Annotated in this window: 88 protein-coding genes, 1 tRNA gene and 2 pseudogenes (2 of these 91 running past the window's edge); 54 read left to right on the top strand and 37 right to left on the bottom strand. The window is 58.9% G+C overall.

The window, feature by feature from the left end; genetic code table 11:
- From L1A08_RS18670 to L1A08_RS18630, 9 genes are all read left to right on the top strand, one after another.
- Window positions 1–992 carry the final stretch of a penicillin-binding transpeptidase domain-containing protein gene (locus L1A08_RS18670; protein ID WP_238758041.1) on the top strand. It extends 1,273 nt beyond the left edge of the window, so the window shows 992 of its 2,265 coding nt (coding positions 1,274–2,265); the start codon falls outside the window, past its left edge; it ends in the stop codon at window positions 990–992.
- 204 nt (window positions 993–1,196) lie between these two features.
- The gene (gene rsmH / locus L1A08_RS18665) at window positions 1,197–2,123 is read left to right on the top strand and encodes a 16S rRNA (cytosine(1402)-N(4))-methyltransferase RsmH (protein ID WP_238758040.1); all 927 of its coding nucleotides are present in this window, start codon (window positions 1,197–1,199) and stop codon (window positions 2,121–2,123) included.
- A gap of 174 nt (window positions 2,124–2,297) precedes the next feature.
- Window positions 2,298–3,965, top strand: a complete 1,668-nt coding sequence (locus L1A08_RS18660) for a LysM peptidoglycan-binding domain-containing protein (protein WP_238758039.1) — start codon at window positions 2,298–2,300, stop codon at window positions 3,963–3,965.
- 418 nt (window positions 3,966–4,383) lie between these two features.
- A complete protein-coding gene (locus tag L1A08_RS18655) occupies window positions 4,384–4,587 on the top strand; it encodes a hypothetical protein (protein WP_238758038.1) in 204 nt (67 codons plus the stop codon).
- Window positions 4,577–6,304 (top strand): peptidoglycan D,D-transpeptidase FtsI family protein, encoded by a 1,728-nt coding sequence (locus L1A08_RS18650; protein WP_238758037.1) that lies wholly within the window; start codon window positions 4,577–4,579, stop codon window positions 6,302–6,304. Before L1A08_RS18655 ends, L1A08_RS18650 begins: the two co-directional genes overlap by 11 nt.
- Window positions 6,305–6,827: 523 nt before the next feature.
- A complete protein-coding gene (locus L1A08_RS18645; protein ID WP_238758036.1) occupies window positions 6,828–7,622 on the top strand; it encodes a hypothetical protein in 795 nt (264 codons plus the stop codon).
- A gap of 272 nt (window positions 7,623–7,894) precedes the next feature.
- Window positions 7,895–8,581 carry a hypothetical protein gene (locus L1A08_RS18640; RefSeq protein WP_238758035.1) on the top strand — a complete coding sequence of 229 codons (687 nt, stop codon included), beginning with the start codon at window positions 7,895–7,897 and terminating at the stop codon, window positions 8,579–8,581.
- A gap of 172 nt (window positions 8,582–8,753) precedes the next feature.
- Entirely contained in the window at window positions 8,754–10,793 is a 2,040-nt protein-coding gene (locus L1A08_RS18635) for a serine/threonine protein kinase (protein WP_238758034.1), read from the top strand.
- Window positions 10,794–10,826: 33 nt separating this feature from the next.
- Window positions 10,827–11,765 carry a hypothetical protein gene (locus tag L1A08_RS18630; RefSeq protein ID WP_238758033.1) on the top strand — a complete coding sequence of 313 codons (939 nt, stop codon included), beginning with the start codon at window positions 10,827–10,829 and terminating at the stop codon, window positions 11,763–11,765.
- A gap of 69 nt (window positions 11,766–11,834) precedes the next feature.
- Here L1A08_RS18630 and epmB read toward each other — a convergent pair whose 3' ends face one another.
- Window positions 11,835–12,896, bottom strand: coding sequence for an EF-P beta-lysylation protein EpmB (gene epmB, locus L1A08_RS18625; protein WP_238758032.1), 1,062 nt, complete (start codon window positions 12,894–12,896; stop codon window positions 11,835–11,837).
- A 272-nt stretch (window positions 12,897–13,168) separates the two neighbouring features.
- Between epmB and efp the strand changes: the two genes are divergently transcribed.
- The 3 genes from efp to miaB all read left to right on the top strand — a co-directional run bounded on the left by efp (window position 13,169) and on the right by miaB (window position 15,729).
- Window positions 13,169–13,738, top strand: a complete 570-nt coding sequence (gene efp / locus L1A08_RS18620) for an elongation factor P (protein ID WP_238758031.1) — start codon at window positions 13,169–13,171, stop codon at window positions 13,736–13,738.
- Between the two features lie 85 nt (window positions 13,739–13,823).
- Window positions 13,824–14,033, top strand: a complete 210-nt coding sequence (locus L1A08_RS18615; RefSeq protein ID WP_238758030.1) for a hypothetical protein — start codon at window positions 13,824–13,826, stop codon at window positions 14,031–14,033.
- 241 nt (window positions 14,034–14,274) lie between these two features.
- Complete coding sequence (miaB, locus tag L1A08_RS18610; protein WP_238758029.1) at window positions 14,275–15,729, top strand: tRNA (N6-isopentenyl adenosine(37)-C2)-methylthiotransferase MiaB; 1,455 nt, start codon at window positions 14,275–14,277, stop codon at window positions 15,727–15,729.
- Between the two features lie 83 nt (window positions 15,730–15,812).
- Here the strand turns inward: miaB and L1A08_RS18605 are convergent, their stop codons facing one another.
- Together L1A08_RS18605 and L1A08_RS18600 are read right to left on the bottom strand one after the other, a co-directional pair.
- The gene (locus tag L1A08_RS18605) at window positions 15,813–16,991 is read right to left on the bottom strand and encodes an amidohydrolase family protein (protein ID WP_238758028.1); all 1,179 of its coding nucleotides are present in this window, start codon (window positions 16,989–16,991) and stop codon (window positions 15,813–15,815) included.
- Window positions 16,992–17,000: 9 nt separating this feature from the next.
- A complete protein-coding gene (locus L1A08_RS18600) occupies window positions 17,001–17,960 on the bottom strand; it encodes a GNAT family N-acetyltransferase (RefSeq protein WP_238758027.1) in 960 nt (319 codons plus the stop codon).
- A 114-nt stretch (window positions 17,961–18,074) separates the two neighbouring features.
- Here L1A08_RS18600 and L1A08_RS18595 point away from each other — a divergent pair, with 114 nt between their 5' ends.
- The 7 genes from L1A08_RS18595 (at window position 18,075) to hpnE (ending at window position 23,983) form a co-directional block, all read left to right on the top strand.
- The gene (locus tag L1A08_RS18595) at window positions 18,075–18,500 is read left to right on the top strand and encodes a hypothetical protein (protein ID WP_238758026.1); all 426 of its coding nucleotides are present in this window, start codon (window positions 18,075–18,077) and stop codon (window positions 18,498–18,500) included.
- Complete coding sequence (locus L1A08_RS18590; RefSeq protein ID WP_238758025.1) at window positions 18,497–19,456, top strand: serine hydrolase domain-containing protein; 960 nt, start codon at window positions 18,497–18,499, stop codon at window positions 19,454–19,456. Before L1A08_RS18595 ends, L1A08_RS18590 begins: the two co-directional genes overlap by 4 nt.
- A 62-nt stretch (window positions 19,457–19,518) precedes the next feature.
- On the top strand, window positions 19,519–20,235 hold the full coding sequence (metW, locus tag L1A08_RS18585) for a methionine biosynthesis protein MetW (RefSeq protein WP_238758024.1): 717 nt from the start codon (window positions 19,519–19,521) through the stop codon (window positions 20,233–20,235).
- A gap of 190 nt (window positions 20,236–20,425) precedes the next feature.
- Window positions 20,426–21,088 (top strand): MotA/TolQ/ExbB proton channel family protein, encoded by a 663-nt coding sequence (locus L1A08_RS22875; RefSeq protein WP_238758023.1) that lies wholly within the window; start codon window positions 20,426–20,428, stop codon window positions 21,086–21,088.
- Between the two features lie 5 nt (window positions 21,089–21,093).
- On the top strand, window positions 21,094–21,945 hold the full coding sequence (locus L1A08_RS18575) for a hypothetical protein (RefSeq protein WP_238758022.1): 852 nt from the start codon (window positions 21,094–21,096) through the stop codon (window positions 21,943–21,945).
- A 56-nt stretch (window positions 21,946–22,001) separates the two neighbouring features.
- Window positions 22,002–22,514, top strand: coding sequence for a hypothetical protein (locus tag L1A08_RS18570; RefSeq protein WP_238758021.1), 513 nt, complete (start codon window positions 22,002–22,004; stop codon window positions 22,512–22,514).
- 32 nt (window positions 22,515–22,546) lie between these two features.
- The gene (gene hpnE / locus L1A08_RS18565) at window positions 22,547–23,983 is read left to right on the top strand and encodes a hydroxysqualene dehydroxylase HpnE (RefSeq protein WP_238758020.1); all 1,437 of its coding nucleotides are present in this window, start codon (window positions 22,547–22,549) and stop codon (window positions 23,981–23,983) included.
- Window positions 23,984–24,314: 331 nt separating this feature from the next.
- Here the strand turns inward: hpnE and L1A08_RS18560 are convergent, their stop codons facing one another.
- Window positions 24,315–25,532, bottom strand: a complete 1,218-nt coding sequence (locus tag L1A08_RS18560) for a glycosyltransferase (RefSeq protein WP_238758019.1) — start codon at window positions 25,530–25,532, stop codon at window positions 24,315–24,317.
- Window positions 25,529–27,178, bottom strand: coding sequence for an MGH1-like glycoside hydrolase domain-containing protein (locus tag L1A08_RS18555; RefSeq protein WP_238758018.1), 1,650 nt, complete (start codon window positions 27,176–27,178; stop codon window positions 25,529–25,531). Before L1A08_RS18555 ends, L1A08_RS18560 begins: the two co-directional genes overlap by 4 nt.
- 143 nt (window positions 27,179–27,321) lie before the next feature.
- Between L1A08_RS18555 and L1A08_RS18550 the strand changes: the two genes are divergently transcribed.
- Window positions 27,322–28,596, top strand: coding sequence for a PP2C family protein-serine/threonine phosphatase (locus L1A08_RS18550; RefSeq protein ID WP_238758017.1), 1,275 nt, complete (start codon window positions 27,322–27,324; stop codon window positions 28,594–28,596).
- 97 nt (window positions 28,597–28,693) lie between these two features.
- Here L1A08_RS18550 and L1A08_RS18545 read toward each other — a convergent pair whose 3' ends face one another.
- Both L1A08_RS18545 and L1A08_RS18540 read right to left on the bottom strand, forming a co-directional pair.
- Window positions 28,694–29,245 (bottom strand): type 1 glutamine amidotransferase domain-containing protein, encoded by a 552-nt coding sequence (locus L1A08_RS18545; RefSeq protein ID WP_238758016.1) that lies wholly within the window; start codon window positions 29,243–29,245, stop codon window positions 28,694–28,696.
- A gap of 162 nt (window positions 29,246–29,407) precedes the next feature.
- Complete coding sequence (locus tag L1A08_RS18540) at window positions 29,408–31,039, bottom strand: serine/threonine protein kinase (protein ID WP_238758015.1); 1,632 nt, start codon at window positions 31,037–31,039, stop codon at window positions 29,408–29,410.
- Window positions 31,040–31,148: 109 nt separating this feature from the next.
- On the opposite strand from L1A08_RS18540, the gene L1A08_RS18535 reads away from it, so the two are divergent.
- On the top strand, window positions 31,149–31,598 hold the full coding sequence (locus L1A08_RS18535; protein ID WP_238758014.1) for a ComEA family DNA-binding protein: 450 nt from the start codon (window positions 31,149–31,151) through the stop codon (window positions 31,596–31,598).
- A 106-nt stretch (window positions 31,599–31,704) separates the two neighbouring features.
- Here L1A08_RS18535 and rpsN read toward each other — a convergent pair whose 3' ends face one another.
- The 4 genes from rpsN to L1A08_RS18510 form a co-directional block, all read right to left on the bottom strand.
- A complete protein-coding gene (gene rpsN, locus L1A08_RS18530; RefSeq protein ID WP_238758013.1) occupies window positions 31,705–31,974 on the bottom strand; it encodes a 30S ribosomal protein S14 in 270 nt (89 codons plus the stop codon).
- 236 nt (window positions 31,975–32,210) lie between these two features.
- Complete coding sequence (locus L1A08_RS18525) at window positions 32,211–32,855, bottom strand: histidine phosphatase family protein (protein WP_238758012.1); 645 nt, start codon at window positions 32,853–32,855, stop codon at window positions 32,211–32,213.
- 230 nt (window positions 32,856–33,085) lie between these two features.
- Window positions 33,086–33,658, bottom strand: coding sequence for a helix-turn-helix domain-containing protein (locus L1A08_RS18520; protein ID WP_390896921.1), 573 nt, complete (start codon window positions 33,656–33,658; stop codon window positions 33,086–33,088).
- A gap of 1,031 nt (window positions 33,659–34,689) precedes the next feature.
- Window positions 34,690–36,261, bottom strand: a complete 1,572-nt coding sequence (locus L1A08_RS18510; RefSeq protein WP_238758011.1) for a hypothetical protein — start codon at window positions 36,259–36,261, stop codon at window positions 34,690–34,692.
- Between the two features lie 622 nt (window positions 36,262–36,883).
- On the opposite strand from L1A08_RS18510, the gene L1A08_RS18505 reads away from it, so the two are divergent.
- Window positions 36,884–43,795: a leishmanolysin-related zinc metalloendopeptidase gene (locus L1A08_RS18505; protein ID WP_238758010.1), complete on the top strand. Its 6,912-nt coding sequence runs from the start codon at window positions 36,884–36,886 to the stop codon at window positions 43,793–43,795.
- A gap of 271 nt (window positions 43,796–44,066) precedes the next feature.
- Here L1A08_RS18505 and L1A08_RS18500 read toward each other — a convergent pair whose 3' ends face one another.
- Together L1A08_RS18500 and L1A08_RS18495 are read right to left on the bottom strand one after the other, a co-directional pair.
- Complete coding sequence (locus L1A08_RS18500) at window positions 44,067–44,387, bottom strand: branched-chain amino acid aminotransferase (protein ID WP_238758009.1); 321 nt, start codon at window positions 44,385–44,387, stop codon at window positions 44,067–44,069.
- Between the two features lie 143 nt (window positions 44,388–44,530).
- Window positions 44,531–44,839: a branched-chain amino acid aminotransferase gene (locus L1A08_RS18495; protein ID WP_238758008.1), complete on the bottom strand. Its 309-nt coding sequence runs from the start codon at window positions 44,837–44,839 to the stop codon at window positions 44,531–44,533.
- Between the two features lie 464 nt (window positions 44,840–45,303).
- Here L1A08_RS18495 and L1A08_RS18490 point away from each other — a divergent pair.
- From L1A08_RS18490 to L1A08_RS18465, 6 genes are all read left to right on the top strand, one after another.
- Window positions 45,304–45,375: transfer RNA gene (locus L1A08_RS18490), tRNA-Gly, on the top strand.
- A gap of 73 nt (window positions 45,376–45,448) precedes the next feature.
- Window positions 45,449–46,885: a trigger factor gene (tig, locus tag L1A08_RS18485; protein WP_238758007.1), complete on the top strand. Its 1,437-nt coding sequence runs from the start codon at window positions 45,449–45,451 to the stop codon at window positions 46,883–46,885.
- A 209-nt stretch (window positions 46,886–47,094) separates the two neighbouring features.
- Complete coding sequence (gene thrS, locus L1A08_RS18480; RefSeq protein ID WP_238758006.1) at window positions 47,095–49,284, top strand: threonine--tRNA ligase; 2,190 nt, start codon at window positions 47,095–47,097, stop codon at window positions 49,282–49,284.
- 88 nt (window positions 49,285–49,372) lie between these two features.
- Window positions 49,373–49,966, top strand: coding sequence for a hypothetical protein (locus L1A08_RS18475; RefSeq protein ID WP_238758005.1), 594 nt, complete (start codon window positions 49,373–49,375; stop codon window positions 49,964–49,966).
- Between the two features lie 154 nt (window positions 49,967–50,120).
- Window positions 50,121–52,547, top strand: a complete 2,427-nt coding sequence (locus L1A08_RS18470) for a PSD1 and planctomycete cytochrome C domain-containing protein (protein ID WP_238758004.1) — start codon at window positions 50,121–50,123, stop codon at window positions 52,545–52,547.
- 193 nt (window positions 52,548–52,740) lie between these two features.
- The gene (locus L1A08_RS18465) at window positions 52,741–54,183 is read left to right on the top strand and encodes a DUF1501 domain-containing protein (protein WP_238758003.1); all 1,443 of its coding nucleotides are present in this window, start codon (window positions 52,741–52,743) and stop codon (window positions 54,181–54,183) included.
- Between the two features lie 513 nt (window positions 54,184–54,696).
- Here L1A08_RS18465 and L1A08_RS18460 read toward each other — a convergent pair.
- Complete coding sequence (locus tag L1A08_RS18460) at window positions 54,697–58,194, bottom strand: efflux RND transporter permease subunit (protein ID WP_238758002.1); 3,498 nt, start codon at window positions 58,192–58,194, stop codon at window positions 54,697–54,699.
- 60 nt (window positions 58,195–58,254) lie between these two features.
- Entirely contained in the window at window positions 58,255–59,721 is a 1,467-nt protein-coding gene (locus L1A08_RS18455) for an efflux RND transporter periplasmic adaptor subunit (protein WP_238758001.1), read from the bottom strand.
- On the opposite strand from L1A08_RS18455, the gene L1A08_RS18450 reads away from it, so the two are divergent.
- Together L1A08_RS18450 and L1A08_RS18445 are read left to right on the top strand one after the other, a co-directional pair.
- The gene (locus L1A08_RS18450) at window positions 59,698–60,627 is read left to right on the top strand and encodes a thiamine-phosphate kinase (RefSeq protein ID WP_315860605.1); all 930 of its coding nucleotides are present in this window, start codon (window positions 59,698–59,700) and stop codon (window positions 60,625–60,627) included. The genes L1A08_RS18455 and L1A08_RS18450 overlap by 24 nt on opposite strands.
- Window positions 60,628–60,726: 99 nt before the next feature.
- Window positions 60,727–63,168 carry a DUF1549 domain-containing protein gene (locus L1A08_RS18445; RefSeq protein ID WP_238757999.1) on the top strand — a complete coding sequence of 814 codons (2,442 nt, stop codon included), beginning with the start codon at window positions 60,727–60,729 and terminating at the stop codon, window positions 63,166–63,168.
- A 9-nt stretch (window positions 63,169–63,177) separates the two neighbouring features.
- Here L1A08_RS18445 and L1A08_RS18440 read toward each other — a convergent pair whose 3' ends face one another.
- The 4 genes from L1A08_RS18440 to L1A08_RS18425 all read right to left on the bottom strand — a co-directional run bounded on the left by L1A08_RS18440 (window position 63,178) and on the right by L1A08_RS18425 (window position 69,577).
- Window positions 63,178–63,588, bottom strand: coding sequence for a carboxypeptidase-like regulatory domain-containing protein (locus L1A08_RS18440; RefSeq protein WP_238757998.1), 411 nt, complete (start codon window positions 63,586–63,588; stop codon window positions 63,178–63,180).
- Between the two features lie 96 nt (window positions 63,589–63,684).
- Complete coding sequence (locus L1A08_RS18435) at window positions 63,685–64,716, bottom strand: DUF1559 domain-containing protein (protein ID WP_238757997.1); 1,032 nt, start codon at window positions 64,714–64,716, stop codon at window positions 63,685–63,687.
- A 303-nt stretch (window positions 64,717–65,019) separates the two neighbouring features.
- A complete protein-coding gene (locus L1A08_RS18430) occupies window positions 65,020–68,463 on the bottom strand; it encodes a PVC-type heme-binding CxxCH protein (RefSeq protein ID WP_238757996.1) in 3,444 nt (1,147 codons plus the stop codon).
- Window positions 68,464–68,581: 118 nt separating this feature from the next.
- Window positions 68,582–69,577 carry a GDSL-type esterase/lipase family protein gene (locus tag L1A08_RS18425; RefSeq protein WP_238757995.1) on the bottom strand — a complete coding sequence of 332 codons (996 nt, stop codon included), beginning with the start codon at window positions 69,575–69,577 and terminating at the stop codon, window positions 68,582–68,584.
- Between the two features lie 212 nt (window positions 69,578–69,789).
- Here L1A08_RS18425 and L1A08_RS18420 point away from each other — a divergent pair, with 212 nt between their 5' ends.
- Window positions 69,790–71,037, top strand: coding sequence for an RNA polymerase sigma factor (locus tag L1A08_RS18420; RefSeq protein WP_238757994.1), 1,248 nt, complete (start codon window positions 69,790–69,792; stop codon window positions 71,035–71,037).
- A gap of 26 nt (window positions 71,038–71,063) precedes the next feature.
- Here the strand turns inward: L1A08_RS18420 and L1A08_RS18415 are convergent, their stop codons facing one another.
- Window positions 71,064–71,483, bottom strand: coding sequence for a toxin-antitoxin system YwqK family antitoxin (locus L1A08_RS18415; RefSeq protein ID WP_238757993.1), 420 nt, complete (start codon window positions 71,481–71,483; stop codon window positions 71,064–71,066).
- A 265-nt stretch (window positions 71,484–71,748) separates the two neighbouring features.
- Between L1A08_RS18415 and L1A08_RS18410 the strand changes: the two genes are divergently transcribed.
- From L1A08_RS18410 to L1A08_RS18390, 6 genes and pseudogenes are all read left to right on the top strand, one after another.
- A complete protein-coding gene (locus L1A08_RS18410) occupies window positions 71,749–72,135 on the top strand; it encodes a YciI family protein (RefSeq protein ID WP_238757992.1) in 387 nt (128 codons plus the stop codon).
- Between the two features lie 131 nt (window positions 72,136–72,266).
- Window positions 72,267–72,629, top strand: coding sequence for a YciI family protein (locus tag L1A08_RS18405; RefSeq protein WP_238757991.1), 363 nt, complete (start codon window positions 72,267–72,269; stop codon window positions 72,627–72,629).
- Between the two features lie 313 nt (window positions 72,630–72,942).
- Entirely contained in the window at window positions 72,943–73,671 is a 729-nt protein-coding gene (locus tag L1A08_RS18400) for a DUF899 domain-containing protein (RefSeq protein ID WP_238757990.1), read from the top strand.
- Window positions 73,672–73,790: 119 nt separating this feature from the next.
- A pseudogene (locus tag L1A08_RS23070) lies at window positions 73,791–74,201 on the top strand (YciI family protein); the annotation flags it as partial.
- Complete coding sequence (locus tag L1A08_RS23065) at window positions 74,199–74,672, top strand: GyrI-like domain-containing protein (RefSeq protein WP_390896922.1); 474 nt, start codon at window positions 74,199–74,201, stop codon at window positions 74,670–74,672. The pseudogene L1A08_RS23070 and the gene L1A08_RS23065, both read left to right, overlap by 3 nt.
- 70 nt (window positions 74,673–74,742) lie before the next feature.
- Window positions 74,743–75,147, top strand: coding sequence for a VOC family protein (locus L1A08_RS18390; RefSeq protein ID WP_238757988.1), 405 nt, complete (start codon window positions 74,743–74,745; stop codon window positions 75,145–75,147).
- Window positions 75,148–75,219: 72 nt separating this feature from the next.
- On the opposite strand, the gene L1A08_RS18385 is transcribed toward L1A08_RS18390, so the two are convergent.
- Together L1A08_RS18385 and L1A08_RS18380 are read right to left on the bottom strand one after the other, a co-directional pair.
- Window positions 75,220–76,320 (bottom strand): deoxyhypusine synthase family protein, encoded by a 1,101-nt coding sequence (locus tag L1A08_RS18385; protein ID WP_238757987.1) that lies wholly within the window; start codon window positions 76,318–76,320, stop codon window positions 75,220–75,222.
- 56 nt (window positions 76,321–76,376) lie between these two features.
- Window positions 76,377–77,258, bottom strand: coding sequence for an SDR family NAD(P)-dependent oxidoreductase (locus L1A08_RS18380; RefSeq protein ID WP_238757986.1), 882 nt, complete (start codon window positions 77,256–77,258; stop codon window positions 76,377–76,379).
- 308 nt (window positions 77,259–77,566) lie between these two features.
- On the opposite strand from L1A08_RS18380, the gene L1A08_RS18375 reads away from it, so the two are divergent.
- From L1A08_RS18375 to L1A08_RS18355, 5 genes are all read left to right on the top strand, one after another.
- The gene (locus tag L1A08_RS18375) at window positions 77,567–78,853 is read left to right on the top strand and encodes a Gfo/Idh/MocA family protein (RefSeq protein WP_238757985.1); all 1,287 of its coding nucleotides are present in this window, start codon (window positions 77,567–77,569) and stop codon (window positions 78,851–78,853) included.
- A 92-nt stretch (window positions 78,854–78,945) separates the two neighbouring features.
- Complete coding sequence (locus L1A08_RS18370; RefSeq protein ID WP_238757984.1) at window positions 78,946–79,323, top strand: hypothetical protein; 378 nt, start codon at window positions 78,946–78,948, stop codon at window positions 79,321–79,323.
- A 197-nt stretch (window positions 79,324–79,520) separates the two neighbouring features.
- Complete coding sequence (locus tag L1A08_RS18365; protein ID WP_238757983.1) at window positions 79,521–80,519, top strand: NADPH:quinone reductase; 999 nt, start codon at window positions 79,521–79,523, stop codon at window positions 80,517–80,519.
- 281 nt (window positions 80,520–80,800) lie between these two features.
- Window positions 80,801–81,811 (top strand): DUF1559 domain-containing protein, encoded by a 1,011-nt coding sequence (locus L1A08_RS18360; protein WP_261362952.1) that lies wholly within the window; start codon window positions 80,801–80,803, stop codon window positions 81,809–81,811.
- Between the two features lie 67 nt (window positions 81,812–81,878).
- Window positions 81,879–82,052, top strand: coding sequence for a hypothetical protein (locus tag L1A08_RS18355; protein WP_238757981.1), 174 nt, complete (start codon window positions 81,879–81,881; stop codon window positions 82,050–82,052).
- A gap of 10 nt (window positions 82,053–82,062) precedes the next feature.
- On the opposite strand, the gene L1A08_RS18350 is transcribed toward L1A08_RS18355, so the two are convergent.
- A complete protein-coding gene (locus tag L1A08_RS18350; RefSeq protein ID WP_238757980.1) occupies window positions 82,063–82,389 on the bottom strand; it encodes a hypothetical protein in 327 nt (108 codons plus the stop codon).
- 14 nt (window positions 82,390–82,403) lie between these two features.
- Window positions 82,404–82,919, bottom strand: coding sequence for an ankyrin repeat domain-containing protein (locus L1A08_RS18345; protein WP_238757979.1), 516 nt, complete (start codon window positions 82,917–82,919; stop codon window positions 82,404–82,406).
- Window positions 82,920–83,330: 411 nt separating this feature from the next.
- Here L1A08_RS18345 and L1A08_RS18340 point away from each other — a divergent pair, with 411 nt between their 5' ends.
- Both L1A08_RS18340 and L1A08_RS18335 read left to right on the top strand, forming a co-directional pair.
- A complete protein-coding gene (locus L1A08_RS18340; RefSeq protein WP_238757978.1) occupies window positions 83,331–83,603 on the top strand; it encodes a hypothetical protein in 273 nt (90 codons plus the stop codon).
- A 990-nt stretch (window positions 83,604–84,593) separates the two neighbouring features.
- The gene (locus tag L1A08_RS18335) at window positions 84,594–84,776 is read left to right on the top strand and encodes a hypothetical protein (protein WP_238757977.1); all 183 of its coding nucleotides are present in this window, start codon (window positions 84,594–84,596) and stop codon (window positions 84,774–84,776) included.
- Here the strand turns inward: L1A08_RS18335 and L1A08_RS18330 are convergent.
- Complete coding sequence (locus L1A08_RS18330) at window positions 84,773–85,288, bottom strand: SMI1/KNR4 family protein (RefSeq protein ID WP_238757976.1); 516 nt, start codon at window positions 85,286–85,288, stop codon at window positions 84,773–84,775. The genes L1A08_RS18335 and L1A08_RS18330 overlap by 4 nt on opposite strands.
- Before the next feature lies 1 nt (window position 85,289).
- Entirely contained in the window at window positions 85,290–85,673 is a 384-nt protein-coding gene (locus L1A08_RS18325; protein WP_238757975.1) for an HNH endonuclease, read from the bottom strand.
- Window positions 85,674–85,872: 199 nt separating this feature from the next.
- On the opposite strand from L1A08_RS18325, the gene L1A08_RS18320 reads away from it, so the two are divergent.
- Both L1A08_RS18320 and L1A08_RS18315 read left to right on the top strand, forming a co-directional pair.
- Complete coding sequence (locus tag L1A08_RS18320; RefSeq protein WP_238757974.1) at window positions 85,873–86,277, top strand: hypothetical protein; 405 nt, start codon at window positions 85,873–85,875, stop codon at window positions 86,275–86,277.
- A gap of 145 nt (window positions 86,278–86,422) precedes the next feature.
- Entirely contained in the window at window positions 86,423–88,819 is a 2,397-nt protein-coding gene (locus L1A08_RS18315) for a CehA/McbA family metallohydrolase (protein ID WP_238757973.1), read from the top strand.
- 36 nt (window positions 88,820–88,855) lie between these two features.
- Here L1A08_RS18315 and L1A08_RS18310 read toward each other — a convergent pair whose 3' ends face one another.
- The 3 genes from L1A08_RS18310 to L1A08_RS18300 form a co-directional block, all read right to left on the bottom strand.
- Complete coding sequence (locus L1A08_RS18310; RefSeq protein WP_238757972.1) at window positions 88,856–89,209, bottom strand: hypothetical protein; 354 nt, start codon at window positions 89,207–89,209, stop codon at window positions 88,856–88,858.
- Window positions 89,210–89,292: 83 nt separating this feature from the next.
- On the bottom strand, window positions 89,293–90,354 hold the full coding sequence (gene lpxK, locus L1A08_RS18305; protein WP_238757971.1) for a tetraacyldisaccharide 4'-kinase: 1,062 nt from the start codon (window positions 90,352–90,354) through the stop codon (window positions 89,293–89,295).
- Window positions 90,355–90,397: 43 nt separating this feature from the next.
- Window positions 90,398–91,873, bottom strand: coding sequence for a DUF1501 domain-containing protein (locus L1A08_RS18300; protein ID WP_238757970.1), 1,476 nt, complete (start codon window positions 91,871–91,873; stop codon window positions 90,398–90,400).
- Between the two features lie 196 nt (window positions 91,874–92,069).
- Here L1A08_RS18300 and L1A08_RS18295 point away from each other — a divergent pair, with 196 nt between their 5' ends.
- Complete coding sequence (locus L1A08_RS18295) at window positions 92,070–93,284, top strand: prenyltransferase/squalene oxidase repeat-containing protein (RefSeq protein ID WP_238757969.1); 1,215 nt, start codon at window positions 92,070–92,072, stop codon at window positions 93,282–93,284.
- A 271-nt stretch (window positions 93,285–93,555) separates the two neighbouring features.
- Here L1A08_RS18295 and L1A08_RS18290 read toward each other — a convergent pair whose 3' ends face one another.
- From L1A08_RS18290 to L1A08_RS18275, 4 genes are all read right to left on the bottom strand, one after another.
- On the bottom strand, window positions 93,556–94,545 hold the full coding sequence (locus tag L1A08_RS18290) for a DUF1559 domain-containing protein (RefSeq protein WP_238757968.1): 990 nt from the start codon (window positions 94,543–94,545) through the stop codon (window positions 93,556–93,558).
- A gap of 79 nt (window positions 94,546–94,624) precedes the next feature.
- A complete protein-coding gene (locus L1A08_RS18285; protein ID WP_238757967.1) occupies window positions 94,625–95,053 on the bottom strand; it encodes a hypothetical protein in 429 nt (142 codons plus the stop codon).
- Between the two features lie 182 nt (window positions 95,054–95,235).
- A complete protein-coding gene (gene pabB / locus L1A08_RS18280) occupies window positions 95,236–96,585 on the bottom strand; it encodes an aminodeoxychorismate synthase component I (protein ID WP_238757966.1) in 1,350 nt (449 codons plus the stop codon).
- 301 nt (window positions 96,586–96,886) lie between these two features.
- A complete protein-coding gene (locus tag L1A08_RS18275) occupies window positions 96,887–98,290 on the bottom strand; it encodes a DUF6513 domain-containing protein (protein WP_238757965.1) in 1,404 nt (467 codons plus the stop codon).
- 305 nt (window positions 98,291–98,595) lie between these two features.
- On the opposite strand from L1A08_RS18275, the gene L1A08_RS18270 reads away from it, so the two are divergent.
- From L1A08_RS18270 to L1A08_RS18255, 4 genes and pseudogenes are all read left to right on the top strand, one after another.
- Window positions 98,596–99,903, top strand: coding sequence for a TlpA family protein disulfide reductase (locus tag L1A08_RS18270; RefSeq protein ID WP_238757964.1), 1,308 nt, complete (start codon window positions 98,596–98,598; stop codon window positions 99,901–99,903).
- Window positions 99,904–100,401: 498 nt separating this feature from the next.
- Window positions 100,402–101,010 (top strand): transcriptional repressor LexA, encoded by a 609-nt coding sequence (lexA, locus tag L1A08_RS18265; protein ID WP_238757963.1) that lies wholly within the window; start codon window positions 100,402–100,404, stop codon window positions 101,008–101,010.
- A 191-nt stretch (window positions 101,011–101,201) separates the two neighbouring features.
- The gene (locus L1A08_RS18260) at window positions 101,202–102,596 is read left to right on the top strand and encodes an MATE family efflux transporter (protein ID WP_238757962.1); all 1,395 of its coding nucleotides are present in this window, start codon (window positions 101,202–101,204) and stop codon (window positions 102,594–102,596) included.
- A gap of 220 nt (window positions 102,597–102,816) precedes the next feature.
- Window positions 102,817–103,818, top strand: a pseudogene (locus tag L1A08_RS18255) (bile acid:sodium symporter family protein); the annotation flags it as partial.
- A 47-nt stretch (window positions 103,819–103,865) separates the two neighbouring features.
- On the opposite strand, the gene L1A08_RS22870 reads toward L1A08_RS18255, so the two are convergent.
- The 3 genes from L1A08_RS22870 to L1A08_RS18240 all read right to left on the bottom strand — a co-directional run bounded on the left by L1A08_RS22870 (window position 103,866) and on the right by L1A08_RS18240 (window position 110,569).
- On the bottom strand, window positions 103,866–106,175 hold the full coding sequence (locus L1A08_RS22870) for a protein kinase domain-containing protein (protein WP_315860604.1): 2,310 nt from the start codon (window positions 106,173–106,175) through the stop codon (window positions 103,866–103,868).
- A gap of 725 nt (window positions 106,176–106,900) precedes the next feature.
- Window positions 106,901–107,530, bottom strand: a complete 630-nt coding sequence (locus tag L1A08_RS18245) for an RNA polymerase sigma factor (RefSeq protein WP_238757960.1) — start codon at window positions 107,528–107,530, stop codon at window positions 106,901–106,903.
- A 384-nt stretch (window positions 107,531–107,914) separates the two neighbouring features.
- A complete protein-coding gene (locus tag L1A08_RS18240; RefSeq protein WP_238757959.1) occupies window positions 107,915–110,569 on the bottom strand; it encodes a HEAT repeat domain-containing protein in 2,655 nt (884 codons plus the stop codon).
- Between the two features lie 1,314 nt (window positions 110,570–111,883).
- Here L1A08_RS18240 and L1A08_RS18235 point away from each other — a divergent pair.
- The gene (locus tag L1A08_RS18235) at window positions 111,884–112,192 is read left to right on the top strand and encodes a hypothetical protein (RefSeq protein ID WP_238757958.1); all 309 of its coding nucleotides are present in this window, start codon (window positions 111,884–111,886) and stop codon (window positions 112,190–112,192) included.
- A gap of 219 nt (window positions 112,193–112,411) precedes the next feature.
- Window positions 112,412–113,563, top strand: coding sequence for a tRNA 2-thiouridine(34) synthase MnmA (gene mnmA, locus L1A08_RS18230; RefSeq protein WP_238757957.1), 1,152 nt, complete (start codon window positions 112,412–112,414; stop codon window positions 113,561–113,563).
- 395 nt (window positions 113,564–113,958) lie between these two features.
- On the opposite strand, the gene mutM is transcribed toward mnmA, so the two are convergent.
- Complete coding sequence (mutM, locus tag L1A08_RS18225) at window positions 113,959–114,801, bottom strand: DNA-formamidopyrimidine glycosylase (RefSeq protein WP_238757956.1); 843 nt, start codon at window positions 114,799–114,801, stop codon at window positions 113,959–113,961.
- A gap of 402 nt (window positions 114,802–115,203) precedes the next feature.
- Between mutM and L1A08_RS18220 the strand changes: the two genes are divergently transcribed.
- Window positions 115,204–115,343, top strand: the start of a protein-coding gene (locus L1A08_RS18220; protein ID WP_238757955.1) for a DUF1598 domain-containing protein. Its footprint extends 1,534 nt past the window's final position; only the first 140 of its 1,674 coding nucleotides appear in the window; the start codon lies at window positions 115,204–115,206; its stop codon lies off the right edge, out of view.

Raw genomic sequence — 115,343 nt, 5'->3', positions numbered from 1 at the left:
CTCGGCCCGATCTCGTGCAACTCGCCGAGGGAAGTGCCGATTACTGGAAGCAGATGAACGACGACAAACGAGGCCCGCTGCTGTCCCGCATCACGCAGGTGCTGCTGGCTCCCGGTTCCACCTACAAACCGGTCGCAGCCATTGCCCTCTGCGAATCGGAAGGCATTCCGCGTACGCTCTTCAACTGCCGTGGATTCCTCGATACGCCGAAGAGCCATCGCTGTGCGATCTTTCAGTCGGCTGGGGTCGGACATGGCGAAATTGGTCTGATCGAAGCTCTTTCTTCGTCCTGCAACGTCTACTTCTTTGATGCCGCCCGTCGTCTTGGCCCGGCGAAACTGGAATCGTGGAGCCATCGGCTCGGCTTCGGTCGCCCGACAGGAATTGATCTGCCGTTTGAACAGTCGGGGCACGTCCCCACGCCGAAAGACAATGGGCCAGACGGCAAATATGAGTGGTACGCCGGCGACACACTCGGCCTGGCGATCGGGCAGAGTTATCTCACCGTGACTCCACTGCAAATGCTCGCGATGACGGCTGCGGTCGCGAATGGAGGAGACCTGATCGTCCCGCGGGTTGTTAGTCGAATCGCCGTGGGCGAGCCGGAAGCCGATGGTGTTTCTGAGGATATCGTCCCAGCTGTGAAAGCCCGGAACTTGAATATCGATCCCGAAACCCTCGACGTGATACGAGCCGGCCTGGAACAGACCGTCTCCGGAGCCAATGGCACTGGACACCGCACGGTTCACACCTCGCGTGTGTCGATCGCCGGAAAAACGGGGTCCGCTCAGACCGGCCTGAATCGCCCGCCGCATGCCTGGTTCGCCGGTTATGCCCCCGCCGACCAGCCACGCTATGCATTTGTCGTGATGATCGAATACGGCGGCGGAGGCGGAGAAACCGCCGGCCCGCTGGCCCGCAAAATGGTCGAGGGACTCCTGGACCTCGGTCTGCTAGACTCTGGCAACGCCCCGCTCGCCGCCGGCGAGTGAGACCGTGAATTGGGAATTCTCGCAGAAACCGTAGAGTTCGTCTCGACGCACCGTCGATCCGCAGGATCGACCCGTTGATCGATCGAACGCACATTCTGGTGCGTCAAGACGCACCCAGCAGGTTTTGGGCACCAACATCTGTCAGCGACCTCTTGTGATTTCGTCACCCAGACGCACGCGTCTGGGCCAACCGATGGAACATCCATGCCGAAACCGACCCGACATCGTCCTGTCATGCTGCGAGAGACGCTGCAGGCTCTCGAGCTCGCTCCCGGTCTGATCGTTGTCGATGGCACGGTCGGGGCAGCGGGGCATAGTCAGAAGATTGTCGAGAAGATCCGGCCGGAGGGGACACTGCTTGGGCTCGATCGTGATCAGGAGATGCTCGCGCGGGCGGCGGAAACGCTCACGGGTGAACCGCACGCTCCGTCCGCTCGCTATCAGATTGGCGACGACGTCCTGCTCCGCCACGCGCCTCATTCCGAGCTGGAAGCGGTCCTGCAGGACGAAGGGCTGCCGCTGGTCGATCGGATTCTGGTCGACCTGGGGCTGTCGTCCGATCAGCTGGAGTCAGAAGAACGGGGCTTCGGGTTCCGCACCGAGGGGCTGCTCGACATGCGATTCGATAAAACGACCGGGCAACCGGTGGCGGACTGGCTGGCCGACGCATCCATTGCAGAAATTACAACGGTCCTCAGTGAATACGGGGAAGAGCCGCTAGCTGGACAACTGGCCGAAGAGATGTCGTCGCGGGCTCGTCGCGGCAGTCTGCGCACGGCCGATCAGCTGCGGGAGCTGATTGAAGAGGTTTACCAGAAGCAGGGGCATCGGCTCGGCAATTCGCATCCGGCGACGCGAACGTTTCAGGCGCTGCGAATCGCTGTGAACGCGGAACTTGAGCATGTGCAACGGTTTCTGACCGAAGTCGCTCCCGCCTGTTTGAAGACGGGCGGTCTGCTGGCCGTCATCAGTTTCCATTCGCTGGAAGACCGGCTCACGAAAAACGCCTTTCAGAATCGGGACCTCTGGAGCAGTGCGAGCCGCAAACCGATCGGGCCATCTTCGCTGGAATGTAAGATGAACCCCCGCAGCCGATCGGCGAAGCTGAGAATCGGTATTCGCGCCGACTGAAACTTCTGTCATATTTCGCCGAAATCGGAAATTCGACTCAAGTTTCATCCGGGTTGTGTTTCCGACCTCCAGTCCTTTGCGACTCACAATCCGATCCCACGGCGATCCTGCCGACCCGATCCCCACTATTACTCAGCGATCCTGATCGTATACGCGTCAGCGTGGAGTGTTCCTATGCCCAAGGAAACAAAGTTCACCCTGTGTCTTCTGCTGTTACTGGGATCTGCCTTTGGCTTCCTGGTCTGGCAGAAAGTCTCTCATCAGACAGCCGTGCTGGCAGAGATCAAAGAACGCAGCGGAGATGGACACGATCACGGCGGACATCGCCATAATGGTCATGTCGATCAGCGGAATCCGTTCGATGCTGCTCCGGTGCAGACCGCTCAGCACGAGTCGCCTCGGGGAGGCAACGGCGGTCCGGGAAATCCGCCGGCGTCGTTCAATCCGTTCGATGAAGGCAAGCCGGGAGCGGCACCCCGTCCGCCGCAGCAGTCTCCGCCTCCGCGGCAGAATCCGTTTCCACCAGGTTCTCCGGGCGGAAGTTCGCAGACTCCATCGGATCTGTTCTCGCCGCCGCAGTCGATGACACAGCAGCCGAATGGCCAGGCGCCGTCAAAGAGCCCGTTCCCGCAGGCCAATCCGTTCGATGAAATCGAAACGAAGACCGTGCAGGCCTTCCCGGCTTCGCAAACTCGCGTGACCGAAGCTCCCAAGAGCCCGTTCGATGAGAACCCCAAAGGGGCCTTCCCGCAACAGGCTCCTCCGTCTCAGGCCGAACCGCCGCAGCCACCGCAGCAGCCCAAGCCGCAGGTGACCAGCAATCCGTTCAAAGACAACATGGACAACTTCCCGATGCCGACGGCTCCTCCGTCTCAGACGACGCCGCAGGCTCCCGTTCAAACCGCTCAGACGAACCCGTTCGACGAAGCCGGCGATCCACGAAAGCCACAGCCGCCCGCGACGTTCAACCCGTTCAATGAAGGATCGAATCTCGTTCCGGTGAAGCATGCCGAGAAACAGGATCCGCCCCCGAAGGATCCTTTCGCCGGATCCCCCAAGCAGGGTGGCTTTCCGACGGCCCAGGTGCCCGCTCCTTCGAATGGAAAGAATCCATTTGATGAAGCGGACGGGAAGCCGAGCGGCGGTTCGAACGTGTCGGTCCCTCCGAAGTTCAACATGCCGACGACCACCCAGGCACCCGCCAAGCCGAGTGGCGGCTTCAGCCCGTTCGATGAGAACCCGGAAGGTGGCTTCGCGCAGAAGCCGTCCCGCAATCCGACCAATCCTCCACCACGGCCGAATCCGAATCCCAATCCCGCTCCTTACGATCCGTCGTGTCCCACGCCTCATCTGCCGCCGATCAATGGACCGACTCCGGTTTACAAGGTGCAGATGGATGAAACGTACTGGTCGATCTCTGAGAAGCATTACGGCTCCATCCGTTACTTCCAGGCGCTGGCCGAATTCAACCGGCACCGCGTCGGCGATCCCAAAAAGTTGCGACCCGGCATGATCATCTACATCCCCGAAGCCACGGAACTGGAACGGCTCTACACCAAGCTGATTCCCGGCTCCCAGAAGAAACGGGATGAAGAGAACGGAATTCGCGACGGACTGTTCTACACACAGTCTGGAGTTCCGATGTACCGCGTCGGCGAGGAAGACACGCTTAGCGATATTGCTCAGAAGCACCTTGGACGTTCGACTCGCTGGGTCGAGATCTACAACCTGAATCGCGAAGCCATTAAAACCGCTGATCGCGTCAAAGTCGGTACCGTCCTGCGGATGCCGTCCGATGCGAGTACAGTTTCGGTCGCTCCCGAACCGCCCGTCATTCGATAACAGAGAAGAGTGACTACGGTCGGACAGGCGTAAAACCGAAGGATGCCCCAGACGTTTAAGTCTGGGTGGCGCAGCCACAAGCGGCTTGTCGTCAGCGTGTTTCGGACAATCCTCGTCGATTCACGCACAGACAGTCAGCAGGGTACGACTTGACGCACCGGTTCCGCACCGGGCGACCAGGACAACTCGGCGGTCGGATTGAGGAATCGCGTCGAAGACACCATGCCCACGCAAGCGTGGGCATGGCACCCGACACTTTGCGGGTGCAACACATACCGGCGTCATCGATGTCTGCATTCCATGTTGTGGCGAGCCACGTCCATTCGGCGGCCGGATACCTCTGCGACACTGGTCGGTCAGGCGATGCGTGACCTGCGGTCTCACTGTTTCTGGGGAGCATTGGACGGGAAAGGCAGTCATGATCGGACGGTTCCTGTTTCTGACGGCGTTGCTGGTCGCCATGATGCTCTGCGTGGTGGAGCTGGAACGGGAACATCGCGAGCTGCAGACCGTACATGTGCGGCAGATGTTTCAAAAGCAGATCCTGCTCGAAGAACAGTCCCGCCTGCGACTCGAACTCCAAAAGTTGACGCAGCAGCAGGACGACCGGCATGTCCGCTGATCAACTCCTGTTAAGACGGCGGCGGTTACGGATCGTGATTGGTGGCATGCTGCTCGCCTGGGCCGGTGTGGGCGTTCATCTCGTCAGTATGTATGTCGCTGAGTCGCGGCGGATGCAGACTCATGTGCATCGTCAGCAGACGACGGTCGAAACCATCCGGGCCCGCCCCGGGGATGTCCTGGATCGTAACGGGCGACTGCTGGCTACAAGTGTCGATACGGAAAGTCTCTACGCTGTCCCCAGAGCGATCGACGATCTGCCCGCGTTCGCTGCGACGATCGCTCCGATTTTGAACCGCGATGCCGGTCAGCTTGAAGAGGAGCTCGAAGCGCACAGCGACAAGGGTTTCTACTGGCTGGCCCGCCGCTTGGAGCCGAGCACGGCTGCTGCCATTCGTGAACTGGAGCTGCCGCAGGAAACATACGGCTTCGAGCGGGAATATCGCCGGTACTATCCGAACGGAGCGCTGGCCAGTCACATTCTCGGCTTTCGCAACATCGACGGTGTCGGACGGGGCGGTATCGAGCAGAAGTTCGACCATCTTCTCCGCGGACGCGACGGGAAGCGAACCCTCGTTCGCGATGCCCGCAATCGTGTGATTCACCTTTATGAACAGTCCGATGGGCGCGTCGAGCACGGCGTGACCGTTCGGCTTACGCTCGATCTGCTGCACCAGCGACTGATGGAAGACGAACTCGATCGCGTCATTCAGGAATGGGAGCCGACCGGGTGTTGTGCGATTCTTTGTGATCCCCACTCCGGCGATATTCTGGCCATCGCGTCCCGGCCCACTTACAACCCGGCTGAGCCCGAAACCTTCGCGGAAGACGCCTGGATGAATCGAGCCGTCGCGTGGAGCTATGAACCGGGCTCGACAATGAAGCCGCTCATCGTCGCCTGGGCACTGCAGCAGAATGCCATCTCGACCGAATCCCGCTTTCACGGTCACTGGGGCGAATATCGGATGGGAACCCGGCTGCTGCACGATTCCCATTCCCACGGCGAGATGTCGCTGGCCGAAGTGCTGGTCCACTCCAGTAACATCGGCATGGCGCAGATCGGCGAGCGGTTGACGAACGAGGGGCTCTTCTCGGCTCTGCAGCAGTTTGGCTTCGGCTCGCAGACCGGGCTCGGACTCCCCGGCGAACTCAAAGGTTCCGTACGCCCCCTTTCCAGGTGGGATCTGTATTCAACCGGATCCATTCCCATGGGCCAGGAACTTTCGGTCACTCCACTGCAGATGCTGGTGGCTCATGCGACGCTGGCGAACCGGGGTGAATTCCGCCAGCCGCGAATCGTCCTCCGCGCAGGCGATGGTCGCACCGTGACGAGCGCTCCGCAACTGGCGATGCCGCTGATTGATCCGATTCTGTCCGACTGGCTGATCCGCAATCCGATGCGCCGCGTGCTGACGGAAGGAACCGGACAGCGGGTGAACGTCGAAGGGCTCGACATGTTCGGCAAGACGGGCACCTCGCAGGTTTACGACCCGGAGATCCGAGCCTATTCCGATGAGAAGACCGTTTGCTCGTTCGTCTGCGGGATCCCGAGCAACAATCCGGAACTGGTGCTGATCGTCGCCGTCGACCAGCCGACGGTCGGCTCCAGTCACTACGGTTCCAACGTTGCCGCCCCGGCGGCCGTCCGCATTCTGCAACAAGCCTGGAGAACCCGCCACGCCACCCGCCCGGTCCCTCCCGTCGGCTCGCTCCGCTAATAAGTCCCGCGCCTGCTGTGGTCGCTTTGGGAACACCATCGCTGAAGACAAGCCTCCTGTTGCTGCGCAATACAGAGATGAATCTCTGTACCAACCTTTTGAAACCGTCCAGACGAAGTCCTCGGGTGGCCAAGATAGCTGTGCGATCTGGGCGGCGAAGCCGTTGGAGGATGCCGTTTGGCGAGGGGGAACATTCAGCCCTGCTCCGTCGACCTCTCGAAGAAAGTCCGTTACAAGAACCCGGGTCCAATCCCGTACTCCGACGGCTGCGCCGCCCCGAAAGAATCTTTCGGGGCCACCCCCCGGATTCGCCCAAGCCTTGTCATGAACAGCATTTACGGCCATTTCGCGCCCTTCTTTCAAAAAATCTTCCAGAATCTGTTCAAGATTTCCGCCCCTTCAGCGAATAGCTGGGTGATGACGCACGGCAGATTTGCCGGAATCACGACTGAAGGAGTGAGCGATGAGTCAGTGTTGCAATTTTCAACGATGGAAAAGCCATCTTTCGAGGGGAGACAGTTCAATGATTAAGAAAGCCATCTTTGGGGGTCTGCTGCTTATGGGAGCCAGCACGTTTGTGTTCGGCAATGCAGCCTGGACCTACATGAAAACAGCCGGATCGGAGATTCGGCAGTCGGTTAAGAGCCAGGTGCCGATCGAGTTCGAGGTCCGTCGGGCCCAACAGCTCGTGGAAGATCTGGTTCCGGAAATCCGCCAGGCGATGCACGTCATCGCGGAGCAGCAGGTGGAAGTCGAGACGTTGCATCGGGCGGTCAACAGCCGTCAGGATCAGTTGACGAAACAGAAAGACGCCATTCTGGCTTTGCGGGAGAATCTGGATACGGGCGACACGCAGTATGTGATCGCCGGCCGGTCGTACTCGCAGCAGCAGGTGGAAAAGGACCTGGCGACCCGCTTCCGTCGCTTCAAAATGGCTGAAGAAACTCTGACACGTGAGCAGGAAATCCTGACCGCCCGTCAGTCGTCTCTGGCCTCAAATGAAGAACATCTGGCGACCCTGATCTCGACCAAGAAAGACCTGGAAGCTCAACTGGCGCAGCTCGACGCCCGGATGCGTTCGGTCAAAGCTGCTGAGTCGATCAGCGAGTCGACTCTGCTGGACGACAGCCGTCTGCAGAAGGCCAAGGGTCTAATTGCCGAGCTCAATAAACAGCTCGACATCAAGGAACGTCTGCTGGAAACGGAAACCGATTCGGCTGGACTGATTCCGGTCGAGAGTGATCTGGAACCGGAAGTCGATATCACCACCGAGATCGACACTTACTTTGAAGACGATCTGGCCGATCGCAAACTGTAACCAGACGTCCCCTCGGGAAAAGGTGAGCTCCGGCTCACCTTTTTTCGGTGCGCGGAGGAGCGATTTTCGGCGGCCTTTAAGCAGAGCTATCACGGCCACCTCGGAGTGCTGAACCATGTTTCGCGTGGATGGGGACGTGAAGGAATTAGAGAAACCCTTCGCAATTCGGCCTGGAAACAAAGAGAATGAACTGAGGCGGAAAATGAGTCCGCCGCCACAAATCTGGTGAACCTTTCACGCTCTGACCCGTTATCACCAGTAAGGAACCGTTGATGCTGTCGCAGAAAACAAGCCTGGCAGAAGATGTCATTCTTCGCATCGATCGCGTTGGCAGTTTTCGACTGCTGTTGAATGACACGATCACGATCGGCGGCCCCCGTCACGTAGACCGGCCGGGTCACATCGCGGTCTTCAGCCAGCTGTCCGCCGAACACGCGGAGCTGCGACGCAGCCAACACGGTTATTCCATTCACCCGGTCAACGGAGCTGTCAAACGAACAGCCGTGACACCGGCTCTGGAAAATACACGCTCAGCGAATGGCGACACAGAACATGGTCAACTGTTGATTCACGAAGCGGCTCTGACGAACAATTGCCGAGTGGGACTGAACAGTGATGTCTCGCTGCAGGTGCGATGCAGTTCGCCACTCTGCCAGAGTGCGGTACTGGAGATCGAGCCGGTCAATCGGCTCGTCAGGCGGGTGGAGGGGATCGTGCTCATGGACAGCATGCTGATTCTCGGCCCTGGACGGCGGGCTCATATTCAGTGTCCTCACTGGGAACACTCGGCAGTGCTGACGGCTCAGGGAGGAGAGTTCCGGTTGCGGTCGGCGTTGTCGCTGACGCAGCAGGTTCCAGCAGAGACCTTTGATATCGCCGTCCCGTTCAACCAGTACCTTTCGATACACGATTGCGGGCTCTACCTGGAGCCCGTCGGGAAGAACACTCCTGATCATTGACGAGTGCCACTGGCTCCGCCAGTGCAACGAAGAGACAACAACTGCGGCAAAGAGCACTGGCAAAACCAGTGGCATATATCCGAAGACTTCGCGGGAACACGGCACGAACTGACGTGTCCTCCACTTCCGTACTTCGAACGTTCCGTATCGGAACAGACGTGGGATACGACACATGAAATTTTCCTACTCAGCAGGCGATCGACCTCTGGAAGGCCTGACGATCAAGCGGGCCATTCATCGCGGCGGGTTCGGCGAAGTTTACTACGCCGTCTCCGATGCCGGGAAAGATGTCGCGATCAAACTCCTGCACGACAACATGGAAGTCGAGCTGCGCGGTGTTTCTCAGTGCCTCAACCTGAGTCATCCCAATCTGGTCACTATCTTCGACGTCAAAACCGACGCTGATGGTGACCACTGGATTGTGATGGAATACGTCGCCGGGAAAACACTCGCCCAGATCATCAGCGAACATCCCCAGGGGATGCCCGTCGCTCGGGTGCGAGAACTGCTCCACCAGTGTTGTGCAGGGCTTGGCTTTCTGCACAACCGGGGCCTCGTCCACCGCGATTTGAAGCCGGCCAACATCTTTTCGGAAGAAGGCCAGATCAAGATCGGCGATGTCGGTCTCTCCAAGTTCATCAGTGCTTCGCAGCGGAGTGCGCATACCCAGAGTGTCGGCACGGTTTACTACATGGCTCCCGAAGTGGCCCGTGGCCGTTACGGCCCCGGCGTCGACATCTATGCGATGGGCGTCATCGCTTATGAGATGCTGACCGGGAAGATCCCGTTCGATGGCGAATCGACCGGCGAGATTCTGATGAAGCATCTCACGGCTGATCCGGATCTGAAGCCGATTCCGCCGGCGTTGCAACCGGTGATCGGCAAGGCGCTCGCCAAGGAAGAATCGGCTCGATATCAGAGTATCTCCGAGTTCGAGAACGCATTCGCAGCCGCCGTCTCGGGAGAAACCGTCACCGCGGAGCAGCCGCATGCAGCGAATCCAAAAACGGTCGACGGAACACGCAAGAAGAGTTGTGGTCCCTTCGGCCCATGCGGTTCGGGCGCGAAGTCAGACCGGACGTCGACATTGGCTGCCGACAACCGTGCGGACTGGGTGCTCCGGGGGATGATCGGCCTCGGACTGGTTCTGATGCTGCGATTCGTGCCTCCGCGTCATGTGCTTGGGGTGGGGGTGCTGGTCGGACTGATTTTCGTGGGTCGCTGGTTCCTGATGAAGTGCTATGCGATGTTGACGGAAGATGCCCTGGGGCGTCCACGGTCGGGGATTCCCAAAGTGCCACCAGCCTCGCCTCTGCCGCGGCAGAAGGCAGTCAACCGGAGTGCACCGCCGTCCCTCGGCGAACGGACTTCGGCTCTCTTCCTTGGAGCAGCAGCGGCCCCGCTTTACATCGGGGCGATGGCCGCAGCGGTCGCGTTCTTTTCACAGAGTTTCTTCGCCTCGTACTGGTCACCGGGTTCGCTGGATCCGGGACACATCGCCTTCTTTGTCGCCTCGAGCAGTCTGGCAACGTGGGTGCTGCTGGTGTTCATGCAGTTGCGTCCCCGTCCGACACAGGATGCTTCCGCGTTGCGGCTCTCGCTGGGCGTGGTGGGATTCGCGACCGGACTGGCCATCAGTGGCATGGGGCAGTTCTTCATGGTTGACTTCCCCCGGGCGATCTTCAATCACGGCCGGACCGGAATTGTTTCCAGTCTGGGACAGCGGGAACTGGCGGAACACTACACGCCGGGCCGCGACATGCTGGCTCTCCCGGAGATGATCGATCGAAACGACGACCTGGGACCGGTTTACACCGAAAATGGCACGATGCTGGTGAATCAGCCTTACGCCGAGACGGAATCGACTCACGCCCATCCTGCGGACTTCACCAGTTCGGAATCTGCAATGGCTGCGCCAGCTCGTGATGACCGGCACAGCTCGCAGGTCTGGCGACCGACGATGCTCGGGTACGGAGTGTTCTTCGCCCTCCTCTTCAGTCTCCGCTCGTGGTGGCGGGTGACAAGCGAGCGGCGGGATCACTGGTTCGAGATCGGATCAATTCTCTGGACCGCCGGGATGGCCTGGGCCATCTGCACGGTCTTCACTTTTCCCGTCATCTGGGGCATGACCTGGGCGGCGACCATCACCGCCGCCCTGCAGTTATCCACCTGGGTCAAGCGTCCGGAACGCCGGCACAATCTGGCTCGATAGTCTTCCAATCAAACTCCCCGGAGGAGTTCCATTATGCACGCTCAAGTCGATGGAAGCTGGTCCGCACTGATCGCGGTGCTGCTGGGATGCGGATTCATCATCTGGCTGATCCGCACAGCGATGTCCCGTCGCCCCGACGGTTCGCGGTCTGTCTCGTCATTAATTGCGATCACGATTCTGCCCTTGCTGCTCATCGCAGTCATGCTCGGCGCTCCAGCTGTCACGTATCTCCAGCAGAATCAGAGTCCGAATGTCTCGCAAGTAGCACGCACGGCGACACCCAAATCGATGAAGAATCAATTCCAGTCGAATATGGTAACTGAGGAAACCCTTGCGGACCTCAGACAGGAGCGTGCCGCGCTGGAAGAACAGATTCGCGACAGCGATAGCGAAGATCGGGAACAGTTCGAAGAGCAACTGCGGGAACTCGACGAACATCTCGCCGAACTGGAACACTCGTTGGAGAGCTACCCTCGATGGCTACGGGAAGATGATCCGTTTTCCCATGATCGTGAGAATGGAGTCAACGAGAATCCTCTTCAGGTTCAATATGATTCGCAGGACGTGATCAGCAGCGAACGGTACACGACCGTCGAAGAGTCTCGCGAAGATGCGTTACGGCGTCTGCGGCTCGCGGTCGCGGTGCGAATTCGCCGCGATTTCGCCGGATTCGACCTCACCGACCGTCACGTCTACTCGCTTGAGCAGCTCGAATCGTTCGTCCTCGACGAGCACGTGGAGACGTTCAATCTGCGACTGAAGACACAGGAAATTGAAGCGGCCATGTTCCGGACGCACCTGCTGGTCGACTTCAGCCCGGAACAGTTCGCTCAGCTGCTGCCCGAGATCCGCGATGAGACGGTCGACACTCGCATCCGCATGGCGGGAATCGCTCTGCTGGCGGTGACCTGTGTGAGCGGACTCATCGGCTTCGGCACTCGCCGCTGGACCCGCGGCACTCACACGGCATAACCCGGTGGAGTGACGAAGTCGCAAGAGGTCGGTCTGTCGGGTTTTCGGTCGGACTACCTCTGGGCGCCGTTACTCCCTGGGAAGATCACACACGATTTCCGTCTTGCTCCCCTGCCCCGGAACATCGATGACGTATCGTGGTACGGCATAACCGGGAAGCAGGTCTTTTAAGGCTCCGAGGATCCGGCGGCCTTCTTCAATCGGGACCTCGAAGTGAGCCGCCCCCTGGACGCGGTCGAGCTGATTCACGTAGTACGGGATCACGCCGATGTTGATCAGCCTGCGACAGAGTTCCGCCTGGGCGTCGACCGAGTCGTTCACGCCACGAAGCAGCACCGCCTGATTGAGGACTGGGAACCCGCTGCGAGCCAGACGTTGAATCTGGTTCCGGGCATCGTCGGCGATTTCCTGACCGTGATTGGCGTGGATGACGAATACCGGCTGCAGACGGGTCGAGGTCAACGCGGCGATCAATTCATCCGTCACGCGCTCCGGCAACACCACCGGCAGTCGGGAATGGACGCGGATTCGTTCCAGCTGGGGAATTTCAGCAAGACGGGCGATCAGTTTTTGCAGCCGACTGTCTGTCCACGTGAGCGGATCGCCGCCGCTGAGGATGACTTCGTCGACATCCCGATCTCCGGCCAGTTCTTCGAGTACCCGGTCCCACTGTTCGAGCGATCGGGGAGCCGCTTCGTAGGGGAAGTGGCGGCGAAAGCAATAGCGGCAGTGAACCGCACACGTCCCCGTGGTGATCAGCAGGACCCGATTGGCGTACTTGTGGATCATTCCGGGCAACGGCGAGGCGTCCTGGTCGTGGACGGGATCGGCTGCAAACCCTTCTGTATTGAGGAGTTCGGACTGGACCGGCAGGATCTGCCGCAGCAGCGGGTCTGCGGGATTTCCGGGCTGCATCCGTCGCACAAAGGAATGGGGAGCGAGCAGGGGAAATTCCTGAACGTCTGAAGGGACCGAGGGGAGCAGCTCGATCAGATCGAGATGTTCGAGCAGTTCGGCGGGACTCCGCCAGGCGGCTGCCAGTTCCTTCTGCCAGAGCGATTTTGGAGGGGACAAATCGGCGGAAATTGTTTGCGTAACCTGAGAAAAGGCGTTAAGGGCGGTCTTGTCCATCTTTGTGCCGTCTTTTATTATTCCGCAAAAATCAGTCATGCGAACGTGGTTTTTTCCGGAACAGTCGCCTGAACAGATTCCCCCCGTGGATCTGCAGTGGTCTGCAGGAGTAAGCTCGACGATAGCAGTCTTGTGGCGTACATGCGACTGCCTGATAAGCACTCAATTGTCCCTGACGCCGGGTTCGCTTCCCGGCCGGACGAAGGTCGACGGGACTCTCCGCTGAACAACGATCGCAGTCTCTTACCTAATTTTGCGCGAAAGTAACACCCATGCCGTCCGTCAATACCAGCGATTTCAAAAAAGGCATGAAGGTCATCGTGGAAAACGATCCGTACGAAATTGTGGAATGCAACTTCGTGAAACCGGGAAAAGGACAGGCGCTTTATAAGACGAAGCTGCGAAACCTCCTCAAGGGAGGAATCCTCGACCGCACTTACAAGAGCGGCGACAGCCTCGAAGCCGCCGACATTCGCCGCAGTCAGGGATCGTATTCCTATCGCGATGCCGACAGCTATCATTTCCTCGACAGCGATACCTTCGAGCAGTACGCGCTGCCGGCGGAGACGATCGATCATTACATGAAGTTCCTGATGGAAGGGACCGAAGTCGACCTGCTGTTCTGGAACGATCAGCTGATCTCGATGACCCCGCCGCAGAACGTGGTTCTCGAAGTCACCTACACCGAACCGGCTGCCCGCGGCAACACGGCCACAAACGTGACCAAGGGCGCGACTGTGGAAACTGGCGTTGAAGTGCAGGTGCCGGCGTTCATTGAGCAGGGCAACCGAGTCAAGATCGACGTCGAAAACGGAAGCTACGTCGAACGCGTCAACAACTGACGTGTCGATGGAGGAGGCGGCCTGCGGAGTCAGGCGGTCGTTCCGATGGACGGGAACTCGAACGCGACAGGAAACGGAGGCACGGATGTGGCTGTTTCTGCTGTACGGCATCGCCGCGGTGCTGGCGTTGCGTTCGTTGCTGACCCTGATGGATCAGCACAGACGGGCCTACAAATACGTGCTGAAGAAGGAACTCGCCCGGCTCGAGGCGGAAGCGGCCGACCAGAAAGCCGTCGACGCTCTGGAGGCGCAGTTGGACGCCGCCTCCAATCAGTTGGCCGACAGCCCAAGGTGATAAGTGACAAGACTTGCGTGGAGGTGAATCCTGCGCCCTCTTCTGGGGGCGCGGCTTACATTCTTCGCCAGAGGCAGAAGGCCCCAGGGCCGGATGCGAGGGCGATCCACCGGCGGCGTTCATGCCGACTTCAAAGATAACGGCCCACGAAGCATGGATCCCAGAATTCCCCTCGCCCTAATCCTCTCAAGAGGGCGAGGGAACTGACATACTGACGCTGGAAAGCAGCGAGGAACGAACGATGAACGAAACTGCCCATAATAAGAAGCTGTTCATCGAAACGGTTGGCTGTCAGATGAACGTTCTCGACAGCGAACTCGTCGTGGCGGCTCTGCGCCAGGACGGCTACGAGCTGACTCCCAGCATGAAGGAAGCCGACACGATCCTCTTCAACACGTGCAGCGTTCGCGAGCATGCCGAGGAGAAGATCTACAGCCAGCTCGGTCGTCTGAAGTACAGCAAAGATGCCCGTCCGAATCTGGTCATTGGAGTCATGGGCTGTATGGCTCAGAAGGACCAGAAGATCATCTTCCGCCGCGCGCCGCATGTCGACCTGATCGTCGGCACCGGGCAGCTGGCCGAGATCCCCCGGCTCATCGATGAATCCCGAAAGGGCGAGAAGCGGCAGATGGCCGTCAGCCTCGGTCGTAAAGACGGCTCCCGGCTCGAAGTTTCCAGCAGCTTTCAGAGTTACGATCCACTTCGCGATCCGGAAATGCGACCGAGTCCGCATCAGGCGTTCGTCCGGATCATGTTCGGCTGCGACAAATTCTGCACGTACTGCGTGGTGCCGACAACCCGTGGGCCCGAACAGAGCCGCCAGCCGAGCGATATCCGCCGCGAGTCGGAAGCGCTGGCCGCTCAGGGCGTGAAAGAAATCACGCTGCTCGGCCAGACCGTCAACAGTTACAAGCACACCGAAGAGGGGCGCCTGTATCGCATGTCCGACCTGCTGGAGTCACTGCACGACATCGAAGGCATTCAGCGGATCAAGTTCGTTACGAACTACCCGAAAGACATGACCGACGATCTGCTGCAGGCGATTCGAGATCTGCCCAAGGTTTCGCATTACCTGCACGTGCCGCTCCAGCACGGTTGCGACGACATGCTCAAGAAGATGAAGCGCGGCTACACCGTGGCCGAATATCGCGACATGATGCACCGGATTCGCGAAACGATTCCCGGCGTGTCGGTATCGAGCGACTTTATCGTCGGCTTCTGCGGCGAGTCGGATGAGGCTCACCAGAAGAGCATGGATGTTGTCCGTGAGTTCCGGTTCAAGAACAGCTTCATCTTCAAGTACTCGGAACGCTCTGGCACCAAAGCCGCCGACAACTACCCGGATGACATTCCGGATGACGTCAAGAAGGCTCGTAACAACGAGATGCTGACGCTGCAGAACGCTATCAGTGCCGAAGACAACGCCGACTTCATCGGTCGCACTGTCGAAGTGCTGGTGGAAGGACCGAGCAAGAACGCGGTCAAAGCCGAGCAGAATCGTCCGTCGAACGCCGGCCCGGATCAGCTCGTCGGCCGCAGTCGCTGCGACCGCATCGTGGTCTTCAACGGCAATCCCCGTCTGATCGGGACGATTGCTCATGTCTCCGTTCAGGACTGCACACCGACCACGCTGATGGGCAACATCGTCACGCAGACGCACCAGCACGGTTCCAACATGCTCCCGATCCTGCAGTAATCGCAGCGGTGGACTCATCGAGAGACGGGGTCACCCGGCCTTCGTGAGATTTATCGCCGTGAGAGTGTCGCCGTGAGATTATCTCAGTGCGATCTTCTTAGTGCGATCGGTCGAACGTGGTCGCTCAGCAACTGGCTCAGACTTTCTGGCGGTCCGTCTGCATCGAGCAGCGTGAAGCGCGCGGGCTGACCGACTTCGAACGTCCAGTCCCAGCCCATCGCTGCTGCTCCGCGTGTCGTCCCCAGACTCAACAGCAAAGCGGGGTCGACGTCCGGGAAACGCTCCGCCAGAAACAGGATCTCGTTCCAGATGGAAAGGTCCGGCGAGGAGCCTCGCCCGTCGGTGCCCAGGGCGACTTGGGCCCCCTGCTCCAGCAGCTTCTGCCAGGGGTGCGGGTCGTGCTTGAAGAAGGCGTGCGTTCGTGGGCAGTAAATCGCAGCCATTTGAGGATGGGCGGCGAGGTACTCGATCTCGTCCTCACTCAAATAGTTGCAGTGCGCCAGTAGAACCCGCGGAGCGGAAGCGAGCCGCTTCATCAGATCGAGCGGACGGGTTTCCGGCGGATAGAATGGTCCACTCCAGATCCCGAAGCGCGTCAGCATGTCGACGAAGTCGCCGGTTCCGTCCCGGAGAAACTCCAGTTCGCTTCGCGTCTCCGCCAGATGCATCGTGACCGGCAATTGATGCTCCACGGCTTTGTCGATCGCGTATTCCAGCAGATCGGGATGCACCGAGTACGGCGCATGCGGACTGATTCCTCTGGCCCATTCGGTATCCGCGGTCAAAAACTCATCGAGCAATTGCCGTTGTGAGGCAATCGACTCCGGTTGCACGCCAATGAGTTCTCGAAAGAGGCATGCGGCGACGTCAGTGGACTTTCGGGCCGGATAACTGTCGAGCGTTTGCGTTGCGATGTCGGCCACTCGATGAACTCCGCATCTGGCGGCTTCATCGAGTCCCGTTTTGATCGAACGGGCCGGGTCGGCATTCTCACGTCGTGTCTGCACGGTCCGACCGATCCAGCTCTGAAAGGGATGAGCAGGCTGGAGCGGTTCTTCGAGATGGCTGAACTCAAGATGACAGTGCGCGTTTACCAGCGGCGGAATCAGCGCGGAGCGTTGTTCTGAATTCGGTTCGGGACGAGAGTCCGGAACGATGGAAGCAATTTGCCCGTCTTCAATGCGAAGGGAGACATCTCGAAGCAGCCCCCGTTCCGGGCCGAGCCACGCCAGAGAGACGAACAGCGAGAACGAATCCACCATGGGAACGGCTTACAGATCCTGTCGGAACACGACGCCGGTATCAACCTGCGTGAACCCGGCTCCGGTGATCAGCTTTACCATCTCGGCCTGCTGCAGCGGAGCATGAATCTCCAGCAGAGTGATCATCTCGTCTTTCAGGCGGCGACCGACTTCAATGAGCAGCGACTGGCCGTAACCTTTCCGTCGCTCCTCTTCGGCAACGATCAGATCGAGCATGCCGACGGCTCGGTGATTCCAGTTGCTGACGAAGAAGTCGAGGCCAAGCACCGTGATCGACGCCACGGCCTGTAGCTGGTTGCGGGGAACGAGGTCGAACCGCAGCAGTTCATATCGACCGAGGCGGGCCGCCCACCACCAGTCTTCAATGCGATGATCTTCACCCAGCTGAAGTTCCATGCGGCGGCGAATTGCGACGAGCTTCAGGTTGATCGGTTCGCGGGTCGTGGTCAGATCCTTCTGAAAGACCCCATGCTGCTCGACCGGCTCGAATCCACTGGCGGTCAGGAATTCAATGAGTGATGGCTGGCTTTCCAGAAACCCGGAAGGACGACTGCCGCCGTAAATGCCGTTGTAGAAGGGGTCGCGTTCCGGCGAAGGTCCCGCGAAGAGGACCTCGGCTCCTTTGCCGCGAGCATAGTTGCGAGCCTGCTCCAGCAGTCGGGTGCCAATGTCTTCGTGCCGATGATCCGGATCGACCACGATCGTGCAAAGTACGGCCTGGGAATGATCCAGGGCGGTGTGAGCTTCGTTCACACAGAAGCCGACATGGGCGAAGCCGACCAGTTCGTCGTTGATCTCGGCGACGATCAATCCGGCGGGATCGAAGAACGGGACCGCCAGCACCGCGATATCGAAAATATCGGGACTGATTGGAGCAGCGACGCCACGGGATTGGTAAGCTGTGTTCCAGAGTCTTACCAGATGCGGCGGGTCGAAGTTCCGAAATGTACGGATCTGGACTTCAGGCATGCAATGTTCAACAGGCGGTAACGCAACCAGAACGGATCGGACCGTACGCGAAGCGACTCTTCGGGTCCAGAGTGAAAATCCGATCATAACTCCGGAGGGAACAGTAGGCAAATCATGAGCACCTCGGACGAAGACCTGCTGGCCTACGCCGATGAACTCCTGCCTGTCGACGCGGCCGCTCAGCTGGAAGCCCGGTTGCGGGACGACGCGGCTCTGCGGGAACGGTTGCAGAATGTGCTCGACCAGCGGGATTCCGGTGCTCTCTCCGTGGGGGAGATCTGGCGGCACGAACGTCTCAGCTGTCCGACACGTTCCGAACTCGGGCTTTATCTGATGCGGGCCCTCGAGCGACAACGGGCCGACTACGTTTCCTTCCACCTGAAGACCGTTCGCTGTGCCTATTGCGAAGCCACCTTCGCGGAACTCACCGCGGCCGCTGCGGAGCTCGACGACAACCCGCAGGACTCCCGACGTCGCGAGCAGCTGTTCGCGTCTTCAGCCGGGCTTCTCAAAAACGACCGTACTCAAGGTGCCCAATGAATCGGACTGTTCCTGCTGTCATGATCATCGCAGTCTTCCTGACAGCAGTGTCGCTGGCCGAAGAACAATTTCCGGGCATCCCGGCTCGCTTCCAGCCAGCTGTGGACTATCTGGAAGCACGCGATGGACACGCCTTTCTGGTCTATCGCGACGGGAAACTTGTTGCCGAAATTTATCTGAATGGCTGGTCGGCCGACAAACCTCATCGTCTGGCGAGCGGCACGAAGAGCTTCTCGGCGGCAATGGCTATTGTCGGAATTCAGGACGGCCTGCTCGAATTCGATGACAAGGTGTCCGACACGATCACGGAATGGAAAAGCGATCCCCGCTCGGAAATCACAGTGCGGCAGCTACTTTCGCTCACGAGCGGAATTGATCCTGGCCCGACCGGCCGCGTCCCTTCGTATGCCAGCGCGGTCGAAGCCGAGCTGCGCAATCGCCCCGGACGCCGCTTTGCCTATGGGCCGGTTCCTTTCCAGATCTTCGGTGAGTTCATGCGACGGAAACTGGAGCCGCAAGCCCTCTCGCCAGAGGAGTACCTGAAGCAGAAAGTGCTCGATCCAATCGGCATGAAAGTCGATGCCTGGCGGACCGATGTCGAGGGGAATCCGCATCTGCCGTCCGGGATGTCTCTTAAAGCTCGCGAGTGGGCGAAATACGGACAGCTGATCTGCAATCTTGGAAAGCATGAAGGCAGGCAGATTCTCGATGAAGCACTGCTGAGAGAATGCTTCCAGCCCAGTGAGGCTCAGTCCCGATATGGGATCACCTTCTGGTTGAACAATACCGGGAAAGGGCCTGCCGATCTGGTGATGGCGGCTGGAGCCGGTAAGCAGAAACTGTACATCGTTCCCTCGCTCAAGGTCGTGATCGTGCAGTTTGCTGAGGCCGAATCGAAACGCTACGCTGAGGTCGAATTCCTGAAACTGGCACTTCCCCCGGCGATTCTCCCCTAGAATAGACGGCGAAAGCGTAACGCCGCCTCGAACATCCTGACAGAATTATTCCCACGACACCCATGCGACTGACATCGAAAACGACACCGAAGAACTCCACGCAGCAGGAAGGGCGGCTGAGAATCCGGCCTCAGCGGTACTGCATGCGCGATCCCTCGGCGACGATTACCGATGAAATTATCAAGCGGGAAATCCCGCCGGGGAGCAGAGTGATCGACCTGGGTTGCGGCGACGGACGTCTGCTCAAACTGCTCCGGGACGACATGCACTGCAGTGTCCAGGGGATTGAGCTGGACGAAGAAGAATTTCTCGCGGCCCTGAAAAAAGGGCTCCCCGTGTTGCGGGGCGACCTCGATGAAGGTCTGCAGTATCTGCCGGACGACAGTTTCGACTTCGCCGTGCTCAGCCAGACACTGCAGCAGTTGCGGTATCCGGTCGAACTGCTGGAGAACATTCTCCGCGTTGCCCGTCGCGTGCTCGTCGTGGTGCCGAACTTCGCGTACTGGAAGATCCGCCTGCAGGTGCTCCTGTTCGGACGTGCCCCGGTAACCGAAGAACTTCCCTATGAATGGCACAACACGCCGAACCTGCATCTGATGTCGATGGAGGATTTTCGGGATCTCGAGAAGCGAGGGACTTTTCAGATTGTGAAGGAACTGCCGATTATCGGGGAGCGGAGTGTCGCTCGTGCCACCTGGGCCAATTTAAGGGCCCGCACCGTTTTATATATCCTCGAACGCAAGGTTTCCGAGGAATCCTCTTCTGCCGACGGGGCATGAGATTACAATCGGGAAAGGCTTTCTGAAGCCGCGTAGGCGCAAGGCGGACCATCAACACGTGTGCCACTGCTGGCTTGCCCGGCAGTGCGACGGGCCCGGCTGCCTGCGGGCGTTTCGAGGCGTCGCAACGCCTTCCATTCGGCCCGTAGGAAATTGGCCCTACCTGAACTGACTTCTGTAGAGGCACGGCGTGGATAACATTCTCTCCGCGATCGCGGAACTCTCAACATCGATCATCACCGTGGCGGCCTGCCTGCATCTGGCGGTCTTCGCCTTGCTCGTCGCGTGGTCGAAGCGGGACATGCGGGTCCTTGCCGGTACGCTGCAGGACTACACTCGCGATTTGCGGCAACGCAGTGTCCTTGACCCGACCGCTCATCTGACCGACCAGATGGAAGCCTTCATCGCCGATGTCGAAGACGTCCTCAACGATCCGAGCCGCGTTCAGGAGCGGCAGATGCTCCGCAATCGGCTCAGTCTGCTCGACGAAAAACGCCGCTATCTGCACGCCCTGCGTTTCGAGACCATCGCCAACTCCGCCCGCGTGATGATCGAAGCCTATCCGCTCGCCGGGGTACTGGGGACAATCATTTCGATTGGAGCCGCTCTGAACGTGTCCGGCGGCGCGGAAGCCGATACGGTCTCGATTATCGTGGCGCGTTTCGGCGATGCGATCTGGTCGACGTTTGCCGGACTGACCGCGGGCCTCGTGCTGCTACTGGTGAACAGTCTGCTGGAGCCGAGCTTTCACCGGTTGAATGAAGCCCGAGCCCATATGCGATCAATGGTCTCGGCTGTAAAGAGTCGGATTTCCGATTCAAAGACGCCTCCCTCTGAAACGGCTGCGGGGTGACCGGGATGGGAGCTCGACGCCTGTCACTTCAGTTGACCCCTCTGCTCGATCTGTTACTGATCGTGATCTTCGCTCAGTATCTGGAGATGGAGCAGCAGACGAAGGCCGTCACATCGCAGCGGGATGACCGGGCCGTGGCTCTGGAATACCAGCTGCGACAGACTCAGGCGGAACTGGCGGAGACCAATCAGGTTCTTGAGCTGGTCCAGCAGCATCGCTTCCAGGCCGAGACCGATCTGGCCAGCAGTGAGACGGCTCTCGAAAAACAACGCGCGGAATCGTCCGCCGAACGGCAGGAACTCAATCAGCGACTGGACGATGTGAGTCGCCAGCGGGATCGCATCGTATCCGCTCTGCAGCGCGCCTACGCCGCGTCTTCGGAAGAGATCAGAAATTTGCTCGAAGCGCTCGCCGCAGCCGGGGTGATGCCGCAACCGGTCTCGCCGCAGAACGTGGAAGAACTCGCCAGCGAGATCGAAGACTCCGAGCCGCGCGACCTGGCGACCTTCCTGCTCGCCTATGAAGAGATCCGCAAACGCTGCGACATCTGGAACATTCATATCACGCCTCAGGAAGTGGTCGAGATTCAGATCGGCGAGGAAGAGTACTCCCTGAGACCAACGTCCAGCGACGACTTCCAGCAGCAGCTTTTCAATCTTTATAAGTCGCTGCCACAGGCGAAGGGACTGGTTGTGATGCTCGTGAGCTACGGAGAAGTCCCGGCTGCAACCCGGCAGAATGTGCTGACAGCTTTGCCTCAAGTGACCGACCGGATGCGAGCTGATGCCGACGGGCGAACACGATTCGAGTATGCTGTGGTGGGATACTTGCCGGAGAAGAACGAGAGTCAACCCTGAGCGGATAAGCGGACCAACTCGCTGAGCCGATCGAACAGAAACAGACGAGGTGCGTCATGATGATGGGAAAAACAGGTCGCAGAGTTGCCGTGACCGGCGGGGTGGTCGTCACAGGGATTCTGGCGTTCATGCTGAGCCAGTTCGGGCTCGACTTCGGCACGGGCGGCGGCCCCGGGCCATTGGACAACGGGTCTCCGGATCAGTCGGAACAGGCGATGCGCGATGCGGTGGCGACGTCCACTCCGCAGGCGTCCATGCTGCCGACGCCTCCAGAGAGCGAGAAGTCTTACCCCGACATTTCGGAAGTGATCACCATCGTCGTGGTCGGGAAGGGATACGTCTGGGCCACGAACGACACCACTCCGGAAATCGTGGAACCAATCACGCTGGAGGAGGTTCTCGCCAGGGCGAAAGAAACGACCGGGAATTCCCAGGGGTTGCGGGCCCGGATCTTCCATGCCGGTTCGGCATTGCCCTCCGCGGAAAACGAGTTGATCAAAGCACTGAAAGAAACCGGCCTCTCCGATAACGCCATCCTCTTCGAACAGCGAGTTATCGACCTGAAGTAGATCTGCCCGACGGATTGACCAAGAAACACGGAATGTCTCAGCCGCACGTTGTCATCGCCGGAGGAGGACTGGCCGGGCTGGCGGCTGCGGTGGCCTTAACGCGGCACGGGGTTCGCGTCACACTGCTCGAATCGCGTCCCCGCCTCGGTGGACGGGCGACGTCGATTATCGACAAGACGACCGGCGAGGCGATCGACAATTGCCAGCACGTCAACATGGGGTGCTGCGTCAACTTTCAGCGGCTGTGCGAATGGACCGACACACGCGACTGGCTGCGGACCGAACAGCAGCTGCAGTTCATCGGTCGCGATGGGCGGATCAACCGCTTCCGCAACGGTCCCCTGCCCGCCCCCGCTCATCTGGCGGGAAGCTTCGCGCGGCTTAGCTATCTGCCGTTCAAAGATAAGCTCTCGCTCGGCCGGGCTCTGCGAGCCATGTTGCGAACTGCCCCGCAGGAGCCGCGGCTGTTCATCGACTTTCTGCGGGAGCAGAAGCAGTCGCAGCTGTTGATGGACCGGTTCTGGAACGTGGTCATCGTCAGCGCGCTCAGCGAAGATGTTACTCGAGTGGAGTACAGTTACGCCCGGCAGGTCTTCGTGCAGGGATTCCTCGCCAACCGGGACGGCTGGAAAGTTCAGCTGCTCACACGACCGCTCGGCGAGTTCTACGATCACGCCCTTGCGAGATGGCTGACTGACCATGGCACGGAAGTTCGGCTGCGAGCCTCCGTGCGCGAATTCGAGTGTGAACGAGACGCAAACAATGCGGTTCGTATCTCCGCCGCGAAACTGGCCGATCAGACAGCCGTGACAGGCGACGCCTGGCTTTGTGCCGTGCCCTTTGATCGTGTCTCGAACGTGCTGCCCGATCCTTTGAAAAGCGCTCCTCTTCTTTCCCGAGCCGATGAAATCGAAGCCGCCGCAATCACCAGTGTGCATCTCTGGTACGACCGCCCGATCACCGAACTGCGGCACGCGGTGCTGGTCGATCGGCTCAGCCAGTGGATGTTCAACCGGACGGCGATTCTGGAAACGAACAGCATGCCGGGACGATACGCGTATCAAATTGTGATCAGCAACTCGGCTCCATTGCGAATCAAACCCGATGGCCAGACGCCGATGAACCAGGAGGAACTCGTAACTGCGGTCCGCCGGGAAATCGAAGAGATCTGGCCGAAAGCGAAGTCAGCCGAGCTGCTGCACTCACGGGCGATTACCGAGCACCGAGCCGTCTTCTCGGTGATTCCCGGCATCGATGAACTTCGCCCGCCACAGCGGACATCGATTCCGAACTTCTACCTCGCCGGCGACTGGACCCGCACCGGCTGGCCAGCCACGATGGAAGGAGCCGTCCGCAGCGGTTTTCTGGCAGCCGAGGCGATTCTCGAAGACGCGGGGATCACCGTGAAGGAGCCGCTGCTCGCGCCCGAGTTGCCGATGTCGCCACTCGTTCGCTGGATGGGCGGGTAGGCGCGGTTGAATCAACCGGGGCTTCGCTTCTGATAGATCTTGTCGGTTCTGCGACGAACGTCCATTTGCCGGGATACGCTGCGTCTATCTCATCGGCGCCAGGTTGAGATACGACGGGTGGCCCGTCCGTCACGGGCGGGTGACGAAGTCACAAGAGGACGCGCCATGGATGAGATTTCTTCGAGACCGTCTGATTTCACCAGACAAGACGCGGATGGCGCAGCCTCTTGTCGCGGGCGCGACCCGACCGCAGAGGCGGACGGGCCACCCGTCCGATCTAAACGTGATGCGTATGGAATACGGCTGCGTCTTTTCCAGCCTGCGTCCATCCTCAATATTTGCGGGCGGGGAATTTCGATTCGTAGATGCCGATGAGCTGGTCGAACGTTTTCTGCCAGCTGTAGTTGGCTTGCGCGTACTGATGTGCCCGTTCGCTCATGGCTTCTCGCTGTTCGCTCACCTCGACAATCGCCTGGGCAAACGCTTTCGCATCATGAGGCTTCACGAGTCGGCCGATTTCATCGTGGACCCGCTCCGTCAAAGCCCCCGAGTTGACTCCGACAACCGGCAGGCCGGCAGCCTGAGCTTCGGCGACTGACAGCCCGAACGTTTCATAGGGTCCGGCAGTCACATAGATATCCGCTGAGGCCAGCAACGCTGCGTAACGTTCGGTGTCAGACTCGTAATCGAGCAGATGCACCCGGGGCAGATCCTGACTCCCTTCTTCGAGATCCTCCCGCAACGGCCCTTCGCCGAGGATGACCAGATGGGTCTTCGAGTCATTCGGGAGCGACTGATACGCCTTGAGCAGCAGCAGGGCGTCCTTCTCCTCATTGAGACGGCCACCGTAAATCAGAATCACATCGTCCGGTCCCGCCTGAAATCGATCGCGGACTTTCTGGCTTCTGCGGTCGGGTCGGAACTGCTCGAGATCGACGCCGAGTGGCACAACCTCAACGTGATCGACGCCATACTCTTCGAGCCGCTCGGCCTGCTGCTGGGAGGCCGCGAAGCGAGCGTCGCAGTGTTCAAAGACCGAACGGATGTAACTCTCGACGCCGGACGCGAGTGCATGTGTGAACTCATAGCCGATCTTTGCCAGCAATGGACTCCAGTCGCCCACTACCGAAGAAACCGAATGCTCCAGCGGCCCCGAAACCAGAACGCGGGCGACGTCGGTGTGAAAGTAGCCGCCGACGCAGATGTTCTTGCCGAGCTTCCGCTGATGATCCCGAAAGCGGAACGTCGGCCAGGGGCTGACATAGAAGCTGCCGAGTTCAATCACATCGGGCTGGACTTCTTCGAAGATCTTCGCGATCGGACCGGGCCGCCAGAACGAACGATAAGGTGCGTGACCGGGAATGAGCGGACTCGCGACATAATAGATGCTGCCGGCTTCATGGTGTTCGTAGTGATCGTGATCATCCGGCACGATGAGCACGTGCTCGTGATTGGTGTTCTCAAGGAGATACCGGCGTTTCTCATCGACATAGGTGCGAATGCCGCCGCTCTTTTCGTTGTAGGAGATTGTGATATCGCAGAATTTCATGGATGGACTTTCTGTTCCCGATTGTCGGACCTGGGAATGATTCTTTCTCCGGAGGCCTGCCATGTCTCGCCGGCGGCGAGCTCAAAGTAGGCAGGGGCGGTCTTTTGTCGAACGGCACAGCGGGTTGCCCCGTTCTCGCCGACGTCGACTGAAATCGCGGTATGCAGCTGTGGAAGTTTCAGATGATAGCTGGCGTTCGCGGCGTTGGGCGGGAAGTTCGGCGACAGCGACAGCTCGCCGTGCTCGAAGCTAAGCCCCATCAACTGTTCGATCACGAGGGTATTTACCAGTCCGGTCCAGCCGACGAACTCCGTCACCGGTTTCGAGCCGAGCGTGATGTATTTGAAGCGATTCCCCTGCTTCCGCTGCAGCTCTTTGAGATCGTTTCGGTCGGGATCGTAAAACTCGTAAAGCTTCTTCAAATTGTCGTAAGTTCGATAGACACCATCACAGAGCCGAAAACTCAGATCAGCCGCCTCGGCATCGAATCCATACCGCCTCAAGCCACAGATGACGGCGTACGCGGTGTTAATCCAGACCGGGCCGCACCACATGTCCTTGGCGAAGTTCTCATCGTTTCGCGCCACAGAGGGCAACGGGATCAGCGTGTTGAATTGCTCCGGATCCATGATTCGTTGTCGCAGCCGTTTTGCCTGAGACGAATCCGGCACTCCGGCCCACAACGGGAGTAGACCCGCGATGGTCGTGCTGCGAATGAACGAGTCGGTCTTCAGATCGAGGTCGTAGTAGAAGCCGTCGGCTTCATCCCAGAGCAATCGATTCATCACTTCGCGGAGCGAGTCGCGCTGATCGCGAAACTGATCGGCTTCCGTCTGCAGGCCGAGTCGATCGGCCATCGTCGCCAGTGCTTCACTCTGCAGAACGACATAGGCCGAGAAATCGGGCGAGACCATCTGCCGCGTATCGGCGAAGACCGATTCATCCCGCGAGCTGAATCGCGGCGAGTTATCGATGCCGGATTCGTAGGGATGTGCCCAGAAGAACAAGCCGTTCTCGTGGCAGCGATGGGCGTAAAGCCATTCGTGATAGCGAACCAGAGGCTCATAGATATGGTCAACGTACTGATCTTCGGGCAGATCGGCGGCAAGATGAAGGAGCTGTTCCATCGACCAGCCCATCACTGGGGGCTGGGTGAAAATCGATTCGGTAAACGAGGCGACCACATGAGGCAGCCGCCCGTCTTTCTGCTGAGCGAGCACAGCTCGATTCACATCGAAGGCAACCTGCTGGTCCCAGTATTTCCAGATCTGAGCAATGAAGGCGGAGTCCCAGAGATAGATCCCGTTGAAGCTGGGAGCCGGGTGAGCGTAACGGATCTCGGAGATGACATCCGGCTTCTGCAGGTTCAGGAAGAGGCTCGCGTTGACGCCGCGAAAGCCCTCGTCCCAGTGTGTCCACTGATTGGCGGCGTCGGCGACGAAGAGAGTCGGGGCATCGACGAACACATTTTTTTCGGCCAGCAGTCCCAGCGGCAGATCGATCGGAATCGGGGCTCGACGCTTGCTGAGCAGACGCGACCAGAGCACCAGATCGAGTCCGTATCGAGCCGCCCGCTGGTAGCGGGACGCGAAACGGGCCACCTGTCGCGTCTGGAATCTCGTTTTCTTCAGCAGCTCCTGTATCATAAGACCGTTCCGACTCCGAACAGCTGAGGATGTGTTCGTCCAGTATATCGCGAACCGTGCCCATCTTTCTCGCGAAGGCCTCGAAGTCGCGGGTGAGCCGAAGATGTCTGTATCCAATCTGCTCCGTCAGTGAGATTCCTGCCATGACAAATGCGACCTGGGAAGAACGACTCGAAGAAGTCTACGCCCTGATGCACGAAATGAGTCGACAGAAGGAAGCACAGGCGATGGTGCGGGCGTACGGAGCGAGAATCTCCAAGCTGTTCCCGGTGTCGCGACGCATCTCCTTGAGCCGGCGGGAACTGGCCAGTCCGGAGTTCCGCATTACCCGATACAGCGAATGGGCCGATGAAGTGAACCCGTGGAAGCAAAAGGACCGCCTCCCCCTGCTCCGTGGCGGCCTGCTGGCCGAGCTGCTCTACTCGAACCGCCCGCACATCATTGATGATCTTCAGCTTGCCCCGGATGATCCGGCGGCCGAGTATCTGGCGGGGCAACGCTCGCTGATGGCGATTCCGATGCTCGACGATGGCGAAGCACTCAACATGGTGATCTCGACGCAGGCGAAGCCGGGCGGTTTCGATCGGGAGCGATTCCCCGATACGTTCTGGATGGCGAATCTGTTCGGCCGGGCGACCCACAATCTGGTGCTGCGGGAAGAGATTCGCTCGGCCTATGAAACAATCGACCGGGAGCTCAAAGTCGTTTCCAATATCCAGCGGGCGTTGTTGCCGCGAGAGATGCCGAAAGTTCAGGGACTCGATCTCGCGGCTTATTACCGGACTTCGCATCGAGCCGGCGGAGATTACTACGATTTCTTTCCGCTGCAGGATGGCAGCTGGGGTTTTCTGATAGCCGATGTCAGCGGGCATGGCACGCCTGCTGCCGTAATGATGGCGATCACGCATTCGATCGCTCACCTGTATCCGAATGAAACACTCGAACCGGCTGATCTGCTCGATTTCGTCAATCAGCATTTGTGCCGCCGGTACACGGCTGATATTGAAGCTTTCGTGACGGCGTTCTATGGCATCTACAACCCCGAGAAGCAAACGCTGAAGTACGCCTCGGCCGGGCACAATGCGCCGCGATTGTGGCGATGCTCTCAACAGCGGGTAGAGATTCTGGATCACGCCGGGGGACTGCCTCTCGGGGTCAGTGAAATGGCCACCTTCGATCATGCCGAACTCCAACTGGCAACGGGAGATCGGCTCGTTCTTTACACCGATGGGATTACCGAAGCGATGAACCTCGCCGGCGAACTCTTCGGAACATCACGACTGGATACCCTGCTCCATCACTCCTGCCGTTCCGACGCCAACAATATTCTGCAGAGTATTGTCGACGCCGTTGAAGACTACACGGGCGGAAACCCGCCGACAGACGACCGGACGCTGGTCGTCGCCACGGTGAGATAGACACCCGGTGAGAATAGACACACCGGGAGCCAACCTCGCCGTGGGTAGATCGGCGGCGCCCCGGAAGGGCATCGCCGAATTGCACGATGGGCGTCGATTACCCTGCGTGGACACCTTCCGCGAACTCCTCGACGGCCTTGCTGCAGAAGGCGGGCAGGTCATCGGGATTGCGGCTGGTGACCAGGCCGTTGTCGCAATGAACTTCTTCGTCGACCCAGGTGGCACCGGCATTGATCAGGTCAGTCTTGATACTCGGATACGAGGTCACCGTTCGATCTTTAAGGACATCGGCTTCGGCCAGTGTCCACGGACCATGACAGATGGCGGCCACCGGTTTTGATTCCACGAAGAACGACCGCACGAAGTCGACGGCCTTCTCGTTCACTCGGAGTTTATCAGGATTGGCCACCCCGCCGGGGAGCACGAGTCCGTCGTAATCCGAGCTCGAAACTTCATCAACGGTCTTGTCGACATCGAACATGTCGGCCTTGTCGTCATGGTTCATGCCCTGAATCTGACCTTTCTCCAGGGAGATCAGCTCGACTTTGGCGCCGGCTTTCTTCAGAGCGTCCCAAGGCTCTGTCAGTTCGACCTGCTCAAAACCATCTGTTGCCAGAAATGCGATCGTCTTTCCATTGAGTTCAGCCATTGTTTGCTCTCCTGCTGTCAGCTTCCTGCAGTCGGGCCCATGACAGACCATCTCCCGAACTGCGCGATGAACGCCCGGCCGAAGCCGAGGAGGCTCCGATCACGGACGGTAGAATTCACAGGGAGGGATAGGAAGCAAACAGCATGCCAGCGAGGCAAAGGGTCACGTCAAGAGAAATCGCAGCAAGGCGACGCGAGGGTCGAGATCTTCGACGAGCAGCGGGAAGCTGTTCATATTCGAGTCTTCCCGCAGTTGTCGGTAGAGATTGAGAAGTGACTGCAACAGATCGCGATCGCGGCTGCTCAACTGTCGCCAGGGCGGAGCCGTACCGAGGTCGTCGGTGATCTTCCGGCCGGTGATCTGTCGGTACATGCTGTCGAGATTCTGCAGTCGCAGATTGAGGACATCAACAGACATCCGGGCCACGGTGGCGGTCGGTTCCCGGGGAGGAAAGATCGCTCGATAGTTCAACAGCATCATGGTCTGCAGCAGGCAGAGGCCCCCCAGCACGACCACGGCTTTCCGCAGGGGCTTCTTTTTTCGCCGTTTGGGCGCAGGGAGCGAGTGGTCTGTCTTGATCTCCCGCCCGCGGGCATACGAGCGAAGATCGTCGAGCAGATGGCCGGCCGTCTGATACCGCAGCGCCGGTTCCCGAGCCGTGGTTTTGAGGAGAATCGATTCCAGATTCACAGGGATGTCAGGATTGATCTTTCGCGGGGGAACGATCTCCCCATCCATGATCGCCCGCATCAGCTCGCGACGGTTCGACTGGGCGAAGACCGGTCGGTTGATGCACAGTTCAATCAAACTCAACCCAAGTGCATACAGGTCGCTGCGGGGATCGACCTGGCCATCGAAACGTTCCGGCGAGATGTATCGCAAAGTGCCGACGACGTCGTTGGCCCCCGTCAGCGAGAGCTCGTGCTCGGACTTGGCCAGGCCGAAGTCGGTGATCCAGACGATTCCTTCGTAATCGAGCAGCAGGTTCCCGGGTTTGATGTCGCGATGCAGCACGCCGGCATTGTGGGCGTGCTGAAGGGCCTTGGTTGCCTGGACTCCGATGCGGGCAATCTGTTTCCAAGAGTCCTGCCGTAGTACCCAGCCGGGAGCCACCTTTTCCCCCTCGGCGCGATTCGCACTGGTCTGGTTCATTTCGAAGGCGAGACTGTCTTCGTCGTCGTCTGCCATTTCTTTGTCGTCGGCCAGCGGAATGCCCTGTTGCCGAAACTGTCGCAGGACTTCTGACGCGGTGATCGGACTCCCCGCATGCTCTCGTCGCTGAACGATCCAGTCGAGCCCGACGCCCTGGACGAGGCGCATCGCGAAGAAGCAACGTCCGTCCGATTCGCCGAAGTCGATAATGGGAACGATATTCCGGTACGACAGGCGGGCGACCGTTCGAGCTTCCTGCATGAACCGTTCGCGGCGGTCCCGCTGCCGTGAGAACTCGCGAGGCAACACCTTGAGCGCGACCCTTCGCTGCATGGAAAGCTGAAGCGCCTCGTAGACAATCCCCATCCCGCCGACGCCGATCTCGCGCAGCAACTGGTAATCGCCGAGCTGAAGCCCACTCTGAATGTTCTTGCGGTCGACCTCCTGCGTCTGAGACATCCTGTTGTCGCGAACGGCTTCGAGCCCAACCAGCGTGGGGAACAGATCCCGGATTTCGCTCGCGTGACCCGGATGTTCGGCGGCAAAGGACGAGATGTCGACCGCTTCCCCAGCGCGATAGCGCTCGATGTAAGTGCTGAAGAGCACTTCGAGCGGATCACGTTCCGAATCGGATGTCGACATGGTTACCGGTGACCAGAGGGAAAGAGAGAAGATGGCACGCGTTGATTCTGCACAACGCCGATGCTAACTTCAATCAGGAAAATCTGATGCGGCAATTTGAGACTGAACGATGACCGCTGCTCCCCCCGGACCGCACGACACCGAGACTTCCAACACGACCGAGCCGGCGCCCGCCGCAGGACGTCTCTGGCTGAACGCTTCGGATCAGCAAATCGTGGCCGTGATCTGTGCCCTGTTGCTGGCCTGGGTCGGAATCCGCCAAATCGAGCTTTCCCAGTGGGGGCGTGAGGAAATCGAGATTCGCCATCAGCAACCGCGGGAGCTGGCGTATCTGGTCGACCTCAACTCCGCAAACTGGCTGGAATTTTCGCTGCTCGAAGGCATTGGCGAGGTGCTCGGCAAGCGGATTGTTGCCTACCGGGACGAACATGGGCCGTTCACCGCGATTGAACAGATTCGCCAGGTCCGAGGCATCGGCGAGAAGACGTACGCCAGAATCGCTCCTCATCTCACCATCGGATCGGGACCAGCCGGAGCGGAACGGTTGCGGGGACGGTAGGAAACGTCTTACGCATCGTTCGGCCGAGGCGTCGAGCGTTCGCTCCGCGCACGAAAAAAGCACCTCGACGCTGAGGTGCTCGTGTGATTTGTGCGGCGAACCGGGTTTACCAGCTCGATTTCTTCATCCCCGGGATGAGTCCGTCCAGAGCCATGTCCCGCAGCATGATGCGCGAGATCTGGAACTTGCGGTAGTTACCGCGCGGACGACCGGTCAGCTGGCACAGACGGCGGAGGCGCGTCCGGCTGGAGCTGCGGGGGAGCTTGGCGAGAGCTTCGTAATCGCCGGCTTCCTTGAGTTCCTTACGCTTTTCGGCGTACTTGGCGATCATCAGAGCGTTGCGCTTTTGTTTTTCAATCTTGGATTTCGAAGCCATCTTGTCTTAACTCAAATCTACTAATGGATTTAACACCGTTTTACGCGCCCCTCTGCCAGCGCAGACCGGGAACGGTGATCAGTATCGAATTGACCAGAACAGTAACAATGATCAATTTCGGGAAAACCGTCAACCGAACTGTGGCCATTGCGGCTCGAAATTCCTGAATTCCCTTGGTTTTCCGGTCGGAATCGCCCATCGGCCGGCTGGGAAGTGACGGAGATCCCAGCCATGATTCAGATCTCGCCCAGGTGAAACACGCCGTTGAGGGTGATTACTTTCAGGCGGTCCTGTTTGTACTCCAGGACGTTGATGCAGGCGTTGTTCTGCTTCAGGTCTTTGGCGTGCAGCAGGTCCAGGGCCAGCAGATCGGAGAGCAGGGCGCGGTTGACGACGTTGTGGGCGACGACGACGATCATCTTGCCGAGGTTCTCGGCAGCCAGCTGCTTGAACGCCGGGACGATGCGGGTGTGAACGTCGCGGTACGACTCTCCGTTCTTGTAAGGGATGTCGGCCGGGTTCTTCATGAAGTTCTCGTAGATCTCGGGATCTTCCTTCATGATGATGTCCCAGGACTTCGACTCCCAGTCGCCGACGTGGACTTCAACGATGTCCTCGATCGATTCCACCTCCAGCCCGTGAGGCTCGGCGATGATTTCGGCGGATTGCCGGGCGCGGAGCATCGGACTGGAGTAGAAGGCGTCAATCGGAAAGCTGCGGAGAAAGTCGCGAGCTTTCGAGACCTGAGCAATTCCGGTCTCGCTGAGCGGTCCGTTAAGCGTGCGGCCCTGAAGAATGTAGGGCCGCTGCAGATTGGCCGCGGTCGCACCATGTCGAATCAGGAGCAGGATGGTTGAGTCGGCATCGGGTCGCGGCAGCATCGGCAATCGTTCTTTTCCGGAAAGATGTTGTGTGAGACAACGGGCGAATTCTTTCGGAAGGATATGCCGGGATAAAAGAAAGAAAAACCCTTAGCATGCCGCCGATCGAAATCGGACAGCGGGTCGGGTCTTTTTTCAAGCGAATCCGGTCAAAGCATGCGTGTCATCCATGACACGCAATGTCTGACCTGACAGCCCACCTGGTGATTGGAGTCATTCCAACGGAACGATCAGGCGAGTGTCTTTTTACGATTCACGAGCGTCCGGACACGTTCGGCCAGCAGGGCGATGTCGAACGGTTTGCGGAACGTTTCGTTGAACAGAGTGCGGTCGAAACCGCTGGCACTGTCGTCGTCGCTGATGAGGCCGACGAGAACGGTGTCGTTGTAGTCTGCGTTCTTACGAAGGTTCTGGGCGATCATCAGGGCTTCGTTGCGGCCCATGGCGAAGTCGATGATGACTCCGTCCGGGTGCAGCGATTCCGCCTGGATACCGGCTTCGAACCCGCTTGAGGCGGATTCGAGCTTGAAGTCCTCCAGGGGAAGCACTTCGCCGAGCATCGTCCGAATCGGACCTTCGATGCCGACGAGGAGCAGTTTGCCCATCGCTTCGTCTTCGAGCTCGCCAAGAGGCATGCCGTGCTCTTTCAAGAAGCGGATGAGATGTTCGCGGGGAATCCGACGGTCTTGCGAACCGGGAATTCGATAGCCGCGAAGCCGACCAGAATCGAACCATTTGCTAACGGTTCTTGGGGCAACTTTACAGATCTTGGCGACCTGTCCAGTCGTGAAGATTGTCCTCATTACGGGCTCTCCAATCACACTTATGCCACTCTACAGCAGACAATCCGCTGTAAAGGAAGCCCCCGCTGTCGATGGTCGGCTGTCCGTGCCTATGTTTCCATGGCAATGTCCACCGGACATGAATTCGGGGTACTCTCAGGGTCAGGGTCTATTACTCGATGGTGTTGCCTCACACGTGTTCTGTCGGTCGGAATGCGGAAACCCGCATTCTTCTCGCAAAGAAACAACCTGCGTACGTGGGCTCGTACGATCTTTCGTCCATCGATCATGGAGTTGGTAAGCAACCTCGACCGCAGTACGGACCGGCAGAACCAGTCATTACTCAGCCGCAGACGTAAAGTTCGATCAGGACCGAACTTCGCGAACCCTTCAGCATCCCCACGCCGAAGAATTCCATCTGTAACTGTGGTCTTAGTCTCCTATGGAGTGTCCCGCTGACGTATAGAGTACGTCTGAGCAAGCTTCCCCCCTCCATGACGACCTCGGAAAGAAACGATCGCTTCCCTGCAACCGTCGGAATCAACTCCGCAATGGTCTGGCTTTCGCCTTCGCTGGTGCGACTTGAGCATCAGATCCGGAAGGATTCGAGAACTCAGAACGCAGTCAGCAAACCGTGACGGGATTGATTCCAGCCGTCTAAGCTATTCATTCGGTTTTTTGGACAGCCATTCTTGAACATGTTGCCAAAATCAGGTCTGAAAGGGCTCAAACCGGGCTCGGAACACGTCGGGTGTTTCCGGCAAACGAAACGTGTAATCGACAGAACGTCATTGAGAGGCAGGAGTTATCGCAAAGAGCGTTCGGCAGGTTCGCAGTCCGGGGAAAGTCAAATGCGGAGGTCGTCAGAAGGAGCTTTAGAGCACGAAATCGGGGCGAATTCGGGACGATTCCAAGGCGAATGAATTCGTATTGACACCCCGAAGAAAGAAACGCCCCGTCACCGGGCCGGCGACGGGGCGTTTCAGGAAAGCTACTGAGGGATTGGCGGCGGTGAAATTCGTGACCGCCGGATTCGTGCTGCGAGATTCGGGTCAGTCGACCTGCGGCAGGATATCTCCATAGGACCAGGCCGGGCCCTTGAAGGCGGGCATTGGCTTGGGACCGGGCACTGAACCTGGCTTCATCTCGCGTGTCAGCTTGATCGCCGTGGCGGCCATCTCATCCCCCGCTGTGATTTCCAGGTTGCTGTAGCTGGTCAATCGCGTTTCGTACCCGCCCCCCTGGTCGCCAAACGCAGAGACGGTCGGGACATATCCGACGCAGCCGTTCGACAGCGAAGCCACAAAGGTAAAGGGGAAGGGGCTTCCTTTCTTAATTTGCAGACCATACTCGCAGAAATACTCGGCGGGCACGGTGGCGATCGCGACGGGACCGATTTGAATCGCCTGGATTTCCACGTCGGCGATCGGTTCCGACTTCAGCCGGGCTTCCAGCAGCACGGTCTCTTTTGCGAAGGTCCACTCGGTTGCGCCGACATCGCTTGGAGACTGTTTCACAAGGGCTTTGGCCTGTTCGAGGTTCTGCGGCCGTGGCTCCCGGCGAGGAATCTTGAGCACTTCCTGACGTCCATCAATCGGGCAATCGGTTCCCGGAGTGAGGCCGAGGATCACTTTGACCGCCTCGGCTCCAATGCGTCCCCCGACCAGAGCCGAGGATGCTTCGCCCGACTTGGGCACCGTCTTGGTCAGATTGTCGACCTGAGTCACATCCCCAGACGCACCAGCCAGGAACACGACCACGACGTCTTCGCCGAACATGCCGCGGATCACCTTCTCGACGTAGTAAATATAGTTGGCCGAGATGCCGCCCGGGCTGGCGGTGGCGTGACAGACGTAATTCACAATGCAGCCGGTCAGATCGCCTTCGTCATTCCAGACCGCCAGAACACCGACTTCGGGATCGGTCGGACCGGCGACTTTCACGATGTCCGGATTGCCGGGACGTGGATGCGTAACCGTGCGACCGTCTTTCATCAGAAAGCGGCGGTTATGAGCGACGGTATCTTCGTGCCCCCGTCCGACAGCAAAGCGGGCATTGCCGATCTGCTTCCAGGCGGTGACCACGCCGTCGACGATCTGGTCTTCGACGTGCTGCAGATACTTGGCGTCGGCCATGCTCGATTTCTCGTAAGCCAGATCCTGCACTTCCTGACTGGCGTGATCAAATTCACCCGGCAGGATCATCCCGGTGGGACCGGACGAGTGAGAATGGGTCGCGTGAACAAGCACGCGATTTCCGGGGATTCCGGTTGCTTCGGCAATTCGCGCGCGAGCCGCTTCGACCATTGCGCGACGGACGATGAGCGCATCGACACTGACGACCGCGGCGGAATTCTTCTGCTCGCCCTCTCCGCTGGAGAAAACACCGATGCGGACTTTGCAGGGATCGTGCAGCGTGCGGTGGTACGACTTCCCGTAACCACCGGGTTGTTCCATGCCAATTTCGGGCGTGATGTCCCGTTCGGCGAACGCCGCCTTCAGCGGAGCTTCAGGGGCAGGGGACTCCTCGGCACGGGCGTGGCCCGGAGTCAGTAAAGGGAAGAGGAGCAGGAGGATCGCGACGGCGCGGAGACCGAAGCGAACGGGGCGGGTGGGCTGTGTCATCAAAAGTCGACTCCCTGCTGAAGATGGAGCTGCGACGGGCGGCGGGGTTGCCGAGCCGCGAGCTCGAAAATGAGGATCGGCCGCCAGAGCATGGGGCAGCGTCACATGAAGCACCTCTCTAATTGAATGAGCTGAGAAGTCAGGGGCCGTGGTCACGAGTGACGCAAGGGGGCCCATCTCTCCCAGAATTCCTGCATGTCGGCAAGCAGTCGCGAGTTCGTCGCGACTGGAATCGGTGTCAAGATCATTCCCCGGCGATGTGGAACGCGACAGCCCTTCGCTCGGGAGTGAAGCTCAAATCGTTGTGAGGCGAGGGTTTAACCGGCCTGCGGGGCTTGGTTTGGTTTTTGTAGCCTCTGCACATCCTGTCAAGTTATTCGGATTGGATCGATTCTGCTCAACTTTACGATCGTGATGATCCGAAATTCTGAATAACCATCATTGTCAGCACAATCGGTACGACCTGTCTGCGCTCGGTTCGAGTGATCGCCAGTAGGCCAGGACAACACCACACAACGATTGACCTATCACGACAGTATTTCTTCTCGAAATCCGACTCGCAAGCCCGACGACGATTTCTCGAACTTAGCAGGATTCAGTCAGCATGATGCTGGAGCCCTCCATGAAACGCTTTCTTGCCTGTCTCACAACGGCTTTTGCGCTGTGTGCTCCTGTTCTACCCGTCGGGGCAGATGAGGTCGATCCGTCAGGTCGCGTGCGACTCTCGGATGACAACACAGCCCCCCCGCCGATTCCGCATGTGATCGGATCGGATGACACCGGACGCGCCATCATCAGCGGGGAACCGCAACTGCCTGCTCCGTCGCAAGCCTATATGGAGACCTACGCCGCTCCGAATCTGGGGTACCAGATGGGTGGCGATGTCTTCGCGGTCCAGTATCGCCTGGATCAGCGAAACGGCGGCCTCTGGGGCTACGACGATGGCTACACCAACATCGGCGCCTTCATCCCCCGGGCGATTGACGAGAACAGCCTGCTGTTCTGGGATCTCCGCGGGATGGTGACCAACAACTCCGATGGGGGTTTCAACCTCGGTTTCGGACGCCGGCACTACGATTCGGCTGCGGATCGAGTGTACTCGCAGTCGATCTGGCTCGACTACGACGGCGGCCACGTGAAGCAATACGTGCAGGGGGGACTCAGCTGGGCGATGACCTCGCGTTACTGGCGAACCCGCGTGAATGCGAACCGTCTGATCAGTGACACGAACGACTTCATCGGGACCTCCTTCGATACCAATCCGTTCTTCGGTGGTAACAACGTCCTCATCGGACGCGAGCGGGTTAAGGAAGTCGCCTTCAACCAGTTGGATGCCTCGATCGGGGGCCCGATTCCGCTGCTCGGTCAGTTCGGTTTCAACTGGGACTTCGGGGCGTACTATAACACGTCCGACGACGGCCAGGATGGGATCGGCTTCATGGCTCACGCCGATGCCAACCTCACCGAAGACCTGCTGATGGACTTCCGGTACACCAACGACGATATCTTCGGAACCAGCTCTCAGATCAGCTTCGTGTTCAATCTGCCGGACGGACGGTCGCGTCGCCACATGCGTCAGCCGCGTGTCCACGATTACATGCTGCGACCGGAAGAACGTAACTACCGCGTCAGCACGAAACAGTACACGATCGCCGACAGCGTGCCGCTGCTCTGCCCAACCGACGACTCACCGATTCAGGTGGCTCACGTTGATCCGTTCGAAATCGACAACGTGCTCGCTGATGGCGACGGTTCCTTCGAGAATCCGTTCAACAGCTCCGAAGCCTGGAACGCTCTCTCCGGAGCAGAGAAGGCTCAGTACCATATCGTGCTGGTGCAGCCGGGAGCGACGCCTGACGGAACGCTCATCGACAACAACCTGAACTCCGGCTTCGTGATCGTCGAAAATCAGCGTCTGCTGGCCTCGACTGGTCAGCTGGTTCGCGATCTCGACGTCAACGGATCCGAAGTCTTCCGCTACGCCGCTCATACGATGTCTGCCAACGTGGCCGAACTCGGCAACGGAATCACGTTTGGGCTGCCTGGCTCGGAAGATTTCGCCGGCACAATCTTCGATCCGCTGGCTGACCCGCGTCCGATCCTGACCAACGATTCGGCCATCGTGTCGAACCGCCCGCTGTCTGTCGTCACCATCGACAACAGCTTCTCGGTCGCCTGTGATCAGCTGACCGAAGTCTCTGGCTTCGTGATCAACGGCCAGAACCCGAACATGCCGACGATGCTCAACAACGGGATCGTTACCGGTAACATGGTCGATCCGGCCATGGGCACCGGAGTGAGCGGCTTCAACATCAACAGCAACTTCATCGTCGATACGGTCCACGGGGTGAACATCACCAACTTCGGCGACAGCACGGGCATCCTGCGGATGAACCGGGTCGAAGGGGACGGATTCAACTCGAACTCCGGTATGACCGTCACTCAGTTCGACGGGGCCCTGCTGATGCAGGTGGAAGACAACGTCACCTACAATATCTTCGGCGAAGACATCGATAACGATGGCACGCTCGATATTGTCGCCACCGGCACCGAAGACGTGAACGGAAACGGCAAGCTCGACATCGGTGAAGATCTCGATGGCGACGGCATCATCGACCTGAACGAAGACAACGACAAGGACGGCCTGCTGTCCAGCGACGACATCGGCGTCGGCATCAATCTGATCGCCAACAGTGCCGGGGCCGGGATCTTCGCGGAAGACACCACCCAGGGTCGCCACATCATTCGCAACCGCACCTACCAGTCGGAAGCCGAATACTATCGTCAGCAGTCTTTGAACGACTCTGGAGAAGTGGAGAACACCTTCACCGCCCAGGACATCAATGGCGATAAGCAGGTGAATGGCACGATCATCACCGACGTCAGCGACACCGACGATATTGTTGGTAACAAGAATGGTATCAACATCGAAGCCATCGATGGCGGCGTCTTCTCCGCCTATCTGGCTGACAACGATACCTCGAACAACAATCCTTACCTGCCGGGCCTGTTGCCGACCGCGAAGAACCCGTATATGGCCACCACGCCGGCTCCGCTCGGAAACGAGTTCGGTCTGCGGACGGCTGCTACGGGAGCCAACAGCGTGTTGACTCTGGCTTCGCCGGACACGCACACGTCGAACAATAACTTCGGCCACGGTTACATTCTGGAAGCCCGGAACAACGCCACTGTCACCATGCTGAACCCGATGATGGGAGGCGTGACACGCGATCCTGTCACTGGAGACGTGACCGCGACGACGCCGAGCCAGTTTAACGACAACGGCCTGAACGGGATGTTGATCCACGGCGACAACAACAGCTCGCTGGCTCTGCAGATCGGCAGCCCGTCGGATGACTTCGACTTCACTCAGGCTGATCCGGCCGATCCGGACACGCGGACCTACTTCACGCTCAACGAGTTCCTCCGCAACGGACAGGACGGCGACGATACAACCAACGGCAACGGTATCGAAATCTACCTGCGAAGCGGTGCCACCTTTGCCGCCGGTTCGAACAGCGGGATCTTCAATGCCGCGACCACAGATAACGCCGACAACGGTATTCTCATCGATATCGCTGATACGACGCTCGATGACTTTTACATCGTGAATTCAATCTCGAGCGGGAACATCGACAACGGGGTCTACTTCAGTGCAGAGAATGCTCCGATCAACAACCTGCGGGTCCTCGGCAACCGGTTTGCCAACAACGGCCTGAACGGGATTGATTTCCAGCTGCTCAACTCAAGCCTGAACAACGCCGTGATCATGGACAACGTGATCTCCGGCAACGGGAACCTGGTGGCTGTCAATCCGATCAGCCAGTTCAACATCGAAGTTGTCTTCCTCGGCGGCCTCAGTGCCAGTCAGCAGGCGATCTTCCAGTCGGCTGCCAATCGCTGGGCTGAGATCATCGTCGGCGACCTGCCGGATGTCGGCCTGATCGACGACGTGCAGATCACGGCCGAAGGTGTGGCCATCGACGGCGTGAGCGGCATCCTGGGACAGGCTGGTCCGACCGCTCTTCGAACCGGCTCCGATCTGCCTTACCAGGGCCTGATGGAGTTCGATTCTGCTGACCTCGCCAGCCTTGAATCGAGCGGACAGCTCGAAGACGTGATCCTCCACGAAATGGGACACGTCCTCGGCATCGGCACCATTTGGAACCGCCAGGGACTCCTGCTTAACCCGAGTGGTGGCGACGGGACGACCGATACCCGCTTCACTGGAGCACTTGCGACCGCACAGTACAACTCGATCTTCGGTGTCTCCGACACGGGCGTGCCCGTCGAAAACACGGGCGGGCCGGGTACTGCTGACGGACACTGGCGTGAGTCGATCTTCGACAGCGAGCTCATGACCGGCTTCCTGAATACTCCGGGTCCGAACCAGCTGTCGGCAATCACCGCCGCTTCGCTGCAGGACCAGGGCTACATTGTCAACCTGAACGCTGCGGATGTTTATGTCGATCCGACACCGATTCAGGGCGGCGGCTCGTCCAACCTGCTCGTCGGCTCCTTCAACAACAACGTTGGACCGGTTCAGTATGCAACCGCCACGATGCCGGTTTCCAGCCTGGTGCAGATCGATCCGACCGCCACGGGCAACGGGATCAACCTCTCGCTGGAAAACAGCAACCTGAATAACCTGCTGATCGAGAACAACCAGATCTCGGGCAACACCGGAGATGGCATCCGACTGCTGAATCCTCAGTTCGCTTCCAACGCTCTGGGTGACAACAACATCACGGTCAGCCTGAATGAGATCAACAATAACATTGGTCGCGGGATCAACATCGCCCTCGACAACGGAAATCGCCTTGATGCGATCATCTGCTACAACGATATCTCGAACAACACCCTCGGCGGTATCAATGTCGAGCTCGAAGGCAACTCGATCTACCGCAACGGGATTGTGACCGGACCAAACCAGACCGATGAGACCTCCTGGTTCTTCGGGAACACCGTCAACAATAACGACGGAATTGGTTACCACATCGACGCCAGCGACAACAGTCAGTTCACCCTGGTCGCAAGCCGGCCGGTGGCGAGTACGCTGAATGGAAACGAAGACGCCGGTCTTGCTGTCGAGATGAGTGATACGACTCGCGGAACGATCCGCCTGGATAACCTCGCGGCAAGCAGCAACGTCGATTCCGACAACGGCACCGCGACCGACGACGCTAACTTCAATGGGGAAGGCTTCGGCCTGATCATGACCGACACCGCGATTCTGACTGAACTGCGGATCGGAGACAGCACGACCAAGAACACGACCTTCAACGGCAACTTTGGCTCGGGCATCATGGTTGATATCACCGATCAGACTCGCATCATCGATGGAGCTGGCGGAGATGGATTCGGCACACTCATCCAGAACGTGACCTCCACCAACAACGGTGCAGGGAACGCTCCGGGAGTCGGTGACGGCATCAGCATCACCCGCCGAGCTGAATCGCAGCTCGATCCGGTCTGGATCCGCAGCAGCATGCTGAATAACAACAACGGAGACGGCATCGACATCCGGGCCTTCGGCGGTGCCAACGACTTCCTCAATCCACCGAACACCTTCGTTCAGGACTTCCTGATCGGTGGACTCGGTGCCAGCGACGGCAACATGATCAACGACAATGGAGTTAACGGCATCGACCTGCTGTCCTCCGGCGACGCGGTCCTGAACGTCAACATCTTCAACAACACGATCGACACCACCGGGACCGGCGATGGAATCGAAGGAAGCACGGAGTTCTTCGGTATCCTGACCGGAACCTGGCAGGGCAACACGATCTTGAATGCTGCAGTGGACGGCATCAGCATCTCGGCTGAAGACTCCGCCGGTGGCTTCGGGGACCCGGCCGCTGTGATGGTCAGTATCGTGGACAACGACATCGATAACTCTGGTCGCGACGGGATTCGCATCAACAGCACCACGACCGACCAGGACAACGACGACGATGTGATTGTCGCCATTAACGAGAACGTCATCACTAACAGTGGAGAAGACGGGGTCACCATCTTCGCCGACCTGCTCGGTGAAGTTCGAGTTGCTGAGATGAACGACAACATCATCAACAACAGTGGTGAGGACGGAGTTCACATCGAAGCCATCGACGCCGGGGATATCCGGGTCGACACCGCGGCTCGCAACCGCATCACCAACAACGGCGGGGACGGGGTTGACCTGTTCCGCTCCGGAGTGGGTGAGCTGCTCGTCGGCCAGGTTGACGGACTGGGAAGCCTGATTGACGGCGACACCAGCGGCTTCGTCGACAACGTGGTTTCCTTCAACGGAGAAAACGGTTACCGCATCTTCAACAGCCAGAACGGTACTCTGACCGCCCGCATCGCCGGACGGACCACGATCGACCCGACTCTCAACAACGGAGCGACCGCGACCAGCGTGATCTCCAACAACGGATCGAACGGGATTCGTGTTGAGAACAACGCCGGTTCGATCAACCAGATCAACGACCTGAATGTGCAGCTGGTCCGCAACTCGGTCATCGGCAACGGTCGGGATGACTCGATCGCCGAAGACGATGAACGCAACGGTCTGCTGCTCCTGGCCGGCACGAGTACCTTCGGAGAAACGACTGCTGACATCCGTCAGAACTACCTGTCGGGGAACCAGAACATCGACGTTGTGATTGCCACCTTTGTGGCGACGCCGGATCCTGCGTCCGCCGGATTCACGAACCAGGCCTTCAGCTCGCTGACCAACCCGGATCCGCTGGCTCGACTCTACCTGCGGTTTGAAGACAACCGTGGTGATCAGCTCGACGTGATGCGGGATGCCAATGGCGATCCGACGGTCACCGGTTACGGACAGGCTTACTACGACAACGCCGACAGCCTCAAGTCGCCGGAACGGTTCTTCAATCCGCCGAACTCGCTGGGAACCAGCCGTCGCCGCAACGCGACTCGTACGACTCTGGATCTGATCGACTACCAGACCGGCACCGTGCTGGCCAACCCGGCTCCGTCGGCTACGACAATCGCCACCACACTGCCGAACATCGGTGGTACCGGGAACGATTACGACGGGGGCATCATCGGCTTCGACGACTACCCGACCGGGGTTCGTCGGGAAGTCACGGCGACGGGCGTAAACATGGGTAACATCACCCTGACCTACAACCCGCAGTTCGGACCGGTTGCTCCGGGCCAGCAGTTCACCATGAGCTGGATCGACGTCGCCGGTGTCGGCGAGTCGACGCTGGTCCTGGATGATGGTGGCGGAGCCTATGACATGGCTCAGAACGGAGCGATTGATGGTGGAAACTTCTTCGGCTCGGTGATCAGCGACTTCAACGACTTCGGTGCCATCGACCCGATCAATATCAACGACGCCTTCGCGATCTTCGGAGATCCGGATAACAACGGATTCAACGATATCACCGGTCTGTACCGCTGGCGTACCGTCAACGTGCCAACAGCGTTCGACGTTCCTCCTCAGAACCCACAGGTTCCCGGAACGCCGTTCTACAACCCGGGAGCAGATCCGTTCCCGAACCAGCCGGTTATCTTCCCGTAATCTGCTGACCAGCATTGTCTGAAACGCCAAACAGGCCCGATGATCCCAGGATCATCGGGCCTGTCGGCATTCTGCGGCATCAGGAGACCACACACTTCAAGCCGCCGCAGTTAATCGTTGTGTTTGTTTCAGCGAGGGTGGTCGTTGCCTCGGGGGCGACTGGCTCTGCCAGTGATCGTCCGCTCGTCGTTGGTTCAGGGGCGTGTTGCCGGGCGTATCGAGCTGAGGAGGGGAGGGATCGAACCTCTCCCCTCGGAGCCGACACGGGATCTTAGTAGCCGTAGGACTTGTAGCTTTCCGGGGTCGGGTCGACATCGCAGGCCAGGTTCCACTGGCTGTCGCAGAAGTCGTACTCGTCGCCGAAGTGGCTGCCTGCGACGGCTCCCTTGCAACCGGCCGCACCCTGATAGGCGTAGCTCTGGTTCAGGCTGCCGACGGCTGCGCCGACGTCTTCCATTTCTTCGTTCACGCCCCAGGCGATCTCGGAAAGTCCGACAACCAGTCCGACGACGCAGATGGTTGCCACCAGGACGAGTTCAGCAGAGACGATGAAGCCAGCTTCATCGTTGTACAGGGCCATTGTAAGGTTCATGAGTGGACTCCTCTGTCAAATCAGGAATTCGAAAGTGCTTGAATAGTGGTGAGCGGGGTTGAGTTCGCCGGGTCCGGGCCGGACAGCGGATGCGGCTGTCGCGGCCCAGGGGTTAGCGGTTCTCTTCGAGCGAGCGATCCGGATTAGTAGCTTTCCGGGGTCGGTCCAACGTCGCAGGTGACATCGCAGCTGTCGTCGCACTGGTCCCATTCGTCGTTGTAGGTGCTGCCAGCGATGCTGCCCTTGTGGCCGGCCGTGCCGTTGTAGGCGAAGTTCTGATTCACGCTGCCAAAGGCGGCTCCGACGTCTTCGAGTTCCTGATTGACGTTGAAGGCGACTTCAGAGAGTCCGACGACCATGCCGAGGACACAGATCGTGGCGACCAGGACCAGCTCAGCAGAGATGATGAAACCAGCTTCGTCGTTGTACAGAGCGTTGAGAGTGTTCGTCATTGTTGCAGTCTCCAGGGGGTTAAGGCTTTGACTTGTGTGTGTCAGGGTGTTGACAGGCTGTAAAAGCAGCGGGTGTGCCACTGGGGACTTGGGTCGCTTAGGGAAACTGCGTAGCCTCTGGGTGCTCGTGTTGCAAACTGTTGCTCTGTAGGCTGTTACGCACTTTCCTGATTTTTGGCGATCGCTTTTTCTCAAGCCGGGTCCGGCCCTGTGCCGATGTGGCGAGAAAGCAACAGCAGTGGAGGAAGTTCGTCGCGGCGTGTCGTAACCTGTTCGCAGGCAACGTATTGTGCGATCGACCTCAAAAAGCAACGTGTTGCTGAAACGCAACGCGTGACGGTTTGTTGCGATGACGGCCCACCCCGGCCCCTGGCGATGCCAAGATTTTTTTTGCGAAGGCGATCAGATCCTTTGCAATGAAAATGACCGCCGTTATAATCTCGCGTCTCAATCTGAATCTCATTGCGGGTGTAGCTCAGTGGTAGAGCGCCACGTTGCCAACGTGGCTGTCGAGGGTTCGAATCCCTTCACCCGCTCTTTTTTATTGGCTTCATGGGACTGCTCAACATTGCGGGCAGCAGTACAGGCAAGGAACGGGAGTTGTCGGTCGTGGCGGAAGACGTAGCAGTAGCTGAAGAGAACGCTGGGCTGAACCTGAAGGTCGACATCAAGGACGTAGGGCCCTGCAAGAAACATATTTCTGTCACGGTTTCTGAAGCTGATATTCAGCAATTGCGTGAAGAAACGGTTGCAGATCTGAGCCGCGGCACCGCTGTGCCTGGTTTCCGTGCCGGAAAGGTTCCCGAGAAGCTGCTCGCGAAGCGTTTCCGCAAGGAAATTTCCGATCAGCTGAAGCAGAAGCTGCTCCTGCAGAGTCTGGAGCAGGTTTCGGAAGAGCATGATCTCGATCCGATCAACGAGCCGGAACTCGATGTCGAAAATCTCGAAGTGCCGGAATCCGGTGACTTCGATTACGAATTCGAAGTCGAAGTTCGTCCTGTTTTCGAGCTGCCTGAATACAGCAATGTCACCATTCGTCGCCCGGTCCGTGAGATCAGCGAGGAAGACGTCGCTCAGGCTCGCGAACGATATCTCGCCGGCTTCGGTCAGGTCGTTCCTTACGATGGAGCCGTCGAAGCGGGTGATTACGTCGTCTGCAACGTCGAATTCACGCACAACGGCGAAGTGATCCGCGAGTTTGATGAGATCACCCTTCGCGTACGTCCGAAGCTCAGCTTCTGGGACGCCGAAGTCGATGGCTTTGAAGAACTAATGGTCGGTGCCAAAGCCGACGACGTCCGCGAGATTGATCTGAAGATCTCCCGCGAAGCAACCGACGTCGAAATGCGGGACGAAACCGTCCATGCCAAGTTCACCGTCCTCGATGTCAAACGGATGGAACTTCCGGAACTCGACGACGCCATGCTCGAACGCATTGGTGCCGAAAGCAAAGAAAAGCTGGACGAACTGCTGAAGGATTCGCTGACCCGTCAGGTTTCCTACGAGCAGCGTCAGAAGACCCGCGAGCAGGTGCTGGAAAAGATCACTGAGTCGGCTTCCTGGGATCTTCCGGAAGGTCTGGTTCGCAAGCACGTTGACAACGCTCTGCGTCGCGAAATCCTCGAAATGCAGCAGGCCGGCTTCTCTCGTCAGCAGATCATGGCTCGCGAGAACCAGTTGCGTCAGCAGAGCCTCTCGGTCACTCAGCAGGCTCTGAAGGAACACTTCGTTCTGGATCGCATCGGGACCAAAGAAGACATCGAGTGCACCAACGAAGACATCTCGATGGAAATCACCTACATGGCCATGCAGCAGGGTGAAAGCCCGCGTAAGCTGCGTGCCCGCCTGATCAAGTCGGGAATGATCGAGAATCTCGAAGCTCAGATTCGTGAGCGTAAGGCCGTCGACTTCATTCTGTCGAAGGCGACCTTCGAAGACGAACCGATGGAAAGCTTCCTCGACGAAAGCGTCGAGACGGTCAACCGGTCAATCACGTCGAACATCAACGATGTTCCCCAGGATGTCGAAGGCGGCGAAGACGAGTAGTTTTTCCGCAGAGCAGAAAACGAGCCGGGGTTAAATCCCCGGCTTTTTTTATGGAATCAGGGAACCGGAGTCCGGTCCGACTGTCACACTGATAATACGTGCGTCGTTTCGCAAATTGTGCTACCCTGCCGCGAACTGTTTTCAGCCCCCTGGTGAAGAGCCGCCCTCCGCCCGCGACTCTTCATTTTTTCAGCATGATTCGAAAAGCAATGATCAAGATCACTCTTCCGGATGGGACTACTCAGGAGCACAGCGATCAGACCACATCACTGGACATCGCCCGCGGAATTTCTGAGCGGCTGGCCAATGATGTGATCGCAGCCGAGATCAATGGAACGATTGTCGACGCCGCCCGGCCGATCGCCGAACTCGTCAAAGATCCCGATCAGATTTCGTTCCGTCTGCTGACGACTCGCGATCCGGAATCGCTCGGCGTGCTGCGGCATTCCTGTGCTCACATCATGGCGCGAGCGGTGATGCGTCTCTTCCCGGGCACTGGTCTCGCTTTCGGCCCGACCACCGGCCACGGGTACTACTACGACTTCGACGTCGAGCAGCGAATTAGCGAAGAAGACTTTCCTCGCATCGAAGCCGAGATGCAGCAGATCATCAAGGAAGGGGAGTCCTTCGAGCGATTCGAACTCTCCCCCGAAGAAGCCGTCCAGCTTTGCGAAGAGATGAATCAGGAGCTGAAAGTCGAGCACGTGAAGACCGGCCTGGCCGATCACGGTTCGCTCAGCTTTTATCGCCAGGGCGAATTCGTCGATCTCTGTCGCGGCCCGCACATTCCACGAGCCGGCAAGATCAAGGCCTTCAAGCTGCTGTCGATCGCCGGTTCTTTCTGGAAGGGCGATAAGGACAACAAATCCCTGCAGCGGCTGTACGGAACCGCCTGGTTCAGCAAGCAGGATCAGGACAACTATCTGGAACAGGTCGAGGAGGCCAAGCGACGCGATCACCGCGTACTCGGCAAGAAGCTCGGGCTGTTCCACATCGATCCCAAAGTGGGACAGGGGCTCTGCCTGTGGCTGCCGAAAGGGGCGACCATTCGCGCGCTTCTTGAAGAGTTCATCAAGAAGGAACTGATCGACCGCGGTTACGATCCGGTTTACTCGCCGCACATCGGACGTGTCGAACTCTACGAAACCAGCGGCCACTTCCCCTATTATCGCGATTCGCAGTTTGCTCCGATCTTCGGTCACGACGCCGGCCGGATTATCGATTTCTGCATTCGTAAGCTGCAGGACGATGAACTCTCGCCGGAGAGCGAAGCGGCTCTGCTGCAGGCGGCCGAGATCATGGGCTACGAGCAGCAGGACTACAAACGGGCCTCCACGAAAGATGAGAAGATCGCCGCCCTGCGGAAGTGGGAGAAGGCTCAGGAGCGGTATCTGCTCAAGCCGATGAACTGTCCGCATCACTGCGAGATCTACAAGTCGCAGCCACGCAGCTATCGTGATCTCCCCGTGCGTCTGGCCGAGTTCGGCACCGTCTATCGCCACGAGCAGACCGGCGAGCTGAACGGGATGCTCCGCGTTCGTGGTCTCACTCAGGACGACGCCCATCTGTTCTGCACTGCCGAGCAGGTCGAAGACGAATTCCGCAATACCCTGCAGCTCGTCCAGTTCGTGCTGAAGAGTGTCGGCCTCGATGATTACCGCGTGCAGCTGTCGCTGCGGGATCCGAAGAGCGACAAGTACGTCGGCTCGGAAGAGAACTGGCAGCAGGCTGAAGCGAGTCTCCGTAATGTGCTCCTGGAATCGGGGCTGCGGTTCGAAGCCTGCGAAGGAGAAGCCGCGTTCTACGGACCGAAGGCCGACTTCATGGTTCGTGACGCGATCGGCCGCGAATGGCAGCTGGGAACCGTTCAGCTCGACTACAACCTGCCGGAACGCTTCGAACTCGAATACACCGGAGCCGACAACAAGCCGCATCGCCCGGTGATGATTCACCGCGCTCCGTTCGGATCACTCGAGCGATTCGTCGGCATGCTGATCGAGCATTTCGCCGGAGCGTTTCCACTCTGGCTGGCCCCGGAACAGATTCGCGTGCTTCCGGTGACCGACAAGACTTCGGATTACGCTCAGGAAGTGGTCGCCGAACTGAAGAAAGCTGGCTTCCGCGTCTCGGCTGATCTTCGCTCCGCCAAAGTCAACGCAAAGATTCGCGATGCTCAGCTGGAATTGATACCGTATATGCTGGTCGTCGGCCCGAAGGAGCAGGAACAGCGATCCGTGTCGATTCGAGACCGAATCGAGTCGAAAGACATCGGCATGCTCCCGCTCGATGAGGCGATCGCGAAGTTCCAGCAGGAAGTCCGCGAGAAGACGATCCGCCAGCAGTTCAAGAGCACCTTCCAGGCGATGGAAGCCTCGGCTGACGAGGACAACGAGTACTGATCGGCTCGGATCCGCATTGAATCATTCCTCAACCCGTTTAGGGTGAATGAAGGTCGAGGACCGCGTTCGCTCTTGAAAGGGCCGAGGAATGATCCCGAAGCTGCTTGCTGTCGTAGCCGCCGTTCTGGTGGTCGTTGGGGGGTATGTGCTGCTCGGGATCGCCTCCGAGGATGTCGCGGGGATCGTCGCCGTTTCGCAGCTCCTTCTGCTGCTGATTGCGCTGGCCTGCGTGCTGGGGAATTCGAACTGGCGCCATTCTTTCTGGCTCGGCTTCTTCGTGGTGAACTTTGGCTTCCACCTGCTGACCGCAGTACCGATCTACTTCACAGGCTCCACTGGGGGCTATGTGAATGGTCTGGCTGAAGACTTCTACGAAGGAGTCTTCATGCCTGTCGACTCGGGACGAAGTGAGGGCGTCTTCTACTACAAAACTCGGGATAGCGACCGCATTCGCTTTGTCGGATTCAACGAGGAGGGCCAGAAGGTCCGGTTCGGTTTCGTCGGTCCGGAAGACCTCCCGCGGGTTGGCCTCACCGAGGATCAGATTCCGATTGCCCCCCATGAAAATTCCTTCATTGCGTTGATCCGAGAATTCATAGCGCTTCTGGGCGGGCTCATTGGCGGAATTGTCACCTGCGGCCGCTGGTCCCGCAGATCGACGACCGTGGCGACGGCTTCCTGACAACAGATCTCAAGAGGAGTTGGCGAGATCTCATTGATTTCAGGGCCGTTTCTGCCGTAAGATCTTAAATCGAACATTGCCGATTTGTTGAGCGACTCTCGAATCGTGTCCGCCCCGCTCATCCCTCCTCGAATCTCTCAGGAGCAGATAACTGATGGCTTTCTGCCGACCTGACCTGCGCGCATCCTTCTCTCTGCTGCCTGTCGTCCTCATGCTGGTCATGGTGGTTGAGGTCCAGGCAGCCGAAGAACGCGCGGTCGACTTCGCGAACGATGTCCGCCCCGTGCTCGCCCGTCGCTGCTACGCCTGCCACGGTCCGACCGTTCAGGAAGCCGATCTGGCGCTACACGACTACGAATCGGCGACTTCGGAAACGGAATCAGGCGTCCGGCCGATCATTCCGGGGGATGCTGAGAACAGTGAAATCATCTACCGGGTGACGGAAACCGATCCTGACCTGCGGATGCCGCCCCCGGAGCAGGAGCCACTGACCGAGGACGAAGTTCGGATCCTCCGCACGTGGATCGAACAGGGAGCCGAGTACAATCAGCACTGGGCCTTTCAGCCGCTCGCCAAAGTGTCGCCGCCATCAAAGAGCGACCATCCGATCGATGCATTCATTAATGCCAAACTGAATGACGCCAGCATTGAGCCGGCTCCTCCGGCCGATCGCGCGACGCTGATCCGCCGCCTCTATTACGATCTCACCGGCCTGCCGCCGACACCGGAGGACGTGGACGCCTTCGTGAACGATCCAGCTCCCGATGCCTACGAGAAACGGGTCGACGAGCTGCTGGCTTCCCCGCAGTATGGCGAACGCTGGGCTCGGCACTGGCTCGATGTCGTCCGTTATGCGGAGACCAACAGCTTTGAACGCGACAATGCCAAGCCGAACGCCTGGAAGTACCGCGATTATGTCATCGACGCATTCAACAGCGACAAGCCCTACGATCAATTCTTGCGCGAACAGTTGGCCGGCGACGAGCTGGACGAAGTGACGCGCGAGACGCTGATCGCCGCCGGCTTCTATCGTCTCGGCATCTGGGATGACGAACCGGCCGATCCGCTGCTGGCCCGGTATGACGAACTCGACAGCATCATCACGACTATCAGCCAGGGAATGCTCGGGCTGACGGTGAACTGTGCCCGCTGTCATGATCACAAGATCGATCCGATTTCTCAGGCCGACTATTACAGCATGCTCGCTTTTCTCGACGAGCTGACACCTTACGGCACCCGCCGAAATCCCGACGAATACAGCCAGGTCGACGTTTCGACCGCTGCGTTGCGTGCGAAGTACGCGGAGAACGAGCGGCAGCTGCGCGAGTTGCGGGACAAGATGCATACGATCGAACAGGAAGGCATCGTGAAGATGTCGGCCGAAGATCAGCGGGCGACCGAGGGGAACCGTCGGCAGAACGTCCTCGCAAAGAAGTTGGAACAGCACCTCGACAGCTCACGATGGGCCGAATATCAGGAGTTGAAGGCTCGTGAGAAAGAGTTGATCGAGGAGCAGAAACAGTTGCCGCCCCGTGAGACGGTGATGTCGATCGCTCAGGTTCGCAAAGACGTCGAGCCGACCCGCATTATGCTGCGGGGAAATCCGCACGTGCCGGGCGATGTCGTTCAGCCGGCGTTCCCGGACCTGTTCGGCGACGGGGCTCCTGAAGCCTTCAGTGTCAGTTCGCCGTCCGGCTCCAGCGGGAAGCGACGCGCTCTGGCGGAATGGATGACCGATGAAGACAACATGCTGACGGCCCGCGTGATGGCCAATCGCATCTGGCAGCATCACTTCGGCCGCGGCATCGTGCGGACGCCGAACAACTTCGGACTGCTCGGGACTCCTCCGACGCATCCCGAGCTCCTGAACTGGCTGGCCCAGACCTTCATGGAGGGCGGCTGGAAAATGAAACCGCTGCATCGACTGATCGTCACCTCCGATGCCTATCGGCGGTCGTCCGAGCATGTCGAAGCGAGCTGGCAGGCCGATCCGAACAACGATCTGTTCTGGCGGTTCGATCTTCGTCGTCTCAGTGCCGAAGAGATCCGCGATTCGGCGCTCGCCGTGACCGGCGGTCTCAATCTCAAGATGCACGGCCCGAGTTTCTATCCGGAACTCTCGCAGGAAGTCCTCTCGACGCAGTCGAAGCCAGGCTACGGCTGGGGCAAGTCTTCTGAAGACGAACAAAACCGGCGGAGCATCTACATCTTCATCAAACGGTCGCTCATTCCGCCGGAACTGGCGAGCTTCGATTTCCCCGATACCGACGTCACCTGCGAAGCCCGGTTTATTACCATCCAGCCGGCTCAGGCTCTGGCGATGATCAACGGAGAATTCCTTAACGAACTGGCGGACGACTTTGCCGCTCGACTCCGAAAGGAAGCGGGGAAGGATGTCTCTGCTCAGGTCTCACGCGGACTGCAACTGGTCACGACGCGCGAGCCGGAGCAACAGGATATCGCGGAAGGACTGCAGCTGATCGAAGAACTGAAAACCGAACACGGCCTCTCTGAAGAGGACGCCTTGAAATACTTCTGCCTGTATGCGTTGAACCTCAACGAGTTTCTGTTCGTCGATTAACCGATAACGGGGTGCCATGCCCACGCTCGCGTGGGCATGCTGAAGGCGACATGAACGGAGCTGACGAAGTCATCAACAGTTCGAAGAAATGTAGGCTGTCCCCCCGCGAGTTGCGAGAGTGAGAACCAAACAGCGTTGCACGCCCACGCAGGGGTGGGCATGGCACCCGAGACGAATGAACCGAGGAAAGATGATGTCGAATTCTCGAAATTTCTGTGGACGAACCCGCCGCGAGTTTGTGTGGGAAGCGGGAGCCGGTTTTGGCTCGGTCGCGCTGGCGTCGCTGCTCGGGGAAGACGGCTTCTTCGGCAAGTCGGCCAATGCTGCCGAGAACGTTCCGAACCAGGGCCCGCATCACACGCCGAAGGCGAAGAACGTCATCTTCCTCTTCATGTATGGCGGTCCGAGTCACATCGACACGTTCGACTACAAGCCATCGATGAACGGGATGGATGGCAAGACCGTCGCCGTGAAGACGTTCGGCCGCGGTGGCCATAAGAACGAAGGCCGGATTGTCGAGCCGCGCTGGAAGTTCAACCAGTACGGCGAGTGCGGCAAGTGGGTCAGCGATCTGTTCCCAAACGTTGCCCAGCATGTCGACGACATCGCGTTTCTGCATTCACTCACAGCCGATTCGCCAATTCACGGTTCGGCCATGCTGATGATGAACTCCGGAAAGATTCTCAGCGGCAGTCCGACACTCGGCTCCTGGCTGAACTACGGGCTCGGGACCAGCAACAAGAATCTGCCTGGTTATGTCGTCATGCTCGACCCGACGGGAGGGCCGATCAGTGGAGCCAAGAACTGGACCAGCGGATTCATGCCGGCCAGCTATCAGGGCACTGTGCTCAACTCGCAGGGGCCGCCCATTCTCGATTTGAATCGACCGGATGGCATGCCTGAACCGGTGCAGCGCGAGATTCTGGATGCGCTCAACGAGACCAACAGCCGGCATCTGGCGGCTCGTCCGAATCAGTCGGAGCTGTCGGCCCGGATCGCGTCCTACGAGCTGGCTTACAACATGCAGATCCATGCTCCCGAAGCGGTCGACTTTGCTCAGGAATCGGAATCGACGCAGCAGATGTACGGCATGGATCGCGCGGAAACGAAAGACTTCGGCAGCAAGTGCCTGCTGGCCCGCCGGCTGGTCGAACGGGGCGTGCGATTCATTCAGGTCTACTCCGGTGGAAATCACAACGACGCCAACTGGGATGCCCATGGCGATCTCGAAAAGAATCACAACCTGCACGCCGGGGAAACGGATCTGCCAATCGCCGGCCTGCTGAAAGACCTCAAGCAGCGTGGACTTCTCGACTCCACGCTCGTCGTCTGGGGCGGTGAATTCGGGCGGCAGCCGACCGCCGAGTACGCCAACGGATCTGGCCGCGACCACAACGCATACGGCTTTACCATGTGGATGGCCGGCGGCGGCATCAAGGGAGGCATCTCCTACGGCAAGACCGACGAACTCGGCGCCCGGGCGGTGGAGAATGAGCTGCACGTGAAGAACCTGCACGCGACGATTCTGCATCAGATGGGGCTCGATCCCAACCGGCTCAGCTACTTCTTCAGCGGGCTCGATCAGAAGCTCGTCGGTGTCGAGCATGTCGAACCGATCCACGAGATCATCGCTTAATCGACCCTGAGAGTGACAGGGTGGCCCGGCCGATTTCGGCCGGGTCGCGCAGCGACAAGAAGCTGCGCCAACATCAAGGCTTGCTCCACAGGCCGCCCGGTCCGCTGAAGAGAACACACATGGATGCGTCCTCTTGTGACTTCGTCACCCGACCGTGTTCCGGTCGGGCCACCCTTTGGGTGACGAGGAATGGGGATCGACAGCTCGGAGAGTTTTGAACGAATGACTTTGAGGGTAGCCCCCGTTGATTCAACCGGGGTGGCGGAGCCACAAGAGGTCTATCACCCGCGCCCAGTACGCAATGAGCTTTGAAACCTCTTGCCGACTGCGTCGGCCCCGGTAGCGGAGCAACCGGGGCTACCCTGTAGAACTCTCGTTACCGTGAGATCCGCCCCATCATCAGGACCTGCTCGACACGCCACCCGGTCCGCTGAAGAGAACACACATGATGTGTCCTCTTGTGACTTCGTCACCCGATCGTGTTCCGGTCGGGGCCACCCGCTTGTTCTTGCTCTACGTCATCTCGACGAGTTCGCGTTCTGGTTCGCGGCTGGGGGGTGGCGTCTTCTTTCCGTAGAGGAAGCCGACGAGAGCCTGGCGGGCTTCGAGGGTGAGGCTGAAGAGCATTGGCACGAGGATCAGCGTGACGAAGGTCGAGACGATCAGGCCGCCGAGAACGACGCTGCCCAGTCCGCGATAAAGTTCGCTGCCTGCTCCCGGGAAGAGGACCAGTGGCAACAGGCCGAGGACCGTCGTTGTCGTGGTCATGAAGATCGGACGGACACGGGTGCGGACCGATTCGAGAATCGCGGCAGCCGGGCTCATGTTCTCCGTACGGATCAACTCCAGCGCCTGGTGCACAATCAGAATGGGGTTATTGACCACCGTTCCGATCAGGATGACGAAGCCGAGCATCGTCAGGACATCGAGGGCCTGGAAGACAAACAGATTCAGCAGGTTCAAGCCGAGAATTCCACCGACCGCTCCCAGCGGAACGGCAAGAATAATCACGAACGGATAGAGCCACGACTCGAACAGAGCGGCCATCAACAGGTAGGTGATGAGCAGGGCGAGCGCCACATTGAACCGCAGCGAAATCCACGTTTCCCGCAATCGGTCGGCCGTTCCACTCAGGTTGATGCGATAACCGTCGCCCAGTTGTCCGGAGTCGTACATCGGCTGCACGATCTTGGTTTCGATGATGTTCATCGCGTCTTCGAGGGCCATCTCGGGCGGCGGAGAGACTTCGATCGTAATCGCCCGTTGACGTTCCCGGTGGTTGACCTGTTCCGGCCCGCTACTCATCACGACATCGGCCACGGTCGACAGGGGCACGAGCTCGCCGGTGGGAGTCGCGACCGGGAGAGCAGCAACATCCTGGGTCGCCTGAATATTCCGCTCCTCGCCGATGATGGTCAGGTCGATCTTGTCGCCGCCCAGGAAGTAGTCGCCCGCGTAGGCGCCATCTATCAGAGCATTCGTGGTGTAGCCGATATCTTCACTGGTCAGCCCCAGTTCCGCGGCCTGCATCAGCCGTGGGTTCAGATGAATCTCCGGGCTGGACAAATCGAGGCTGGGAATCGGCCGGGCCTGAACGGATGGAATCAATTCCATGGTCTGCCCCAGAACCTGTCCGCCAAAGGGAATCAGTTTCTCCAGATCGGGGCCAATGATATCGACTTCAATTGTCCGGCCGGCGGTCAGCCCCTGTTCGAACAGGCTCGACTGCTTCGCCACGGCAAAGGTGCCGGGAATTCCCATTCCGGTTTTCTGAATCAGCGGGATCAACTCGGCTGCTCGCAACGGATCGTGGGCACGGATTCCCATGAAGACCATGCGGCCCCGGGCCACGAAGAAGAAGTCACCAATGGCGGGGAAGGGGAGCAGCTCGGCTTCCGGGCTGTCGGGATCGACGTCCCAGTAAGGTCGCAGGGCCGTCTCGACGGTCTTGCCCATCCGCATCAGTTCTTCGTGGTTGTAGCCGGGCGGAGGAAGCAGGATGCCGAAGACGAGGTTGCGATTTCCGTTCGGGAGATAATCGACCTTTGGCCAGAGCAGCCAGCTGCCGAAGACCGAAGCTCCGACGATGAGCAGAATCATGGCCAGTCGCAGGAGCTTGCTGCTCAGCAGCCAGCGGTTGAAGCCGACGATCACTTGCGTGAAGAGGTTTCCGCCGCGATTGATGAGTCCAACCACGCCGGTCGTCTTTTCCGGCTCTTCCAGCAGAGCGGCGTTCTTGTCGCCTTCTTCCTGCTGCTTGAGCAGGCGGGCGGCGGAGGTCGAAATCAACGTCACCGAAACAATGAGAGACAGCCCCACAGCCGAACTGATTGCCAGCGCGATATCGCGGAACAGCTGTCCGGCTTCTTCCTGCACGAAGACAACCGGCAGGAACACGGCAATGGTTGTCAGCGTGGAAGCGACCACGGCTCCCCACACTTCGTAGGTGCCGATCTTGGCGGCTTCGAAGCGGCTCTTTCCCATCTGGGCGTGCCGAAAAATGTTCTCCAGCACCACCACGGCATTATCGACCAGCATTCCCACGGCAAACGCCAGACCGGCCAGGCTGATCACGTTCAGCGAACGTCCCAGCGAGCCGAGTACGAGGAAGGTGCCGATGATACTGGTCGGAATCGCCAGTCCGACGATCAGGGCTCCCCGGGCGTACCAGAAGCCGGCTAGAAGAATCAGCGACATCGTGATCGCAAAGAACCACGGATCGAGGTAAGCGGCGGCCAGAGCACTCACGAGGATGAAGGGAGCCATCATCAGGGTGCGGCGGTTGAGATGCAGGAACAGCATCAGCACCACCATCGTCAGGGCTCCCCCGACGAAAATGTTCTGCTGGACGAGATTCATGGAGGAGTAGATGTACTCGGTTTCATCGTACACCTGAATCAGCTGCAGACCGCGTGGTTTGAGCAGGTTCTCATCGAGATCGGCTCGCACTTCCCGCAGGCCGTCCATGATGTCGAGCACGTTGGCGCCCGTTTCGCGAATACAGTTGATGGCGATACTCGATTCGCCGAAACGACGGACCAGTCCATCCGGCTTCTTGTAACCGAGCTGCACCTCGGCCACATCGCGAACGTAAACCGGAGCCCCATCCCGCACGGCCAGCAGCTGCTTCTCGACGTCTTCCACGCTGCGGAACTGACTGAGCGTCCGCACGACATAGCGACGTTTGCCTTCCCAGAAATCCCCAGCCGAGATGTCGGCGTTCTGGCCGCGGAGGACCCGGCGGATATCGAGGATGGTCAGGCTTCTTGAAGCCAGCTTCTCCGGATCGACAATAACCTGCAGCTCTTCTTCGAGACCGCCGATCACGTTCGACTGGGAGACACCGGGCACACGCTCGAAGCGGGCTTCGATTTCGTCTTCGGCGAACCGGCGCAGCTTCGTGACGTCGAGATCTTCGGGCGGGAGAAGCTCGTTGACTTCCGGATGCTGCTCGGCCAGCTGACGCAGCCGCAGCATGGCCAGGCCGACGTTGTGGGAATCGCGAACCCGCTGGATCCCTTCGCTCAGTTCCGGATGCTTCTGCTGGAACGCGACGAGATCTTCATCGGCTGGCTGACGGACGCTGAAAATGAACCAGGCGATCGGGCTGTCGGACGAGTTCGACGTGCTGATGACCGGCTGGTCGGCGTCTTCGGGATAGTCGGGGACCTGCTGCAGACGCGAGTTGACCTTGAGCAGAGCTTCGTCCATGTTCGTGCCGACCTGGAACTCGAGCGTGATCGTTCCTTTCGAGTCGGTACTTTCAGAGAGCAGCCGGACGATGCCTTCGACGCTCTTGAGGTACTCTTCCTGCTCGACGACGATTTCCCGTTCGATCTCCTGCGGACTGGCTCCCGGCCAGCTCGTTTCTACGGTGATTGTGGGACGATTCACTTCCGGGGTCAGCTGCATCGGCATCCGGGAGAGGGCGACGAAGCCGAACAGAGCCGTCAGCAGAACACCCACGATCACTTTGATCGGGTTGCGGATAAAAGCTTCAATCAGCGCCATGGTGTCTGCTTAGTCCGTAAAGAATTGGTGTCGTTCGTAAGTCGTGGGGATCTGTTGCGTCTACTGACCGGCGTTCGGTTCCTCGGCCTTCGAAGCCTCGGGCGTCGAGCCGTCCGTCGAAGACGGCGGGGTCGGCAGAACTTCTCCCACGGCGACCGGCTGGCCGGGACGGAGACGTTCGTTGCCTCGCACGACCACCTGATCGCCCGGGTTGAGTTCGCCGGTGACCTGCAGCAGCGCCCCATCGGCAATACCGGTCTGCACCGGCACCGGACGCACACTGGCCGGCTTCTCTTTCTCACCGGGGGTGATGGCGTAGACGATTTTCTGCGGGCCGCCCAGAACCACGGCGTCCTTCGGCACGAGCAGCGTTTCCTGACGTTTGCCCGTGGGCAGATAAACGCGGGCCATCATGCCCGATTTGATCAACGGCTCGTTGTCTTCAATGTGATTGGTCACGCGGATCTTCACCGGGAAAGTGCGGGAGCGGGTGTCGGCCTGGGGAATGATCACTTCCACCGTGCCGGTGAAGAGCTGATCGGGCAGGGCAGGGATTTCGACGCTGACGGTCTGCCCTTTGTGGATGTAGGTGATGTACTGCTCAGGCACGTAGCTTTCGACATCGACCTCGCCGAGCGCGAGGACATCGGCAACAAGTTCACCCCGGTTGACCCACTGGCCGAGTTCCGTGTGTTCGGCGGAGATGAAGCCATCGAACGGAGCCCGGATGGTGTGCTTTTCAATCTGATCGGCCAGTCGATTCGCGATCGCCCGACGAATGGCGACCTGAGCCCGGGCCTGAGCGATCTGTTCCTGTCGCGGGCCGGCTGCGATCAGTTCGTAATTCTCGACAGCCTGCAGATATTCCTGTTCGGCCTGAATCTGTTCGGCGACCACGAGCTGGAGTTCGTCGTTGTTGATTGCGTTGCGGGCATACAGTTCGTCGGCTCGGTCGCGTTTCTTCTGATGATATTCCCGCGACGCCTTGGCAGCTGCCATCGCCGCCTGTGCCCGCCGGACTTCTTCCGGACGAGACCCGTTTTCAAGCTCCTTGAGTTCTTCTTCCCGCAGGTTCAGCTCATGCACGGCTGCTTCGTGTTCGAGGGTAATCGTCGCGGTCAGCAACTGAGCCAGCGGCTGTCCCTTCTCGACGAAGTCCCCTTCGTTGACCGGAAAATCGGCGATGCGACCATCGACCGCGCTGCCGACCGAAGCTGTCTTGACCGGGGTAACCGTGCCGATGAAGGTCTGCCCGGTGATAACGGGCCGCTTGACGACTTCGGCCACGACGACGGGCGAGGGAGGCCGCTGTCCCGGGCCTTGCGCGGAGGCGAGTTCCGTTGTCAGAAGAACGAGGCTTGCAGCGAGCAGCAGCGGCCGGGAAAATTGAACGCAGTCGGGCATGGCAGATTCAAACTTACAGAGACTGAGACGAAGCGGTGAGGTCGGCAACGACGAGCCGGCGACAAGATCGCGGCGTCCGGGGAGAGCAGTGGAGAACTTGTGGAATTTGAACTGATCGATCAATTGAAATCATGGCTGAAACCAGATGCCAGAGTCAATCTTGGAATTGGCGATGATTGCGCCCTTCTTCCTCAAACCGACGGCACCGAGTCGGTCGTGACGACAGATCTTCTCCTCGACGGAGTTCACTTTCGCACCGGCATCAACCCGGCTGCGGACATCGCCCGCAAAGCGCTCGCCGTCAACGTCTCGGACATCGCCGCGATGGCCGCCATCCCGGTCGCCGCGTTTATCAGCATCGTCTTTCCACGGTCCTGGAGTCGCCAGCAGGCCGAAGAACTCCTGCAGGCCCTGGCCGACTCCGCCCGCGAGTTCCAGATTGCCATCGCGGGGGGAGACACCAACACCTGGTCTGGCGGGCTGGCGATCAACGTCACATTGTATGGACAGGTCCCGAAAGGGAAAGCGGTCCGACGCGACGGAGCCCAGCCGGGTGATGCGATCTGTGTCACCGGCCCGCTCGGCGGCAGCTTCGCCGAGAAACAGTTTCGCTTCACCCCCCGCGTACAAGAAGCGATCTGGCTCCGGGAAAATGCCGATCTGCATGCGCTGATCGACCTCAGTGACGGCATCTCGTCGGACTTGGGACATATCCTGAGAGCCAGCGGCGTTGGAGCCGAGCTTGATGCCGAGCTGATTCCGATCGCCCCGGCTGCCCAGGTCGGAGAAAGCGACAGGACGCCGCTCGAACGGGCCCTCAGTGACGGCGAAGACTTTGAGCTCCTCTTCACGCTCCCCCCAGATGATGTGGAGCGACTCCGGAAAATTCCGGAGGCCCCGGTGACGATCTTCCCGATCGGACGGATAATTCCGGGGCAGGGTTGTGTCCTCCTCGATGCTGCCGGTAAAAGAACAGAGTGCATCGCATCAGGATTCGTGCATGGATTCGATGCGTCCGGCCAGAACTGACGGGCCGGTTCTGCACTGGCCGAGCCAGTGGCACGCTTCGCCGAATCGCTCGATGCGATCGGTCAGTCAGACGACTTTTTCGCGGACAGGTTCGTTCCGATGGCTACGAAAAACGCCCTTTTGTTCTCAGCCGGACTCGCGCTGACGGTTTTCTCAGGATTCGCGACCGCGGCAGCGGACGAGTTGATCGATTTTCCGCACCAGATCGTGCCGATTCTGAAGACGCATTGCGTCGAATGTCACGGCGGCAGTCAGGCGAAGGGGGGCTTCTCGCTGAATACGCGGGCGTTGTTCCTCGAAAACGCGGCGGCTATTCCCGGCGATCCCGACAGCAGCGACTTCTACCTGCGAATGCTCTCCGACGATGAGGACCTGATGATGCCTCCGCCGGATCACCCGCGGGTTCCGGCCGCATCGCTGGCTCTGATCCGGAAATGGATCGATCAGGGGCTGAAATGGGAGCCGGGGTTCACCTTTGCCGAATCGACCTACGAGCCTCCGCTGCTGCCGCGGCATCCGGAAATTCCCGCAGCACACGCAGGACGGACGCATCCGATTGATCGCTTCATCGATGCCTGGCTGCTTGAACGGGAGCTGCCGATTCCCGAGCCGATCGATGATGAAACGTTTCTCCGGCGGAGCACGCTCGACCTGATCGGCCTCCTTCCGACACCTGGGGAACGGGACGAATTTCTGGCTGACTCAAACCCTGACAAGCGGACCCGCTGGATTGAGCATCTACTGGAACGGCGGATCGACTACGCCGATCACTGGATGACCTTCTGGAACGATCTGCTGCGGAACGACTACACCGGCACCGGATTCATCACCGGCGGGCGGAAGCAGATCAGCACCTGGCTTTACTCGGCACTGCTCGAGAACCGGCCGTACGATGAGTTCGTGCGCGAGCTGATTGCCCCGAAGACGGGCGAGAGTCGCGGGTTCATTGATGGCATCAAATGGCGGGGCGAAGTGAGTGCCGGGCAGACGCTGGAGATTCAGTTCTCGCAGAGCATCTCCCAGTCGTTTCTGGGCATCAACATGAAGTGTGCCTCGTGTCACGACAGCTTCATCGATCGCTGGACGCTGAAAGAGGCCTACAGCCTGGCCGCGATTTACGCCGAGGCTCCGCTCGAAATCCACCGCTGCGACAAGCCGACCGGCGAGCAGGCGACGGCGGGGTGGATCTTTCCGGAACTCGGCTCGCTCGATGCCTCCCTGCCTCGCGAGCAGCGGCTCGAACAACTCTCGAAGCTGATGACCGACCCCCGCAACGGGCGGTTCACACGCACGATCGTCAATCGCCTCTGGCATCAACTCATGGGACGCGGGCTGGTTCATCCGGTCGATGCGATGCAGACCGAGCCGTGGCATGCCGATCTGCTCGATTATCTCGCCAACTATCTGGTCGAGCACGATTACGATCTCAAGCAGCTGTTGCGGCACATCACGACCTCGCAGGCGTATCAGTCTCAAACCGAGGTCATTCAGGCAACCGAAGATGGCGAATACGTCTATCGCGGGCCGAGGGCGCGGCGGTTGACTGCCGAGCAGTTTCTCGATGCCGTCTGGCAGCTGACCGATGCCCCGCCGGCCGAGGTCGATGCCCCTGTGCTTCGGAATGCAATTACCGAGGAAGAGCGGGAACAGATTGCCCTGCAGGGGAGCTGGATCTGGGGAGCCTCGGCTCAGAATGGAGGCGTGCCGCCTGCTGGGGAAACGATCATGCTGCGGAAGACGTTTCAGCTCGACTCCGTGCCGAACCGGGCCGTCGCCGCGGTGACGTGTGACAACTCGGCGATCATCTACGTGAATGGCCGCGAAGTGAGTCGCGTCGACAACTGGGAGAAACCGGCCGCGATCGTGTTCGAGTCGAACCTGAAGCCGGGGCGGAACGACATCGTTGTGCGGGCGACCAATGCCGGAACGACTCCCAATGCGGCGGGTCTGTATTTCGAAGCCCGGCTGCTCGGACCGGAGGGGCAGGAAACGGTGATTGTCAGCGATGGGAGCTGGCAATGGAATCCGCAACTGAACCAGCCTCGGGAAGGACGCATGGGCGGTCTGCCCGGGACGTTCGAACCGGCTGTGGTCGTGCCGGCTCTTTCCGTGTGGACCGACCGGACGCGGGAACGGTTGCAGAACATTCTGGCCGCGGCCCGGCTGGGGGAAGACCCGTTGAAGGCCCGGGCGTCTCTGCTCAACAACAATGCGTTGATGACCGCGCTGGGGCGTCCGAACCGGGATCAGATCGTGACGTCGCGTCCCCAGGAGTTGACGACCCTCGAAGCGATCAATCTGGCCAACGGCGAACAGCTGATGCAGGCCCTGGAGCAGGGAGCCCGCGACTTGCAGAGCCGATACGAGGGCGAGCCGGAACGGCTGATCGAGCACGTGTATCAGTTCGCCCTGTCCCGCAACCCGACGGCAGCCGAACGGGAACTGCTCCTCAATGCAACAGGCCCTGAACCAACCGTGGAGTCGATTCAGGACCTGTTGTGGATCGTATGCCTGTCCCCGGAGTTCGTTTACGTCCGGTAGATCAGTTGCTTACGGGTAGGTGAGATCAATCTCGTTGGGTCCCGCTTTAACTTCAACTTGCTTTTTCTCTTCGAGGTATTCCTGCGGAATCTCTGATCCGCCGGTGTTCATCAGATCGTCGCTTTCATCGTTCGGCATCGCGCTGGCCGGGCTGATGCTGACTGCGTGAGAACCAACTTTGGCTCCCATTTCTGACGAACTGTAGACGAGTTCGTAATGACCGCTGGAATCTGTTTGGCCGGTTGAAGAGCGGCCTCCATCGGCAGGGGTGAAGAGCACTGTTACACCATCGGCGGGCTTGCCGTCGACGGTAACGGTCCCGGAAACACGACCCAGATCGGGCGTGTCACTGCTTCCACCGCAACCGCAGAGCATGAGTGTTGTGGAAAGAACGCAGAGACTGCGCAACATCGTTTTCATTCTCGAGAGGCTTTCTCTTCGTGTGAGTTTATGAGCATAACTCAGACAACCGGTGAGGGAGAGAATCTCTCTTCCCACACCGGTTTCGGGTCTGATTTAGAATTCACCAACAACCTGACCGTCGTTGCGGGCCAGAAGTTGTTCGAACGTCGAATTGTTGAACGATCCCGCTGTACCGGCGTCGGTGTAGGTGTGATCAATGTTCTCGGAAATGAATCGGACAGAACCATCGCAGAGAACAAACTGAGCTCCACCCTGATGCCGGCTGCTGAAGACGTAAGCACACCAGCCGTGAGCAAAGTTGATCGGATGAGCTCCTGAAGCCAGGTTCTGACGAATCGTCAGCTGCTCGTTTCGGTGATCGGTTCCAAACGCGACGCCCGCATTACAGTTGAAGGTCGTTCCAGCCGGATTGTTCAGCTGCCAGGCGCGTTCACCCAGAGCGATCGTGTTGCTCGTACCGTCGGTGATATCCCGGAACTTCATGTTCGAGTTCCGCCAGAAAATACCGGTCGGATCGTGATTCGCTCCTGGCGGTGCCCAGGCACCACTCTGGCTTCGCGAGTAACCGGTCAGACGGCCACCGGAGTGCCATTTGTGACTTGTGTTGTTCCCGACATAGTTACTAGTGGCAACATCGACGAAATCAGCCGGCCCCCGACGCAGACGGTGGGCAGTGTTGATCGCCGGAGCGGTGTCCGAGGGACAACGATACGAGGAGATGCCTTCCTGCATCAACGCCAGCGAGGTCGAGCCCGCAGCCAGTGATGGAGTCAACCGATTTGGGCCGATGCCCAGAGCATCCGACAGAGCGCTCTGTTCCATGTAAGGAAGGATGAAGGCACCCCAGCCCCAGGAGGACCCTTCTCCGTTGTAATCAGGCGTTCCGCCGCCCGTGGTGTCCTGCAGGACGTAGCCGGGAGGAAAGACGGAATGCGTGTCATGGTAATTGTGAAGTGCCAATCCCATCTGCTTGAGATTGTTCTTGCAGCTGCTGCGGCGAGCGGCTTCGCGAGCCTGCTGAACGGCCGGCAGAAGCAATGCCACCAGAATCGCAATGATCGCGATGACGACCAGTAGTTCGATGAGTGTGAACGCGGTGCGTCGCGCTCGAAGAGACGTCAGCATGATGTTACCTTCAGGATAAGAGAAAAAACCTGTCGTCGGCGGAATGGCCGGCAGAAAACGCGCTCAAAGCGCAACTATGGCAGCTGGAATCGCTGCATTTATTCATCAAGAGATGCAAGTATGTGTATGTAGGGTCGGTTCTGCAATCGCCGAAACTGTATTTTTTTGTAGACAAGCGCAAAGGATTGCGTTTTCACCAGTCTGTCCACGCGACACTCGTTTACAAAGTAGTACAAAATGATAATGGCCACGCGAACACAACTGTGTCCGCGTGGCCATTGCGTTTCGGCCCTTTGAGCAGCGTTAGTTCAGCAGCGTCGCCTGGCCCTGGGAGCCGGGGACTTCGATCAGCTCGGCTCGGATCGGAGCGTTCTTGCGGGCGCCCGGATCTGCGGCGATGGTCACCCGATGCTTGCCGACGGGCAGTTCCGGATGCAGGTGCGGCTGCACGCCGACTTCCTCCTCGTCGATCCAGATCCGCAGTCCGGTCGGGTTCTCGATCTTCAGGCCAATCACACCCGGCTGGATGACATCGATCTCGAAGCGGGCGATCGACAGCGTCGCTCCATCGATATTCCGCATGTTCACCAGCGGCTGCAGTCGCAGCCCGCCATCGACATGGCTGTAATGCGTGGTCCACGAAAGTTGACTGTCGTCGGTCGTGGCCAGCTGAATGCCCGCGTGCCGGATCGCGTCGTTGATCCCGCGGATATTCCCTTCCGGATTGATGACCTGCCAGGTCCGCACCATCTGCTGCTTCGAGACGACCAGTTCGCCCGTCTTCCCCAGAGCGGAAAGGAAGCGGACCAGATCGATCAGTTCATCGCGGCGGAGCTTGCTGACCAGATCGGCCGGCATCAGCGAGACCGTCGAGTTCTTCCGCAGTTCGATATCTTCGGTCGGGACGACGTGAATCTTCCCCTCGGCATCACGAAGATGAATCTCGTCCTGATTCTCCAGCACGGGCACGCCGGCCAGGACGATGCCGTCGATCGTGACGACCTGAATCGAGTGGTAACCTTCCTTGATCTTCTTGCTCGGATTGATCAGCGATTCGACCAGATAGTCGACCGGAGCACTTGCTCCGATGCTCGACAGATCGGGACCAACCTTGCCGCCCGCGCCGCCTACGGCGTGACACTTGATGCAAAGCAGCTTCTCACGGCGATAAATCTCTTCGCCCCGATGAGCATCGCCCGTCTTGACGATCGCCTGCACGAGTTCCTGCATCTCTTCCGGGGAGAGCTCTTTCTCAAGCGGATCGATGCCTCCCGCTTTCTGAATCGCGGCGACCAGTCCCGGATTCTGCTGCGGCAGACTGGTGGCACGACGCACAGCTGCGGTCGCTACGCCGGCGGGCCACTTCGCACCTTTCAGAGCCTGAGCCAGATGTCCCGGACCATCGCGACGCTGGAGCAGCGGGCCGAGAATCGTATCGACCCGGGCAGCCGAGCCTTCTTCGCTGAGAGCAGCCACGGCGGCTTCGGCGGCGAGCTTCACGTTCATCGACAGCAGGGCTTCAATCCCGGCGACCTGCAGCTTGGGCATCGATTCGCCACGGGCCACAGCCAGCAGATAATCGCGGCTGTCGGTCCCGCCGAGCAGAGCGAGCGACTGCAGAGCAATCCCCCGCCGAGCCGCCGACTCGGTTTCGTTCTCGGCAATCGCCTTGAGATTCGGGCGAGCCGTTTCAATCTTCCAGAGTCCGGCCAGTCGTGTGGCGAACCAGCGAACCTGCGAGTCCTTCGCATCGAGCAGGGGAATCAACTCGGTCAGCGATTCACTCGGCTGGGCTTTCCGCCGGAGTGCGGTTTGTGCGAGGGCTTCCAGAATGGCGGCCCGGTGCCGGTTGTTCTCATCGAGAGCGAGCTTCCAGAGTTCGGTCAGCTCGCCGACATTGCCCCGTTCGGAAACGAGCTGCAGCACTTCGCCCGTCAGATTGTCGGGGATCTGTCCCTGTTCCCACATCTTCACAACAGGCGCGACAACGGCTGCTGAGCGAGAGGCCTGGGCAATCGTGAGAATGGTTCGCGGGTTGTCGCCGAAGAAGCCTGGATCTTCCACGAACAGCGGCAGCCAGATCTCTTCAGTCGTGCGGAACGTCTGCCAGAGGGAGAACTCCAGAAAGCGATCGTTCGCCGGATCCACAGCCGTGGAGGCGAGCTTGAGCGACGTCGGCGTCGCCTGATGTCGCAACGCATGCACGGCTTCCAGACGCACCTGCGGATGCGAGTCAGCAATCGCGGTCTTAAAGATGCCGACCGCCAGCGGGTTGTCAGTCCATTGAGCGGCGACGCGAACCGCAGCCGAGCGCACCCGGTAATCGTCGTGCGTGAGCATCAGCTCGGCCATTCGCAGCGCTTCTTCCGTGCCGGACCAGTCTTCGGCCAGCCACATCCGCGAAAGAGCCAGCTGCGATTCGACCTCGGGATCGGTATTCGATTTGGCAGCCGTGTCGATGGCCTGGAAGACTTCGTTGCGATCCGCCTTCGACAGTTCATAGCGAGCCATGTCGCGATACCATTTCTGGTCGCTGTTGAGCATGGTGACCAGTTCCGGCACAGAGGCATCGGCCGGCAGCAGTTGACGCCCCGGCGCGTTGTCTTTCACGGAGATCCGCCAGATGCGGCCGTGTTCGTGATCGCGGCGTTCATCGCGGAAATCGACCTCGCCGTGCTGAATGATCGGGTTGTACCAGTCGGCGACATAGATGGCTCCATCCGGGCCCATGAGAATGTCGACCGGACGGAACGAGATGTAGTTCGACGTCATCAGGTTGTCGGCCTGACGCGAAATGTACCCGCTGCCCGATTCCGAAAGCTCGAAGCTGTTGATGCGGTTGCCCCGGAAATCGTTGGTCACAAAGCGACCCGACCAGCCTTCCGGCAGGTGATCGCCGGCGAGGATTTCGAGGCCGCAATGCTTCGGCTGACCGGGGTTGAGTCCACGGACGATCCGCTCGGCATTGTGCGCGGTCAGCATGACGACATCCGGGAAGACGTAGTGAATCCCCTCGCCGCCGGCTCCGTCGGTTTCAAACGCCTGTCCGTAGGAATCGAACGCGAGTCCCCAGGGGTTGACCAGTCCACGGCAGAAGACTTCCAGCTCGAGCGATGTCGAGTCGAACTTCCACGTTCCGCCGGCGAGCAGGCGTTTCACCCCGTACGGCGTTTCGATGTGGCTGTGCGTGTAGATCGACTGGTTGAAGTAGATATGCCCGGCCGGTCCCCGTTTGAGCGTATGAATAATGTGGTGCGTATCTTCGGTGCCGAACCCGCTGAGAACGATGCGCCGCTCATCAGCTTTGCCGTCGCCATCGGTATCCTTCAGATGCAGCAGTTCGGTCGAGTTTCCGACATACACGCCGCCATCGCCGGGGAGAATCGCGGTCGGCATCAGCAGGCCATCGGCGAAAACGGTCGACTTATCGGCGACGCCATCGTCGTCGGTGTCTTCAAGCAGAATGATCTTGTCGTTGGCATCCTGCCCCGGCTTCACGTGCGGATACGTTTCGCTGGTCGCGACCCAAAGGCGTCCCTGGGAATCCCAGTTCATCTGAATCGGCTTGGCGATCATCGGCTCGGAAGCAAAGAGGTTGACCTCAAAGCCTTCGGCTACCTGAAACGACGCCTGTTCCTTGGTCGGATCGGTATCGGGAACTTCGGTCAGACTTCGCTGGGCCAGAACAGGACTCGCGGCGACGAGAGTCGTCAGCAGCACGGTCCAGGAAAGAAAATAATGGTGCATGAGTCACCTGTTGATTTCGGTAGGAATTGTTCAAACAAAAACTTCCCTGGCCTCTTCGGGGGAAGGGCCGGGGTGCGGGGAAAGCGGGTTCCCTGCTTTGTGGGGCGTGGAAAGAAACCTAGTTCGCCGGCCCCCAGTTGCGGATCAGTTCATCGGCGGCTTTCTGCACGGCCTGATCCTGTTCCTGAACCAGCGGGTCGAATTCGAGAATCTCTTTCGCGTTCTGTCCCTGTTCGTGCTTGCGGAAACCACGAAGGTACGTTTCGTTCTGCGGGCGGAAGCGGTGGAAGAAAAGCTCGTTCTTCCAGAGGATCGCTTCATACGCCGGTCGGGCAGCGGCGGCGAACTGCGAGTCTCGCAGCAGTGGCTCGCCATCTCGAATGAGCGAGGTGCCGAGCGATCGGGCAAGAATCTCTCCGACAGCGATGTAGCCGTCGCGGTTTAGATGAATGCCGTTTTCGGTGAGGCGGTCGACGTCCATCTCGTTCCGCAGCGTCTGCATCGGTTCGAGCAGATCGACGTAGGTGCAGTTCTGCTTTTCACAGAGTGTACGAATCGAATCGCTGTAGAGGCGGCGGTTCTTGTTGAGTTGTTCGATCTGTTCGGGAGACTGCACGACTGGTTCGAGCGGCGTCGGGCCGAGGACGACAAGGCGACGACCGTCCGCGGAAAGATCTTTCAGCAGCTTCGAGTAGTTCCCGAGAAACTCGGTCAGTCCGGCTTCCCCGGCAAAGGCGGCGTTGTGTCCGTAGCTGACGATGAGCACGGTTGGCTTCGTCAAACCGATATACTCCTGCAGATGAGCATAGCCTGCCTGAACTGGCCCGAAGTAAGCGCGAGACTCACCAAGCACATTATCGCCCGACCAGCCGAGGTTTCGGACGGTGAAATCGACATTTGGAGCGGCCAGTCGCAGCGACATCTCGACGACGCCGTGAGCGTTCTCCCGCTCGATGAACGTGCTGCCGAGCAGAACAACACGGTCGCCATCTTTCAGCTGCCAGTTGGCGTCCGCTGCTTCCGAGACGTGGGGAATTCCGAGCGTAATCGCCAGGAGGGCCAGACAGCAGAGCCGGCGGGCGCTGCGAGCCGGCGGGATTTCGCAAAGTTGCACAATATGCCTCCGTTGAGGGACGGATCAAAATCGAGTGATGAAGTCGCAGACAGTATGCCGTGCGGAGGCGGTCAGATCAATCGGCTCGGATTGGTGGGGAACGCCGGCTGCATTCCGGTGGCGCTCTGTTCATATTCTGGGGGTCTCTGGTAGAGTCAGCGGGGAAAACTTCTATTAATGGCGGGTCAGCCCGTTTGGGCTGGTCGAAAGTGATGAATTCAACACAGACAATTGTCGATGCCGTCTACCGGGAGGAGTCGCGGCGAGTCTTCGCGACACTCGTGCGACTCCTGGGAGACTTCGATCTGGCTGAAGAAGCGATGCACGATGCCTTCGCCACGGCTGTCGAACGCTGGGAGACCGATGGCGTCCCGGAGAACAAGGTCGCCTGGCTGGTCTCGACGGCTCGCTTCAAGGGCATCGACGTCATCCGCCGCCGCAGCCGGTTCGATGCTTCCCTGCAGGAACTGGGACGAAAGTTCGAAGCTGAGGAACAGAAACGCGGGCAGTCGGAAGCGACCGTCGTGGAAGACGACCGGCTGCGGCTCATCTTCACCTGTTGTCATCCGGCGCTCGCCATCGAAACGCAGATCGCTCTGACGCTACGCGAAGTTTGCGGACTGACGACCGAAGAAGTCGCGAGTGCCTTTTTGATCGCCGCCCCGACGATGGCCCAGCGGATTGTGCGGGCGAAGTCGAAAATTCGCGATGCCGGGATTCCGTATGAAGTTCCGGAACTCGATGAGATGCCCGAGCGGCTCGATGCCGTGCTCACGGTGATCTATCTCATCTTCAATGAAGGCTACTCGGCGTCCTCCGGCGAGGCGGTCACGAGAGCGGATCTTTCCGCCGAAGCCATTCGCCTGACGCGGCTGTTGCGAGACCTGTTGCCCGATCCGGAGACCAGCGGCTTGCTGGCTCTGCTGTTGCTTCAAGAATCGCGACGGCTGGCTCGCACGACTTCGGATGGCGACATCGTTCTGCTTGAAGACCAGGATCGGACACTCTGGAATCACGAGCAGATTCAGGAGGGACTGCAGCTGGTTCAGGAGTCGCTGGCCACGCGTCGCTTCGGGGCCTACACCATTCAGGCCGCCATCGCGGCCGTGCATGCGGAAGCCCGTTCCGCCGTGGAAACCGACTGGCCTCAGATCGTCGCTTTCTACGATCTGCTGTTGCAGTTGGAGCCGAGTCCGGTGGTGCATCTGAATCGAGCCGTGGCGGTCGCCATGCGCGATGGCCCGGAAGCTGGTGTCAGGCTAATCGACGAGATCCTCAGCGGCGGCGAACTGCAGCAGTATCATCTGGCACACGCCGCTCGCGCGGACTTGTGCCGCCGTCTCGGCTGGACGGAGGAAGCCCGGGTCTCTTACCAGCGTGGACTGGAACTGACCCGCCAGGAACCAGAACGCCGCTTCCTGCAAAAGCGACTCGATGAGCTCGCGTTGAGTAAGTCATAGAGTGCCCGTGTCCGCCTGTCGAAGATTCAGGTCTGCGGGCCCGTGCGGCCTTTGTGCGTTGTGACTTTCTGGATCTGACCGTCGGCGTCGTAGGATCGCCATTCGCCGACTTTCCGACCTTCAAGGAACTGGCCTTCGTCCATGAGCACACCATTAATGTGGTAGCGACGCCAGAGTCCGGTTTTGCGGCCCGCGGAATCAAATGACCCGGACTGCAACAGCAATCCGTTTTCTCGATACCAGATCCATTCGTCGATCAGCTGGCCGCGATCGTACTTGCCGAGCGCCTTGAGGTTGCCGTTGTGGTAGTAGTATTTCCAGTCGCCCGTCTTCACTCCGTTGAGGTAGGCTCCTACCCCGGAAACCGATCCATCTTTGAAAGTCTCGATGTGGTTTCCACTTTTGAGATTTCCGTTCTCATCAAACCCGCTCAGGTCTTTTTTCATGAACCGTCTCAGACAGCCTCAGGAACCGACAACGTCGGCGTCCGGACCATTCCGGAGGACGCGATTCCTGATTTGCTATCAATCTAGCAGATTTCCGGTAAACGCAATCCATAAGTCCCCCGAGAACGCCGGAACACATTGCCGGATCAGGTTTTGAGACGGGTCGTCGATTTTGGGAAAATTTGTAAACGGCCTGTCGAATCGCGCCTGCGGGAATCGACTAACTCCTGAAGCCACGAAACTGACACTTGCATTGGAGAACACGATGAGATTTGTCTGCCTGGGATACCTCGATGCGGAACGTTATGAGGGACTTTCGGAGTCCGAACGACAGGCCGCGATGGAGGAGTGCTTCGCCTACGACGAGGAACTTCGACGTGGAGGGCATTTTCTCGACGGGGAAGCTCTCCAGGGCAGCGAGTCAGCCGCCACGTTGACGGTCAACAACGGACGAGTCGTTGTGAAAGATGGCCCCTATGCCGAGACGAAAGAACAACTCGGAGGGATTCTGTTTCTCGAAGCTCGGGATCTGAATCACGCCATCACATTGATGTCGAAGCATCCCGGCGTGCGAATGGGGCCGTTCGAAATTCGACCCGCTGATGAAACCATCAACGCCCGCGTGAAGCGGACGGAACCTCTCGGCTCCTGAACCCGGACGCTAACTGTCAGCATTTGACCGATCATAGAGCCGTTCGAGAGAATCAACTGCTGTGGACAACATTCCCCTCCCCCGCGGTGCAGAAATCTCCGCGACGGAGAACTCCTTAAAGGAAGCCATTCATGAAATACATGCTATTAATCTACGGTGCCGAAGATGCATGGACGGAAGACGAGCGAGAAGCGTGTATGTCCGAATCTCGCGATCTGTGCCACGAACTGGCCGAGAAAGGGCAGTTCATGGCTGCCGCTCCTCTGCATTCCGTTTCGATGGCCACCAGTCTGCGGGTCCGTGAGGGGAAGCGGCTGATCACCGATGGGCCATTCGCTGAAACGACCGAGCAACTCGGCGGCTACTACCTGATCGATGTCGAGAACCTCGACGAAGCCATCAAGGTCGCTGGTCGCATTCCCGCAGCAAGCAAGGGGACGGTCGAGATTCGTCCCGTCGTGGCTCTCCCGGACATGCCGGAGACGAATGGATGAGTTTCCCCGGCGAAGTCGTGATCTCCGGTTTCGTGTCTGCTCCGGTGCGGATGATGGCGTCCATGGTGATTCCAGCGTCTCTTCTGTTGTTGGTGCCCAAATGTCCGGTTTGTTTCGCCGCCTGGCTGGCTGCACTGGCAGGGATCGGGATCTCATTTACAACAGCGTGGTATCTGAGAATGAGTGTGATCGGGTTCTGCACAGTCTGGATCGGAGTCCTGCTATTCGTCGTCGTTCGTCGCTGGTGTCACCCATCCACTCGAGTAGAACCGTCTGGGCGAGCCGAATTTGTTCAACTGAAAGGGAAATGATCATGTCTGCTACCGCACATCCGGAAATCGTTTCGCAAGAACAGTGGCTTGAGCGTCGCAAACAATTGCTGGTCGAAGAGAAGGAACTGACGAAACATTACGACCGTGTGACGGCCCGTCGGCGACGGTTGCCGATGGTCCTTCTGGAGAAGGAATATTCATTCCAGGGAGCCGAGGGGCCGGTCAGCCTGATTGACTTGTTCGATGGTCACCGACAGCTGATTGTCTACCACTTCATGTTCGATCCCGAATGGGACATGGGTTGTTCAGGATGCACGATGTTCGTGAACGCTCTGGCGGATTTGTCGATGCTGGGCGAACGTGACACAGCATTCGTGCTGATTTCTCGAGCCCCGTTCGAGAAGCTGGAGGCGTATCGAAAGGAGCGGGATTGGAACCGACGCTGGGTCTCATCGTTCGGCAGCGATTTCAACTACGACTTTCACGTGACCCAGGACCGCACGGTCGTTCCGCTCGAGTACAACTTCCGCACCGAAGCCGAGCTCGAAACTCGCGCCGATGCAGAGCCGTGGTTTCTGGAAGGAGAGACGCATGGATTAAGTGTCTTCTTCCAGCTCGATAGGCAGGTGTATCACACCTATTCGACCTATGGACGAGGCTGCGAAAGTTTGACCGATTCCTATCGCCTGCTCGATACAACGCCCTTCGGGCGGCAGGAAGATTTCGAAGATTCTCCGACTGGCTGGCCGCAACATCCCACTTACGGTTGATCAATCGATCATCGAACGGCTGCGAACGATCCTCGCAGTGACGCAATCTCGAAGCTTCATATTCTTTTTAAACCCGCCTCGCGATCCGTTCCACGCATCGCCTCCAAGGAGTCTCAATTATGAAAGTTATGGTTATTGTCAAAGCGTCGCCGGAATCGGAAGCCGGTGAGATGCCCAGCGAGCAGTTGCTGACTGAGATGGGCAACTTCAACGAAGAACTCGTCAATGCCGGCGTCATGGAATTTGGGGAAGGGCTGCACCCCAGTTCCCGGGGCAAACGGATCGAGTTCTCCGGGAAAGAGCGCATCGTGATCGACGGCCCGTTCGCGGAAACCAAAGAGTTGATCGCCGGCTTCTGGATCTGGAATGTCAAATCGATGGACGAAGCGGTTGAGTGGGCGAAGAAATGCCCGAACCCGCACGAGTCGGGCGGCACCCTGGAGATTCGCTCCTTCTACACAGCGGAGGACTTCGGCGAAGTCTTCACGCCCGAAGCACGTGAACAGGAGGCCTCGCTGCGGGCCCAGATGATGGGACTCGGACCGGTGCGATTCGAACGTAGCGGGGACCTGAAGATCGTTGGTCTGCAGAAGTCATACACGGCGGAGAGTCGCAATCAGATTCCTCAACTCTGGCAGCAGTTCGCTCCTTCGATTGGCCAGATCCCCGGTCAGCAGGGGATGGTCGCGTATGGAGTCTGTCTCCATGCGAAGCCGGACTGCTCGTTCGATTACCTGGCCGGAGTTGGCGTCGAGAAAAATGCCAACGTGGCTGATGAGCAGGCATCGGTCGAACTGCCCGATCGGCGATACGTGGTCTTCGAGCACACCGAGCATGTCTCCAAACTGCCCGAGGCGATTGAAACGATCTGGAGCAAATGGATCCCGGAATCCGGCCTCAATGTCAGCACCGACGCTCCCTGCTTCGAACGCTACACCGAAGAGTACGATCCAGAAGCCGGACAGGGCGGAACGGAAATCTGGATTCCCCTCGTCGAGTAACGGTGTCGACGACAACAGCCCACTTATCGACGTCTCCCACGTAGCAACAGCATTCTCTCAGGAGCAGATCATGTCTCGCAAATTGTTTGTCAATCTCCCGGTCCGCGACCTGAAAACGTCGATGGCCTTCTTCGAGAAACTCGGCTTCTCGTTCAACCCGCAGTTCACGGATGACTCCGCCGCCTGCATGGTGATCAGCGAGGAAAACTTCGCCATGCTGTTGTCGCACGAACGGCTCAAGGACTTCACGCCGAAGGCGATCGCCGACGCCACGAAGACCACTGAAGTGCTCGTTGCCATCAGTTGCGAGAACCGCGACGTGGTCGATGCCATGGTGCATGCCGCGATCGAGAACGGCGGTTCCGCCCTCCGCGAAGCGAGCGACTACGGCTTCATGTACGCTCATAGCTTTCAGGACCCGGACGGCCACATCTGGGAACCGTTCTGGATGGATCCGGATCGCGTGCAGGGGTAACAGGACATGGCACCCGGCGCTGAGCGCAGTTTCCACTCGTGGCGGCGGCATCCTGCCGTCGCTGCAGAATGTCTACTTCTTCTCGAAGGTCTCGAAGAGCCCCTTGGAGAGAAGGGGCAGTACGGCGGTGGCGTCGCAGTAGACTTCGGCGAAGCGGCCGCCTTCGTGAGGTGGGACGAACTTGCCCCAGCTGACCCCTTCGGAGTACGTGCAGCCGGACAGTCCACCCCAGTGCACTGGCTCCGGACAGATGCGAACGCCGTACTTGAATCGAGGAGCGGTCAGGTCGGTGCCAACGCGGGCGTTGGTGATGTCGATGTAGGGGCCCACCTGTTGAGCCCAGTTGCGGGGCACGCCGCCACCAATCGTGAAGATACCGACCGTTTCACTCGCCTGAATGAAGCGGGCGTACTCCTGCAAATCGTAGAAGGGGTTGAACGGTGCGATCGCCTGGAGCACTTCTTCGGAGTTGAGCGAAGCGACGTCCTTGCCGGTTTTCGCAAGCGCGTTTTTCATCGCCCAGGTGGAAACATCGAGACCGATTTCGCTGTCGGAAAAGGCCGGAATGAAGACGGGAACATTCCGCTGGTACGCACTGCGAAGAATCCCCGGACCTTCATCGAGGCGATCAAGTTCCGCTCCCAGCGCCCGGCAGAGACGAGCCGATGACCAGACACCGTCTTCAGGCTGCGAATCGTTGAGTACCTTGCGGACAACGACCTCGACGTTGTTGAGGTTCGACTCCATCTCCAGCGTATCGTAGATCCGGTTGTAGCCCTGCTCGTACAGATCTTCATCGGACTTCGTCGGATCGTAGCGGTAGTGGGTCAGGCCGATCGATTCGGTCAGACCGTGAGCCATCAACGCCCCCGTGGCGACAACACAGTCGACGATGCCGCGATCGATCAGCTCGCAGAAAATCTGTCCCTGCTTGGCGACAGTCATGGCCCCGGAGAGGGTCATCACCACTTTGCAGCTCTTGTCGCGGGTCATTTCACTGAGCACATCGAAGGCTTCCCCGAGCTGACGTCCGCCGAATGCGGTTCGCGACATCGCATTCAGGAGTTCGGCGAACGAGTTCGCCTTCTGGACGTTGATCGGTTCGAGCGGCACGAGTCCGTCGCTGCGACCATCGTGAAGCTGACGGTGCTGACCGGGGCAATCGGAATTCATGAGAACGTCTTTCGATCAAAATGGAATACGCCGGGCAGCGTGGAATCGCCCTCGCTTCAGGGCGTCGATTCCGGCTGCTTCACCAGCAGTTCTTCAGGTGTCACCGGGGCGGGTGGTCGAGCGGCTGCTTCGAGGGTAATCGGATGCAGCTTCCGCCGTTCAAGATGGTAGCCCAGGTCGACCAGGCCTGGCAAAAACCGCTGGAGATAATAACCAGCGTAAGCCGAGAGTGTAATCGGAACGAGTCGCCGGTTCTTCTGAATCGCCCGGATCGATTTGCGGGCCACCTTTTCCGGCGTGGTTGTGATCCAGCGGGGCGGCGTTTTCTGCTCGCGGCCGTCCGGTAACATCATCGAATCGAACATCTCGGTCCGCACAAATCCGGGTGCCATCGCCGTGGCGCCCAGGCCATACCGGGCGTACTCGACACGCAGAGCCATCGAGAATCCGAGCAGGCCGTACTTCGAAGCGTGATACATGGTGCTCCGCTGTGTCGGAAACAGACCGTACATACTGGCCATGTTCAAGACATGAGACCGGCGATTCTCCAGGAGCAACGGAATGAAGGCATGCGTCAACCGGACCGGAGCCATGAAGTTCACGGTCAGCAGCTGTTCCCGCTGTTCGATCGACATGTCTTCGGTTCGACCGTAGTAGGCGATGCCGGCATTGTTAACGAGAATCTCCGCGCCACCGAGATCCCGTTTCACGGCGTCGATGACGATCTGCGGAGCATCGGGATCACACAGATCCTGAGCCACCGTCTGGACGAAGATGCCCGCTTTCCGGCAACGTTCGGCAGTTTCTTCGAGCGGCTCGGAGCGGACGTCGATCAGGCAAAGATGGACCTTCTTTGCGGCCAGCTGCAAAGCGAGTTGCTGTCCGATGCCCGAAGCGGCTCCGGTAATCACGGCTCGACTTCTCTCGATATTCCACATACGAAAGCATTCGCGGTGAGCGGTCCGGAACTGCGCGGGAGAGAAGCATTCAACCGAAGTGGACTCAGTTCTCGGCAGTAGAATGACTCAGCCGGTTCGACTCCAGTCGAGGGGGGATGGAACGTGGGCACGACAGACACGGTACGCAAGTCCAGACATCTTCAGCCCCGGAAAACGCGTTTGGCTTTGAATTTGACTGGGAATGCAGGATACACTGTTCGGAACGGTATTGCATGTCACATGCAGCGCATTCGGCATGCGAGCCTCCCGGACCCCTCTTTATCCCGCCAGACGGAGACGAGCTGACTATGCCCACGAATCCCAATGCTTCCCGCCGCAGCTTCCTCAAGACCTCGTCAGCAGGCACGCTCGCCAGCCTGATGGCAACCTCCGCACTTCAGTCTCGCGCTTATGCCGCGGAAGACAACGTGCTCAAAGTCGGTCTCGTCGGCTGCGGTGGACGCGGCACGGGAGCGGCTCGCGATACGTTGTCGGCCGACGACCACTGCCGCATCGTCGCTCTTGGCGACATCTTCCCCGAACCCGCCGAACGGGCCCTGCGACAGCTCAACGCCACCGAATACGCCGATCGCGTCGACGTGACGCCGGATCGCGTCTTCACCGGCTTCGACTCCTTCCAGAAGGTGATCGATTCCGATGTCGATATCGTCCTGCTGGCAACTCCTCCGGGATTCCGTCCGCAGCAGCTCGAAGCCGCCATCAAAGCTGGCAAGCACGTCTTCTGTGAAAAGCCTGTTGCCGTCGATCCTGTCGGTGCCCGTCGCGTTCAGGAAGCCGGCGAGTCGGCTCGTGAACAGGGGCTGACTCTTGTCTCCGGTCTCTGCTGGCGCTACGAAGACGGCATGAAGGAAATCATCGGCCGCATTCACGACGGAGCCGTCGGCGATCTGCAGGCTCTCTACAGCACCCGGTACAACGCCGGCGTCGACAAGCGACAGGCCCGCACACCGGAAATGTCCGACATCGAATTCCAGATTCGCAACTGGTACTATTTCACCTGGCTGTCGGCCGACTTCTTCGCCGAACAGTTCGTGCACGAACTCGACAAGATGGCCTGGGTGATGCAGGATCAGTATCCCGAACGCGTGCTCGCCACCGGCGGACGCGAAACCCGCACCGGCGATGAGAACGGCAACGTGTTCGATCACATCTCCGCCTGCTTCTACTACCCGAACGGACTGAGATATCAGGCCGCCTCCCGTCAGCAGGCCGGCTGCAGCAACGAGTTCCAGGACTTCGTGGTTGGAACCAAGGGGACCGCGGATCTGATGGCCTACAAGATTGAAGGCGAGAACCCGTGGCGGAAACGGAAGAACGTCAACAACATGTATCACAACGAGCATGTCGCAATGTACGATTCGATCCGCAATCAGAAGGCGCTCAATAACACCGAATACATGGTGAAGAGCTCGCTGATGGGCATCATGGCCCGCATGTCGGCCTACACCGGCAAGGAAGTGACCTGGGAACAGGCCTGGGACTCGAAGCTCGACCTGAGCCCGACCGAGTACAGCTTCCAGGGAACGCCGCCGGCTGCCGATATCGCCGTGCCGGGCGTGACGCCGCTCGTCTAATTCCCGGAAACTGAAATGCACAATCGCATCCGGCTGGTTATCCTGACCAGTCGGATGTCTTTTTTTCTACGATGGAAACTGGAGTTGAGGCGATGAAAGGTCCGGGACTGCGTTCAAAACTGGATGTCCGCCGTGTGTGGAAGTGCCCGCAAACCGGCAAGATTCTCCGCACGCCCGGCAGCATCACGCAGATGATCTCCCCCTTCACCCGCGACACCTGCTGGATGGAGTTCATCGAAGAACAGCGTCCCGCCCGCGAGCAGCGAACGCTCGAAACGATTCTCGAACACATGCAGATCGACGCCTCCGCCGAAGGCGACCCGCCGGCCGAACCCCGCCCGCCAAAGAAGAAAAAAGGCTCGAGCCGCAAAGAGGCTACGTCGGAGACGCCCTCCGATGACGCTCCGGAGGCGACCGAAGCGACCGCCGACTCCACCAAACCCGAACCCGAACAGACATCCCCCGAGTAACATCGGTCTTTCACGTGCCGATCCTCATCGGCATCCCCGCGTCCCAACGGGAAGAGGATTAGGGTGACGGGAAAATGCGGGCTCCCTGCTTCACAGGCCGCTGATTGCCAGTAGCATCGAAATGTCCCTGAAGCAGCATCTCTTCACCCGCTCTCAGCACACAACACTCCAGAACCCCTGCCAACAGGAGCGAAATCATGCGTGCCGCCTACTACGAACAGACCGGTGATCCTCAAGTCATTCAGTACGGCGACCGGCCCGATCCCGAACCGCAGGCCAACGAAGTCGTCGTCAAAGTTGAAGCCGTCGCCGTCAATCCGATCGACACCTACATCCGGGCCGGCGCCATTGCGATGGATCTGCCGATGCCCTACATCCCCGGCTGCGATCTCGCCGGCACCGTCGCCGCCGTCGGCTCCGGCGTCACCCGCTACCGCGAAGGGGATCGCGTCTGGGGCAGCAATCAGGGTCTCTTCGGCAAGCAGGGCACCTTCGCGGAACTGGCCGCCGTGCATGAAGACTGGCTCTATCCGATTCCCGATGGCGTCCCGACCGAACAGGCCGCAGCCGGAGCTCTGGTTGCCATCACCGCTGCACTCGGGTTGACCTTTCATGCCGAGCTGAAAGCGGGGGAAACCCTCTTCATCAACGGCGGCAGCGGCGGCGTCGGGTCGGTCGTCGTGCAGATGGCCAAAGCGATCGGAGCCACGGTCATCACCACGGCTGGCAGCGATGACAAGATCGAATACTGCAAATCGATCGGAGCCGATCACGTCCTGAACTATCACGACAGCGACCTCGACGACCAGCTGCAGAAACTGGCCGATGAGCACAACAAGCTCGACTTCTGGTGGGAAACGCTCCGCACTCCCGATATCGCCCGCACGATTCCGTTCATGGCGAAACGAGGCCGCGTCATTGTGATGGCCGGTCGCGAAGCCGAGCTGCAGTTCCCGCTCGGCCCCTTCTACGTGAACGACCTGAGGCTCATCGGCTTCGCCATGTTCAATGCCACCCCGGAAGAACAGCAGCAGGTCGCCACCCGCATCAACAAGTTCTACGAACAGGACCAGCTCCGCATCCCGATCGGCAAAGAACTCCCCCTCAAAGACGCCGCCCTGGCCCATCAACTCCAGGAGAACAAGACCTTACAGGGCGAAGCCGACTTCCACGGCAAGATCATCCTGAAACCGTAAAAACGGATGACCCAGACGCGTGCGTCTGGGTCGCGGAGCGCCAGGAAACAGGCGAGAGACGGGATGGCCCGGAAGTTCACTCCCGGGTCGCGGAGCAACAAGCAGTTGCCCATGGACGGACTTCTGCCCATGATGCGTCCAGTCTCAATGTGAAGCAAGGTGTGGGAGATCGGGCTTAAGGTTGTGCCGTACCGCCGTGGGAGTTGCGAGGGGGCGTTCTGCGATCTAAGGTGGACGGAAGTTCTCGTCCCGACAACCCCACTTTTCTTTTGCTCCCCATCATGCCGCATGAGATAGTCTCCCGCCGCGATCGAAGCGGATTCACGCTTATCGAACTCCTTGTCGTGATCGCCGTGATCGCGATCCTGGTGGCGCTGTTGCTGCCGGCTGTGCAACAGGCCCGCGAAGCAGCCCGACGGATGCAATGCAAGAACAATCTCAAGCAGTTGGGACTGGCGATTCATAACTATGAATCGACGCATCGAACCCTGCCCCCCGCCGCCGGCGGTACGGACAACGGATCATGGGACAATAATGGTCGACTCAGCGGCATCGTAATGCTCCTTCCGTTCTTCGAACAGCAGGCTCTTTGGGACCAAATCGCATCGGCTCCCGGCCAAGGCGGGCCTGCCTATCATGTGAATTTTCCACATCCGGACGCCACTCCAGCAATTCTACTGTGCCCAACATGCCCGTTAGGACCACCGGCGACTGAAGTGACTGCTCCAGTATCTGGAGGCCCGCCCCGTTCGTATCATTTCAGTTGTGGAGACGACTACCTTTCCCTCTCAGTCCCCACTCGGTCACCTTTTGCTGCACGAAACAGCGGCCACACCAATAAGTTTCGGGATATCACCGATGGATTATCAAATACTCTCTTTATGTCGGAACGAGTGATGTACCAAGGCCCTGACGAGCCGTTGGGAACCTTCAGACAATTCGCTGCACCGAACCCGCAAGCCTGCCGGACTTCCTCGGCGAGCTATTCGGATATCGGGAATGGTCGTCACTGGGCTTCCGGACCTGAATTCGGCGGAGAGACGGTTTCAACTCACCTTCCCCCGAATAGCCCAAGCTGCGGGATTTATCACACGCCGACCAGTTATCACCGTGGAGGGGTCAATGCGTTAATGGGGGATGGGGCGGTGCGGTTTATTGGGGAGAATATTGACGCAGGGAATCAGTCGACACCGCTGCCGCCGGCGACACTTACGGCGACCGAGCCGAGTCCCTATGGAGTTTGGGGGGCCTTGGGAACTGCCCAGGCCGGTGAGGTCGTTGGAGAGTTTTGAGCCTGTTCTGTGGTCAAGGATGTAACGATCACTCTATCTCCTCAAGACGAAGAAGCTGTCGTGAGAGTTGGCCGCCCCCTGCATCGGCTTCGCCCGGTTCTTTTTCTTTATGCCGAAGCCCAAGCCATTGCCAGCAGCCGTGCCGGTGTTCAAGCCGTGGAAGCCTGCGGAAACTGCCAAGGTGCAACCATTCAAACCGGCTCAGCCTGCGAAGATCGTGATGCGGAAGCCGAAGGTGTGACAGCACCAGCTTACCATTTCACGAACTCAAGCCCCTGTATTCTCTCAGGGTCACCACCGGCGCAGATATCTGTAATGACGCCGCCGCATTCCTCAAACGACGATGTTTTCGTCATCGATCCACCTTTTGTGGGGGACGGAAGATCAATGGTAGTCGAATCCGAATCATCCCACATGAATTGCACTGCGGCTCCCGTTGGGCAGTGAATACCCAGAAAAGAACCTGCCCGTCGAGACAGCGCATTCCAAGCTGCCAAAATGTCCTCGGCGTGGCCTTCTATCGCTGCTGCTGATTGAATGCCACGGCCAGTAGCAGCGTCATAGTAAAAGTACTTCATTTGCCTCTCATGTGTCACTTCTTTGCGTACTTGTCAAGCAATTCAAGGATCGCACCGGTCTCTGGACGTGAAACGGCGTTGGCATAGTTTCTTACGGTTCCGCCGCCCCGGTCATTGTCTGGGTCAGCCCCCGCAACCAACAACATCTCAACCACATCAAGATTGCATGACTGCTCAAGAAGACACTGATGAAGTGGGGTGATCCCCTCGTCATTCACAGAGTCAATCTCTGCCCCAGCTTCGACCAACATTTTGACGACGGTGCAGTTCTTCGTGCGAACTGCAAAATGCAATGGCGTCCACATTTTCCTGTCTCGTGCGTTCACATCAACGCCAAGGCCAATTAGATGCCGCACCACATTCGGATCGGGAGGAATCGTGACAGATACCAAAGCCATGTGTAAGAAATTCCATTGGTCACCTTCAACTCTCGTATCCACGCTCAGACCGGCACCAACTAAGGCATCGATCTTTTCGCAATCACTGTCATAAATTGCGTCATACATTTCGTCTATTTGTGCGTTCGACATAGTTCTTACCGGCTAATTCCAAAGAAGTTTCGCGGGATGGCCCGGAGGTTTATCTCCGGGTTGCGCAGCAACAGGCAGTGGCCCATGGACGGATTTCTGTCCATGATGCGTCCATTCTCAATTCGCGGCAAGCGGGTGGCGATATTGCTGCCGGCTGTGCGACCGAGCCGAGTCCGTACGGAGTTTGGGGAGCCCTGGGAACTGCCCAGGCCGGGGAGGTCGTTGGAGAGTTTTGAGCCCGTTCTGTGGCCAAGGATGTAACAACCGATCACTCTGTCTACTCAAGACGTAAAAGCTGTCGCGAGAGTTGGCCGCCCCTGCATACGCTTCGCCAGGTTCTTCTTCTTTATGCAGAAGCCAAACGCTCACGCGCGTTCGGGAAAGCCGTCAGCGAGCGGCGTAGATACCAGCATGAAGACGTTTCACGAATGGCTGGCAGAGCGAGAGCGGCGGCAATGCGAAGGGCTTTGGCTCAATGACAAGAATGCAGTGATCCGGCTGGCGAAGATGAATCCGTTGCCGAAGGATTCAGCGGTCAACAAGAGCTTGAGCAAAAAGCCAAAGCAACCGCCGTCAGGCGTGCCGGTGTTCCAGCCGTGGAAGCCTGCTCAACCGGCCAAGCTCCAGCCATTCAAACCGGCTGAGCCTGCGAAGATCGTGATGCAGAAGCCAACGGCAGGGTGATTCCGACAACAAGCCCAACTTACATTCATCTCTTACGCATCCGAGTCATCTTGGTTCGACTCCAGAATGCAACGCAGCTCTTGAAGCTTCTCTTGGTCCTTTTCCGATGACGCAAATCGAGGCATCCAATAAAACGCTTTATCAACACCCTCGGGATAGGAACTTGCCAGACGCAAAAGGACATCAGACGACCGACGAAATCCGAGACGAGGAACCAACGACTCAAGCCAGTATCTGATGGATGAAGCGTCGCTTGTCGTCACCGCATATTCTAGTAGCTCAACGAGCGATTTACGTGATTCCAGTGTCTGGCTTGCGAGTTGAAGAGCTACAAGAACTTGGTAGTTCACCAATTCCAGCAAGAACTCGACTCTACGGCTCTCTGGCTGCTGCCGAAGCCAATCAGACAATTCTCGCTCCCACTTGGGGTCACGCTTTCTATCTCTAAAGTCAATCGCTCGGAATGTAGTCATGTCACTATCTTCCAGTAAACAAATCAATAGGCAACAAGTCGCTGACGGTTCCGGCGGGATGGCCCGGAGGTTTATCTCCGGGTTGCGGAGCAACAAGCAGTCGCCCATTGACGGACTTCTGTCCATGATGCGTCCATTCTCAATTCGCGGCAAGCGGGTGGCGATATTGCTGCCGGCTGTGCGACCGAGCCGAGTCCGTATGGAGTCTGGGGAGTCCTGGGAACAGCCCAGGCTGGGGAAGTCGTTGGAGAGTTTTGAGCCCGTTCTGTGGCCAAGGATATAACAACCGATCACTCCAACTACTCAAGACGAAAAAGTTGGCGCGAGAGGTGGTTGCCCCAGTTCCTGCATCGGCTTCACTGATTGCTTCTTCTTTATGCCACCGCATCCGCTCACGCACGCACGGGAAAGCCACCAATATCACCATAGATATTGGCAGTAGCGCTTTCACGAATGGCTGACAGAGCGGCAGCAACTGGAAGGCTTATTGCTCAACGCTGGTGGCAGGCTCAAAGGAATGTCACCAGCGAACCCGCTGCCACGGGATTCAGCGGTCAACAAGAGCTTGAGCAAGAAGCCCAAGCCGCCGCCAACAGGCGTGCCGGTGTTCAAGCCGTGGAAGCCTGCTCAACCGGCCAAGCTGCAACCCTTCAAACCGGCACAGCCTGCGAAGATCGTGATGCAGAAGCCGAAGAACTAGAAGTCAAGGAATGATTCCGATTCGATGATTCCTTCGGTGCTGCCGATTTCCGAATCATCCGGTTCAAGCCGATTCACGAATTCGTCAATGGAAGCTGCAATCCGCCATGTCCCTTCACCTCGTTGGCTTTCATGGTCCCACAGATGAACGGCTCCATCACCATCAACGCAGATCAAGTTCCCACCCGACGATTCACCAATGGGCACAAATGAGGTTGGCAGTTCACCAGCATATTGTGCAGCTTTCTGCTCAATTCTGTTCTTTCCATTGCCCAAGCCATAAAGAACTTCAAGGCTCTGGTAGCCATCTTTGTCATTCAGAGGCGACTTCTCATCTGATGCAAACTTCGCCCCATTGTCGAAGACAACTGCACCTCCAAATGTCAGCAGCATCTCTCGATAGCTGTCCGAAATCGGTAGAACTTGCTCCGCTGATTTGATTGCACCTTCTGAGTCGCTGGACTTCTCACCAAGCAATCGTGGCCCAAGTCGTGAAAGTTTGTCGAAAGCCATTTTAGAATCCTCCTCGAAGGTCCGACGCCGAACCGATGTGTGGAATGTTTCCATGAAGATCGGACGGGATCAACTGGATTGTTGTGTTGTCCAAGTGGTGAGGAGTGAGGCCAGCATCTCGCAGATAGTTCTTAGCGGCATTTCGACTCGACAAGCCCTTTTGCTTGGCAATGTAGTCATACACTGCATTGAAATCAGCTTGTGAGCCATCAAGCTGTCCCGGCTTGAATTTGATCTGCCCCTTCGACCAAGGCGTGAAGACCGGGCGACCATTCACAAACTGAACAGGCTTGCCACCAGTGATGGCATTAACCTCTGGAATATCAGACCGCGGGATGGCCCGGAGGTTTATCTCCGGGTTGCGGAGCAACAAGCAGTGGCCCATTGACGGACTTCTGTCCATGATGCGTCCATTCTCATTTTGCGGCAAGCGGGTGGCGATATTGCTGCCGGCTGTGCGACCGAGCCGAGTCCGTATGGAGTTTGGGGGGCCTTGGGAACTGCCCAGGCTGGTGAGGTTGTTGGGATGTTTTGTGTCTACAAGTTGCAGCGGTGATTCCTTTCGGCTGCAGTCGGCCAGAATTATGAAGCATCACAGGGTTCGCAATGTCAGTGTGATTCTCGCGCTGGCTGCGTTACCGGCGACAATCTCCGTTTTCGTTCTGAAGTCGCCGTGGCCGGACCGCAGAACGCTGGGGCCCTACCTCTTCGTATTGGGCGGGCTTCTCTTCCCGTATCTGGCCACTGCGGCTGCGACTGTCTGCGCGAGCGGGCGAGGATCAGCCGTCGATGATCTCGTTCTGTTTGTCGGATCGATCACCATTGCGGGAATCGGTTTCGGGATGGCCTGTCGCTCGTTCTATCTGCCATTCGGGAATCCGGGTCTGCCATTTGGGTTTGTGCAGACGGCTTACTGGCAGATCACCGTCCTGGCCGTCGCCGGGATGATTGTTCGCGTCAGGCGGGATCATTTCGCGACACGACGTTAGGAAGCCGAACCTTCGGAAGCGATGACCTCATCCCACGTCTTACCATCCTCCGCCGCTTGTGACCGACCACCCGAACGTCGTATAACATCCTTCTGATGCGTGTGGATGGCGTTTGGCTTCTTCGTGCCTGTTGAGGGAAGATATCATGATCGGTTCCCCCCGTCCGTTGCTGCTCGTGGCCTGTCTGGCCGCTTTGTTTCTGGCTCCTGCGTTGCAACCGACACTCCTGGCCGAGGAGAGTTTGCCTCGGGTGGGGAGTGTGGCTCGTCAGCCTTTGGTGGCGGCGACGGAGCGGCTGCTCGATGCGTTGACGTATGTCGGGGCTCCGCTGAAGCCGGCCGATGAGGCGAAGTTGCGGAAGGTGCTCGCCAGTGATCTTTCCGATCTGGAAACCGCCCGGCAGGTTGAAGATCTGCTCGATCCGTACTGCATTGCCGCCGTGCACATCAATCCGGAAAGTCGGGTCAAAGTGCAGGAAGGGCCGGCAAAGAAAGAGCTGGTTCAACAGGGCTGGCGGACGTTTCTGGTGAAGGTGCACAACGAAGCCGGCATCAACCCGAGCCTCATCGTCGAAAGCCCGCAGGCGCAGCCGGTCTATCAGAAAGGCCACGGAGCCCGGCAGAGTCCGCAGAAGGAAGCCGACCTCGTTACGGCTGCCGAGGCTCAGCTGAGATTCCTCGACGTGGCTCTGTTCGCCAAACAGCCGCTCAAGCCGCGACTGTCGGGGCTCGGGCTGGAGTATCGCATTCTTCAACTCTACAGCCGCGACGCCGGGCCGCGGGAAGCGACGCTCAGCTTTCATGTCGGGCAGGGAACGCAGGATCTCGGCTTTCGCGGCGAGGTGCCGATTCTCTTTCAGTGCCAGCCAGCCGTGAAGGTGACGTTCGAAGTTCGCGATGTCGATGGCGAACCGACGATGGCGGCTTTTGAAATCTACGATGCCCTGGGCCGCGTCTACCCGAACCCGGCTCGCAGGCTGGCTCCCGATTTCTTCTTTCACAATCAGATCTACCGCGAGGAAGGCGAACACGTCTTTCTGCCGCCGGGGGAGTACGATATCAAAGTGACGCGCGGGCCCGAGTATCGCGTGCAGCAGCGGAAGTTGACGGTCGCGGAGGATCAGCCCGAGCAGACGGCTCGCTTCGAGCTGGAGCGGTGGATTCATCCGGCTGCACGGCACTGGTACTCCGGCGATCATCACGTGCATGCCGCCGGGTGTGCCCATTACGACAGTCCAACCGAAGGGGTGATGCCGGTCGACATGATGCGGCACATTCTGGGGGAGGATCTCAACGTCGGTTGTGTCCTCAGCTGGGGGCCGTGCTGGTACACGCAGAAGCAGCACTTCGAAGGCAAGCCGTCGGAGCTTTCCCGGCCGAATTATCTGATGCGGTACGATGTCGAAGTCAGCGGGTTTCCCTCCTCGCACGCCGGACACCTCTGTCTGCTGCGACTGAAAGAGGACGACTACCCCGGCACGACCCGCATCGAGCAATGGCCGAGCTGGACGCTGCCGGTGCTGAAGTGGGGCCAGCAGCAGGGGGGAGTTGTCGGGTATTCGCACAGTGGCTGGGGGCTGATTCTCCCCGACTACGGCCCGAACGGACAGCGGATTCCGATCACGCGTCAGTCGGCGCTCGCCTCCTCCGGCCGAGCCGCCGACAAGCTGCCCGATTACGCGATGCCCCCCTTCGATGGGATCGGGGCGAACGAATACATTGTGACCGTTACGCACGACGCCTGCGATTTCATCTCGGCGGTCGACACCCCGGCTGTCTGGGAATTGAATATCTGGTATCACACGCTCAACTGCGGCTACCGGGCCCGCATCAGTGGTGAAACCGACTTCCCCTGCATCTACGGCGATCGCGTCGGCCTGGGACGCATCTACGTCAAGCTCGATGACGACGAGCCGCTCTCCTTCGACAACTGGATGCAGGGCGTGAAGGCGGGTCGCAGTTATTGCGGCGACGGCATGAGCCACCTGATGAACTTCCGCGTGAACGATGTCGCGGTCGGCGAGCCCGGTTCGGACGGAGCGATCAGCCAGCTGAATCTCGAAGCGGCTCAGTCGGTCAAAGTCTCCGCCGAGGTTGCCGCCCTGCTGGAGGAAGAGCCCCGCGAAGACATCCGTCAGCGACGGCTCGATCAGAAGCCGTACTGGCACATCGAACGCGCCCGCAGCGGCAACACGCGGCAGGTTCCGGTCGAACTCGTGGTGAACGGCGAAGCGGTCGCCCGGAAAATGATCGAAGCGGACGGGAATCTCGAAACGGTCGAATTCGACGTCCCGCTGCAACAATCGAGCTGGGTCGCCCTCCGCATCTTCCCGTCGGCTCACACAAACCCGATCTTCGTCGAAATCGCCGACCGCCCGATCCGCGCGAACAAAAAGTCAGCCAAATGGTGCCGCCGAGCCGTCGACGTCTGCTGGGACTCCAAACAAAACCTGATCCACGAAACCGAACGCCCCGCTGCCAAAGCAGCCTACGACCACGCCCGGGTGGCTTATGATCGGATCATTCGGGAATCGGGGGAGTGAGGGTCCAAAGCAATCTTCAAGCCTTTTGAAATCGGGCTATTCGCCGAGTTGGCGATCAATCTCTCTATCCGCAGCCGACAAGATGTTCTTGAGAATCACTGGAGTAATTTCGAGATCCTCTGAGTAGGCACCGTTTGTGGGGTTCGCACCTTCCGGAAGTTCGTAGATTCTCGCCTGGAGAGACATTTCGTCCACCAGCGAGAGAAAGGACCGGAGCATAAACGCATGTGAATCGTAATCACCTTTGAAGAGAACAATCTCGACGATGGGATTGCCGTTTACCAATGACGAACGAATTTCACTCAGGCTCTTCTTTGTCACCTTTTGAATTCGAAGAAGTGCCTCAGCACGACAGGCTTGTTCGTCCAGGTAAATTACGATTTTGGACATGGGATCCACCAGTGAAATAGGTCAGGCACCGCCTGACGGGGATGTTTCGAGCAACGTTAGTTGGTCGTCAGGCAGTGCCTGACCTACGGCTGGGGAACATGATTGAGGAGACGATGCAGGTCGTCTTCACCACGCGTAACCATCGCTTCAATCAGCATCGCTCGACAGTCGATCTCTACCGATACCAGCTCTCGGATTTTGACGAGGTCTTTCAGCGTTGTCACCAGCTGGCCGTTGGCTTTCTGTGTGGCGAGGGTGGAGAGCCCTTCGAAATCCTCGCGCGTGTAGTGGTGATGGTCCGGGAAGATTTTCGTGGCTCCTTCCGGGATGGTGATTCCGCACTGTTTCAGCGTCGCGGTGAAGCCGGTGGGGTTGCCGATGCCGCAGAACATGGCGGCTGGGCCCGGGTGGCTTTCAAGCGGGGTGATCGCGCCGGTTGTTGAGAGCCAGGACGTGGGCGCGAAGCGGACTTCGATGATCGGCACCTGGGTGTGGCGGCGGATCGTTCTGGTGATCGCGTCCAGAGCCGGGCGGTCGACCTGGTCCACTCGGGTGAGGACGATCAGGCTGGCGCGTTTGAGAGCCGAGAGTGGTTCCCGCAACAGACCGCGGGGGAGCAGATGGTTGTGGCCGAACGGGTTCACAGCGTCGATGAGAACGATGTCGAGATCGCGCTGCAGCCGGCGGTGCTGGAAGCCGTCGTCGAGGAGAATGCAGTCGCAGCCCTGTTCGATCAGCTGCTCGGCGGCGGCGACGCGGTTGCGGTTCTGAATGTGTGGCACGCCGGGACACATCTGATCGAGGACGAGTTTTTCATCGTTGCCGGTGGCTGGTTCGGTGTCGTTCTCCAGCGATTTGTAGCCGCGGCTCGCGATGCCCGGCGTGCGTCCGAGATTCTGCAGCTGCTTCACCAGCAGTGCGGTGAAGGGGGTCTTGCCGGTGCCGCCCGTGGTCAGGTTGCCGATGCTGATGACCGGCCGCGAGACGCGATGCGTCTTTTTGAAGCCGAGCCGATAGCGGGACCGATGCAGCTGGAGTCCGCTCCAGTAGACCGGCTCGGCCAGTGTGGTGGCGAGTCGCAGTCCCCGCGCGGCAAGATCCTGGCGGCGTCCGGAGAGGACGTCATCGATGTCACGGGGATTCACGCGGGCGGTCTTTTCTGCAGGTCACGAAACGGAGACGCCGCGATTATACAGACGCAGGCGTTTTTGCGAACAGCTCCTTCACCGGCTGCCCGTGGCCATCCTGTGTTACGTAGAACGGACGCCCCTCGGTGAGGTAGGCCGTCTTCGGGGAGATGCCGAGCGCCGTCATGATGGTCGCGTGCAGATCCATCACCGAAACGGGGTTCTCAACCGCCACCAGCGGCCGCTCATCGGCGGTCCTGCCGTACACGAACCCCTGCTTCATTCCGCCGCCGAACATCACCACACTGGTGCCGCCCGTGAAGTGGCGATGCAGTCCGTAATGCTTGGGCTCTTCGATCTTATCGACCTTGAACGTCGCCTGATCGTTCGCATTGGAGCCGGGCTTGCCTTCCATGAGGGCATCGCGGCTGAACTCCGAAGCGATGATGACCAGCGTGCGATCGAGCATCTTGCGGGCTTCGAGATCGCGAATCAGCTGGGCGATCGGGCGATCGATCTCCGAATGCAGCCGGGCGACTGTTTCGTGGCCACTGTTGTGCGTATCCCAGTGCAGGAAGGGGACGTATTCGGTCGTGACTTCGACGAACTTCGCCCCCGACTCGACGAGCCGGCGGGCCAGCAGGCAACCGCGACCGAAGCGGCCGGTGTCGTAAATCTCGCGGCTTTCTTTCGGTTCCTCATTGATATCGAACGCGGCCCGGTCCTTCGAACTGAGCAGCCGATAGGCGTTGTCCATCGACCGCAGCAGCGATTCCTGCTGGTAATCGCTGGCGTATTCGCGATGCGGGTTCCGCTCGATCAGTTCGCGATACAGAGCATTCCGCGACTGAAACCGCTGCCCGGTCATCCCCGACGGCGGCTGCACGGCACGAGCCGCTTCTTCCGGGTAGGGGAGATTCATCGGGCCGAACTCGCTGCCGAAGAATCCGCCGGTCGTGAAGGCCTTGAGCTCTTCCTTTTCCCCGACCCCTTCGAGCCGCTGGCCAATGTTGATGAACGCCGGCATCACCGGATTGTTCGAGCCAAGAACCTTCGCGGCCCACGCCCCGAGATGCGGACAGGCGACCGTCTGCGGCGGCACGTAACCGGTGTGCCAGTGAAACTGGTGTCGCGAGTGAAGAATGCTGCCGAGATCGGGCTGCACTGCCGAGCGGATGAGCGTCGCCCGATCCATCACCTTCGCGATTTCGGGCAGGCCGGCGGTGATCTGCAGCCCATCCACCGGAGTGTCGATTGCCGGGAAGGTGCTGAGCATGTCGTTGACCGGCATGCCGACTTCGTAGGGGATGTATCGCTTCGGATCGAACGTCTCAGGAGCCGCCATGCCTCCGGCCATCCACAGCAGAATGCAGGCATCGGCGGTCGGCTCGGGCTGCTCGATCGGTTCTTCCGCCTGCAGCGATCGCGGTTCCCCCGCCATCCAGCCGGCCGCACTCATCGCAGCGAGCGCCTGCAGAAACTCTCGGCGGGCGAGGCGGGATTTTGTGGGATCATTCGTGGAAAAGAGGTCGGTCATGAGTCCGATGGCTCCGGTTAGTTCAGCGAAACGTTCATCACGTTCGCAAGAGGATCAAAGCACTGCTGGGCAAGCCAGCAGTGGCACCCCATCCGCATTCATCGATGGAAGGACCCGTAGGGCGTTTCATTATAACAGAGAACTGGCTGGCTCTCATCGCATTCCTGGCCATTTATGCGATCGGCAGGCCGCAGAAGTGTCCCGATGGCCTATCGAAATCGGCGAGGGGACGGCGTATAATCGGGGCGGAGCCGAGATCGAAACTCTGGATGAAAGTGAACTGTCAATGAATCTGATCCGCACGAGCCTCGCTGCGGGAGCCCTGGTCATGCTGGCTTGCAGTGTGAGTCTGGCCCAGCAGACGTACCGACTTGGCCCCAATGCCGACCGACTTCAGGAAATGAAAACCGCCGGCCAGAAGTATCTGGTGAACAGCCAGAACGACGATGGCAGCTGGAGCAATCCGAAGGTGCTCGGCATCACCGCTCTGGCCGTGAATTCGCTGCTCGAATCGGGCATGTCGCCGACCGAACCCGCCGTGCAGAAGGGGCTCGACTTCCTGATGCAGTACACGCAGAAGGACGGTGGAATCTATCACCCCGATTCCAGGCACAGGAACTACGAGACCGGCATCACGCTGATGGCTCTGGTCGAAGCGAATCACGACGGAAAATACGACCAGCAGATCAAGGCCGCTCAGAAGTTTCTGCTCGGACTCCAGTGGGACGAAGATGAAGGACTGAGCGAATCCGATCCGGCCTACGGCGGAGCCGGCTACGGCGGTCACTCGCGGCCCGATATGTCGAACACGCAGTTCTTCCTCGAAGCGCTGCAGAAGTCGGGTCTCTCAGTCGATGACCCGGCGTTTCAGAAGGCGATGGTTTTCGTCTCCCGCTCGCAGAATCTCGACTCGGAGCACAACGACACTCCCTTCGCTGATCGCGTGAACGACGGTGGCTTCTACTACACCCCGGCAGCCGGCGGCTCGTCGCAGGCCGGCACCACCCCGGCAGGGGGGCTCCGTTCGTACGCCAGCATGACCTACGCCGGTCTCAAGAGTTACCTGTATGCGGGCGTCTCGAAAGACGACCAGCGTGTGAAGGCGGCGACCAGCTGGTTGCAGAAGCATTACTCCGTCAGTGAGAACCCGGGCATGGGGCAGCAGGGGCTGTTCTATTACTATCAGGTGTTCGCGAAGACGTTCAGCGTGCTGGGCACCGAGAAGTTTGAAACCGCCAACGGTGAATCACACGACTGGCGGCGAGATTTGGCCAATCAGCTTTCTGATACTCAACGCTCCGACGGCAGCTGGGTGAACGAAGCCGACCGCTGGTACGAAGGCGATCCGGCTCTCGTGACCGCTTACTCGCTGATGGCGCTGTCGTACTGCGACCCGATCCCGGCGAAGTAACCCGGAGCCAAAATACGGCAACAAAGCGAGCGGTGAGGAGATTCCTCGCCGCTTTTTTCATTGGTGTTGAGGACTTGTGCCATACTTCCATCGCGAAGCAGAGCACTTCGGAAGCGGCGGTTAATTGCACGGACTTCGTCAACGACCAGCATGCCCACGCGAGCGTGGGCATGGCACCCGGCGCCCGGTGAATTGAGCGCTCCATGAAAAAAGCCCCGGGCGTTCTCGCGAAACGTCCGAGGCCATACTGAGCCATTGCACTCAGCTTCGTTTAGAACTCGCCGAGGACGTTGCCGTCATTTCGCTGGCCGAGGTCGCGCCAGGTCTGGAGATTGATGTTCTCGCTGACGAAGCGGACGCCGCCGTCGCCGAGGCAGACCTGCACGCCGCCATCGTGGTTACTGCGGGCGGCCATGTTGACGTAAACCGCGAAGCGGTCGCAGTCGACTTCTTTCACGTTCGGGGTCCGCGTCGTCGTGTAAGGCCACGTTCCCGTCGTGCCGAACATCCAGGAGAAGCCGCGATTTGCGTTGACCGTTCCCGGGTTCTGACAGTTGTTCGCATCGCCGCTGCTGAGCGCGTTGACATCGGACCCGACGATGCATTCGGAAATCGCCATCGTATTGGTCAGGCCGTCTCTCACATCGCGGAACCGGCAGTGGCTGTTGCTGGCGAACATGCCTTCTTCACGACCATTATTCAGCACGGCTCGCGCCCAGGTGCCGTTCCCCTGGATGTAAGCCCCGTGCTGCGAGCCAGCCGTCGAACCGCCGTCACCGTACAGGCGATACGAATCGCCGATGCAGGCGACATAGCTTGTCGCCGCGTATCCAGCCGTGGCGACCGTGACGGGATCGCTGGGGCAGCGGTAGGCGGTGATGATTTCCTTCTTCACGTTGTTCGGATCAAACGACGCCGAGGTGCTGTCCTTGTCGAAGTCCATGCGGTCGTACAGAGCGGTCTGTTCCATCTGGGGCAGAATCCGTGCCATCCATGTCGTGCGATTGGACGCCGAGGGACCGCCGGTTCCGCGATCCTTGAACAGACAGCCAATCGGGAAGCAGTTGTTGATGTCGTGGTAGTTGTGCAGCGCCAGGCCAATCTGCTTGAGATTGTTCTTGCAGGAAGAACGCCGGGCCGCTTCCCGGGCCTGTTGCACGGCGGGGAGCAACAAAGCCACCAGAATGGCAATGATCGCAATGACCACCAGAAGTTCAATGAGTGTAAACGCTTTACGAAACGCGTCGGGCAATCTGTTCATCTTGCCGGCCTCCAGAAAGAATCAGAGAAAAAGAACGTCGAGACTTCGACGAATACAGCAACGGGAGCATGCGGGGAATTCAGGGAGTCAGCTCAAAATCACGGGGATTCTCCCCCGGAGCGATCTCCATGGTCAGTTCCGAGTTCGTGTTGTACTTCTCAGGGATGTACCACTCGATCTCGTCTTCCGTTTCGCCCATCTCATTCTTGATCTGCTTGCCGGTCGAGCGGCTGGCGGTGATCTCGACGCGGTTTTCACCGACGGGAATCCCGCGCGAATCAACCGGATCGCTCGCGGAAGAATATGCGCCATTCTCAATCGTCAGCTTCACCGGAGCCCCTTCAACACCGGGGACCGGGACGAACTGAATGAAGCCGCGTTCGACCGGAGTGCCTTCGAAGGTGACCGTTCCGGAAACGTCGGCCCGCTGAATGCCATCGGTACTGCCACCACAGCCGGCAAGTAGAGACAACGTGAGCGCAACCATTGCAAAGGGGAAAGACTTCATCGGGGTGACCTGGCGAGGCGGGGGAACACGGGAGGGCATAAGTGGATGCTTGTATCAGTACACCTTAGCGTGACGGGTGTTGATCTTTCAACCTTGTTCCGTCTCGATCGCTCATTTCCCCGGCCGAACAAACTTGGCCATGACGCCTCCGGTTCGTCCGGCAGGGCACCCGCCAGAATTTTTTACACGATCAGTCCGGCCGACTTGTGGACCGTTTCGGCGAATTCGTTTTCCGGGATCGAATCGGCGACGATGCCGCCGCCGACGGGGACCTGGACGCGGCCGGCTTTCCAGGTGAGTGTGCGGATGAGAATGCTGGATTGCAGAGAGCCGTCGAGGCCGGCGATGAAAAGGGAGCCGCAGTAACAGCCTCGGGTGGATTGTTCGAGTTCGGAGATGATTTCCATCGCTCGAATCTTCGGGGCTCCGGTAATCGATCCGCCGGGGAATGTCGCGGCGAACAGGTCCCACAGATCGGCGTCCTCGCGGAGCGTGCCGGTGACTTCGGAGACAAGATGGTGCACTCGTGAAAACGTTTCGAGTTCACACCAGCGGGGGACTTTGACGGTGCCTCGCTGACAGACACGGGAGAGATCGTTGCGGAGCAGATCGACGATCATCGTGTTTTCCGCCCGGTCCTTCTCGGAAGTCTGCAGATCGAAGGCCTGCAGCAGATCGAGATCGCCGGCGGTCCAGCGCGGCCGTGTTCCCTTGATCGGACGGGTACTGACTTCGCGACCACGGACATGCAGAAACTGCTCGGGGGACGCACTGATCAGAGCCCACTCCGGTTGAGGCTGGAAGAAGGCGGCGAAAGGAGCCGGGTTGGTTGTGCGAATGCGGCTGTACAACTCCATTGGACTTCCGGAGAAATCGTATTCGATCTTCCGGGAGAGGTTTGCCTGATAGATGTCGCCGGCTTCGATGTATTCGGTCACGCGACGCACAGCCGTGAGGAAACGCTGCCGCTCCGCGTCGGGCGTTTTGACGATCTTTGACCGATTCGCGTTCTCAACGGCAGACTCGGGAGTGACGGCTTGTGTTTCTTCAATGCGTCCCAAAAGTCGCTTCCAGCGGGGATCGCCCTCGTGATGTTCCAGCGATCGGTCCCGCATCAGCCAGCAGCGATTGTCCTGATGGTCCCAGCATATTCCCCAGCTGTAGAGGCCGACCGCCAGAGCCGGGGTGGTGAACTCGTCTCGCGGAACGCGGGGCAGTTTCTCCCAGGCGTGACCGAGTTCGTAGCTCAGCAGTCCGATGAAGCCGGGCGTGTAGGGAACGTCGTTCGAAGAGGACGGACGTTGAAGTTCGCGAGCGAGTGGGCGAATCTCAGCGAACGGATCGTCGCCGTGCTGGACGTCATCAACGACCCACGTGCGGACGGGATCGGCAGAGAAGAACGAGTAGCGGCCGCGAAGCGGGTCAACCCGGGCGCTTTCGAGCAGCACCGGCCAGGGTTCGTCGGCGAAGGCGTTCAGCACCGTGCTCGGCTGAGGAGCGTTCGGAAGAGGTGTGATCTCAAGTCGTGTCATGATCGGTCAGGTACGTGCACGTTGAATTCTCTGTCGGCGGATCGTTTGAACGGGTAGTCTCGGTTGATTCAACCGGGGTGGCGAGGAACGCGGGATCTACTGGTAAGAGGATTTCAATGAACAACTCTTGTGGGGACATCGGTAACTAAGTTCCCTCGCCCCCTTGGGGGAGAGGGTTAGGGTGAGGGGGAAATGCGGGTGACAAGCACCACGGGCCGTTGATTCTCATGTGTATGGAACATCGCCGGTTACCGGACTTGAGCGAGATAAGGACCTCTCGCCGACGCATCTCTTAAAATCCTCAGGTTTCGTCGTTCTTCTTCCGGAAGGTCGGTTTGAGGCTCAGGTGCTGCTGTGTTCGGCTCCAGCGGCCCCAGTTGAGCGGTTCGTCCTGAGTATACTGTTTGCCCAGCAGTTTCGCTGTTTCCGCCTGAGCCAGCTCATAGCCGAGGTAGAACGCGTGCGATGGCGTGATGTCTCCGGACGCGGCGGCCTGCTGGAACAGTTCGAACGGGTCGGCTCCCTGCCAGTGGCCATCGCGATTCATCAGATGCAGGGCCTCCGGCGTCGAGAAGATCCGGTAGTTCGGGTCTTTGATCTGCTCGAACAGCGACTGCAGTTCCTCATCGGTCAGCGTGTTGACTCGCACGTCTCGCAACGCGACCAGTCCGGCCGCGATATGTTTGGGCAATTGTTTCTCATCGACGGCGTACTTCACCATCCGACGGGCGATATCGAACTCGGCCACCGACTGTCGCGCCCAGGGGATGACTTCGGTCGTGAGCACGCTCGCGATTCGCAGCTCCTGGCAGATCGCGGCGAGCAGAAAGTTGATGCCGGCCGAATCGACCTCGGCCAGTTCGGTAATATTGCCGATGCCCATCATCATCTTCGCATCGGGCCAGCGGCGACGGGTTTCATAGTAACGATGCAGCGACGCCGCGAAGCCGAAGCCGACCGGCTCGATAATTGGATCGAGTCGATACGGAACGCCAGCCGCTTCGATCCGCTCGATGGTCGGTTCCATCGTCGAGAGATCCTGAAAGTTGTCGGGGATGATCACGACTTCGGTCTTCAACGCGGGAATCCAGTCGATGTTCGTCGAATTGCAGCTGAGGATCAGTTCGGCTCCCGCCTGAACCGCCGCTTCGACTTCTGCTCGATCAAAACTGTCGATCGAGACTCGCAACCCGGCCTGCCGGAGTTCGCGGATGTGTTCGCCGACAGCCGGAGAGCTTCCACCGGGCAGGCAGCCGTAGTCGATGAGATCGGCTCCCCGAGCCTGAGCATCGAGAGCGATTTGCAGGATCTCCTCAGTCGATCGCAGGGGGGCTCCGTTGATCTCGGCCAGAATCTCGATGTCGTAGCGGCTGAGATCGACCGGTTCGCGGTCTTTCTTCTGAAACCAGTTCGGCAGATCGCGAACGTCCTTCGGGCCACGGACGCACGGAACGCCGATTTGGTCTGAAAGTTTGTCGAGATCGCCCTGACACCAGCCGGGGAGAATGACCTGTGTGACGCCCTCTGGCACCGTTAACCGGCGTGCGACCAGATCGGTGTGCATGAGAGCGGCGACCTGAATCCCGATGACGGCGACCTGGGCCTCGATCGGGTTCTCGGAACGGATCTGTTGCACGGCATCGTTCAGAGCCGCTTCGGCGAGCCGGCCGGTGACAAACAGAATCGTGCCAGTTTCGGCGGTCATGAGGCTTCGGAAACGTCTGAAAAGCAGGCGAAAAGCGGGTTGAGTGGACTCGTCTTGACCTGAAACCGGAAATTGCGCTAAAAACCCCGGCTTATCTGTACTTAAGGGAACGACACAGTTTAGCGTTCCGCCGGAAGTGCGGACACCATGAATGTTCTGGACGGGGAACTGATGTCAGTTGCCGCCGGGCCGTCGACAGGAGTTCGACGACCTGCTCCGTCAGCTTTCAAGATGAGGAATGCGAAGCAATGAATCTGGCAGGGAAGCCGCTTTCACGCGTGGAAACATGTCGCACAACGTTCGGGATGCCCGCATCTCGGGTCGTTCTGCTGGTTCTGCTCTCGTGTTCCGCTGGTTGCAATCGCTCCGAATCCGTTTCGGAACAGGACGCACCGCAGCAACCTGCTCCCGTTCCCAAAATTGTGCAGGCTGAACCGACCGATCGTCAGCTTGACGATTCCGGAGCCGCGATGCCGGTGCTCAAGATTCGGCCAGCGACGCAATCGGAATTGACGCCGGAAATTCAGACGGCTTCCCTTGAAGTCATTAAGAAACTTCCCCTGAAGGAGACTCCGGCTGCTTCGGGGACGCCAGAGTGGGATCTCGAACAGATCGCGGCTGTTCTCGGCGATTCCCAGAAACAGATCAGTGAAGACAGCAAGACGCCGGAAGACGTTCAGCTGCGGCGGATCCGTGACAACAATCAGCGAATCGTTTCGCTCGCCTCGCACGCGATTTCTCTCACACATCTTCGCCCTGAGAAGGAAGCGGTCTTCAACGCCGCAGTTTACGCCTTGATGGAAGCACGTTTTCAACTGGCGTTGCAGGGCGACGAAAAGGCTCTCCAGGAACTCTACGACGATTCGGCTCTGCTGGGGCGTCAGCGTCCGGAATCGATCGCGGCAGTCACGGCCGCCGGCACGATTGTCCGACTCGCGGAAACCCTGGCCCGTCGCACCGACAGCGACTCTCCGTGGTTGAGTGAATATGTCCGACAGGCCAAGCTGTTCGCGACCAACTTTCCGGCGGAAGAGCCTCGTGCGATTGTGCAACTGCTCGGAGCAGGCGAACTCTGCGAAGAACGCCAGTTGACCCTGCCGGCGATCGAATGTTACTCACTGGTTTCCCAGGCGTTTCCGCAGACTCCGTTCGGTCCCCGGATCGAAGCGGCTCTGCGAAGGATGGAACTGACGCATCGTCGCGTGGCGATCGAGGGACCGACTTACGATGGTCAGACAGTAAGTCTGAAAGAGTTCGAAGGGCAACAGGTGCTTGTCGTCTTCTGGTCGTCGCGCTCGCACGAGTTCGCCGAACAGATTCCCGCTCTGCAGGATCTGGTGGAGAACGAAGGTTTCGCTGTGCTCGGCATCTGTCTGGACAACGAAGAAGAGGCCGTCGGCAAGTACATTGCCGAGCACAAGCTGCCCGGGAAACATATCTTTTACCAGGAGCCGGAACTTCGCGGAGCCAGTCAGCCGCTGGCTCGCCAGTATGGGATCGACACGGTCCCGAGCTACTGGTTCATCGATTCCAAAGGTGTCGTTCAGGCGACTCAGGTCTCAGGAGACCAGTTGAAGAACTTGCCTCAGCGAAAAACGGTCGCCGAGAAGTAGGACCCGTCCGAGCCTCCCAAATCTACCCGGGTGGTCGAATCCACAGCGGTGGATCTGCCGGACACTCGTTGAAACTTGTGAGCTATCCTCTCTATGTGGTAGCTTGTATCGATGCTCACTCCGGTTCATCGGCAGAAATGGCCAGTCCAGCTGCTTCTTTGGAATGGCTGGCCACGCGGTCAGGACCGGTTGTCGAGACGCCAGTTTTGAATTTCTTACGAAAAAAATTCAGGACTCCGACCACGCTGCGGACGGAAAACTCCTGGAAAGACGTTCAAATCGGGCAGAGGAATACCTCGCGTCTGTCCAGTTTCACGGTTGTCCCGGTGTATAAACAGTGGTATATTGGTAAATATACTGGCTATTGCACGCTCGTGCAGACGATGAGCTGGAAAGACTCTCGACATCACGATAAAACGATCAAATCGATCTGAGGTGAGCACGCGTTACCAGTGGATTTTCAATCCGGGCCAGCTGTTTTTACGAAGGAACAAACCCATGACTGACAAGGTTCATCCGCCTCTCACAGACCGCCAGTCCGCCATCTATGACTTCCTGAAAGAGAAGATCATTAACCGCGGATATGGTCCGACCGTTCGTGAGATCGGCAATCACTTTGGAATCCGTTCTCCCAATGGCGTGATGTGTCACCTGAAAGCGCTGGAGCGCAAAGGTCTCATTACCCGCGAGTCCCATATGTCTCGCGCGATTCAGCTGACTGATCATGCTCAGCTGCGTCCGACGTCACTGCGTCTGGCAGGACAGATCGCCGCCGGCAGCCCGGTTCTGGCTGTCGAAGAAGAAGACCTGGTCGATTTTTCCGGCCTGTTTGATGATGAAAACCACTTCTGTCTCCGCGTCAAAGGCGAGTCGATGATCGAAGATCATATCGCTGAAGGAGATTACGTGGTTGTTGAGAGAACCAAGAACTGCAAAGACGGAGACATCGTTGTCGCTCTCGTCGATGGCAACGAAGCAACCCTGAAACGGTTCTTCCGCGAACCGAGCCGAATTCGTCTCGAACCGGCCAACTCTTCAATGTCTCCGATTTACTCGAACAACGTCGAAATTCTGGGCGTCGTGAACGGTGTGATTCGTCAGTATTAATTGACGCACGCGGCTCGGATGAGAATTTGATCGATAAGAGGCTTCGTCCGAAGCCTCTTTTTTTACGCGCTGTCATACTGAAAACGTTTTGATCTGTCAGAATTTTGGCGTCTTTGGTGCATTTCCTCTGATTTCTCTGGTCGCATACACTGCCGGCATCCATCCCTGACCGTTTTCCAGACCGCGCGCTCATGTCGGCCGAGACTCAGCATCGCTATCAACCGGGATCAGCTCATGAACTGCTGATGGTCGCGCTGCCGCTGATGGTCAGCTTCGGGTCCCAGTCACTGATCAGCTTTGTCGACCGAATGCTGCTCACCTGGCACTCCAACAGTGCCCTGGCCGCGACGATGCCTGCCGGCATGCTGAACTGGACCATCATCAGCTTCGCACTCGGCGTGGCGAATTACACCGGGACGTTCGTCGCCCAATACGAAGGGGCAGGGCGAAAAGATCGTGTCGCCGGCGTGATCTGGCAGTCGATCTGGATCTGTCTCGTGTTCGGAAGCGCGCTGGCGACCTGTTCTCTGGCGGCTCCCTGGATCTTTGCCCTGGCGGACCATCCCCCCGATGTCCAGCGGAACGAGATCATCTACTTCTCGACGCTCTGCCTCGGGACCCCGGCTGTCCTGCTCGTGAACGCTCTCTCCGGATTCTTCGCCGGTCGCAGTCGCACCGCAATCGTAATGTGGGTCAATCTGTTCGCGGTGCTGATCAATCTCGCGCTCGACGCGATTCTGATCTTCGGAGCTGGACCGATCCCCGCACAGGGGATCTTTGGGGCCGCAATCGCCACGGTGTGCGCCAACGTGATGGCGACGCTCCTGTTCATGGGAATTCTGGTCTATCACTGCCACCGGGACGGCTATCCGCTGTGGTCGAAACTGGGGCTCGATCTCGAACTTTGTGGGCGAATGATCTGGTATGGCGTTCCCGTGGGACTGCAGATTTTTGTCGATCTGTTCGGATATACGACGTTTCTGTTCTTCGTGGGAAAGCTGGGCACAGCTGAGCTGGCGGCAACGAATCTGGCATTCAACCTGAACTCACTGGCGTTCATTCCGATGCTAGGCCTGGGTACCGGCGTGATGACGCTGGTGGGCCGCCGGGTGGGAGAAGGTCAGCCGCTGCTGGCGGAATCGACCGTGCGGCACGCGGTGGTTCTGGGAATGACGTACATGGGGGTCTGGTGTCTGGCCTATCTGTTTCTGCCGCGATTGCTCATCAGCCCATTCAGTGCGTACGCGGCGGGAGCCGATTTCCATCAGATCGAGGCGACCGCGATCGTTCTGCTCAGGTTTATCGCCGTGTACGGAATGTTCGATGTATTCGGGATCGTCTACGCATACGCCATCCGGGGGGCGGGAGACTCGCTGTTTCCGTTTGTGTTCTTCCTGCTGGCCAGCATTTTCGTTCTCGTGATTCCGTCCGCTCTCGTCTGGATCTACTGGGGAGGAAATTTGTACGCCAGCTGGGTGATTGTCACGAGCTACATCGTGCTGGTCGGCGTGGTGATGTATGCCCGGTATCGCCAGGGGAAATGGAAACAGATGAGCGTGATCGAAACCCCCTCGGACCGGAGCTGAGTGGGCTTTCGGAGTTAAGTCCAACTCGCTCTAGGAAAGCCGGTCGACTTGCCTTTATGATGCGGAAAGAGGATTCGGAGAAAATCGAGTTTTCCGGAATTTTTCATGTCCCTTCCCCGCGTCGATTTCCGCTTGGATCGTCGCGAGACTATGTCCTGACCGGACGCCTCCCCACTGCGGACAGCTCGCTCGAATTGTGCCGCCAGTCTCTTGTGATCTCATGACGAATCAACCTCCAATTCCAAAACGCCTGGAACAGATGCTGCAGCGATACCTGCTGCCAGGGATCGCGTTGGTGTACGGATTGGCGGCGATCTTCCCGGCTCCCGGCGTCTGGTTACGCACCTTCGAGGTTCCCGGCAGCGAGTCGCTGGGTTTGGGGCCGGTGACCGCAGTCAACCTGCTGCTGGCGGGACTGTTGTTCAACACCGGCCTGGCGGTGCCAGCCCGGGAACTGCTCTGCCTGACGCGGCACCCGAAGTTGATCGTGCTCGGTCTCTCGATTCGCGTCGTGTCCTGCTGTCTGATCATTGCCCTGGCGATCGCCGGCGGTGTGCTTTTTGCCGGAAATACCTGGGATCTGATTCTCCTCGGCGTGATTCTGGTCGCCGTGATGCCGGTGGCGAATTCGTCGGCGGCCTGGACCCATCACTCCGAAGCGAATGTCGGGCTCAGCATGTGGCTGATCGTCATTAGCGTGCTGCTGAGTCCTATTCTCGTCCCCGGACTCGTTGGATTCGCCAGCCGGTTTGTGAACCCGGAATTCATCAGTGAGTACGCAGAGATCGGTCGTGGCTACGCCGGGTCATTCGTCATGACCTGGGTGATTATTCCAGCCGCGCTCGGCGTTTTGGTTCGGAGCGTGTTTATTCGCGATGCGTTTCCGCGAATGAAGCTGACGATCAAAATCATGACAAGCCTGTTCCTGCTTGTCCTGAACTATGCCAATGGAGCGGTTTCGCTGCCGGAAATCCTGGCCGGCGGAAATACCTTGCTCATCCTGCTGGTCGCGGTCTCGGCCAGTATTCTCTGCGGACTGCTGTTCGTAGCCGCCTGGCTTGTTTCGCGACTCTGCCGGCTCCCGCGTCGCGATCGCCTGGCAGTGATGTATTCCACAGCGATGAGCAATACCGGTGTGGCCCTGGTGCTCGTGACCGCAGTGTTGCCAGCCGCCGCCACGCTGCATCTGGTCATCATCTTCTACACGCTCGTGCAGCACATCGTCGCCGGGCTGGTCGATGAAGTCGCGCTGATGATGGATCGCCGGCGTCAGTCGCCTGTCGATTCCTGCACGATGACCAGCCAGCCCGTATTGAACGATCCCGACGGACGTCCGACCACACAGACTGGCTCGCACGCCGCGATGTACGACGACGAACCTGTTTCGTCGAAGGGATCGGTATAGTTCTGGACGAGCAGCACGTCGGAGGTGGAGGCGGCAAAGCCGGCTTCGTGGATTTGGTTAATTCGCTCCGTCCGATGTTGCTCAATCGTTTCCAGCTCTTCGCCGTTGAGTCGTGGAATCGCTGAAAGTGACGGATTCTTCTTCTGCAGCAAGGTGCTGAGTTCCGGATGCTGAAGGATCATGCCGTAATGACTGGCGGCTGATCCCTGGGGATTTCGCAAATCAACGAGCACGGAACTCTCCCGCAGGCGTCGACTCTCGGCTTCGTCGCGCAGGACCGCAAACCGGCCGAGTTCCACGGAATAGCCGAGCACGCCAAGGAATTCGCGATCTCCATCTCCATTGGATTTGGACCAGACCGGAATGGAAAAGGCGACCTTGAGATCGGCGGTGTTGCTGCTCTGATAGACAGCCGAGAGATGGATATCGCTGATGTGCGGGGGCGTCCCGGTTTCACCGGCTGCGAGATCATTTCCATTGCCGTGGAAGTAGTCCCGGTAGGAAAGGTTGCGACCAATACTATCGTACGGATTCCCCTCCTCATCGAGTAAAGGATACCGGGCGACCTGCACGCCGTCTTTATTGCAGAGGAACCAGCTTGAGGCCTGAGTGGCCTGAGCGTGCGTGGCTGCAATGTGATTGAGGACGGATTGGACTTCGCTCCACTGCTGTGGATCCGGTGCGTTTCCTGGTCCCGCCATGCCATCCTGCAGACGCCGGGAGTTCGATTCGATCTCCAGAATCCGCCAGGCATCGTTAATTTTCAACGCCATCGAAGTGGCTGCGGAACGGGCGGCGAGCTGCAGGGAACGATTCCGCATCATCATGGCCTGTTCGCGGGCGGCGGCTTCCCGGGTCGCCGAGCGTCCCATCACCACCGCAAAGACCGACGAGAACAGTATCAACGTGAGTGCACTGAGCAGAATCACTTGGGAAATCCCGCGATGTCGTCGCATCAGTCGAGCCACGCGCCGATTGATCGGTTCAACATAGGCATCGACTTCTTCATCACCCAAATACCGTTCCAGGTCCTGGGCCAGGGCAGCCGCCGACTGATACCGGTCTTCCGGATCCAGAGCCATCGCTTTGAGACAAATCGCTTCGAGCGCCTTGGAGAGCCAGGGGCAAATGTCCTTCGGCTTACGGAACTTGCCACGAAGGACGGACTCACGGATCTGCGGAAGCGAGTTATCGGGAGAGAATGCCGCCTGTCCGGTGATGAGCCGATACAGCGTCACGCCCAGCCCGTAAATGTCGGAGGGAGGACCAATGTCTTCAGCCTGAGCGTGTTGCTCGGGACTCATGTAAATCGGCGTGCCGCCGGTCGAACCGGAGATCGTGCTTCCGCCAGTATCTGACAACGGCTTGAGCGATTCTTCCCCGACCGACTTCGCTCGTCCGGCACTGCCGACGTACTTGGCGCATCCCCAGTCGAGAACGACCGTTTCACCGTACTTGCCCAGCATGACATTGCCCGGCTTGATGTCGCAGTTGATGACTCCGCGTGTGTGGGCGTACTCGATTGTATTACAGACACTGATGAACGATGACAGCAGCTTCCGGAATTCCAGGCTGCGTTCACCCGGATGCTCTTCGCGACGCATCCGATTGTGAAAGCCATCGATTCGCTGTTGCAGCGTCTGCCCTTCGACCATGCGCATGGTGTAGAACGGCACGCCGGCATCGGTCATGCCGTAGCCGTGAACGGGAGCAACGCCGGGGTGATCGAGGCGGCTGGTGATCTCGGCTTCGACTCGGAACCGCTGCAGGTCGAGCGGATTGCGGCGACGACGTTCGCGAATGAACTTCACGGCGACATCGCGATGCAACTGCTGGTCGAATCCCCGGAAGACGATGCCGAGTCCGCCGTGAGCGTGATAGTCGAGTCCGCTGACGTCGGTGCTCCAGTGGATCAGAGAACTCGGGACAGGTTCCGGCTGGCCGGGAGCCAGATGTCCGGGAGCCGCGTTTTGAGGTTTGGGATCAAGTTTCCCGTGCACGCGCGCGAGCATCTCCGTTTTATTGACGAACTCCTCGAGCAGATGCGGATGATCTTTGCAGATAATTTCAGGCGCAGTCACATCGCCCCGCTCCATGGCTTCTTCCCACGCATCGAGCAGAAAATCCATTGTCTGGGCGTCGGAGTCCGGGACTCGAAATTCTTCCGTGGTCATGTTTGTCGCCTGAAACTCAGTTTGCAGCCGGAGAATCCGATCTGGCTGCAGTCGGAATTGCGTCGATCAGTGCTCGGTTCCCTGCCATTCTCGCTACTGTTTCCCATCGATGACCTGACGGGCCTCCGTGAGAAGAACGCATCAGCATGTCGACTCTTCCCCGAAATCTGCGGAAATTTCCGCAGATGAAATCAGAATGTGGAACCGATGCAGCATCTGGAAATACGGCAGGAGGCAGGGAGGGCCCGAGTTACGGACGATACGACGGCATCGTGTCCGGATGTCAGGATACGGAATGAGCGATTGTTTGTCCAAGAATGATACGCAGCAGCAGCCGGAGTGACGAGTCCTGCCAGGGAATCCCCAGAGAAAGCGGACGGCACCGCCCCCGGGGAACGAGCTATTTCCGACCCGTCACAATGTCCATCAGAGAGACAACGGTATTGGACTCGCGCGTGAATTGGGATTCCAGTGCGGTTCGACCACCATCGCAGACGCTTTCGCTCATGCTCTGCGAACTCAGGCCAGAGACAACAAAGCTTGCAAATAGGTCGGAAATAGACCCTGCAAATGACAGGGACGACCGACGGAGCTTTTTCGGCCAGCGGACCAGACAGGACCCAAACGGGCGCGGCGGACCCGAGGTAGAAAATTCCTGCCAGCAATAGCGTCGTCAGGATCAGCGCCACGTTTCGCGCACGTCCCTGATTCTTCGTCCATGTGACTCAGCCCACGCTGGGAGCTTCGCCGTTCATGCGTTCGGCCAGCAACAGTTTGGCGTCCCGCCAGCGGCGTTTCACCTGGCGGACACTGATGCCGATAATGCTCGCGGCTTCTTCCTGCGACATCTCGTGGTACCACAGCAGGTCGAACATCTCTTTGGATTCGTCCGGGAGCGATTCGATCACCTTATGCATTTCGGTCCACTCAGCCACGCGGCGAGGATCGCAGGTCAGTTCGCCCGCTTCGAGCAGCGAAGGTCCCTGGCTCTGATCGGCCGGCGTCGGCGGCATCGTCGCGTGATTGGCTCCCACGCCCATCGGACCCTGATAATGTCGGGCCAGATCGAGCAGGGTCTCACGGATTTTCTTGGCCGCCAGACGGAAGAAGTGTCGGGCGTCGTTGAGTTCGACATTGTGCAGCGCTTCATAGAGCTTCATCGAAGCGGTCTGCAGGATATCGTCGGTCTGTTCCCAACGAGCGACGCTCGGATATGACTGCTTAATATGGTGTGTGAGCCGCAGCAGTCGCTCGCAAGTCAGATTGAGCAACTCCCCGCGTGCCAGCGAATCGCCGGCATTCAGACGTGCAATGCAGTCTTCAAGCTGTGCCGTGCCGGTAGTCTGTTCCGCCATACTTCACCCTCGACCAATCAGTACTCCCCGAACCGCCGGGGCCTTCAGCAGTACTCAGAACGAACGCGAGCGCCGTCAGGATCATTTTGTCTCGACATCCAGCCGAATTCCTCTTCGAGCGGGCTCGCCTCTCAAGGCCGCGCACTACAGGACATTATCGACGACAGCTGAGCAAACGATCCAGTTCGGTGCGTTCCGAAAGCAACATGCCGACAGACGCAGGCGTAAAATCTGCAGGATCGGGAAACTCAGGGCTCTGCAATCAGTATTCGCAGTCCCTGTGCCGATTTCCAGCCTGTTTCCCGCTTTCTGGCCGGCTGCCCCGATTTTCTGATGATCAGGCGATTTGCGGGGACTCTGCCGAAGGCGGACTCGGCGAGACGCCTACTGCAATTTGGCAGTGCGATTGCTCTCAGCCCATTGGGACCATGCCGAGATTTTCTCATCGTAGGTCGCGGTGGAACTGATTTCCGGCCCCCGCGACGAATCGACCATTCGTTCGAGTGCTTCGAGCAGAACGCGACGAACCTGGGGATCCTGTTCGGTCCATCCCATATTCAGCAGCGGTTCCTGAAAGAACGGATCTTCAAGCTCAGCAATCGCTTCGAGGACCAGTCGCCGTTGCTCCGGAGTGGGGGAATAGGTCAGCTTGATCAGTTCCGAACGTCCCTGGTCGTTCTGCAATCGGGCCAGCGCGGTCAGCACGCGAAGTTCCATACTCGTGTTGACTGTTCCGAGCAGCGAACGCAGTCCGTTCCGGCCGGCTGCATTCGCTTGAGAGATGCCATCGATGACCAGCGGATTTCGACAAAGCCCGGCTGCATCAATCGCGGCCTGCTGAACGGTGGCATTCCGTTCCTGAAGCAGGGGGAGAAGCAGGGGAGCCAGTTGCGGCAGTCGATGCTGAGCCGCGTACTGACATCCAAGGACTCGGACATCCGACCAGGGATGTCGCAATGCCACTTCCGCAACCGCCCGCGCGGAGGGCGTGGTGTCGCTGGCAATCGCCGCCATGATTGAGCGGCAAATCTGGGGATCCTGTTCCTGATTCAGGTCGTCCGCCAGGATCGTGAGGACCCACTCGGGCAGCGTCTCAGTCGTCGCCCATGCGGCAATGTCGCGAGCCGCCTTCCGCCGCTGATGAAGTTCCGAATGACTCAGTTCCTGCACGACGCGGCATCGTTCGATCGGAATCTCCGCGAGTCGCCCGAGAGTCTTTCGCAGCGAAGCAACCGGCTGTGTTCGCAACGCTTCATCCAGCATTCGGGGATGAGCATCGACGAGAGTCTTGATTTCTTTCTGAGTCCTCTGACGCCGTTCGATCGACACGTCATCGGACATCAGCTCCTGCAGGGAGGCGGCCAGCTGGCTGCGACTTTCGTCGCTGGCGACCGCGGGCTTACTCGTGCCGCTCGGTTCGACGGACGACGTTCTCGAAGCCAGCGTGAGGGCATTGTCCTGCCGGATCTGGTCGAGAATCGTTTTTCGTTGTTCGTCGGTGTCTTCAAAGGCGGCGATGACCAGATTGAAGTGCTGTTCTAGGAGTCGGCGAGCTTCCCGGCGGGTTTTCAGGACGCCCTCTTCGAACGCGATCGAGAGAATGGGGAACGCTTCGGAAGCCGACCAGCTCTCGACCGAATGCACCGCAGCCAGCTGAATCGCCGGATCCCTGTCGACTACCAGCGACTGCAGGGTGACTGTCGCCGCATGGGAGGGATGCCTCCCGGCGAACTCAGCGACGTACCGCCGGACACTCGGATCGGCATCGTGAGCATGACGATACACGACGTCGGGATCACGGTACCCGAGCGCCAGCATGGCGACCGCTTTCTGTCGTCCCTGATCCCGCTCCACCCGCTGTCGCAGAAGAGCTTCGCTTGAGTCGGTGCAGAGCAGTCCCAGGCTGCAGACCGCCGTCTGCTTCACATCCGGATTGAGATGGTTCAGTTTCTCACTCAGGTAAGACTCGGCCAGTGGATTGCCAGTCAGCGCAAGCCAATGTCCAAAACGAGTGACGATCGCCGGCGAATCGTCCCAGCGCAACTTCCACAATGTGGGCGGCCAGATGCCGTCGGGATCAAGTTCCGTAAGGTCGACCGTGACCAGGGATTGATTCGGAGCGGACGTCGTCGAGGTCGTCTGGGGATGATGCAGCGCGTGGATCAGACACGCATCGAGTGCGGCGAGTCGCAGTTCAGGCTGCAGCGTCGGAACACCCTCCAGAGCGTCGTTCAGGCCGGGGATGCGACGGGGAGCGACACCCCGGGCGACTCCGCGAAACAGCTCGCAGCGGACAGCATTCGGCAGGTCCTCCTGCATCAACAATAACCCGGCCTGGCGGTAACTTCCTTCTTCGACGAAAGGCTGTCGCGAGAGTGCAAAGCACCACGCTTCGGCGGCGGCCGCTCGCAGATCCGGTTCGGGAACCACCTCAGCCGTTTCGTCGATCATCGTCTCGGCAACAGTCGCTACGTCTTCGCTGAGATCGGGCTGTTCTGTGGGAGTCTTGAACCGATCGAGGAAACGCTTCAATCCGGTCGATTCCTCGCCCGGTAAGAGGATGACTTCCTGCTCGGCGGCGTCGACGCGTGCTGTTCCGGCCGCGATCGCTTCCAGGCGATCCAGGCGAGTCTGGTCGAGCTTCTCCGGAGCCGTCTGAGCGAGAAGGACACAGGCCTTCCAACCGCCCGGGGTGTTCTGTTCTGACAGCACCCACCAGGCACTCAAGGTCGAACGTGATTGTATCTCGGGTCCGGTGACGTCCGCGCCCTCAGGCCGGAACGCATTCGTTGCGGTCTCTTCGGGGACCAGATCCTCGTCGGAAGAACGATCCTCTTTCGCGGAATCAGGAAGCGCTTCCGGAACCGAAACTGTCCAGCGGAATCGCGGTGTGGACGCCAGATCAACCACAGCATCGGGACCGGCAAATGGACTTGGCCAGAGCTCACGGCTTCGCCAGGGTTGAGCCTGGAGATGATTGCGGTGGTGAAGTACTTCGGGCGGGAGTTCAGTGGAATGTCTCGCCGAAGTCGCCGTCATTATGGGACCCGAGGTCGAAGAGAAATCTCGTAGACCTTCGAGGCTGTGACAGCCCGTCGCGGGCAGAATGCAGAACAACGAAAAGACAATCCCCGGCAGACGACAGACATACCGCGATCGGGCAACGTTCTCTGGCGTTGTCTGAGCATGAACGACCGAGTCTGGCGGGTGCGATTGCACGGCGAAAAACCAGCGAAGAGAAAGTGGCAGGAAGGGAACGGAAACGTAGTGTTTTTCAGCGATTTCGGGAAGTGCAAGGCGACAGCTGCACCGTTCGGCACCGGTTTGTGAGGCTGCGTCGTCTTCAGCTCCTCGAAAGGGGGACATCTCTGTAAAAGTTGCAATGATCGGCCTGGTTGCCGGCGCTGTCAGAACCCGAGTTGACGCCAGCGCGATGACGTGGTTCTCGCCCTCCGCGTGACGTCATCAACCGGCGACAACGTGGTCGTAGTGTGATCTTGAAACGGAACGAAGAGTCGAACATCCGATCGCCTTCCTGACCAAAGTCAGGTGTGTTCGACGCGCCTGATGAGACACGCTTATCTGGTTCACGAAAGTGACTGACAACCGCTCGTAATCCACGTTTGGTGATGAGTTGCTTCAAAAAAGCGAAAAAATCTTTGAACGATTTTCGACCAGTCCATGAAGCTACCCTGGGACTCCCGCGTCACGCCAGGGTACTCCACGGGAGTTGATGGTTGCAGTTCGGAGAACAGGAAACGCCACAGCGGATTGATTCCACTGCAGTGGACTTTTGGCAGCAATCAGAAGAGCCACGGGACAGGAGTCTCTTTCATTGGTGTCGAACTGTTCTGCGCAAACATCAGGAAAACATGGGCTTTTCGGAAGAAGCTGGCTCGGGATGTACTTCCAGTGCCCTCTCCGGTTCGCAAAATCGTCACCTCCGATAACGAGTCCACTCCAGCGCCCCGACGGGGCCCGCGTTCCGCCTGGCGGCTTTGAAGGTCGTCAGCCGATCCTTCGGAATGGGGGCGGTGACGGAGGGACTTTTCGAATGGAAACCGAGACTTTGCGAGGTTATTTTCAAATGAAAAATCTCTTGCGTTATTCAAGGAAAACCTTACATTTAGGCGAATTCGTGTAAGTCCTTAGATGGCAAGGGGTGACGGTCAAATCGATTCGACATAAGTTCCTTTCGAGCTGACCACCACACCGGAATATCAGGGACACCGGATCATTCAAAGGAGGATGATCTGGTAAAGGACTCATCACCGTGGAAGCGGTTTGCCGAATATTCATCGCCCGGTAAGCAGCGGTAAACCCTCCACACTCGAACTCTGAGGAGGAGTGAACGTGGCCAAGAAGAAGGCAGCCAAGAAGACCGCGACGAAAGCCGTCAAGAAGACAGCCAAGAAAGCGGCAAAGAAAACTGCAGCCCCTAAAGCTGCAAAGAAAACCGCAGCGAAGAAGACTGCAGCCAAGAAAACTGCAAAGAAGTCCGCAGCCAAAAAGACTGCAGCGAAGAAAACAGCAACCAAGAAGACCGCAGCTAAAAAGACTGCCAAGAAGGCCGTCAAGAAGACTGCGAAAAAGGCTGTGAAGAAAACCGCCAAAAAGGCGACTAAAAAGACCGCCAAGAAATCCACCAAGAAGAAGTCTTAAGTGACCTGCTTTCTACGGTGACTCAATGAAGCGATCAGTCCTGCTGGTCGCTTTTTTCATGCGCGGATCGAACAGCTCGGTTGAGTTTCCGCCCGGACCCGTGAGAATAGCCGTAGACCTCATCGAACGAGGGATGCGATAGCGGGCGAACATTCTGGCAGGGATCACTGTCGGAAACTTGTGGACAATTTGACCGTAACGGACGAGTGGTGAATCGGAATGGCTGAACGCGTTGTTCTGGCGATGAGTGGAGGAGTGGACAGCTCGGCGGCTGCGTACCTGTTGCAGGAGCAGGGGTACGAAGTCATCGGTTTGTTCATGCGCTCCGGAGCCACCGATGACGCCTGCTCTCTGGACGATCCCCGCGCTCTGCCGGTCGTCAATGTGAAGTCGCACAAGCAGGGCTGCTGCAGCGCCTCCGATGCAGCCGATGCCCGTCGCGTCGCCGATGAACTCGACATCCCCTTTCATGCGTTGAACTTCCAGGATGCCTTCAGTCGCATCAAGGATTACTTCGCCGAAGAGTACCTTGCCGGTCGTACGCCCAACCCCTGCGTGCAGTGCAACAACTGGCTCAAGTTCGGCCGGTTGTGGGAGTTCGCCAAACAAGTCGGAGCCACGAAGATTGCTTCCGGACACTACGCTCAAATTCTGCCCGGTCCGTCCGGCGAACCGGAACTGCGTCGCGGCGTCGATCGGTCCAAAGATCAGTCTTATGTCCTGTTCGGGCTCTCACGCGACCTGCTGCCGAACATCCTCTTTCCGGTTGGCTCCTACGAGAAGCCGAAGATCCGGGAACTGGCCGGAGCGGCTCGGCTCGATACCGCCAACAAGAAGGACAGCCAGGAAATCTGCTTCATCCCCGACAACGATTACGGTCGCTTCGTCGAGCAGTATCGCGGCAAGCAGGAAACCGCCGGCCACTTCGTTTCAACAAGCGGAGAGATCCTTGGCGAACACCCCGGTTATCAGCACTTCACGATTGGCCAGCGGCGCGGTCTCGGGATCGCGTTTGGCACGCCGAAGTTCGTCACCGAGATCCGTCCGGACACTCGGGAAGTCGTTCTCGGTGATTACGAAGAACTCGGTCGCCCGGGACTCGTCGCCGATCGGGTGAACTGGCTGGTCGATGTCCCGAACCGATTCCGCTGTCAGGCACAGATTCGCTATCAGCACAAGCCAGCCGATTGCGAGATCGAAGTCCACGACGATGGCACGCTGACCGCTCACTTCGACGAGCCGCAGTTCGGCGTCGCTCCCGGCCAGGCGTTTGTCTGCTACGATGATGACCGTGTCCTCGGCGGAGGCTGGATTCAAAAGAGCCTGCAGAAAGACGATGCTCGGTCAACGACGCAGTCGGAATCGATTTAGAGCATTGTCATGCTTCTTCTACAGTCGCATGGTTGCCAATACCCTGTGCCGATCGCGGCTCGTCACTCGGGTTGACACTTTGCACAGTAGAACGTCGAACTCTGGGCCTGGACACGGGTGGCCCTGATAGCTGTGCTATCAGGGCGGCGAAGCCGTCGGAGGATGCAACAGCCGCATGCCTCAACTTGCTCCGTTCCGCCTGTTTTTCTGGTGACCACACCGTCTTTTAATTAGCCGTCCAATAGCACTTCGCCCACGGCTGCGCCGCCTCGAAAGAATCTTTCGGGGCGACCCCTATCGGTGACACCGGGGCAGTCTGACAAAGTAGGCAACGCCCGCTCCCTGTCTCTGGACGAAAATCATGACTGCGGAGTCGAGTCGCAAAAAGTCGCGAGTCACTCGGGTTGACACTTCGCACAGAAGAACGTCGAGCGCTGGGCCTGGACGATCCGTTCGATCGTCCCCTTGCGGCACGTGGGGCACTTCTGGTCGTGCTTCATGTAAACGCGATGCTGATTCTGGTACGAACCGTCTTTATTGAGGGCATTGCGGTACGTGCCGTCGCCGAGTGTCGAACCCTCGTAGCGAATCGCCAGTTCGAGGACCTTCAGCGTCGCTTTGTTCAACCGGTTCCATTCGGCTCGCTCAAGGGAATTGGCGGGACGATGCGGGGAAAGCTTAGCCAGATGCAGGATTTCGCTGGCGTACAGATTGCCGATGCCGGCGACCAGCTTCTGATCGAGCAACGCCACCTTGAGCGGTCGAGCCGTTCTGCTTAACTGCGTGGCCCACAACTTCGGCGTCATCTCAAGAGCATCGGGACCGAGCTTCGGAGGACCGAGTTCCTGCTCGTACTCTTCGGCGGAGAAGAGACGCACGGTGCCGAGTCCCCGACGATCCCAGAAACGAAGGATGGAACGTCGTCGTTTGAGCAACAGATGCCATTCGAAGCGAAAGTGAGTTTCATCGGGTGCGTCTTCGAGCAGAACGAGTCCCGTCATGCGGGGTTCGACGACGAACCGATCGTCGTTATCGAGCCGTAACACGACCCGTTTGGCGCGTCGCGTCGCTTCAACGATTTTCCGCCCGGCGACACGTTCCTGCAGGAGAGGGAAGTCGGGTTTGATTGAGATCGGGCGACAGGCGCACACCGGCAGCTCCACTCGAGTGAGGGTGGCTCCCTCCACTGCATCGCGGATGCCGCGGACCATGGTTTCGACTTCGGGGAGTTCAGGCATGATGGACGTCGGGGAATTCGGCTGTCAGATCAGTCGCGACCCGGAGAATCGCTACAGCCGGGCCGATCGGAGGAATGAGTGCGAACGGAATGTTCGGGGGCAATTCGGACGCCTCATTCTAGCGGCTGTTCGCATTCTTTCGAGCACAGCCGGACGCGATCGGCGAAACGCTCTGATTTTCGGGAAAGTGCTTGACGTTGCTTCAGGCGTGGACGATCCTAAGAAGCATGCCATTATTCTATTCTGCTGGAGCGCGCCCCGAGTTGCGCCGATGAGCAGTGCTGCTGATACTACCAGGATAGGTTGCCACAACGCTCCTCGAAGAGGTCTCGCATCATGAGCCATGTTGATCCATCCCGTTCTTCTGCCCGCGGGCTGCTAAATTTCGCAGCTTCCGTCTGTTTGACTGGCGTCTTGACCACGGCGGCTCAGGCAGCGACGCCAGCCGATCAGGTTTCGGCCCATCTGGCTGCCGGCGAGTTTGTCGCTGCGATGGAGTTGGCCCGATCGGTCGACGACCAGGCGACCCGCGAATCGCTGCT

The organism is Rubinisphaera margarita (genome assembly GCF_022267515.1).
In the GTDB taxonomy this organism is placed as follows: domain Bacteria; phylum Planctomycetota; class Planctomycetia; order Planctomycetales; family Planctomycetaceae; genus Rubinisphaera; species Rubinisphaera margarita.
Note: the sequence above shows the minus strand (reverse complement) of the source record. Positions and strands in the feature narration are given on the sequence as shown.

Bases quoted from the DNA above. Each gene is read 5' to 3' on its own strand.
- L1A08_RS18405 (WP_238757991.1), top strand. From the start codon at position 72,267: ATGAAATACATGCTATTAATCTACGGTGCCGAAGATGCATGGACGGAA.
- L1A08_RS18475 (WP_238758005.1), top strand. From the start codon at position 49,373: ATGATCCCGAAGCTGCTTGCTGTCGTAGCCGCCGTTCTGGTGGTCGTT.
- L1A08_RS18650 (WP_238758037.1), top strand. From the start codon at position 4,577: ATGTCCGCTGATCAACTCCTGTTAAGACGGCGGCGGTTACGGATCGTG.
- L1A08_RS18350 (WP_238757980.1), bottom strand. From the start codon at position 82,389: ATGAAGTACTTTTACTATGACGCTGCTACTGGCCGTGGCATTCAATCA.
- L1A08_RS18510 (WP_238758011.1), bottom strand. From the start codon at position 36,261: ATGACACAGCCCACCCGCCCCGTTCGCTTCGGTCTCCGCGCCGTCGCG.
- L1A08_RS18390 (WP_238757988.1), top strand. From the start codon at position 74,743: ATGTCTCGCAAATTGTTTGTCAATCTCCCGGTCCGCGACCTGAAAACG.
- L1A08_RS18440 (WP_238757998.1), bottom strand. From the start codon at position 63,588: ATGAAAACGATGTTGCGCAGTCTCTGCGTTCTTTCCACAACACTCATG.
- L1A08_RS18420 (WP_238757994.1), top strand. From the start codon at position 69,790: ATGAATTCAACACAGACAATTGTCGATGCCGTCTACCGGGAGGAGTCG.
- L1A08_RS18470 (WP_238758004.1), top strand. From the start codon at position 50,121: ATGGCTTTCTGCCGACCTGACCTGCGCGCATCCTTCTCTCTGCTGCCT.
- mutM (WP_238757956.1), bottom strand. From the start codon at position 114,801: ATGCCTGAACTCCCCGAAGTCGAAACCATGGTCCGCGGCATCCGCGAT.
- L1A08_RS18340 (WP_238757978.1), top strand. From the start codon at position 83,331: ATGAAGACGTTTCACGAATGGCTGGCAGAGCGAGAGCGGCGGCAATGC.
- L1A08_RS18630 (WP_238758033.1), top strand. From the start codon at position 10,827: ATGCACGCTCAAGTCGATGGAAGCTGGTCCGCACTGATCGCGGTGCTG.
- L1A08_RS18575 (WP_238758022.1), top strand. From the start codon at position 21,094: ATGGGAGCTCGACGCCTGTCACTTCAGTTGACCCCTCTGCTCGATCTG.
- miaB (WP_238758029.1), top strand. From the start codon at position 14,275: ATGAACGAAACTGCCCATAATAAGAAGCTGTTCATCGAAACGGTTGGC.
- metW (WP_238758024.1), top strand. From the start codon at position 19,519: ATGCGACTGACATCGAAAACGACACCGAAGAACTCCACGCAGCAGGAA.
- L1A08_RS18595 (WP_238758026.1), top strand. From the start codon at position 18,075: ATGAGCACCTCGGACGAAGACCTGCTGGCCTACGCCGATGAACTCCTG.
- L1A08_RS18380 (WP_238757986.1), bottom strand. From the start codon at position 77,258: ATGTGGAATATCGAGAGAAGTCGAGCCGTGATTACCGGAGCCGCTTCG.
- L1A08_RS18600 (WP_238758027.1), bottom strand. From the start codon at position 17,960: ATGCCTGAAGTCCAGATCCGTACATTTCGGAACTTCGACCCGCCGCAT.
- L1A08_RS18365 (WP_238757983.1), top strand. From the start codon at position 79,521: ATGCGTGCCGCCTACTACGAACAGACCGGTGATCCTCAAGTCATTCAG.
- L1A08_RS18460 (WP_238758002.1), bottom strand. From the start codon at position 58,194: ATGGCGCTGATTGAAGCTTTTATCCGCAACCCGATCAAAGTGATCGTG.
- L1A08_RS18245 (WP_238757960.1), bottom strand. From the start codon at position 107,530: ATGGCGGAACAGACTACCGGCACGGCACAGCTTGAAGACTGCATTGCA.
- L1A08_RS18415 (WP_238757993.1), bottom strand. From the start codon at position 71,483: ATGAAAAAAGACCTGAGCGGGTTTGATGAGAACGGAAATCTCAAAAGT.
- L1A08_RS18400 (WP_238757990.1), top strand. From the start codon at position 72,943: ATGTCTGCTACCGCACATCCGGAAATCGTTTCGCAAGAACAGTGGCTT.
- L1A08_RS22870 (WP_315860604.1), bottom strand. From the start codon at position 106,175: ATGACCACGGAAGAATTTCGAGTCCCGGACTCCGACGCCCAGACAATG.
- L1A08_RS18520 (WP_390896921.1), bottom strand. From the start codon at position 33,658: ATGAGGACAATCTTCACGACTGGACAGGTCGCCAAGATCTGTAAAGTT.
- L1A08_RS18240 (WP_238757959.1), bottom strand. From the start codon at position 110,569: ATGACGGCGACTTCGGCGAGACATTCCACTGAACTCCCGCCCGAAGTA.
- thrS (WP_238758006.1), top strand. From the start codon at position 47,095: ATGATCAAGATCACTCTTCCGGATGGGACTACTCAGGAGCACAGCGAT.
- L1A08_RS18445 (WP_238757999.1), top strand. From the start codon at position 60,727: ATGGCTACGAAAAACGCCCTTTTGTTCTCAGCCGGACTCGCGCTGACG.
- L1A08_RS18615 (WP_238758030.1), top strand. From the start codon at position 13,824: ATGTGGCTGTTTCTGCTGTACGGCATCGCCGCGGTGCTGGCGTTGCGT.
- rpsN (WP_238758013.1), bottom strand. From the start codon at position 31,974: ATGGCTTCGAAATCCAAGATTGAAAAACAAAAGCGCAACGCTCTGATG.
- L1A08_RS18275 (WP_238757965.1), bottom strand. From the start codon at position 98,290: ATGACCGCCGAAACTGGCACGATTCTGTTTGTCACCGGCCGGCTCGCC.
- mnmA (WP_238757957.1), top strand. From the start codon at position 112,412: ATGGCTGAACGCGTTGTTCTGGCGATGAGTGGAGGAGTGGACAGCTCG.
- L1A08_RS18290 (WP_238757968.1), bottom strand. From the start codon at position 94,545: ATGAACAGATTGCCCGACGCGTTTCGTAAAGCGTTTACACTCATTGAA.
- L1A08_RS18410 (WP_238757992.1), top strand. From the start codon at position 71,749: ATGAGATTTGTCTGCCTGGGATACCTCGATGCGGAACGTTATGAGGGA.
- L1A08_RS18345 (WP_238757979.1), bottom strand. From the start codon at position 82,919: ATGTCGAACGCACAAATAGACGAAATGTATGACGCAATTTATGACAGT.
- L1A08_RS23065 (WP_390896922.1), top strand. From the start codon at position 74,199: ATGATGGGACTCGGACCGGTGCGATTCGAACGTAGCGGGGACCTGAAG.
- L1A08_RS18360 (WP_261362952.1), top strand. From the start codon at position 80,801: ATGCCGCATGAGATAGTCTCCCGCCGCGATCGAAGCGGATTCACGCTT.
- hpnE (WP_238758020.1), top strand. From the start codon at position 22,547: ATGTCTCAGCCGCACGTTGTCATCGCCGGAGGAGGACTGGCCGGGCTG.
- L1A08_RS18500 (WP_238758009.1), bottom strand. From the start codon at position 44,387: ATGAACCTTACAATGGCCCTGTACAACGATGAAGCTGGCTTCATCGTC.
- L1A08_RS18590 (WP_238758025.1), top strand. From the start codon at position 18,497: ATGAATCGGACTGTTCCTGCTGTCATGATCATCGCAGTCTTCCTGACA.
- L1A08_RS18435 (WP_238757997.1), bottom strand. From the start codon at position 64,716: ATGCTGACGTCTCTTCGAGCGCGACGCACCGCGTTCACACTCATCGAA.
- epmB (WP_238758032.1), bottom strand. From the start codon at position 12,896: ATGGACAAGACCGCCCTTAACGCCTTTTCTCAGGTTACGCAAACAATT.
- L1A08_RS18320 (WP_238757974.1), top strand. From the start codon at position 85,873: ATGAAGCATCACAGGGTTCGCAATGTCAGTGTGATTCTCGCGCTGGCT.
- L1A08_RS18285 (WP_238757967.1), bottom strand. From the start codon at position 95,053: ATGAAGTCTTTCCCCTTTGCAATGGTTGCGCTCACGTTGTCTCTACTT.
- L1A08_RS18555 (WP_238758018.1), bottom strand. From the start codon at position 27,178: ATGATACAGGAGCTGCTGAAGAAAACGAGATTCCAGACGCGACAGGTG.
- L1A08_RS18635 (WP_238758034.1), top strand. From the start codon at position 8,754: ATGAAATTTTCCTACTCAGCAGGCGATCGACCTCTGGAAGGCCTGACG.
- L1A08_RS18560 (WP_238758019.1), bottom strand. From the start codon at position 25,532: ATGAAATTCTGCGATATCACAATCTCCTACAACGAAAAGAGCGGCGGC.
- L1A08_RS18540 (WP_238758015.1), bottom strand. From the start codon at position 31,039: ATGTCGACATCCGATTCGGAACGTGATCCGCTCGAAGTGCTCTTCAGC.
- lexA (WP_238757963.1), top strand. From the start codon at position 100,402: ATGACTGACAAGGTTCATCCGCCTCTCACAGACCGCCAGTCCGCCATC.
- L1A08_RS18270 (WP_238757964.1), top strand. From the start codon at position 98,596: ATGCCCGCATCTCGGGTCGTTCTGCTGGTTCTGCTCTCGTGTTCCGCT.
- L1A08_RS18325 (WP_238757975.1), bottom strand. From the start codon at position 85,673: ATGGGCCACTGCTTGTTGCTCCGCAACCCGGAGATAAACCTCCGGGCC.
- L1A08_RS18605 (WP_238758028.1), bottom strand. From the start codon at position 16,991: ATGGTGGATTCGTTCTCGCTGTTCGTCTCTCTGGCGTGGCTCGGCCCG.
- L1A08_RS18545 (WP_238758016.1), bottom strand. From the start codon at position 29,245: ATGGCTGAACTCAATGGAAAGACGATCGCATTTCTGGCAACAGATGGT.
- rsmH (WP_238758040.1), top strand. From the start codon at position 1,197: ATGCCGAAACCGACCCGACATCGTCCTGTCATGCTGCGAGAGACGCTG.
- efp (WP_238758031.1), top strand. From the start codon at position 13,169: ATGCCGTCCGTCAATACCAGCGATTTCAAAAAAGGCATGAAGGTCATC.
- L1A08_RS18640 (WP_238758035.1), top strand. From the start codon at position 7,895: ATGCTGTCGCAGAAAACAAGCCTGGCAGAAGATGTCATTCTTCGCATC.
- L1A08_RS18370 (WP_238757984.1), top strand. From the start codon at position 78,946: ATGAAAGGTCCGGGACTGCGTTCAAAACTGGATGTCCGCCGTGTGTGG.
- L1A08_RS18330 (WP_238757976.1), bottom strand. From the start codon at position 85,288: ATGGCTTTCGACAAACTTTCACGACTTGGGCCACGATTGCTTGGTGAG.
- L1A08_RS18655 (WP_238758038.1), top strand. From the start codon at position 4,384: ATGATCGGACGGTTCCTGTTTCTGACGGCGTTGCTGGTCGCCATGATG.
- L1A08_RS18505 (WP_238758010.1), top strand. From the start codon at position 36,884: ATGAAACGCTTTCTTGCCTGTCTCACAACGGCTTTTGCGCTGTGTGCT.
- L1A08_RS18335 (WP_238757977.1), top strand. From the start codon at position 84,594: ATGTCACCAGCGAACCCGCTGCCACGGGATTCAGCGGTCAACAAGAGC.
- L1A08_RS18465 (WP_238758003.1), top strand. From the start codon at position 52,741: ATGTCGAATTCTCGAAATTTCTGTGGACGAACCCGCCGCGAGTTTGTG.
- L1A08_RS18430 (WP_238757996.1), bottom strand. From the start codon at position 68,463: ATGCACCATTATTTTCTTTCCTGGACCGTGCTGCTGACGACTCTCGTC.
- L1A08_RS18550 (WP_238758017.1), top strand. From the start codon at position 27,322: ATGACAAATGCGACCTGGGAAGAACGACTCGAAGAAGTCTACGCCCTG.
- L1A08_RS18375 (WP_238757985.1), top strand. From the start codon at position 77,567: ATGCCCACGAATCCCAATGCTTCCCGCCGCAGCTTCCTCAAGACCTCG.
- L1A08_RS18300 (WP_238757970.1), bottom strand. From the start codon at position 91,873: ATGACCGACCTCTTTTCCACGAATGATCCCACAAAATCCCGCCTCGCC.
- L1A08_RS18385 (WP_238757987.1), bottom strand. From the start codon at position 76,320: ATGAATTCCGATTGCCCCGGTCAGCACCGTCAGCTTCACGATGGTCGC.
- L1A08_RS18260 (WP_238757962.1), top strand. From the start codon at position 101,202: ATGTCGGCCGAGACTCAGCATCGCTATCAACCGGGATCAGCTCATGAA.
- L1A08_RS18310 (WP_238757972.1), bottom strand. From the start codon at position 89,209: ATGTCCAAAATCGTAATTTACCTGGACGAACAAGCCTGTCGTGCTGAG.
- L1A08_RS18525 (WP_238758012.1), bottom strand. From the start codon at position 32,855: ATGCTGCCGCGACCCGATGCCGACTCAACCATCCTGCTCCTGATTCGA.
- L1A08_RS18315 (WP_238757973.1), top strand. From the start codon at position 86,423: ATGATCGGTTCCCCCCGTCCGTTGCTGCTCGTGGCCTGTCTGGCCGCT.
- L1A08_RS18645 (WP_238758036.1), top strand. From the start codon at position 6,828: ATGATTAAGAAAGCCATCTTTGGGGGTCTGCTGCTTATGGGAGCCAGC.
- pabB (WP_238757966.1), bottom strand. From the start codon at position 96,585: ATGACACGACTTGAGATCACACCTCTTCCGAACGCTCCTCAGCCGAGC.
- L1A08_RS18660 (WP_238758039.1), top strand. From the start codon at position 2,298: ATGCCCAAGGAAACAAAGTTCACCCTGTGTCTTCTGCTGTTACTGGGA.
- L1A08_RS18570 (WP_238758021.1), top strand. From the start codon at position 22,002: ATGATGATGGGAAAAACAGGTCGCAGAGTTGCCGTGACCGGCGGGGTG.
- L1A08_RS18495 (WP_238758008.1), bottom strand. From the start codon at position 44,839: ATGACGAACACTCTCAACGCTCTGTACAACGACGAAGCTGGTTTCATC.
- L1A08_RS18535 (WP_238758014.1), top strand. From the start codon at position 31,149: ATGACCGCTGCTCCCCCCGGACCGCACGACACCGAGACTTCCAACACG.